The 115,343-nt window shown below is 42.9% G+C and carries 112 protein-coding genes and 11 pseudogenes (1 of these 123 running past the window's edge); 75 read left to right on the top strand and 48 right to left on the bottom strand.

Annotated features, from left to right (window positions below; translation table 11 throughout):
• The first annotated feature begins 88 nt into the window (after positions 1–88).
• The 5 genes and pseudogenes from AC4CUX_RS05625 to AC4CUX_RS05605 form a co-directional block, all read left to right on the top strand.
• Positions 89–1,147, top strand: a pseudogene (locus tag AC4CUX_RS05625) (pilus assembly protein PilM).
• A complete protein-coding gene (locus AC4CUX_RS05620; protein ID WP_005401354.1) occupies positions 1,147–1,803 on the top strand; it encodes a PilN domain-containing protein in 657 nt (218 codons plus the stop codon). Before AC4CUX_RS05625 ends, AC4CUX_RS05620 begins: the two are co-directional and overlap by 1 nt.
• Positions 1,800–2,537: a type IV pilus inner membrane component PilO gene (locus AC4CUX_RS05615; RefSeq protein ID WP_005401353.1), complete on the top strand. Its 738-nt coding sequence runs from the start codon at positions 1,800–1,802 to the stop codon at positions 2,535–2,537. Before AC4CUX_RS05620 ends, AC4CUX_RS05615 begins: the two co-directional genes overlap by 4 nt.
• Positions 2,537–3,064, top strand: a complete 528-nt coding sequence (locus AC4CUX_RS05610; RefSeq protein WP_005401352.1) for a pilus assembly protein PilP — start codon at positions 2,537–2,539, stop codon at positions 3,062–3,064. The genes AC4CUX_RS05615 and AC4CUX_RS05610 overlap by 1 nt, the downstream gene beginning before the upstream one ends.
• Positions 3,065–3,128: 64 nt before the next feature.
• Positions 3,129–3,875: pseudogene (locus AC4CUX_RS05605) on the top strand (AMIN domain-containing protein); the annotation flags it as partial.
• Between the two features lie 10 nt (positions 3,876–3,885).
• Here AC4CUX_RS05605 and AC4CUX_RS05600 read toward each other — a convergent pair.
• On the bottom strand, positions 3,886–4,836 hold the full coding sequence (locus tag AC4CUX_RS05600) for an IS481 family transposase (protein WP_006582413.1): 951 nt from the start codon (positions 4,834–4,836) through the stop codon (positions 3,886–3,888).
• A 56-nt stretch (positions 4,837–4,892) separates the two neighbouring features.
• Between AC4CUX_RS05600 and AC4CUX_RS05595 the strand changes: the two are divergent.
• The 13 genes and pseudogenes from AC4CUX_RS05595 to AC4CUX_RS05535 all read left to right on the top strand — a co-directional run.
• Positions 4,893–6,170: pseudogene (locus tag AC4CUX_RS05595) on the top strand (type IV pilus secretin PilQ); the annotation flags it as partial.
• 37 nt (positions 6,171–6,207) lie between these two features.
• On the top strand, positions 6,208–6,741 hold the full coding sequence (aroK, locus tag AC4CUX_RS05590) for a shikimate kinase AroK (protein WP_005401350.1): 534 nt from the start codon (positions 6,208–6,210) through the stop codon (positions 6,739–6,741).
• A 30-nt stretch (positions 6,742–6,771) separates the two neighbouring features.
• On the top strand, positions 6,772–7,857 hold the full coding sequence (gene aroB / locus AC4CUX_RS05585) for a 3-dehydroquinate synthase (RefSeq protein WP_005401349.1): 1,086 nt from the start codon (positions 6,772–6,774) through the stop codon (positions 7,855–7,857).
• 7 nt (positions 7,858–7,864) lie between these two features.
• On the top strand, positions 7,865–8,704 hold the full coding sequence (locus AC4CUX_RS05580; protein WP_279044219.1) for a hypothetical protein: 840 nt from the start codon (positions 7,865–7,867) through the stop codon (positions 8,702–8,704).
• Between the two features lie 447 nt (positions 8,705–9,151).
• The gene (gene gltB / locus AC4CUX_RS05575; RefSeq protein WP_171054262.1) at positions 9,152–13,627 is read left to right on the top strand and encodes a glutamate synthase large subunit; all 4,476 of its coding nucleotides are present in this window, start codon (positions 9,152–9,154) and stop codon (positions 13,625–13,627) included.
• Between the two features lie 72 nt (positions 13,628–13,699).
• Entirely contained in the window at positions 13,700–15,121 is a 1,422-nt protein-coding gene (locus AC4CUX_RS05570; protein ID WP_005401346.1) for an FAD-dependent oxidoreductase, read from the top strand.
• Positions 15,122–15,343: 222 nt separating this feature from the next.
• Positions 15,344–16,222, top strand: a complete 879-nt coding sequence (locus AC4CUX_RS05565; protein WP_005401345.1) for a metal-dependent hydrolase — start codon at positions 15,344–15,346, stop codon at positions 16,220–16,222.
• 148 nt (positions 16,223–16,370) lie between these two features.
• Entirely contained in the window at positions 16,371–16,961 is a 591-nt protein-coding gene (locus AC4CUX_RS05560) for a LemA family protein (RefSeq protein WP_005401344.1), read from the top strand.
• Positions 16,962–17,007: 46 nt separating this feature from the next.
• A complete protein-coding gene (locus AC4CUX_RS05555; protein ID WP_005401343.1) occupies positions 17,008–18,081 on the top strand; it encodes a TPM domain-containing protein in 1,074 nt (357 codons plus the stop codon).
• Entirely contained in the window at positions 18,075–18,635 is a 561-nt protein-coding gene (locus AC4CUX_RS05550; RefSeq protein ID WP_005401342.1) for a TPM domain-containing protein, read from the top strand. Before AC4CUX_RS05555 ends, AC4CUX_RS05550 begins: the two co-directional genes overlap by 7 nt.
• A 615-nt stretch (positions 18,636–19,250) precedes the next feature.
• A pseudogene (locus AC4CUX_RS05545) lies at positions 19,251–19,598 on the top strand (hypothetical protein); the annotation flags it as partial.
• A 317-nt stretch (positions 19,599–19,915) separates the two neighbouring features.
• On the top strand, positions 19,916–20,101 hold the full coding sequence (locus tag AC4CUX_RS05540) for a hypothetical protein (RefSeq protein WP_010327641.1): 186 nt from the start codon (positions 19,916–19,918) through the stop codon (positions 20,099–20,101).
• Between the two features lie 33 nt (positions 20,102–20,134).
• On the top strand, positions 20,135–21,067 hold the full coding sequence (locus tag AC4CUX_RS05535; protein ID WP_010327640.1) for an IS5-like element ISAha2 family transposase: 933 nt from the start codon (positions 20,135–20,137) through the stop codon (positions 21,065–21,067).
• A 156-nt stretch (positions 21,068–21,223) separates the two neighbouring features.
• Here AC4CUX_RS05535 and bfr read toward each other — a convergent pair whose 3' ends face one another.
• The 6 genes from bfr to gmk form a co-directional block, all read right to left on the bottom strand.
• A complete protein-coding gene (bfr, locus tag AC4CUX_RS05530; RefSeq protein ID WP_004691472.1) occupies positions 21,224–21,688 on the bottom strand; it encodes a heteropolymeric bacterioferritin subunit Bfr in 465 nt (154 codons plus the stop codon).
• Between the two features lie 251 nt (positions 21,689–21,939).
• Positions 21,940–22,134, bottom strand: coding sequence for a bacterioferritin-associated ferredoxin (locus AC4CUX_RS05525; RefSeq protein ID WP_010327639.1), 195 nt, complete (start codon positions 22,132–22,134; stop codon positions 21,940–21,942).
• 155 nt (positions 22,135–22,289) lie between these two features.
• The gene (locus tag AC4CUX_RS05520) at positions 22,290–22,673 is read right to left on the bottom strand and encodes a RidA family protein (RefSeq protein WP_004691470.1); all 384 of its coding nucleotides are present in this window, start codon (positions 22,671–22,673) and stop codon (positions 22,290–22,292) included.
• Between the two features lie 69 nt (positions 22,674–22,742).
• On the bottom strand, positions 22,743–24,842 hold the full coding sequence (locus tag AC4CUX_RS05515; RefSeq protein ID WP_005401339.1) for a RelA/SpoT family protein: 2,100 nt from the start codon (positions 24,840–24,842) through the stop codon (positions 22,743–22,745).
• A 223-nt stretch (positions 24,843–25,065) separates the two neighbouring features.
• Positions 25,066–25,347: a DNA-directed RNA polymerase subunit omega gene (rpoZ, locus tag AC4CUX_RS05510; protein ID WP_004978050.1), complete on the bottom strand. Its 282-nt coding sequence runs from the start codon at positions 25,345–25,347 to the stop codon at positions 25,066–25,068.
• Between the two features lie 77 nt (positions 25,348–25,424).
• Positions 25,425–26,048 carry a guanylate kinase gene (gene gmk, locus AC4CUX_RS05505; protein ID WP_005401338.1) on the bottom strand — a complete coding sequence of 208 codons (624 nt, stop codon included), beginning with the start codon at positions 26,046–26,048 and terminating at the stop codon, positions 25,425–25,427.
• Between the two features lie 134 nt (positions 26,049–26,182).
• On the opposite strand from gmk, the gene ispH reads away from it, so the two are divergent.
• Positions 26,183–27,133, top strand: coding sequence for a 4-hydroxy-3-methylbut-2-enyl diphosphate reductase (ispH, locus tag AC4CUX_RS05500; protein WP_004978047.1), 951 nt, complete (start codon positions 26,183–26,185; stop codon positions 27,131–27,133).
• 214 nt (positions 27,134–27,347) lie between these two features.
• On the opposite strand, the gene AC4CUX_RS05495 is transcribed toward ispH, so the two are convergent.
• Positions 27,348–28,280, bottom strand: coding sequence for an IS5-like element ISAjo1 family transposase (locus AC4CUX_RS05495; protein ID WP_005401337.1), 933 nt, complete (start codon positions 28,278–28,280; stop codon positions 27,348–27,350).
• A gap of 462 nt (positions 28,281–28,742) precedes the next feature.
• Here AC4CUX_RS05495 and rpsP point away from each other — a divergent pair, with 462 nt between their 5' ends.
• The 4 genes from rpsP (at position 28,743) to rplS (ending at position 30,859) form a co-directional block, all read left to right on the top strand.
• Positions 28,743–29,000 carry a 30S ribosomal protein S16 gene (gene rpsP / locus AC4CUX_RS05490; protein WP_004718284.1) on the top strand — a complete coding sequence of 86 codons (258 nt, stop codon included), beginning with the start codon at positions 28,743–28,745 and terminating at the stop codon, positions 28,998–29,000.
• A 28-nt stretch (positions 29,001–29,028) separates the two neighbouring features.
• Positions 29,029–29,577 carry a ribosome maturation factor RimM gene (gene rimM, locus AC4CUX_RS05485; RefSeq protein WP_005401336.1) on the top strand — a complete coding sequence of 183 codons (549 nt, stop codon included), beginning with the start codon at positions 29,029–29,031 and terminating at the stop codon, positions 29,575–29,577.
• Positions 29,578–29,603: 26 nt separating this feature from the next.
• Positions 29,604–30,344, top strand: a complete 741-nt coding sequence (gene trmD / locus AC4CUX_RS05480; RefSeq protein ID WP_005401335.1) for a tRNA (guanosine(37)-N1)-methyltransferase TrmD — start codon at positions 29,604–29,606, stop codon at positions 30,342–30,344.
• 140 nt (positions 30,345–30,484) lie between these two features.
• Positions 30,485–30,859, top strand: coding sequence for a 50S ribosomal protein L19 (rplS, locus tag AC4CUX_RS05475; RefSeq protein WP_004691454.1), 375 nt, complete (start codon positions 30,485–30,487; stop codon positions 30,857–30,859).
• Positions 30,860–30,917: 58 nt separating this feature from the next.
• Here rplS and AC4CUX_RS05470 read toward each other — a convergent pair.
• Positions 30,918–31,697 (bottom strand): annotated as a pseudogene (locus tag AC4CUX_RS05470) (esterase/lipase family protein); the annotation flags it as partial.
• Between the two features lie 35 nt (positions 31,698–31,732).
• On the opposite strand from AC4CUX_RS05470, the gene AC4CUX_RS05465 reads away from it, so the two are divergent.
• Positions 31,733–32,080 (top strand): IS630 transposase-related protein, encoded by a 348-nt coding sequence (locus AC4CUX_RS05465; protein ID WP_039890557.1) that lies wholly within the window; start codon positions 31,733–31,735, stop codon positions 32,078–32,080.
• Between the two features lie 17 nt (positions 32,081–32,097).
• A pseudogene (locus AC4CUX_RS05460) lies at positions 32,098–32,571 on the top strand (IS630 family transposase); the annotation flags it as partial.
• On the opposite strand, the gene AC4CUX_RS05455 reads toward AC4CUX_RS05460, so the two are convergent.
• The 3 genes from AC4CUX_RS05455 to AC4CUX_RS05445 all read right to left on the bottom strand — a co-directional run bounded on the left by AC4CUX_RS05455 (position 32,568) and on the right by AC4CUX_RS05445 (position 35,002).
• Positions 32,568–32,777, bottom strand: a complete 210-nt coding sequence (locus tag AC4CUX_RS05455; protein WP_490792225.1) for a hypothetical protein — start codon at positions 32,775–32,777, stop codon at positions 32,568–32,570. The pseudogene AC4CUX_RS05460 and the gene AC4CUX_RS05455 overlap by 4 nt on opposite strands.
• Positions 32,778–32,950: 173 nt before the next feature.
• The gene (locus AC4CUX_RS05450) at positions 32,951–33,904 is read right to left on the bottom strand and encodes an esterase/lipase family protein (protein ID WP_407079366.1); all 954 of its coding nucleotides are present in this window, start codon (positions 33,902–33,904) and stop codon (positions 32,951–32,953) included.
• Between the two features lie 66 nt (positions 33,905–33,970).
• On the bottom strand, positions 33,971–35,002 hold the full coding sequence (locus AC4CUX_RS05445) for a lipase secretion chaperone (protein ID WP_005401330.1): 1,032 nt from the start codon (positions 35,000–35,002) through the stop codon (positions 33,971–33,973).
• A 154-nt stretch (positions 35,003–35,156) separates the two neighbouring features.
• Between AC4CUX_RS05445 and truB the strand changes: the two genes are divergently transcribed.
• The 3 genes from truB to AC4CUX_RS05430 all read left to right on the top strand — a co-directional run bounded on the left by truB (position 35,157) and on the right by AC4CUX_RS05430 (position 37,481).
• Positions 35,157–36,062, top strand: coding sequence for a tRNA pseudouridine(55) synthase TruB (gene truB, locus AC4CUX_RS05440; protein ID WP_005401329.1), 906 nt, complete (start codon positions 35,157–35,159; stop codon positions 36,060–36,062).
• Positions 36,063–36,096: 34 nt separating this feature from the next.
• Positions 36,097–36,864, top strand: coding sequence for a sulfite exporter TauE/SafE family protein (locus AC4CUX_RS05435; RefSeq protein ID WP_005401328.1), 768 nt, complete (start codon positions 36,097–36,099; stop codon positions 36,862–36,864).
• 158 nt (positions 36,865–37,022) lie between these two features.
• Positions 37,023–37,481, top strand: a complete 459-nt coding sequence (locus tag AC4CUX_RS05430; RefSeq protein WP_176538362.1) for a hemerythrin domain-containing protein — start codon at positions 37,023–37,025, stop codon at positions 37,479–37,481.
• Between the two features lie 41 nt (positions 37,482–37,522).
• Here the strand turns inward: AC4CUX_RS05430 and AC4CUX_RS05425 are convergent, their stop codons facing one another.
• The 3 genes from AC4CUX_RS05425 to serA all read right to left on the bottom strand — a co-directional run bounded on the left by AC4CUX_RS05425 (position 37,523) and on the right by serA (position 40,820).
• Positions 37,523–38,395, bottom strand: coding sequence for an EamA family transporter (locus AC4CUX_RS05425; protein WP_005401327.1), 873 nt, complete (start codon positions 38,393–38,395; stop codon positions 37,523–37,525).
• 178 nt (positions 38,396–38,573) lie between these two features.
• Positions 38,574–39,449, bottom strand: a complete 876-nt coding sequence (locus AC4CUX_RS05420; protein WP_005401326.1) for an EamA family transporter — start codon at positions 39,447–39,449, stop codon at positions 38,574–38,576.
• A gap of 138 nt (positions 39,450–39,587) precedes the next feature.
• The gene (gene serA, locus AC4CUX_RS05415; RefSeq protein ID WP_004691438.1) at positions 39,588–40,820 is read right to left on the bottom strand and encodes a phosphoglycerate dehydrogenase; all 1,233 of its coding nucleotides are present in this window, start codon (positions 40,818–40,820) and stop codon (positions 39,588–39,590) included.
• A gap of 364 nt (positions 40,821–41,184) precedes the next feature.
• On the opposite strand from serA, the gene AC4CUX_RS05410 reads away from it, so the two are divergent.
• The 5 genes and pseudogenes from AC4CUX_RS05410 (at position 41,185) to craA (ending at position 45,346) form a co-directional block, all read left to right on the top strand.
• Complete coding sequence (locus tag AC4CUX_RS05410; RefSeq protein WP_004978025.1) at positions 41,185–42,594, top strand: FAD-binding oxidoreductase; 1,410 nt, start codon at positions 41,185–41,187, stop codon at positions 42,592–42,594.
• A gap of 142 nt (positions 42,595–42,736) precedes the next feature.
• Positions 42,737–43,108: a hypothetical protein gene (locus AC4CUX_RS05405; RefSeq protein WP_004978014.1), complete on the top strand. Its 372-nt coding sequence runs from the start codon at positions 42,737–42,739 to the stop codon at positions 43,106–43,108.
• 94 nt (positions 43,109–43,202) lie between these two features.
• A pseudogene (locus AC4CUX_RS05400) lies at positions 43,203–43,406 on the top strand (hypothetical protein); the annotation flags it as partial.
• Positions 43,407–43,505: 99 nt separating this feature from the next.
• A complete protein-coding gene (locus AC4CUX_RS05395; RefSeq protein WP_005401324.1) occupies positions 43,506–43,868 on the top strand; it encodes a pirin-like C-terminal cupin domain-containing protein in 363 nt (120 codons plus the stop codon).
• Between the two features lie 248 nt (positions 43,869–44,116).
• A complete protein-coding gene (craA, locus tag AC4CUX_RS05390; protein ID WP_010327630.1) occupies positions 44,117–45,346 on the top strand; it encodes a chloramphenicol efflux MFS transporter CraA in 1,230 nt (409 codons plus the stop codon).
• A gap of 117 nt (positions 45,347–45,463) precedes the next feature.
• Here the strand turns inward: craA and AC4CUX_RS05385 are convergent, their stop codons facing one another.
• The 5 genes from AC4CUX_RS05385 to AC4CUX_RS05365 form a co-directional block, all read right to left on the bottom strand.
• Positions 45,464–45,763: a DUF3817 domain-containing protein gene (locus AC4CUX_RS05385; RefSeq protein WP_004977999.1), complete on the bottom strand. Its 300-nt coding sequence runs from the start codon at positions 45,761–45,763 to the stop codon at positions 45,464–45,466.
• 114 nt (positions 45,764–45,877) lie between these two features.
• Positions 45,878–48,028, bottom strand: a complete 2,151-nt coding sequence (gene yccS / locus AC4CUX_RS05380) for a YccS family putative transporter (RefSeq protein WP_005401321.1) — start codon at positions 48,026–48,028, stop codon at positions 45,878–45,880.
• 217 nt (positions 48,029–48,245) lie between these two features.
• Positions 48,246–48,797: a superoxide dismutase family protein gene (sodC, locus tag AC4CUX_RS05375; protein ID WP_005401320.1), complete on the bottom strand. Its 552-nt coding sequence runs from the start codon at positions 48,795–48,797 to the stop codon at positions 48,246–48,248.
• Between the two features lie 145 nt (positions 48,798–48,942).
• The gene (locus AC4CUX_RS05370; RefSeq protein ID WP_005401319.1) at positions 48,943–50,064 is read right to left on the bottom strand and encodes an AI-2E family transporter; all 1,122 of its coding nucleotides are present in this window, start codon (positions 50,062–50,064) and stop codon (positions 48,943–48,945) included.
• A 137-nt stretch (positions 50,065–50,201) separates the two neighbouring features.
• Positions 50,202–50,846 (bottom strand): ParA family protein, encoded by a 645-nt coding sequence (locus AC4CUX_RS05365; RefSeq protein WP_004977991.1) that lies wholly within the window; start codon positions 50,844–50,846, stop codon positions 50,202–50,204.
• Between the two features lie 123 nt (positions 50,847–50,969).
• Here AC4CUX_RS05365 and AC4CUX_RS05360 point away from each other — a divergent pair, with 123 nt between their 5' ends.
• Entirely contained in the window at positions 50,970–51,443 is a 474-nt protein-coding gene (locus AC4CUX_RS05360; protein WP_004691414.1) for a Holliday junction resolvase-like protein, read from the top strand.
• A 65-nt stretch (positions 51,444–51,508) separates the two neighbouring features.
• On the opposite strand, the gene AC4CUX_RS05355 is transcribed toward AC4CUX_RS05360, so the two are convergent.
• Positions 51,509–52,150 carry a class I SAM-dependent methyltransferase gene (locus tag AC4CUX_RS05355; RefSeq protein WP_004977986.1) on the bottom strand — a complete coding sequence of 214 codons (642 nt, stop codon included), beginning with the start codon at positions 52,148–52,150 and terminating at the stop codon, positions 51,509–51,511.
• A gap of 175 nt (positions 52,151–52,325) precedes the next feature.
• On the opposite strand from AC4CUX_RS05355, the gene AC4CUX_RS05350 reads away from it, so the two are divergent.
• The gene (locus tag AC4CUX_RS05350; protein ID WP_004691412.1) at positions 52,326–52,886 is read left to right on the top strand and encodes a hypothetical protein; all 561 of its coding nucleotides are present in this window, start codon (positions 52,326–52,328) and stop codon (positions 52,884–52,886) included.
• 218 nt (positions 52,887–53,104) lie between these two features.
• Here AC4CUX_RS05350 and AC4CUX_RS05345 read toward each other — a convergent pair whose 3' ends face one another.
• The 6 genes and pseudogenes from AC4CUX_RS05345 to AC4CUX_RS05320 form a co-directional block, all read right to left on the bottom strand.
• Entirely contained in the window at positions 53,105–53,437 is a 333-nt protein-coding gene (locus AC4CUX_RS05345; RefSeq protein WP_201953761.1) for a HopJ type III effector protein, read from the bottom strand.
• Between the two features lie 193 nt (positions 53,438–53,630).
• Positions 53,631–53,858, bottom strand: a pseudogene (locus AC4CUX_RS05340) (transposase domain-containing protein); the annotation flags it as partial.
• 104 nt (positions 53,859–53,962) lie between these two features.
• Positions 53,963–55,624 (bottom strand): group II intron reverse transcriptase/maturase, encoded by a 1,662-nt coding sequence (gene ltrA, locus AC4CUX_RS05335; protein WP_005167203.1) that lies wholly within the window; start codon positions 55,622–55,624, stop codon positions 53,963–53,965.
• 576 nt (positions 55,625–56,200) lie between these two features.
• Positions 56,201–57,559: pseudogene (locus tag AC4CUX_RS05330) on the bottom strand (IS66-like element ISAba25 family transposase); the annotation flags it as partial.
• A 74-nt stretch (positions 57,560–57,633) separates the two neighbouring features.
• Positions 57,634–57,969, bottom strand: coding sequence for an IS66 family insertion sequence element accessory protein TnpB (tnpB, locus tag AC4CUX_RS05325; protein WP_101442324.1), 336 nt, complete (start codon positions 57,967–57,969; stop codon positions 57,634–57,636).
• Positions 57,966–58,349 carry a transposase gene (locus AC4CUX_RS05320; RefSeq protein ID WP_001055585.1) on the bottom strand — a complete coding sequence of 128 codons (384 nt, stop codon included), beginning with the start codon at positions 58,347–58,349 and terminating at the stop codon, positions 57,966–57,968. Before AC4CUX_RS05320 ends, tnpB begins: the two co-directional genes overlap by 4 nt.
• Positions 58,350–58,669: 320 nt before the next feature.
• On the opposite strand from AC4CUX_RS05320, the gene crcB reads away from it, so the two are divergent.
• The gene (crcB, locus tag AC4CUX_RS05315) at positions 58,670–59,047 is read left to right on the top strand and encodes a fluoride efflux transporter CrcB (protein ID WP_078425480.1); all 378 of its coding nucleotides are present in this window, start codon (positions 58,670–58,672) and stop codon (positions 59,045–59,047) included.
• A gap of 121 nt (positions 59,048–59,168) precedes the next feature.
• On the opposite strand, the gene AC4CUX_RS05310 is transcribed toward crcB, so the two are convergent.
• The gene (locus AC4CUX_RS05310; RefSeq protein WP_004691406.1) at positions 59,169–59,423 is read right to left on the bottom strand and encodes a type B 50S ribosomal protein L31; all 255 of its coding nucleotides are present in this window, start codon (positions 59,421–59,423) and stop codon (positions 59,169–59,171) included.
• A 129-nt stretch (positions 59,424–59,552) separates the two neighbouring features.
• Positions 59,553–60,851, bottom strand: coding sequence for an ABC1 kinase family protein (locus tag AC4CUX_RS05305; RefSeq protein WP_004977980.1), 1,299 nt, complete (start codon positions 60,849–60,851; stop codon positions 59,553–59,555).
• Positions 60,852–61,043: 192 nt separating this feature from the next.
• Between AC4CUX_RS05305 and AC4CUX_RS05300 the strand changes: the two genes are divergently transcribed.
• Positions 61,044–61,247: a DUF1737 domain-containing protein gene (locus AC4CUX_RS05300; RefSeq protein WP_201952662.1), complete on the top strand. Its 204-nt coding sequence runs from the start codon at positions 61,044–61,046 to the stop codon at positions 61,245–61,247.
• 59 nt (positions 61,248–61,306) lie between these two features.
• Here the strand turns inward: AC4CUX_RS05300 and AC4CUX_RS05295 are convergent, their stop codons facing one another.
• The gene (locus AC4CUX_RS05295; RefSeq protein WP_201953759.1) at positions 61,307–62,608 is read right to left on the bottom strand and encodes an MATE family efflux transporter; all 1,302 of its coding nucleotides are present in this window, start codon (positions 62,606–62,608) and stop codon (positions 61,307–61,309) included.
• Positions 62,609–62,709: 101 nt separating this feature from the next.
• Positions 62,710–63,171 (bottom strand): DMT family transporter, encoded by a 462-nt coding sequence (locus AC4CUX_RS05290; protein ID WP_058870375.1) that lies wholly within the window; start codon positions 63,169–63,171, stop codon positions 62,710–62,712.
• Between the two features lie 124 nt (positions 63,172–63,295).
• On the opposite strand from AC4CUX_RS05290, the gene hemW reads away from it, so the two are divergent.
• The gene (gene hemW, locus AC4CUX_RS05285) at positions 63,296–64,450 is read left to right on the top strand and encodes a radical SAM family heme chaperone HemW (RefSeq protein WP_201952656.1); all 1,155 of its coding nucleotides are present in this window, start codon (positions 63,296–63,298) and stop codon (positions 64,448–64,450) included.
• A gap of 252 nt (positions 64,451–64,702) precedes the next feature.
• Here the strand turns inward: hemW and AC4CUX_RS05280 are convergent, their stop codons facing one another.
• The gene (locus AC4CUX_RS05280; protein ID WP_201952652.1) at positions 64,703–65,080 is read right to left on the bottom strand and encodes a hypothetical protein; all 378 of its coding nucleotides are present in this window, start codon (positions 65,078–65,080) and stop codon (positions 64,703–64,705) included.
• 500 nt (positions 65,081–65,580) lie between these two features.
• On the opposite strand from AC4CUX_RS05280, the gene hchA reads away from it, so the two are divergent.
• Positions 65,581–66,444, top strand: a complete 864-nt coding sequence (gene hchA, locus AC4CUX_RS05275; RefSeq protein ID WP_201952649.1) for a glyoxalase III HchA — start codon at positions 65,581–65,583, stop codon at positions 66,442–66,444.
• A 125-nt stretch (positions 66,445–66,569) separates the two neighbouring features.
• On the opposite strand, the pseudogene AC4CUX_RS05270 reads toward hchA, so the two are convergent.
• Positions 66,570–67,330 (bottom strand): annotated as a pseudogene (locus tag AC4CUX_RS05270) (substrate-binding domain-containing protein).
• A 359-nt stretch (positions 67,331–67,689) separates the two neighbouring features.
• Entirely contained in the window at positions 67,690–69,513 is a 1,824-nt protein-coding gene (locus AC4CUX_RS05265; protein ID WP_078389970.1) for an acyl-CoA dehydrogenase C-terminal domain-containing protein, read from the bottom strand.
• A 231-nt stretch (positions 69,514–69,744) separates the two neighbouring features.
• Here AC4CUX_RS05265 and AC4CUX_RS05260 point away from each other — a divergent pair, with 231 nt between their 5' ends.
• Positions 69,745–72,162: a hypothetical protein gene (locus tag AC4CUX_RS05260; RefSeq protein ID WP_201706826.1), complete on the top strand. Its 2,418-nt coding sequence runs from the start codon at positions 69,745–69,747 to the stop codon at positions 72,160–72,162.
• Between the two features lie 43 nt (positions 72,163–72,205).
• Here AC4CUX_RS05260 and aroE read toward each other — a convergent pair whose 3' ends face one another.
• The 3 genes from aroE to hemF form a co-directional block, all read right to left on the bottom strand.
• Positions 72,206–72,994: a shikimate dehydrogenase gene (gene aroE / locus AC4CUX_RS05255; RefSeq protein ID WP_005401303.1), complete on the bottom strand. Its 789-nt coding sequence runs from the start codon at positions 72,992–72,994 to the stop codon at positions 72,206–72,208.
• 100 nt (positions 72,995–73,094) lie between these two features.
• Positions 73,095–73,301 carry a hypothetical protein gene (locus tag AC4CUX_RS05250; RefSeq protein ID WP_010327619.1) on the bottom strand — a complete coding sequence of 69 codons (207 nt, stop codon included), beginning with the start codon at positions 73,299–73,301 and terminating at the stop codon, positions 73,095–73,097.
• 286 nt (positions 73,302–73,587) lie between these two features.
• Positions 73,588–74,529 (bottom strand): oxygen-dependent coproporphyrinogen oxidase, encoded by a 942-nt coding sequence (gene hemF / locus AC4CUX_RS05245; protein WP_201706825.1) that lies wholly within the window; start codon positions 74,527–74,529, stop codon positions 73,588–73,590.
• Between the two features lie 267 nt (positions 74,530–74,796).
• Here hemF and hemN point away from each other — a divergent pair, with 267 nt between their 5' ends.
• On the top strand, positions 74,797–76,161 hold the full coding sequence (hemN, locus tag AC4CUX_RS05240) for an oxygen-independent coproporphyrinogen III oxidase (protein ID WP_201953756.1): 1,365 nt from the start codon (positions 74,797–74,799) through the stop codon (positions 76,159–76,161).
• Positions 76,162–76,220: 59 nt separating this feature from the next.
• On the opposite strand, the gene ribA is transcribed toward hemN, so the two are convergent.
• The gene (ribA, locus tag AC4CUX_RS05235) at positions 76,221–76,823 is read right to left on the bottom strand and encodes a GTP cyclohydrolase II (protein WP_058870370.1); all 603 of its coding nucleotides are present in this window, start codon (positions 76,821–76,823) and stop codon (positions 76,221–76,223) included.
• 305 nt (positions 76,824–77,128) lie between these two features.
• Between ribA and dxs the strand changes: the two genes are divergently transcribed.
• From dxs to AC4CUX_RS05195, 8 genes are all read left to right on the top strand, one after another.
• Complete coding sequence (gene dxs, locus AC4CUX_RS05230) at positions 77,129–79,030, top strand: 1-deoxy-D-xylulose-5-phosphate synthase (RefSeq protein WP_201952643.1); 1,902 nt, start codon at positions 77,129–77,131, stop codon at positions 79,028–79,030.
• Positions 79,031–79,146: 116 nt separating this feature from the next.
• A complete protein-coding gene (locus tag AC4CUX_RS05225; RefSeq protein ID WP_004691373.1) occupies positions 79,147–79,977 on the top strand; it encodes an inositol monophosphatase family protein in 831 nt (276 codons plus the stop codon).
• Positions 79,978–80,726: 749 nt separating this feature from the next.
• Complete coding sequence (locus tag AC4CUX_RS05220; protein WP_201706822.1) at positions 80,727–82,664, top strand: DEAD/DEAH box helicase; 1,938 nt, start codon at positions 80,727–80,729, stop codon at positions 82,662–82,664.
• Positions 82,665–83,066: 402 nt separating this feature from the next.
• On the top strand, positions 83,067–83,885 hold the full coding sequence (locus AC4CUX_RS05215) for an ABC transporter ATP-binding protein (RefSeq protein ID WP_004691369.1): 819 nt from the start codon (positions 83,067–83,069) through the stop codon (positions 83,883–83,885).
• On the top strand, positions 83,882–84,661 hold the full coding sequence (mlaE, locus tag AC4CUX_RS05210; protein ID WP_004691368.1) for a lipid asymmetry maintenance ABC transporter permease subunit MlaE: 780 nt from the start codon (positions 83,882–83,884) through the stop codon (positions 84,659–84,661). The genes AC4CUX_RS05215 and mlaE overlap by 4 nt, the downstream gene beginning before the upstream one ends.
• Positions 84,661–85,335, top strand: coding sequence for an outer membrane lipid asymmetry maintenance protein MlaD (mlaD, locus tag AC4CUX_RS05205; protein ID WP_004691366.1), 675 nt, complete (start codon positions 84,661–84,663; stop codon positions 85,333–85,335). Before mlaE ends, mlaD begins: the two co-directional genes overlap by 1 nt.
• Positions 85,336–85,355: 20 nt before the next feature.
• Positions 85,356–85,991, top strand: coding sequence for an MlaC/ttg2D family ABC transporter substrate-binding protein (locus tag AC4CUX_RS05200; protein ID WP_004691364.1), 636 nt, complete (start codon positions 85,356–85,358; stop codon positions 85,989–85,991).
• A gap of 11 nt (positions 85,992–86,002) precedes the next feature.
• Positions 86,003–86,290 (top strand): STAS domain-containing protein, encoded by a 288-nt coding sequence (locus AC4CUX_RS05195; RefSeq protein WP_004691363.1) that lies wholly within the window; start codon positions 86,003–86,005, stop codon positions 86,288–86,290.
• Between the two features lie 81 nt (positions 86,291–86,371).
• Here AC4CUX_RS05195 and AC4CUX_RS05190 read toward each other — a convergent pair whose 3' ends face one another.
• Positions 86,372–87,385, bottom strand: coding sequence for a CorA family divalent cation transporter (locus AC4CUX_RS05190; RefSeq protein ID WP_004691361.1), 1,014 nt, complete (start codon positions 87,383–87,385; stop codon positions 86,372–86,374).
• A gap of 152 nt (positions 87,386–87,537) precedes the next feature.
• Between AC4CUX_RS05190 and AC4CUX_RS05185 the strand changes: the two genes are divergently transcribed.
• Positions 87,538–88,137, top strand: coding sequence for an LOG family protein (locus AC4CUX_RS05185; protein WP_004691359.1), 600 nt, complete (start codon positions 87,538–87,540; stop codon positions 88,135–88,137).
• Complete coding sequence (locus tag AC4CUX_RS05180) at positions 88,134–88,538, top strand: NUDIX hydrolase (RefSeq protein WP_010327611.1); 405 nt, start codon at positions 88,134–88,136, stop codon at positions 88,536–88,538. The genes AC4CUX_RS05185 and AC4CUX_RS05180 overlap by 4 nt, the downstream gene beginning before the upstream one ends.
• On the opposite strand, the gene AC4CUX_RS05175 is transcribed toward AC4CUX_RS05180, so the two are convergent.
• Positions 88,539–89,186: a ComF family protein gene (locus tag AC4CUX_RS05175; protein WP_010327610.1), complete on the bottom strand. Its 648-nt coding sequence runs from the start codon at positions 89,184–89,186 to the stop codon at positions 88,539–88,541.
• Complete coding sequence (gene recG, locus AC4CUX_RS05170) at positions 89,173–91,218, bottom strand: ATP-dependent DNA helicase RecG (protein ID WP_490792224.1); 2,046 nt, start codon at positions 91,216–91,218, stop codon at positions 89,173–89,175. Before recG ends, AC4CUX_RS05175 begins: the two co-directional genes overlap by 14 nt.
• Before the next feature lie 33 nt (positions 91,219–91,251).
• On the opposite strand from recG, the gene AC4CUX_RS05165 reads away from it, so the two are divergent.
• The 5 genes from AC4CUX_RS05165 (at position 91,252) to AC4CUX_RS05145 (ending at position 95,013) form a co-directional block, all read left to right on the top strand.
• Positions 91,252–92,067 carry an NAD-dependent epimerase/dehydratase family protein gene (locus AC4CUX_RS05165; protein WP_010327608.1) on the top strand — a complete coding sequence of 272 codons (816 nt, stop codon included), beginning with the start codon at positions 91,252–91,254 and terminating at the stop codon, positions 92,065–92,067.
• 191 nt (positions 92,068–92,258) lie between these two features.
• Positions 92,259–92,492: a DUF6500 family protein gene (locus AC4CUX_RS05160; protein ID WP_029575124.1), complete on the top strand. Its 234-nt coding sequence runs from the start codon at positions 92,259–92,261 to the stop codon at positions 92,490–92,492.
• A 276-nt stretch (positions 92,493–92,768) separates the two neighbouring features.
• Positions 92,769–93,788, top strand: a complete 1,020-nt coding sequence (gene istA, locus AC4CUX_RS05155; RefSeq protein WP_010327603.1) for an IS21 family transposase — start codon at positions 92,769–92,771, stop codon at positions 93,786–93,788.
• Entirely contained in the window at positions 93,788–94,561 is a 774-nt protein-coding gene (gene istB, locus AC4CUX_RS05150) for an IS21-like element ISAba8 family helper ATPase IstB (RefSeq protein WP_001053379.1), read from the top strand. Before istA ends, istB begins: the two co-directional genes overlap by 1 nt.
• Positions 94,562–94,623: 62 nt before the next feature.
• Entirely contained in the window at positions 94,624–95,013 is a 390-nt protein-coding gene (locus AC4CUX_RS05145; protein WP_010327602.1) for a hypothetical protein, read from the top strand.
• A gap of 112 nt (positions 95,014–95,125) precedes the next feature.
• Here the strand turns inward: AC4CUX_RS05145 and plsB are convergent, their stop codons facing one another.
• Entirely contained in the window at positions 95,126–97,699 is a 2,574-nt protein-coding gene (gene plsB / locus AC4CUX_RS05140) for a glycerol-3-phosphate 1-O-acyltransferase PlsB (RefSeq protein ID WP_178928465.1), read from the bottom strand.
• Between the two features lie 291 nt (positions 97,700–97,990).
• Here plsB and AC4CUX_RS05135 point away from each other — a divergent pair, with 291 nt between their 5' ends.
• Together AC4CUX_RS05135 and AC4CUX_RS05130 are read left to right on the top strand one after the other, a co-directional pair.
• Positions 97,991–98,863 carry an acyl-CoA thioesterase gene (locus tag AC4CUX_RS05135; RefSeq protein WP_010327600.1) on the top strand — a complete coding sequence of 291 codons (873 nt, stop codon included), beginning with the start codon at positions 97,991–97,993 and terminating at the stop codon, positions 98,861–98,863.
• 218 nt (positions 98,864–99,081) lie between these two features.
• Positions 99,082–100,341 (top strand): dicarboxylate/amino acid:cation symporter, encoded by a 1,260-nt coding sequence (locus AC4CUX_RS05130; RefSeq protein ID WP_010327599.1) that lies wholly within the window; start codon positions 99,082–99,084, stop codon positions 100,339–100,341.
• 53 nt (positions 100,342–100,394) lie between these two features.
• On the opposite strand, the gene AC4CUX_RS05125 is transcribed toward AC4CUX_RS05130, so the two are convergent.
• From AC4CUX_RS05125 to AC4CUX_RS05100, 6 genes are all read right to left on the bottom strand, one after another.
• Positions 100,395–101,339: a metal-dependent hydrolase gene (locus AC4CUX_RS05125; protein ID WP_010327598.1), complete on the bottom strand. Its 945-nt coding sequence runs from the start codon at positions 101,337–101,339 to the stop codon at positions 100,395–100,397.
• 139 nt (positions 101,340–101,478) lie between these two features.
• Positions 101,479–102,339 carry a ribosome biogenesis GTP-binding protein YihA/YsxC gene (yihA, locus tag AC4CUX_RS05120; RefSeq protein ID WP_010327597.1) on the bottom strand — a complete coding sequence of 287 codons (861 nt, stop codon included), beginning with the start codon at positions 102,337–102,339 and terminating at the stop codon, positions 101,479–101,481.
• A gap of 103 nt (positions 102,340–102,442) precedes the next feature.
• Positions 102,443–102,892, bottom strand: coding sequence for an RrF2 family transcriptional regulator (locus AC4CUX_RS05115; protein WP_005401285.1), 450 nt, complete (start codon positions 102,890–102,892; stop codon positions 102,443–102,445).
• Positions 102,893–102,981: 89 nt separating this feature from the next.
• Positions 102,982–104,190 (bottom strand): NO-inducible flavohemoprotein, encoded by a 1,209-nt coding sequence (gene hmpA, locus AC4CUX_RS05110; protein ID WP_010327596.1) that lies wholly within the window; start codon positions 104,188–104,190, stop codon positions 102,982–102,984.
• A gap of 149 nt (positions 104,191–104,339) precedes the next feature.
• Entirely contained in the window at positions 104,340–105,923 is a 1,584-nt protein-coding gene (locus AC4CUX_RS05105; RefSeq protein ID WP_058951633.1) for a helicase HerA-like domain-containing protein, read from the bottom strand.
• Positions 105,924–105,931: 8 nt separating this feature from the next.
• A complete protein-coding gene (locus tag AC4CUX_RS05100; protein WP_490792223.1) occupies positions 105,932–107,152 on the bottom strand; it encodes a PLP-dependent transferase in 1,221 nt (406 codons plus the stop codon).
• Between the two features lie 149 nt (positions 107,153–107,301).
• On the opposite strand from AC4CUX_RS05100, the gene AC4CUX_RS05095 reads away from it, so the two are divergent.
• The 17 genes and pseudogenes from AC4CUX_RS05095 to rpsH all read left to right on the top strand — a co-directional run.
• Positions 107,302–108,039 (top strand): type 1 glutamine amidotransferase, encoded by a 738-nt coding sequence (locus AC4CUX_RS05095; protein ID WP_010327593.1) that lies wholly within the window; start codon positions 107,302–107,304, stop codon positions 108,037–108,039.
• A 264-nt stretch (positions 108,040–108,303) separates the two neighbouring features.
• Positions 108,304–108,615: a 30S ribosomal protein S10 gene (gene rpsJ / locus AC4CUX_RS05090; protein WP_000070912.1), complete on the top strand. Its 312-nt coding sequence runs from the start codon at positions 108,304–108,306 to the stop codon at positions 108,613–108,615.
• Positions 108,616–108,675: 60 nt separating this feature from the next.
• Entirely contained in the window at positions 108,676–109,314 is a 639-nt protein-coding gene (gene rplC, locus AC4CUX_RS05085) for a 50S ribosomal protein L3 (protein WP_010327592.1), read from the top strand.
• A gap of 11 nt (positions 109,315–109,325) precedes the next feature.
• Complete coding sequence (gene rplD, locus AC4CUX_RS05080; RefSeq protein WP_004691326.1) at positions 109,326–109,928, top strand: 50S ribosomal protein L4; 603 nt, start codon at positions 109,326–109,328, stop codon at positions 109,926–109,928.
• Complete coding sequence (gene rplW, locus AC4CUX_RS05075) at positions 109,925–110,245, top strand: 50S ribosomal protein L23 (protein WP_004691323.1); 321 nt, start codon at positions 109,925–109,927, stop codon at positions 110,243–110,245. Before rplD ends, rplW begins: the two co-directional genes overlap by 4 nt.
• An 11-nt stretch (positions 110,246–110,256) precedes the next feature.
• A complete protein-coding gene (gene rplB / locus AC4CUX_RS05070) occupies positions 110,257–111,081 on the top strand; it encodes a 50S ribosomal protein L2 (protein ID WP_004691322.1) in 825 nt (274 codons plus the stop codon).
• A 19-nt stretch (positions 111,082–111,100) separates the two neighbouring features.
• Complete coding sequence (gene rpsS / locus AC4CUX_RS05065; RefSeq protein ID WP_004281508.1) at positions 111,101–111,376, top strand: 30S ribosomal protein S19; 276 nt, start codon at positions 111,101–111,103, stop codon at positions 111,374–111,376.
• A 9-nt stretch (positions 111,377–111,385) separates the two neighbouring features.
• Positions 111,386–111,715 (top strand): 50S ribosomal protein L22, encoded by a 330-nt coding sequence (gene rplV, locus AC4CUX_RS05060; protein WP_004691320.1) that lies wholly within the window; start codon positions 111,386–111,388, stop codon positions 111,713–111,715.
• A gap of 1 nt (position 111,716) precedes the next feature.
• Positions 111,717–112,533, top strand: a pseudogene (gene rpsC / locus AC4CUX_RS05055) (30S ribosomal protein S3).
• A complete protein-coding gene (rplP, locus tag AC4CUX_RS05050; protein WP_004691317.1) occupies positions 112,473–112,886 on the top strand; it encodes a 50S ribosomal protein L16 in 414 nt (137 codons plus the stop codon). Before rpsC ends, rplP begins: the two are co-directional and overlap by 61 nt.
• The gene (gene rpmC / locus AC4CUX_RS05045) at positions 112,886–113,083 is read left to right on the top strand and encodes a 50S ribosomal protein L29 (RefSeq protein ID WP_004650482.1); all 198 of its coding nucleotides are present in this window, start codon (positions 112,886–112,888) and stop codon (positions 113,081–113,083) included. The genes rplP and rpmC overlap by 1 nt, the downstream gene beginning before the upstream one ends.
• Positions 113,080–113,337, top strand: a complete 258-nt coding sequence (gene rpsQ / locus AC4CUX_RS05040) for a 30S ribosomal protein S17 (protein ID WP_004691314.1) — start codon at positions 113,080–113,082, stop codon at positions 113,335–113,337. Before rpmC ends, rpsQ begins: the two co-directional genes overlap by 4 nt.
• A 92-nt stretch (positions 113,338–113,429) precedes the next feature.
• A complete protein-coding gene (gene rplN, locus AC4CUX_RS05035; protein WP_004657680.1) occupies positions 113,430–113,798 on the top strand; it encodes a 50S ribosomal protein L14 in 369 nt (122 codons plus the stop codon).
• Positions 113,799–113,807: 9 nt separating this feature from the next.
• The gene (rplX, locus tag AC4CUX_RS05030) at positions 113,808–114,125 is read left to right on the top strand and encodes a 50S ribosomal protein L24 (protein ID WP_004691313.1); all 318 of its coding nucleotides are present in this window, start codon (positions 113,808–113,810) and stop codon (positions 114,123–114,125) included.
• Between the two features lie 15 nt (positions 114,126–114,140).
• A complete protein-coding gene (gene rplE / locus AC4CUX_RS05025; protein ID WP_004691311.1) occupies positions 114,141–114,677 on the top strand; it encodes a 50S ribosomal protein L5 in 537 nt (178 codons plus the stop codon).
• A 9-nt stretch (positions 114,678–114,686) separates the two neighbouring features.
• Positions 114,687–114,992, top strand: coding sequence for a 30S ribosomal protein S14 (gene rpsN, locus AC4CUX_RS05020; protein WP_004691309.1), 306 nt, complete (start codon positions 114,687–114,689; stop codon positions 114,990–114,992).
• A 12-nt stretch (positions 114,993–115,004) separates the two neighbouring features.
• On the top strand, positions 115,005–115,343 hold the 5' portion of the coding sequence (rpsH, locus tag AC4CUX_RS05015; RefSeq protein WP_004691308.1) for a 30S ribosomal protein S8. The gene runs 57 nt beyond the window's last position; the window shows 339 of its 396 coding nt (coding positions 1–339); its start codon is at positions 115,005–115,007; its stop codon lies beyond the right edge, outside the window.

Here is a 115,343-nt window from a genome sequence, read left to right as displayed (position 1 = left end):
GAGTTATTGTATCCGTATAAAATTATAGACGCGGACTAATTAGTGGGTTACTTTTTTTGGGGGATAAAAAAATAATAGGAATGATACTGTGCTCAGGTTATATCGTAAGCCAAGTAAGGGGTTAATAGGAGTAGATATTAGTTCGACTTCTGTTAAGGTATTGGAACTTTCTGTTAAAAACAATCGGTATTGGGTGGAGAGCTATGCACTAGTCCCATTACCAGAAGGAAGTGTGGTCGAAAAAAATATATTGAATCCAGAAGCAGTTGGTGATGCCCTTGAGCGTGCGGTAAATTTGGCCAATGTTCAATCGACAGACGTAGCGCTGGCAGTTCCGACTTCCATGGTGATTACTAAAATCATTGAAATGGATGCCGATATGAACGATGACGAACGTGAAATTCAGATTCGTGATGATGCTGAGCAATATATTCCATTCCCATTAGATGAGGCGAGTTTGGACTTTGAAGTCCTTCCAGACCGTTTACCAATCCAAATCGTGTCAATGTACTCCTCGTTGCAACCCGCATTGAAAATGTAGAGGCACGTGCCGAAGCATTGGAGTTGGGCGGTTTAACGCCTAAGATTGCCGATGTTGAAAGTTTCGCCATTGAAAATGCATTCAAAGTCTTTTCAGATACGCTTCCAATGGGCGTAAATACCGTTGGGATTTTAGACATTGGTCATACCATGACCACCTTGTCCGTTATGAGAAATAATAAAGTCATTTATACGCGTGAGCAGGTGTTCGGGGGGGAAACAACTGACCCAGGAAATTCAAAACCGTTATGGTTTATCTTTTGCGGAAGCAGGGCGTGCCAAAAAAAGCCGTACTTTGCCTGATGATTATGATATTGAAGTCCTTGAGCCATTTCTTGAAGCTTTAGTGGAGCAAGCTGCACGCTCTATGCAGTTCTTCTTTGCGTCCTCTCAATTTAATGAGATCGACCATATTTTATTGGCAGGGGGGAATGCTAATATTCCAGGACTGGCGAAGTTATTACAACAAAAATTAGGTTATCGGGTCACCATTGCCAACCCATTTTTACAGATGGGCTTTTCTCCACAAATCGACATTAAAAAAATTGAAAATGATGCTTCATCACTCATGGTGGCATGTGGATTGGCATTGAGGAGTTTTGATTAATGGCAAAAATAAACCTACTCCCTTGGCGTGATGCGTTAAGAGAGAAACGAAAAAAAGAATTTATTGCCTATTGTGTTGGGGCTGCATTAGTTGGGGTTTTAGCTGTTGCTTTGGCGTGGTTTTTTTACAGTCAAAAACTTGAAGATCAAGAACAAGCCAATCAGTTGGTGGTGAGTACCAATCAAAACTTAGATGTCCAATTAAAGTCATTGGAAGGTTTGCAAGAACAGCGAAATGCGATTGTTGAACGGATGAAGTTGATCCAAGGCTTGCAAGGTCAACGTCCTGTGGCTGTGCGTTTGGTCGATGAAATGGTACGTGTTACACCGAGTAATATGTACATTACTAAGTTTGTGCGTACAGGTGATAAATTTACCATTGAAGGTAAAGCGGAAAGCCCGAATACAGTTGCGGAATTCTTACGTAATCTCGAAGCATCTGCGTGGTATCGCAATGCCTTTATGAATTCATTCTTGGTTGCTGAAGAGAAAAAAGATAAAGCACCAAGTTCTATCGTGCCACGTGTTGAAGAAACCTATGGCACCTTTGTGGTCACGGCAGATTTAGATGAGATTGCACAGCCAGTAGCGCCTGATGCGACTACACCTGAAGCCGCAAGCACAGTTAATAATTCAACAGCGGGGGCAGCACAATGAGTCGCGATGAATTTGAAGAATTAACATCAGAAAACCATGCTGTAGCCAAGAAAAAAATGACGGTTGATAAATTTTTTCAACAGTTTAATACCTTAGATCCAAACAATTACGGTAGTTGGCCCTTTTCAGTCAAATTGACTTGTTGGATCTTTATCATTTTAGTGATTGGGGCATTGGGTTATTTTGTCGTGATTAAGCCGAAGCTTGATGCGATTTCAAATGCACATGCACAAGAACAAAATTTACTGAATGAGTTTCGTGAAAAAGATTCAAAATTACGTAATTTGCAGCAATATCAAGTGCAATTGCAAGAAATGGAAGCCAATTTTAATCAGCAGTTAGAACAGCTGCCGAAAGAAACTGAAATTCCTGGCTTGGTTGAAGATATCAACGTGAGCGGCGTAAATTCTGGATTAAAGTTTAAAAATATTCGTTTAGAACCAGAAATTCGCCAAGAGTTCTTTATCGAACAGCCGATTTCCATTGAAGCGACGGGTGATTATCATTCTTTTGGTTCATTTGTCAGTGGAATTGCAGCTTTACCGCGTATTGTTACCTTGCATGACTTCGATATCTCAGCATCAAGTAACAATGATAAAAAGACGGATATTCCGCAAATTTCATATAGTGTAAAAGCGAAAACCTACCGTTATGTCGGGGCAACGGCTACAACGGATGTTGATGTAAAAGATACAAAAAATGATAAGAAAGCCGATGCGGGAGGTGCCAAGTAATGAAACATCAAAACCTCTTACTTAGTCTCTGCGTAGGACTATTCCTTGTCGGTTGTGATTCACGTATTGATGCGGTCAATATGCAAATGGCTGAAATTCGCAATCAGCCACCATTGCCGATTGAGCCAGCGCCAGATTTCCCACCTGTACCGACCTTTAACTATGCTGCGCACCAATTAAAGAGCCCGTTTATGCCAAGCTCTTTAGCGGCTGAACTGAAGATTATGGCTGGAAAGCGTGTCTATCTAAACCTATCGCGCCAATTACAACCCTTGGAAAGTTATGCGATTGAATCGCTTAACATGAAAGGAAGCATGCGCGGACAAAATGGACAAATTTTGGCGTTGATTCAAACACCGGATGGTGAAATTGAACGCGTGCAGCGTGGTAGTTATTTGGGGATGAATCATGGTCGTGTGATTAATATCACCGCTACACAAATTGATTTGATTGAAATTATTCTGGATGGGCGTGAGGGCTATGTCGAGCGCCCGAGAAGCCTAGTATTAATTGGGCCGGCGCCTTAAAAAAGGAAAAGGAATAAAAATGAAAAATAGTGCTAAAGATTTTATATTTGGGGATGGCAATACGATGAACCATATGTTCCGTCAGTTTTCAATGGGTGCAATTGCAATGGCGGTGATGCAGGCTGCAAGTGCGCAAGTCAGTATTACGAATATTGTGCCGATGCAAATTCCGGGACAGGGAACAGAAATTCGTGTCATGTTCAACGGTTTGCCACCACAGCCGCAAGCCTATCAGTTGGAACAGCCATCACGTTTGGTTTTGGATTTTGATAAAGCGCAGCAGAGCTTAAAACAAGGCAGTATTGCGGTGGCAACGGCTGAAGCAAGTACAGTAGATGTAACTTCAGCTGCGCAGCGTTCACGTTTAACTGTAAATTTGGCTGATGCTGGTGCATTTACTACACGTGTTGAAGGTAATACTTTTATTCTGAAAATTAACTCAGCGAACCCAGCGCTAGCAACACCTGTTGCTGCAGCGCGTTCAGAGCAAGGTATTTCAAATATTGGATTCCAACGTGGTTCAGACGGCGAAGGCCAAGTTGTCATTGATTTAAAAGGTAGCAATACCCCTGTCGATGTGAAACAACAAGGCAGTAAAATTGTGGTGCGCGTTTTGGGGAATAAAATTCCTGCCCACTTATCGCGCCGTCTCAATGTGAATGATTTCGCAACGCCTGTATCGACCACTGATGCACAAAATGATGGCAGTAACGGCCTGATCACGATCCAATCGAATGGCAGTTTTGAATATATGGCTTATCAGGCAGAAGATAAGCTCACCATTAGTTTAAAGCGTCCTGAAGATAAAAATCCAATGAAGCCTAGGTGTTTAGTCCCGGCATTTGATGGATCGGATCAATTTTAAAAAGTTCAGGTTCATCTGTCCACTGTTTGCAGATGAATTCGTAGGGAGTCAGGCCCCTGAGTGTTTTGAGTCTGCGGCCGAAGTTGTATGCAGCAATAAAATCAGCAAGGTGAATGCATAGCTGAGTGTGATCGTCGTAATGGAACCGTTTGACAGTAGCTTCTTTAATCGTTCGGTTCATCCTCTCGACCTGTCCATTGGTCCATGGATGCTTAACCTTGGTAAGACGATGTTCAATGCCACATTCAGTACAAACCCGATCAAAGATGTGCTCAGAGGCGTAGCGATCACAGGTGCGGTTCGTGAACTGGATGCCGTTATCTGTTAGCACCGTATGGATTCTATAGGGCACAGCCTTAACCAGATTGCGCATGAACTCCGCGGCTGCCATCTTACTGGCTTTAGTATGCAATTCAGTGAACGCAAACTTGGAAGTGCGATCAATGGCAACGAAGAGATAAAGCTTACCCTGTGCTGTTTGCATCTCAGCGATGTCGATATGAAAGTAACCAATGGGGTAGCTCTTGAAGCGCTTCCTGACAGGGCGATCACCTTGTACCTCAGGCAGTCGTGAAATACCATGCCGCTGTAAGCAGCGGTGTAACGACGAGCGTGTCAGATAAGGAATACTCGGCTGCAATGCATAAAGGCAATCGTCTAGCGGCAACAAAGTGCGTTTTCGAAAAGCAACAATTGCCGCCTCATCTTCAGGCGATAACACGCTTGAGCGAGGATTCTTTGGGCCGGTTGTAAGATCATCTACTGAAGTACGTTTCTTCCATTTTGCGACGGTCTTTTGATTGATGCCGTAACGCTTGGCTAGCGTTCTTAAGCTCTCTTGACTATTTTGTATTGCTCGACGCACTGCCTGTGTCGTTGTGGCGCTGCTGTGTAGAACTTGTCCCATAGTGCTTCCTTCCATTTATCTGAGAATATTGCACCATTAAAATCTGGGACTAAACACCTAAAGCACCAAGTGCTTATACGGGCAAAAAGATTTCTTTAGATTTCCAAGATATTGAAGTACGCCGTGTATTACAGCTCTTAGCTGATTTTACAGGCATTAACATGGTGGCCTCGGATACGGTACAAGGTAATATTACCTTGCGCCTTAAAGATGTACCTTGGGATCAGGCACTTGATATCATAATGAAAACCAAGAATTTGGATAAGCGACGCAATGGTAATGTGATTTGGATTGCACCTGTAGCTGAGCTGATTAAATCTGAGGAAGAAGAGGCGAAAGCCATCGCGCAAAGTATTAAGCTTTCACCTATTCAAACCGATTATATTCAATTGAGTTATGCTAAATCGGCGGATGTACTGAAGTTATTGGAGGACTCTCGTGATAGTAAAGGAGGTGAGTCGAACCGAACAGCGGGTTCAGACTCCTTAGCTTTGGAAAGTTTATTGAGTGCTCGTGGTAGTGCGGTTTCTGATTCGCGTACCAATACTTTAATTATTAATGATAGGCAGCAAAATATTGACAAGATTCGTCGCATGATTGACTTGCTGGATGTCGCAGTTAAACAGGTGATGGTCGAAGCCCGTATTGTAACGGCGTCAACAGATTTTTCTCGCGAATTGGGGATTAAGTGGAGCGCGAAGAAGCTGGGCAATAGCCCAGTATGGGGCGGAGATTTCCAGCCAAGTTTTGATTTGGGGGTGGATTTAGCAACAAACACGGCTGGTACGTTTAACTTTGGTTTACTGAAGATCTCAGATTATATGTTAAACCTTGAGTTAAGCGCACTTCAAGCGGATGGTCATGGTGAAGTGTTATCAGCACCTAAAGTACTGACTGGTGATAAACAGAAAGCCTATATCTTGCGTGGTACAGAGATTCCTTATCAAACATGGAGTGCGACGGAAGGCTTAAAAACCGAATTCCGTGCGGCTAACTTAAAGTTAGAGGTGACTCCAAGTATCACCCCTGATGGTAAAGTTCAAATGGCGCTAAAAATTGAAAAAGATACAGTTGGTACACTAACATCAGCAGGGTATTTAATTAATACAAATGAACTTGAAACTAATGTTTTGGTTGATGATGGTGAAACAGTCGTACTTGGCGGTATTTTTGATGACATTAAGCAAAATCAATATGAGAAAGTTCCATTTTTTGGGGATTTGCCTGTAGTGGGTGCTTTATTTAAAAATAACACCAGATCTAGTGCGCAAACTGAGTTATTGATTTTTGTGACACCACGAATTGTTAATGACAGTGTTTCAAGAAATCATTAATATATTTTTAATTTGAACAAATCTAAAAGGTGACTCCTTGCCAAGCAAAGAGTTTGAAACCCTACCAAATATTTATTTGGTAGGGCCTATGGGGGCTGGAAAAACAACGGTAGGACGACATTTAGCTGAACTGTTAGGACGAGAGTTTCTTGATAGCGATCATGAGATTGAGCGTAAAACAGGGGCAACGATTCCATGGATCTTTGAAAAAGAGGGCGAGCTTGGATTTCGTAGTCGTGAAACGGTTGTAATCGATGAGTTAACCTCTCGACCCAACTTGGTCTTGGCCACAGGTGGTGGGGCGGTGACTCAGGCTCCAAATCGCGCATTTCTCAAACAACGTGGTATTGTTGTTTATCTTTATACTCCTGTAGAGATTCAACTACAGCGAACCTATCGTGATAAAAATCGTCCACTGCTTCAAGTGGAGAATCCTGAACAAAAGTTAACTGACTTGCTCAGCGTTCGAGATCCTTTATATCGTGAAGTTGCCCATTATATTATTGAGACCAATCAAGGGGCTGCACGTGATCTTGCGCAGCGTATCTTAAACTTGATTCTTTTAAAGTAGTTTTGATTCAGTTTTGAAGTGATTTGATCCATGCAAACCTTATATGTTGAACTTGGCGAACGCCGTTACCCGATCTTTATTGGTAGTGATTTAGATCCAAACGCTTTACTTGAGCCGTATATTCATGGTCGCCAAGTGATGATTGTGAGTAATGAAACGGTCGCGCCTTTGTATTTAGCGCGTTACGTGGCAGCAATTGAAGCGTTGGGAAAAACAGTTGCAACCTGTATTTTGCCTGATGGAGAAAAATATAAGAATATTGAGCACCTCAACCTGATTTTTGATGCATTGCTAGCGTCAGGCTTCAACCGTGATTGTACAGTTTTAGCTTTAGGTGGTGGTGTGATTGGAGATATGGCGGGCTTTGCTTCAGCATGCTTCCAGCGTGGGGTCTATTTTATTCAGGTGCCAACGACACTTCTTTCACAGGTTGATTCGAGTGTTGGTGGTAAAACAGGGATTAATCATCCGCTGGGTAAAAACATGATCGGGGCATTTCAACAACCGCAAGTGGTCTTGGCGGATATGTCTCAACTTAAAACGCTGCCAGCACGTGAGTTATCCGCAGGTTTGGCAGAAGTGATTAAGTACGCACTCTTGGGGGATACAGACTTTCTCACTTGGTTGGAACAACATATAGATGATTTGGTGCAGGGTGATGAAGCTGCACTGGCTGAAGCTGTGTATCGTTCTTGTGCCCATAAAGCGCGTATTGTTGCCAATGATGAAAAAGAGCAAGGTGAGCGTGCCTTATTGAATCTTGGGCATACCTTTGGACATGCGATTGAATCTTATCTAGGCTATGGTGAATGGCTCCATGGTGAAGCTGTGGCAACAGGTATGGTGATGGCAGCAGATTTATCGCAGCGTATGGGATGGATCAGTGCAGAAGATTTGGCGCGTACAAAAAATATCATTCAACGCGCGAATTTACCGATAGTATGTCCGCAGATTCCCCTCGATGACTTTTTGGCGTATATGGCTCATGATAAAAAAGTCTTGAACGGGCAACTGCGTTTGGTTTTGATGCAAGCGGTAGGACAGGCCATCATTACCAAAACATTTGATGTAGAATTGATGAAACAGGCGATTTTAGCCAACCAAGAGCAGGCATAACTTTATTATGGCAACAACCCTTCGAACCCAGTGGCAGACAAAGCAAAATTATATTTGGCTTGCATTCGGAGGGGTATGCTTGTTTGGCGCCTTAGTCTTTTGGGCCATTACAGATCAAGAGACTTTGGTTGAAGTTGAAAAAAAAGCTGAATCTGAAGTTGAGTTACAAATTCAGCCAGAAAAAGTCGCAACAACCGCACATTTAGGTTCATTCCTCGATGAAGTAAAACCTTTGGATATGACGACACGTGTTGTAGCAATCGCGCAGCATGAAGCTGAATTCCGTGGGACCAAATTTATTCAGGAAAATAAAAAGAACAGTGCAGTTGAGTTGTTTAGAGTTTCAGAAGAGGCGATTATTAAGCGCTTTTTGCAAAGACAATCTGATCGTCAAGCGTTTAGTTACTTAAGACTGACGGGTGAAAACCAAATTGAGCAATATGTGCTGATCTATGGTGTGTATAAAAATGCCAATGAGGCGCAAAAGGCATTGGCGGATTTAAAACTGACGTTGCCGAAGTCGGTGCAACCCAAAGTTGAAAAAATTGAAAGCTATGCTGAATATGTCAATGATCTCGGTTCTGATGAACTTGGACTTAGCAATAAGCTCTATGCCGTGCAGTTGAAACCAGCCGCTGTGCCTGTGATTGATGAAGCTACGCTTGCTGCGCGTCAACAAGCGGCACGTGCAGCAGTTGAACAAAATAAACAATCGACCACATCGACAACGGTTACTCGTCGTGATGCGGATGGAAATGTGGTTGATGTGCAAAAGTCACAAACGACCGTAGAGAATGCGCCACAAAATAAAACAAATGAACCTGAAGTGACCGACCCATTTAATTAAAATTGGATCATTATGGCGCATCAAAAAATGTAAATTCCATATGTGCACAGATATGGTGCAATAAATGGATTATCCTCGAACTAGTTTTTTACGTAAAAAACACAAACCTAATAAAACTAAAGCGCTTAACACACAAAATAAATAATTGGCATAAAACTTGCTTTAATGGTGCATGAATTGAGTTGATGTCACTGTTTTGGCGCAAAAAAGATTCGATTTATGAGCGAAATAGTAGCGGCCAAGTGCCTTATAAAAGTGCGTGACTGCTGCATACATTTTTTCAATTAAGACATGCATAAAGACGAAAATCAGTCTATCTTGGGTGTGAAGAAAAAATGCTGTACTTCAATCAGAATCTGAATATGAGTCAATTGAACGAATCGGCAAGAAGTAATTAGATTGTTAGACGCCCGACAGGGCCTGTAGAAAGAAGGGTACGCTATGCACATGCCATCGCCTAATACTGTAGCTCCCGCTCAAGGTTTATACCAACCGGATGAGTTTAAAGATAACTGTGGTTTTGGTTTAATCGCCCATATGCAGGGTGATGCAAGCCATGATCTTGTCAAGACTGCTATGCACAGTCTGAGCTGTATGACCCACCGCGGTGGTATTGCTGCAGATGGTAAGACAGGGGATGGTTGCGGTTTACTCTTAGCAATGCCAAAACAGTTTTTCCGTGAAGAAGCGAAAAAACTCAGTGATATTACACTCAGTGAAGTTTTTGCTGTCGGCACGGTGTTTTTAAGCCTCGATCCAGCAATTGCAGCACATGCAAAACAAATTCTAACTAAAGAAATTGAATCTGAAGGCTGTCGAGTATTGGCGTGGCGTGTGATTCCGACCAATAACGATGCTTTAGGTTCGATTGCGATGCAGTCACTTCCTGCATTTGAGCAAATTATTGTGAACTGCCCAATGGGTGTGTCTGAAGTTGAGTTTAACCGTAAACTCTTCTTGGCACGCCGCCGTGCAGAACAGCAGCTTACTAATGACCCTTCATTTTATGTAACCACATTATGTTCAACAGTGATTAGCTATAAAGGCTTGATGATGCCTGAAGCGATTGCTGACTTCTACACAGACTTGGCAGACCCACGTCTTGAGTCACATATTGTGGTGTTCCACCAACGTTTCTCGACCAATACATTGCCGCGTTGGCCTTTGGCTCAGCCATTCCGTTATCTTGCACACAATGGTGAAATTAATACCATTACTGCGAACCGTAACTGGGCGATGGCGCGTACGCCAAAGTTTGAAAACCCATTATTGCCTGGTTTAACTGAGCTCAATCCAATCGTGAACCGTACTGGCTCGGATTCTTCAAGCTTAGATAACATGCTTGAAATTCTTGTGGGCGGCGGTATGGACTTGTTCCGTGCACTGCGTATGTTGGTTCCTCCAGCATGGCAGAACGTGGAAACTTTAGATGCTGATTTACGTGCATTCTATGAGTTTAACTCGAAGCATATGGAAGCGTGGGATGGTCCTGCTGGTCTCGTGATTCAAGATGGTCGTCATGCGATTTGTATGTTGGACCGTAACGGTTTACGTCCAGCACGTTGGGTGATTACCAAAAATGGTTACATCACACTGGCGTCTGAAATTGGTGTATGGGGCTACGAGCCTGAAGATGTAATTTCTAAAGGTCGTGTCGGTCCAGGTCAAATCCTAGTGATTGATACCTTCACAGGTAAAATGCTCGACACTAAAGATGTCAGCACGCATTTGAAAAAAATGCGTCCTTACCGTGAATGGTTACGTGAAAACTCAGTTCGTGTACAAGGTAGTCCAGAGCTTGAAGAATATTTATGTGATCAAGGCTTAAAAGGCGACGACCTTAAAGCATCACAAAAAATGTTTATGGTGACCTTTGAAGAACGTGATCAATTGCTTCGTCCAATCGCTGAAAGTGGTCAGGAAGCAGTGGGTTCAATGGGTGATGATACGCCAATGGCAGTTTTGTCTCGCCAAGTACGTCATGTGTCGGATTACTTCCGTCAACAGTTTGCTCAGGTCACCAACCCACCAATCGACCCATTACGTGAATCGATTGTGATGTCATTGGAAACGTGTTTAGGTCGTGAGCAAAACGTTTTTGAACAAAGCCCTGAGCATGCGGATCGTTTGATCATTTCAAGCCCAGTGTTGTCAAATTCGAAAATGCATCAAATCCGTACGCTGGGTCGTAAGGGTTATGAGATTGCAGATATCGATTTAAATTATGCGGAAGATGAAGGTCTAGAAGCTGCAATTGCGCGTATCTGTGAAGAAGCAGCGCAAGCGATTCGTGACGGCAAAACCTTATTGGTGTTGTCTGATAAGAAAATTCGTCAAGGTTTCTTGCCTGCCAATGCATTGATGGCAACTGGTGCTGTGCACCATTATCTAATTAATGTCGGTTTACGTACCGATGCCAACATTATTGTTGAAACAGCACTGGCACGTGACCCGCACCAATTTGCGGTTATTCTCGGTTTTGGTGCGACAGCAATTTATCCTTACCTTGCTTATGATGTGATCAATGACTTGGTTGCAAAAGGCGAGCTATTAGGTGACCCAATTCAAGCACAAGTGAATTTCCGTAAAGGCATTGAAAAAGGCTTGTTAAAAGTCCTTTCAAAAATGGGGATTTCTACGGTTGCCTCTTACCGTGGTGGTCAGTTGTTTGAAGCGGTGGGTCTGTCTGAAGAAGTGGTTTCAAAATGCTTCACGGGTGTACCGAGCCGTATCAAAGGTGCAACCTTTATTGACCTTGAAAATGACCAAAAGAAATTGGCCGATACCGCATGGAAAACACGTAAACCAATCGATCAAGGTGGTTTGCTGAAATTTGTCTTTGATAAGGAATACCATGCGTTCAACCCAGACGTAATCAATGCTTTGCATAAATCAGTGCGTTCTGGTCAATATGCAGACTTTAAAGAATATGCTGAGCTGGTGAATAACCGTCCAGTGGCAACAATTCGCGACTTATTAAAGTTAAAAACAGATAACTCGATTGCTCTAGATCAAGTGGAGTCTGTAGAAGCGATTTTACCGCGCTTTGACTCTGCAGGCATGTCTTTAGGAGCATTGTCTCCTGAAGCGCATGAGGCGATTGCGATTGCGATGAACACCATTGGTGGTCGTTCAAACTCGGGTGAGGGCGGTGAAGATCCAGCGCGTTATGGCACCATTCGTAACTCGAAAATCAAACAGATTGCATCAGGTCGTTTTGGTGTAACACCTGCGTATTTAACCTCTGCTGAAGTCTTGCAGATTAAAGTGGCGCAAGGGGCTAAACCGGGTGAAGGTGGTCAATTACCAGGTGGTAAAGTGAATGGATTAATTGCACGTTTACGTTATTCTGTGCCGGGAGTGACCCTCATTTCTCCACCACCGCACCATGACATTTACTCGATTGAAGATTTATCACAATTGATCTTTGACTTAAAACAAGTCAATCCTCAAGCGATGGTTTCAGTAAAACTGGTGTCTGAGCCGGGTGTAGGTACCATTGCAGCAGGTGTGGCAAAAGCCTATGCTGACTTCATTACTATTTCAGGTTATGACGGTGGTACAGCAGCCTCTCCATTGTCTTCAATTCACCATGCAGGTTCGCCTTGGGAGTTGGGTCTTTCTGAAGCGCATCAAGCACTTCGTGTCAATGACTTACGTGGTAAAGTTCGTGTTCAAACCGACGGCGGTTTGAAAACAGGTCTAGATGTGGTGAAAGCAGCCATTTTAGGTGCAGAAAGCTTTGGCTTTGGTTCTACACCAATGATTGCTTTAGGTTGTAAATACCTGCGTATTTGTCACCTGAATAACTGTGCAACGGGTGTTGCGACTCAACAAGATCATTTACGCCAAGAACATTATATTGGCGAGCCACAAATGCTCATCAACTTCTTCACCTTCATTGCTGAAGAAACACGTGAGTGGCTGGCAGCGTTGGGTGTTTCAAGCCTCAAAGACTTGATTGGTCGTACAGATTTGCTTGAAATGCTTCCAGGTGAAACGGAGAAACATGCGCACCTTGATTTGAGCGCATTACTGGAGTCACATCCTTCTGCGCAAGGTAAGGCGCAGTACTGTGAAGTTGAAGGTAACGCACCGTTTGATAAAGGCTTGCTTGCTGAGAAAATGGTTGCTGAAATGCTACCAGCAATTGAAGCTGGGACCACAGGTGAATATCACTTCACCATTGGTAACTGTGACCGTTCAATTGGTGCACGTATTTCAGGTGAGATTGCGCGTCGTTATGGCAACCTCAGCATGGAAGCGCACCCAGTGAAGATGAACTTGGTGGGTACTGCGGGTCAATCCCTCGGTGTTTGGAATGCGGGTGGTTTGCACATTCGATTAGAAGGTGATGCGAACGACTACGTGGGTAAAGGCATGGCAGGTGGTCGTGTGTCGATCTTCCCACCAAAAGGTTCACCTTTCCAAACCCAAGAAACGGCAATCATTGGTAACACCTGTTTATATGGTGCAACGGGTGGTAAATTGTTCGCAGCAGGTACAGCAGGTGAGCGTTTTGCAGTACGTAACTCGGGTGCTTTCGCTGTAATTGAAGGTGCAGGCGATCACTGTTGTGAATATATGACAGGTGGTATCGTGACTGTACTTGGTAAAGTGGGGCACAACTTCGGTGCAGGGATGACAGGTGGTTTTGCTTACGTTCTTGACCTTGATAATGACTTCGTTGATCATTACAACCACGAACTGATTGAGCTGAATCGTATTTCGACTGAATCGATGGAAGAACATAAAGAGTTCTTAAGCCGTATCTTAGATGAACACATTGCTGAGACTGGTAGTGCTTGGGCGTACAAGATCCGTAACGAGTTTGATTTCTACAGTCGTAAATTCTGGTTGGTGAAACCGAAAGCTGCCAACTTACAGACTTTGTTGAAAACCACTCAAGCTGATCCACAATAATTCCACTACTGCTGATACATAGGCAGGTGCAGACGATAGATAAACGGGCTGCACCTACCCACGGAGAGAGACATGGCAGAGCGCCTAAACAATGACTTTCAATTTCTGGATGTAGCACGCCAAGATCCAGAGAAAAAAGAGATTCAGGTCCGCAAAGCAGAGTTTGTGGAAATTTATAAACCTTTTACAGCGGAAGTGGCAGCAAATCAGACCCACCGTTGTTTAGGGTGTGGTAACCCATATTGTGAATGGAAATGTCCAGTACATAACTATATTCCAAACTGGTTAAAGTTGATTGCTGAAGGCCGTATTTTCCAAGCAGCAGAACTGTGTCACCAAACCAACACGCTACCAGAAGTGTGTGGTCGTGTTTGTCCGCAAGACCGTTTATGTGAAGGGGCTTGTACCTTAAACGATGGTTTTGGTGCAGTGACGATTGGTAACGCTGAAAAATATATCAATGACACTGCGTTTGCACTGGGCTGGCGTCCAGATATGTCTTCAGTAAAGTGGACAGATAAAAAAGTCGCGATCATTGGTGCAGGCCCTGCTGGTCTAGGCTGTGCTGATATTTTGGTGCGTAGTGGGGTTAAACCTGTAGTATTCGACAAACGCCCTGAAATTGGTGGTCTACTGACTTTTGGTATTCCAGAATTTAAAATGGAAAAAGATGTGATGAAGCGTCGCCGTGAAATCTTCACGGGCATGGGCGTGGAATTCCGTTTAAATACTGAAATTGGTACAGATGTCACCATCGATCAATTGCTTACTGAATACGATGCGGTGTTCATGGGTATGGGTACTTATACCTACATGAAAGGTGGCTTCGCAGGTGAAGATCTAAATGGTGTCTATGATGCCTTGGATTTCTTGATTGCCAATGTCAACCGTACTCAAGGTTGGGAAAAAGACCCAAGCGAGTACATCAGTGTTGAAGGTAAAAAGGTGATTGTCCTAGGTGGTGGTGACACTGCAATGGACTGTAACCGTACTTCGATTCGTCAGGGTGCAGAAGTGGTGAGCTGTGCATACCGTCGTGATGAAGAAAATATGCCAGGTTCACGTCGTGAAGTGCAAAATGCCAAAGAAGAAGGAGTGAACTTCTTGTTTAATCGCCAACCAATTGAAATTGTAGGTGAAAATGGTAAAGTCACAGGCGTAAAAGTGGTTACGACTCAACTTGGCGAGCCTGATAGCCGTGGTCGTCGCAGCCCAGAACCAATTCCGGGTTCAGAAGAAATTTTACCTGCAGATGCAGTTTTATTGGCATTTGGTTTCCGTACCAGCCCTGCGGATTGGTTTACAAATGTGAATATTAACCTTGATGGTTCAGGTCGTGTAGTTGCGGCTGAACAGCAAACCTATAAATTCCAAACCTCAAATCCGAAAATCTTTGCGGGTGGTGATATGGTTCGTGGTTCAGACCTTGTTGTCACAGCGATTTGGGAAGGCCGTCAAGCAGCTGAAGGTATTTTGGATTATTTAGACATTTAATCTAAATCGTTCAACACAAAAACCCGCTTCGGCGGGTTTTTTATGATCACTGTTTGCTTGAGATGATATGAAAGAGGTGGATCGGGATAAATCGAAAAAGATCTGGTGGAGAGTCCGATAAAAATGGACGAATTTGCAAACGTACTAAGCACTTTTGCCATATGTGAACGGTCTCTAAATTCAGATACTGAAGATCGCTCGGTTAAATGTTAGGAAATAGACATGACTCAAGTGACGACAGAAAAACTATATCAACATCGTCCAAAAGCTCAGGGTATTACGATTCGACGTTTGCAATTCAACCCCAAAGCCATTCGCAGGCATTATTTTGCCAATTCACCGGTCATGTCACATTTGCTGACGGCATTGTCTTCGACTTTTCCCATAGGTGAGCAGTTCTTTGTGCATAGCGTGCGTAATGTACGTGACCAAGTGAAGGATGAAAATCTGCAAGTGCAGATTGCGGCATTTATTGGTCAAGAGGCGATGCATTCTCAAGCACACACGGCATTTAATGCTGCATGGCGCCGTGATGATTATAATCTCGACCGTTTTCAGGCATGGTTGGCGCGTAAAGATGATGATGTGAAAAACCTGCATCCTAAAATTCAGCTCGCAATCACCTGTGCTTTTGAGCATTTTACGGCACTGCTAGGCGGCTATATCTTAAGGCATCCTGAGGTATTGAGCACCTTGGATGATGATGCGGTTAAACTCTGGGTGTGGCATGCCATTGAAGAAATTGAGCATCGTGCGGTTGCCTTCGATGTTTATCAAGATGTGTATGGTGATGACAAGATTCGCCGTTTAATTATGCGCAGTGTAACGACAGGTTTCGCCAGTTTAACTTTTTACTCAGCCAGTCGATTATTTTTACAAGACCACAAAAAGAGTATACCGAAATTGGGTGGGAATCTCTTTGGGTTGTATTTACTGGCGAAGATGTTTGTGCAATTGCTGCCTGAATATCTGTCTTATTACAAAAGCAACTTTCATCCCTCAGATATTGATTACACCCAACTGTTGAAATACTGGAAAACCCGTTTGGCAGACAACTATCAACTCGAAGGTTTTCAGCAGGAATTGCACGCGGCTATTTAGTTTAAGTATAAAAATAAATAATCAAAACCGAGTGAATATCGCTCGGTTCTTTCATTTTTAGCTACTTTAACTAAAAGTAACAAAAGGATAATCAAATGTGTTTACAATCAGGTTATTGCAATAAATACAAAAGAAAGAGGATAGCTGAATGAATTTTATGAAAAAAACTGCTGTCGTTGTTGCCCTTGTGAGCACGTTAACGCTATCGGGCTGTGGTTATAATACCTTACAGGTCAAAGATGAGGCAGTTACAGCTGCTTGGTCGGAAGTACAAAACCAATATCAGCGCCGTGCAGATTTGGTGCCGAACTTGGTGAATGTAGTGAAGGGGTATGCTAAGCATGAAGAGCAAGTCCTAACTGAGGTCACACAGGCTCGTGCCAATGTGGCAGGTTTAAAAGTCGATAAAGAAGTATTAGAAGACCCTGCATTATTCCAAAAATATCAAGAAGCTCAGGCGCAAATGACAGGTGCATTGTCGCGTTTAATTGCGGTCTCAGAAAACTATCCAGACTTAAAAGCCAATGAGCAATTCCGTGATTTACAGGTTCAACTCGAAGGTACCGAAAACCGTATTGCGGTAGCGCGTAATCGCTACATTAGTACAGTACAAGACTTTAACTCCTATGCACGTCAGTTCCCACAAGTCATGACTGCGAAGGTGATTGGGATGGACACCAAACCGAACTTTAGTGCGGAGCAAAGTGCGCAAAAAGCACCAACGGTATCATTTAACTAGTTGAAACCTCAGTGATCTCACGCAATCGTAGCTATAGGGTGAATGAATGATAGGACGGCAGCAGTTCTTACGGTTTTCCTATAAATGGATGCTTGCATTCATTTTATCAGGACTGCTGTGTCTAAGTTCTTTAACATGGGCGGAAGTTGCTACAGCAACAGATGGTGCTGCGGAAACAATCGTTGCTGGAAAGATGATTCAAGGTCAGCAAGCAGCGAGTTCTAATAAGGTAAGCTCTACCAATACTGATGCCGTGCCACAACCACCCATTGCCAATGATATGGCAGAAGGTGAATTGATATGGGCGTTACCGACCTTAAATGAACCCGTGATCGATCAAGCACATATTTTAAGTGCTGAAGATAAGGAAGCTATTGGCCAAAAAATTCGTGCCTTGCATGACACAGGAAAAGCCCAAATAGGCGTAGTGATTGTCCCGACCACAGGTCAAGAGGATATTTTTGGTTTTGCAATGCGTATTGCAGACCAATGGCAGCTCGGTTCAGCAAAGCAGGACAACGGTTTGCTGATTGCAATTGCCGTTAATGACCGACGTATGCAAATTCTTACGGGTTATGGTTTGGAAGGCGTCATTCCTGACATTATTGCGAATCGCATTATTAATCAACAAATCACACCGTATTTTAAACAAGCTCAGTATGCTCAAGGGATCAATGCAGGGCTTACTGAAATTGAACGTATTTTAAATCTTGACCCTGAAGTTGCAGCCCAAGCAGCGCAGGAATTACAAGAACGCCAAGACCAAGCCATTCGAGAGCAGGAAGCCAAAAGTAAAACCTTTAGTACTGCTTTATTTATCTTAATTGCTGGCGCAATTGGCTCATTTGTGGTGGGGAAGCGTTTAAGTGCCTCGACGGCTGCAGTTGCAGGCATCGTGGCAGGCTTGGTCAATGGAGCTGGTTTAGTCACCAGTTTGCTAATTGGTGGTGGGATTTTCTTTTTACTCATCACGGCCTTAGCCCAAACGATATTTCAGCTCTTTCTCTCTTCTGGCGGTGGAGGTGGGCGCGGAGGTCGTGGCGGCGGCGGTTTTGGTGGAGGTGGATATAGTGGCGGGGGCGGCGGCTTCGGCGGTGGAGGAGCATCAGGGTCATGGTAACAACAACTGAAACGACGGACATCGTTACTAAACCAAAGCTAGATGAAGTTGTACAACCGAGTTTTAAGCGTTGGTTAAAGCATTTATTACATATGCCAGCTAGTAAACGCTTTTTTAATCAGCAAGATCAACATGCGATTGCGCAAGCGGTATCTGCTGCTGAACATGGGCACATTGGTGAAATCCAAGTGGTGATCGAAGGGCACATGCCTGCTCGAGAAGCCTATTATTTAGATACTCGTGGACGTGCGAAACAACTGTTTGCTGAGCTCGGTGTGTGGGATACCGAGTTGAATAGCGGGATTTTACTGTACTTAAACTTGTGTGAGCGTAAAGTCGAGATTGTCATTGACCGTGGAATACAGTTAGCTACTACACAGCAGGTGTGGGACGAGGTCTGCCAAAGTATTATTGCAAAAATGGCACAGCAACAGTATCGGCAGGCTTTAGTCGATGCCGTTACTGAAGTTGGGACTATTTTGGATCATTTCTATGCCAATAAAATAGAGGATAAAGCTGATGAATTGAGCAATTCGCCAATTATGTTGAACTAGAAAGAGGGAAACTGACAATATTTGTCAGTTTTTTACATAAAAACACAATGCTCAAAAATAAATTTTTAAATAGTGAAATAAAGTGCTGTTTTTTATTTAAAAATAAATATAATAAAAGTTGGCATAATACATGCTAATTACAAAGTAGCTTAAAAAGCTTATAAAAAATTAACAAAACATTTGTGGAGAATGTTATGAACGCTCAAAAGGGTTTCACTCTTATTGATACTCCATAAGTGTCCATATAAAATGAACAATCCATAAGTAAGTCAATATGGACATAAAAATAATAAATTTGATATGAAGAATCACTATTATCTTTTTCTACTTTTTTCAATCTCCGGTTTTACTCATGCTCAAGAACTAGACTTCATTCAATATTCAGATATTTCATCAATTCCTCAAATTGTTTTGAATCCAAAAATCCAAACAGAACTTCAAACATTGTTAAAGCATGATTATCTAAAATTTCAGGTGGTGTTTCAAAAAGTATGCTAGTTAATTCTGTCAATAGAGAAATTGAAAATAAGTAAATTAAATTCACTATATTTTTAATGCTTTATGAGATTTCAATTGTGGTTAAAATATAATCAGTATACTTTTTGAAACACCACCAAATTTCAATCTAATTTTGACAATTACTCAGCGCCATATTTACTGAAAACAGATGAGGCGCTGTATTATGAAGGTCGGTCTGGAAGCACTTTAGATGCTTCATCCGCGATTGTGTTTAAAGATGGGCGATTGTTTGCTGCAATATATTTTTCCAATACCAAGACTTTAAAATACTTTAGCAACGATGCCAGTTGCTCAGAACAGTTACATCCTGCGATTCAAGTTTTTGCTCAGCAGCGTGAAATTCAAGGTATTGAATATGCAACAGCTAGAGCCAATACCGCTTTAAAATATAATTTTGGCCCCGCTTCAAAATGTGAAACCTATTTTAAAAAATTAGGAAGATAGCTGTGTTAGCGGCAGTGTAAAAATGCCCCCCTAACGGCATTTAAAAACTGCCCCCCTTGGTTAATATAGTGGTCGATTTATTGTTCGTGTTCCATCATTGTTCATCAAAAACTTGCCTTGGAAGCAGCAGGGCGTGGTGTAAGTATGAATCATCAGGTGTTGGCAAAAATTAGCTTATGTGACTATTTCTGGTCGTCTAACAAGTAAGAATAACTGGTATGCTACGAACAGTAATAGGTGATCGTTTTATCTAGTAATTTGTATGATATTGTTAGATTTAAGGCTTGATCAGTAAAATTAGAGCTTGAGGTGATGCTATGACGTTATTGGAACAGCAGGTAGTACCAGCAGCTGTATTGGGAAAGTCAGTACTTAGGGCTGCTAAACTGCTTTCCCTTAGTCAGTCTCCGCTCGCAATAGTGCTAGATATGGATGTTGAGGCAATCACTCAATTGCAAAACCAACCTGAATTAGATCCAAATGGCTTTGTTGCACAAACCTAGCCTATAAGGTTTATTCAGTCCTATAATTTCAAAATGAATAAACCTACTCCTAAAACTTATCGTACAACCAACTGGTCTTCCTATAATCGCGCTCTCATTAATTGGGGCAACATTTCCATTTGGTTTGATCCAAACACTCAGTGGTATGCACAACCACAAAACAAGCAAGGTCGAAATCAAACTTACTCCGATACGGCTATTCAATGCTGTTTAATGATCAAATCTTTATTTAGACTCTCTTTACGCATGGTCACAGGTTTTGTTCAAAGTCTGATTAAACTTTGTGGATTAAATTGGACCGCACCAGATTACAGTACGCTTTGTCGAAGACAAAAACATATTGATATTGCGATTAGCTATCAAAAAAGTAGTGATGGGCTACATCTACTCGTCGACTCAACTGGCTTAAAGTTTCTAGGTGAAGGTGAGTGGAAACGTAAGAAACATGGACCTGAATATCGTCGCCAATGGCGTAAGCTTCATATTGGCATCGATGCTGAAACCTTGCAAATACGTGCAGTACAGCTTACTACAAATAATGTGAGCGATTCGCAAGTACTCGGTGATTTACTTGCTCAAATTCCCTTAGATGAACGAATTGATTCGGTCTATACCGATGGTGCTTATGACACGAAGCACTGCAGACAAGTCATTCTAGATCGAGATGCACATGCGCTCATTCCGCCAAGAAAAAATGCAAAACCATGGAAAGATCAGAAATTGAGATCTTTAGAGCGGAATGAGTTACTGAAAACAGTTAAACGTTTAGGAAGAACGCTTTGGAAAAAATGGTCTGGTTATCATCGTCGAAGTTTAGTTGAAACCAAGATGCATTGCATCAAACTATTAGGTGATAAATTAACAGCAAGGAGTTTTTCTAGTCAGGTGAATGAGATTCATGCACGCATAGCCGTATTGAACAAATTTACAGAATTAGGTCGTCCTCATACCCAAGTTGTCATTTGAATTCTGTTCAAATGAGCAGAGTGTTATCTTTTAAATCTTTGTGCAACAAAGCCCCTGAGAACTGTACTCAAAATTAATGATTATTTTATCTTTGGAAATAAGCATAAACAGTAAAAAACCTGCATATGCAGGTTTTTTTTAAACAGTAGAAAAGTCTTAAATTTGACTCTGTATATAATTTTCTACACCGACGGTTTCAACCAAATCGAGTTGTGTAGTTGTCCAATCTAACCACTCTTCTTCTTTTTCTAAAATCTCTTGAACAAGATCTCGAGTAACGTAGTCCAGTTGTTCTTCGGCAAGCTTAACAGCGGCTTGAATGGATTCAATGTTCTCTTTAACTTTACGGACATCACAGTTTAGAACTTCAACAGTATGTTGGCCGATATAGAGTTTACCCAAGTGTTGTAAGTTTGGTAGACCTTCTAAAAAAAGAATGCGCTCAATAATTTTGTCAGCATGCTTCATTTGACGGATTGACTCTTTATATTCAGCTGAACCGAGTTGCTCAATTCCCCAATCATTAAACATACGAGAGTGCAGGAAATTTTGGTTAATGGCAGTTAAATGATGATAAAGCACCTGATTTAACTGATTAATTACATCACGATTGCCTTTCATGAGAAAGCTCCATTCAAACTGCGGCTTAAAAATAATATCAATAACTTATGAGAAATATCTTAAACAACAAAGTGGATTTTGGCGAGTAATTTATAGAACAGCAAATGAAAATCGCAATCAAAAGCATACGAGGTGGAAATTGGATTTTTAGGCATTTAAAAAGAAAACCCGCTTAGAGTCATAAGCGGGGGAGGAGCTACTCATAAAGAGTACGTTTATAATTATGGTTATTCTAAAAACGAATAAAATATCTAGGCAGCAATAGCTAAGCGTGAGGCAATCGCAGAGACTTCTGCGCTGATGATTGAGCGTGCTTCTGGTGCACAGCGACCACAGCATGTCCCGAGATCCAGCATCTCGCGAACTTCGCGATAACTGCCCGCACCATTTTCAACAGCGTCTTTAATATCTTGATCTGTAATACCACGGCATAAGCACACGTACATTTCAGCAAGCCACATGAATGAAATAAGATAAGTGATATTATTGATAATTGTTATCGTTTGTCAATAAAAATCATTTGAAATCTCATTTGTCTTTATTGGAATTTTGGATAAAAAAAAGCCACTCAATCGGTGGCTTTTTCTTAAAAAAATATAACTTATTGATTAATAATCACAATGCCATCCATCTCAACCAATGCATTTTTAGGTAGGCTAGCCACACCGAGTGCAGCGCGTGCAGGGTAAGGTTGTGCGAAATACTCGCCCATAATTTGATTGACCAACTGGAAGTTTGAAAGATCGGTTAAGAAAATATTCAACTTCGCGATATCAGCCAGTGTTCCACCAGCAGCTTCACAGACAGCTTTTAAATTATCAAACACACGACGAATTTGTGCTTCAATGCCTTCAACCAACTCCATACTGTATGGGTCTAAACCGATCTGACCAGAAAGGTAAAGTGTATTGCCGACTAAGATTGCTTGCGAATAAGTGCCGATCGCAGCAGGGGCATTTTCAGTATGAATTACTTGGCGGGACATCGTGTTCTCCTATTATATTCACCATCAATCATAGCCTAGATTGGCATTAAAATGTGTGGATTTAAACAATTAACTCGCAATCGATGTTTCCGCAATACTAACAGGTTGAGCCAATCGACTGATACGTGGGAAGCCAAAATGCATACGTAGATCACGAATGATTTTTGCAATTTGCTTACGGTTGTGCACCACAACATTGACATAAGTCTTATCATCTTGATTACACACCATTTCGACCCCGATTTTTTCTTTACGGCATTGATAAATTAGGTCAGAAATTTGTTCGTCATCCATGGCCATGTTAATCAATAAATATGCAGTAAAACTAATTTCTTCTTCATTCTCGTTAGTCCACTGCAACGGCATGATATTTTCAGGGTGCAGATGTTGTTCATGTAGGAGGTTATGACAACGTGCACGATGCACAATAAGACCGCGGCGTGATAAATGTCCTTGAATTGGGTCACCCAACACAGGGTTACAGCAATGTGCGTATTTAACATCGACACCCTCAGTACCTTGAATGAGTCTGTCAGATTCCTGTGCACTTTGGTCATGCGCAAACAAATGATTCGCAACCAATTGCGGCAGTAAATCGCCCACGGCAATTTGTTCAAAGAGTTGGTCTTTACTTTCAATATGTCGCCATTGTAAAAGTTCTAACCAATCTGATTCGGTTAAATCTTTAATGGATACATTGAATAGCTTTAAAGCGCGATTTAAAGCTTGTTGTCCAACAAGGCGTTGTTCTTCGATGTCTTGCTCACGCAGTATATTTTGTAAGGCACGACGGGCTTTTTGCGTGTTGACAAAGCTGAGCCAATCTGGGTTTGGGGTGGCCAAGACATCAGTAATAATTTCAATCACCTGACCACTGTGCAATGGCGTAGAAAGTGGTTTAGTTTCCCCATTGATTTTCGCACCTACCGCATGGTTACCTAAAAATAAGCTAGCAGAGTAGGCAAAATCGACTACCGTTGCACCTTGTGGTAACTCGTGTAGATGACCTTGTGGGGTATACACCCAAATTTTCTCTTGGTGTAAATAATCGAGCAGTTCGCTAAAAGTGGTTTTAGCACAGGCTCCATCGATCAAGACATTCAAGTTCTGCATCGAGGCTTGAATCGCAGAGCGGCAAGCTTGCGGAGCACTATCGCCTAGGACTACACCAAAACGCGCAGCTTTGCGCATCAGTTCGGTTTGAATGGTGACTGATAAGGTTGTGTTTTCACCTTTTAAACGTAGTAGTAGCGATTGGTTACCACCTGGGAGTGGTTTACGAATATGGTCTGCAAAGTGTAAAACTTGAAAACTCTCTCGCAACACATCGGCTAAGCGGTCACAGTCAGCAATACTATTTAGAATAATTTCAAAGGCATGACTATGCGTAAGTTCATGTAGATCAATGTCATTTTTTACAAAGTGACGTAACAGTTCGATATTATTATTTTTCTTTTTAATTCGACCTGAGATTTGATGGGTTTTTAATAGCTCAGTAAGATTATTTTCCCATTTGCTTTGATATTCACAGCGTTTGGGTTTGGTTTGCAGGAGGGCTTCTTGGACATTGTTATACATGTCGAGATCAAGGTTTTGATAACACAGATGTTCGAGGTTATCGCCCATCTCATTCATACCAACAATACGTGCCATTGGGACAAAAATATCAAAGGTTTCTTGAGCAATACGCGCACGCTTATCGGGACGTAGTGCATCCAAGGTAGTCATGTTGTGATAGCGGTCAGCCAGTTTAATAATAATGACACGTGGGTCTTGTAATGTGGCTTGCAGAATTTTTCGGAAAGAAGCGGCTTTATTATATTCTTTATCGCTGGATTGACTAAGTTTGGTGACGCCATCGACCAGTTCGGAAACGGTTTTTCCAAATTTTTCTGCAATATCTTCTTTGCTAAAGTCTGTGTCTTCAATCACATCATGTAAAAGTGCCGCCATCAGGGTTTCGGGATCTAGACGCATATGCGCTAAAATGCAGCTTACCGCAATCGGGTGCAAAATATAGGGTTCGCCACTTTTACGGGTAATACCATCATGGGCAATATCCGCATAATCACAGGCCGCAAGCACTCGTTCGACGTCGCTTTCAGTTAAGTAAGCATCGATAATAGTTTTGAGCTGTTGTTTAGCTTGGCTGACCATTGGGCCTGGCATAAAACACCTTTAAGACGTAGCAATTACAAGAAAATTTTACTGATCCTCTAATGGAAAACATATTGCATGAGTTGTCAAATTTTTCATTGAGAGAAAAGCAAAAAAGATACACCTAAACCACGATGAATCCTATCTTCTAGTTATAACGTGTATTGCACAAATATAAAAGTTATCCAATAAAAAAGCCTAGTTAAAAACTAGGCTTTTAAGCGATAAATTTTTCTTATTGGAAAGAAAAACCATCTAAATTCAAATTGTTTGCAGAAAGTGCAAGATCAAGACTCGAAGTTTGGTAGTCTTGCTCACGTTGTTTCAAAATATCTTTAGAAACATGACCGATTGCGATTTCACGTAATGCAACAACAGTCGGTTTGTCATTGTCCCACTCAACAGTAGGTTCAATGCCTTGACGTGCCAATTGACGCGCGCGTTTGCTTGCCACTAGTACAAGCTCAAAGCGGTTGTCTACATGGTCTAAACAATCTTCAACGGTTACGCGTGCCATAAGAGTTCTCGTTACAAAGGCTAAAATTAAACAGACTGTGCAGTATAAAGTGCTTTGTCTGTAGACTCAAGTTTTAATCACTTTTCAACTGGGGTGATCAGCTCAGAAATCATTTTCTGATGACGACTTGCTTGCTGAGTAATGACTAAACGATTGGCAATAATCACAGACTCAAGATCGTGCAAAGCTTTATTAAAGTCATCGTTGATAATGACATAGTCGAAGTTAACATATTGTTGCATGTCTTCAACTGCACAGCCTAAACGCCGCTCAATCACTTCAACCGAGTCTGTGCCACGGTTAGACAGACGCTGACGCAGATCAAACTGGCTTGGTGGTAAAATGAAAATTTGTTTAGAGTCAGGAAAAAGCTTGCGAACTTGCTGTGCGCCTTGCCAGTCAATTTCTAATAGAACATCATGACCTTTCGCGAGTTGTTCTTTCACAGTAGCTTGAGCTGTACCATAGTAATTGCCAAAGACTTCAGCGTATTCAATAAAACCACCTTGTTCAACCAAGGCCAAAAATGAGTCTTTTTCGGTAAAATGGTAATGTACACCATCAAGTTCGCCGGGACGTTGCCCACGTGTAGTATGAGAAACAGAAACGTGAAGATTCGTTACACGATCGAGGAGGGCTTTTACGAGGGATGTTTTGCCTGTTCCTGAAGCTGCAGAAACGACAAACAAGAGACCCGACATGATATTTTTCCTGATATGATAAAATATCTTCTCTATTTTAGAGCAGACAAGGTTTAAACGAAATAGCAAGGCGTCACTTTGTTTGCATTTATTTTATTAGTTTCCGCTGATTGAAAAGTGGTATCGAGGAACATATGGAAATTGTATTGGCCAATCCACGTGGTTTTTGTGCAGGTGTTGACCGTGCGATTGCCATCGTAAATCGTGCACTTGAGTGTTTTAATCCCCCCATTTATGTAAGACATGAAGTGGTACACAATAAATTTGTCGTGGACGATTTACGTCAACGGGGTGCAATTTTTGTCGATGAGCTAGATGAAGTACCCGATGACAATATTGTAATTTTTAGTGCGCATGGGGTTTCTAAAGCGGTACAGATCGAAGCCGAGCGTCGTGGTTTAAAAGTTTTTGATGCAACCTGTCCATTGGTGACCAAGGTTCATATTGAAGTTACTAAATATGCTCGTGAGGGAGTTGAGGCTATCTTAATTGGTCATGAAGGCCACCCTGAAGTTGAAGGTACCATGGGGCAATATGACCTGAAAAATGGTGGTGCGATTTATTTGGTTGAAGATGAACAAGACGTGGCTGAGCTTCAAGTGCATCATCCTGAGCGAGTGGCTTTTGTGACTCAAACAACTTTATCGATCGATGATACTGCAAAAGTGATTGATGCTTTACGGGCGAAATTTCCTGAGATTCAAGGGCCGCGTAAAGATGACATTTGTTATGCGACTCAAAATCGTCAAGATGCGGTGCGTGATTTAGCAACCCAATGTGATGTGGTGTTGGTGGTCGGTTCACCAAACTCATCGAATTCAAATCGTTTACGAGAATTGGCCGAGCGAATGGGTAAAGCGGCTTATTTGGTCGATAATGCAGATGAACTTCAACAGGCATGGTTTGAAAATATTGCTAAAGTTGGCGTCACAGCGGGTGCATCTGCACCTGAAATTTTAATTAAGCAAGTGATTCAACGATTACAAGACTGGGGTGCAACACCACCACAAGAGCTGGCCGGAACGGAAGAAAATATTACCTTTAGTTTGCCAAAAGAGTTACGTATTGCAGTAACTCAAGCCTAAAGTGTTAATTTCATTTAATAAGTTTTTATATGTAGTTGAAAATGCCCCTTCTTTAAAAAAAGGGGGCATTTAGTTATTGATAACTGATAGAGGATGGGGTGACGGATTTAACTGTGACTGGGATAGAGTTGCCAGCAGCATCAGAATTTCCTAGTACAACATGGCTTTGTTGCATAAAGATTTAAAAGTTAAATTTACCCTGTTCTACTCAAATTCAAGTGACAACTTGGGTGAGAGGTCGACCTAACTCCGTAAATTTATTTAATACTGCCACACGTGCATGCATTTCATTGACTTGACTTTGAAAGTTTCTCGTACTGAGTTTATCCCCCAATAATTTGATGCAATGCATCTTGGTTTCGACCAAACTTCGCCGATGATAGCCTGACCATTTTTTCCATAGTGTCCTGCCGAAACGTTTAACTGTTCGAAGTAATTCATTTCGCTCTCGCGAATGAACTTTGTTATCTTTCCAAGGCTTTGTATTTTTTCTGGGTGGAATCACTGCATACGCTTGCCGATCTGCAATGACCTGACGGCATTGTTTGGTGTCATAAGCCCCGTCTGTATAGACTGAATCAATCTGCTCATCCAATGGGATTTGATCAAGTAAATCTCCAAGGACTTGCGAATCACTGACATTATTTGTTGTCAGCTGTACAGCTCGTATTTGCAAGGTTCTAGCATCTATACCAATATGTAATTTACGCCATTGCCGACGATATTCAGGCTGATGTTTCTTACGTTTCCATTCACCTTCGCCTAAAAACTTAAGGCCAGTTGAGTCTATCAATAGATGTAATCCTTCATGACTTTTTTGATAGCTGATCGCAATATCAATCTGCTTTTGTCGTCTGCAAAGTGTGGAATAATCTGGTGCTGTCCAACTTAACCCACTGAGTTGAATTAGGCTTTGCACAAAGCCTGTGACCATACGCAAAGAAAGTCGAAAGATAGATTTGATCATCAAACAGCACTGAATTGCTGTATCAGAATAAGTTTGATTTCTTCCATGCTTAGCCTGTGGCTGAGCATACCATTTAGTCTGAGGATCGAACCAAGTTGAAATATTTCCTCGCTTGATTAGAGCTTGGTTATAAGAGGACCAATTCGTTGTGCGATAAATTTTAGATGCAGGATTCTTCATTTGGAAATTATATTGCTGAAGAAGCCTTTAAGAATAGCTTTGTGCAACAAAGCCCATCGCAACTATAAAACTAGAGAAGAAGCTAAAGCAGATATTACAAAATACATAGATAGAGCTATTTTATAATCAGCAGAGAATTCAGAAAGGATTAGATTTTAAGACACCAAATTAAATGGCAGAGGACTTTTACAAGTTGGCTGCCTAGAATCTCCCAAGTGGAAGTGTCCTATTATTTCAGCACACATCACAAAGGAACAGACATTAATAGCGGTTCTGCCTGTACTCCTTCAACCACCTCCAACTGGGACGGCAGATAAAATCCAAATTCAAAATTGTGGATAAACAAATTTTGATCTTCCTTTCGCAGTAAAGATAACGTAAAATATTGCCCTCTATGAAAGGGGTTTGAAATGTTCCGGTGGTCGGGGCAGGGATAATCCGTAAAAACTATAAGGTTGTATCATGGTAGTTATTCGTCTTGCACGCGGTGGTGCTAAAAAACGTCCGTTCTATCAAGTTATTGTAACTGATAGCCGTAATGCACGTGACGGTCGTTTCATCGAACGTATTGGTTTCTTCAACCCAACAGCTCAAGGTAAAGCAGAAAAACTTCGTTTAGATGCTGATCGTTTTGCACACTGGGTTGCTCAAGGTGCTCAACCATCTGAACGTGTTGCTTCTTTAGCTGCTCAAGCTAAGAAAGCTGCAGCTACTGCATAATTTTTGCTAATTAAGTAGTAGGTAGCCCATGACACCAACACAGAATGTTCCCGAAGATCGTATTCAGATTGGACAGTTACGTTCAGCATATGGATTAAATGGGTGGCTCTGGATCTATTCCAATACAGAACCGATGAGCAACATCTTTGACTATCTGCCTTGGTACATTGAAACCAAAGCAGGTTGGCAAACAATAGATGTAAAACGTTGGAAACCGCATGGCAAAGGCTTAGTTGTTTCGCTCAAAGGCGTCATTGATCGCACTGCAGCAGATAACCTAGTTGGCGCAAATGTTTGGATTTCAAAAGCGCAACTTCCTAAAGCAGGAATGGATGAGTTTTACTGGTCAGATTTGAAAGGCTTAACAGTGTTAGGTTTGGATGATGAAGAACAAGAAGTAAATCTCGGAAAAATCCATGAAATGTTTGAGACAGGTGCCAATGATGTGATGGTGGTTCACGCAACACCAGACAGTATTGATACTGAAGAACGTATGATTCCATGGCATAAAGATGTGGTGCACCGCGTTGATCTCGAAGCTGGTCGTATCTACGTTAATTGGGGCGTAGATTACTAATTATTTTGGAAATACGGGGGTCTGCGATGTTTTTTGCAGTCATTACGCTTTTTCCTGAAATGTTTGAAGCGATTACAGCCTACGGTATTAGCGGGCGTGCAGCAAAAAGTGATTTAGTACAAGTAACTTGTATTAATCCTCGTGATTATGCTGAGGGCAACTACAAACGAGTGGATGAACGTCCATTTGGTGGTGGTCCAGGTATGGTGATGATGGCTGAGCCTCTGGCAAAAGCAATTCAACATGCCAAAGAGCTTGCCATGCAAGCAGGTGCAGTTCATGTTCCTGTGGTGTATATGTCACCGCAAGGAAAAACCTTAAATGAGCCTGCAGTACAACAATTTGTCGACTATGATGGATTGATTGTGCTGTGTGGTCGTTATGAAGGGGTCGATGAACGTTTGATCCAAAAATATGTTGATCAGGAATGGTCCATAGGGGATTACGTTTTATCGGGTGGAGAACTTCCTGCGATGGTTTTATTAGACAGTATTATTCGGAGACTTCCGGGTGCAATGTCTGATGAACAGTCTCATGTGCAAGACTCATTCGTGGATGGTCTTTTGGACTGCCCACAATATACCAAGCCAGACCATTTTGAAGGTTTGGATGTCCCTGAAGTCTTAAAGTCGGGACATCATGCCAATATTGAGAAATGGCGGTTTTTGCAGCGTTATCAACGAACACAACAACGCCGACCTGAGTTGGTGGACAATGTAGAGTTGACGAAGCAGCAAAAGAAATGGCTAACAGATTTGAATACTTAATTCAGAGTATTCTTTTAATAGGCTCTTTGTGCATTGAAGTGGTCAAGCATAAAGAGAAAGATAATCGGGTCTATGCGATTTAGCCTCTATACCCAGCGGATATCAGACCTCTTCTGACCCGCACATATTGGAGATACCCCATGAGCGGTAAGCATCCTTTAGTACAAGCTGTTGAAAATGCACAGCTTAAACAAGACATCCCAGCTTTTGCACCAGGCGATACAGTTATCGTTCAGGTTAAAGTAAAAGAGGGTGACCGTGAGCGTCTTCAGGCATTTGAAGGTGTTGTAATCGCGAAGAAAAACCGTGGCTTGAACTCTGCGTTCACAGTACGTAAAATTTCTAGCGGTGTTGGTGTTGAGCGTGTTTTCCAAACTCACTCTCCAATCGTTGCTAAAATCGAAGTGAAACGTCGTGGTGACGTTCGTCGTGCTAAACTTTACTACCTACGTGAATTGTCTGGTAAAGCTGCACGTATTCGTGAAAAGTTACCAGCTCGTAAAGTTAAAGCTTAATTTTAAGTTTTATACGAGTAAAAAATGCGCCCAATGGCGCATTTTTTATGCCTAAATTTTAGAGTCCTTGAAGCTTCAATCGGTTGGCGTGTTGTCGGTAAACATCAACAGGGTCTGGAGCAAAAATAGAACGTAATCCAAAGAACTGGTTAATCACATCTAAATGGTTCCAATTATAGTTATCGCGCACGGTCTTACCATACTTGGCACTACAACGTGAAACTAAGCCATCGTTATCATTGGGCGCTTGCATGAGTAAGCCTGTCGCCGCCAGTAATGAGTCTGGATCAAGTACGTTCGTCAACGTTGAGTTGCCAGAGAAAGAGTAAAAATAAATTCCATTTTCTTTCGCTAAACCTTCACCACAGCTTGTTTTTGGCATACCCAGTGGATATTTTTGTGCAAAAGCTTTAGCCCCAGCTTGACTTAAACTTTTACCCGCACCGAGTGCATCATGTGGAAGTGAGTTTGGGTTTTGCTGTTGTGCCCAAACAATAGCCTTGGACCCAAAGTTGATTAAGCCCACCAGTGGTTGTTCTAGCGGTGTACCTTGCGCGGAAATAATCAAATCCGCCACAGGAGAGCCTTTTAAAGGACTAGAAATGGCTGTTGCAGACGCGATTTTATTGGGCATAACATTTGAGACATAAGCAATACTATGCCCGCCGTGACTATGCCCAAGCAAATTGACTTTGGGTGCTCCTGTAATCGCTAAGATTTCACCAACTTGTTGCAGCAGTTGTTCACCACGAACTTCAGATGTGTTGAATGGAGAAACGCGTGTTGCCCATGCGTTTGCACCGTTACGGGCTAAATCTGGCAAGATTTGATACCAATATAGTCAACACGTCAAAAAACCAATACAATACTGATATGAGTTATCCAATACATTTTAGAAAAAAAATATTAGCCAAGCTTGAAGAAGGTCAATCTATCCGAGCGGTTGCTCAGCACTTCGAAATTAATAAAAATACAATTGTCGAATGGAAAAAGCGAATCGAAATAAAAAGAACTCGACCAAGAAAACCATCTAAAGTTGATGATGATGCCTTACGTGCAGATGTTGAGCAATATCCTGATGATTATCAATATGAACGCGCTGCTCGTTTTGGTTGTGCTACTTCTACAATTGGAGATGCGCTCAAGCGTCTAAATATTACAGTTAAAAAAAGACCTTACGGCACCCGAAAGCAAAAACAGAACTCAGAGAGCAGTATTTAAAAGATTTAAACCGATTAAGGTATCAACACCCGATCATCTATCTTGATGAAAGTGGATTTAAATCTCATGAACATAGACCTCATGGTTATTCAAAACAGGGAACTCCTTGTTATGGAACATATAATTGGCAATTAAAAAATCAAACCAATGCAATAGGAGCAATCCATGAGGGTAAGTTATTTGCAGTGGGTTTATTTGATAGCAAAGTAAATTCGGATGTATTTTATTTTTGGGTAGATCAGTTTTTATTACCAGAACTACCCTCGAATAGTGTAATTGTCATGGACAATGCAGCCTTCCATAAACGACCAGATATACAAGATCTATTAAGCCAACATGGGCATCAAATACTTTGGTTACCACCTTATAGTCCTGACCTTAATCCTATTGAAAAAATGTGGGCATGGGTGAAAGCAAAAAGGAAAAAATGGTTGGTTAACTCAATAGATAAGCTTTTTAGTCGTTTCTTTAACGAGTGTATGGGTAATTAAGCGGTTTGACTATAATCCACACCAAGTTCATCGGTTCCTGCTCGAATCCAGCCACCCATACAATGTGCAAAAACCAAAGGGTATTTGGTCTTTGCATAATTAGAGGCAACGTAGTTTGATTTAATTTGTGAAGCAGCTGCTTGCGTTTGTGTAACAGCAAGTGCGCAGGTCGACAGCAGTCCAGCTATCAATAATCCATATTTCATTGATCATCCTCGTTTTTTAGTTTTTATGACGACAATTTAAGTTGTCAAAAATGAGTATAAAGGTGAGGGAGGAGGAGCGTAGAGAAATCCGATTAAATTAAATACAGTTTGTAACTGGATAATTCTAGGAGGCATCCCTCCGAAACGTTAAAGATTCGAAGGGAAAAATAGAACTAGAGTCCTTGCATTTTTAAGCGATTGGCATGTTGGCGATAGACATCAACAGGGTCTGCGCTAAATAGTCCACGTAGTCCCATAACTTGGTTGACCTCATCTAAATGGTTCCAGTCATAGTTATCACGGATGACTTTACCGAAGTGTGTACTACAGCGTGCCACTAAACCATCATTGTCTAAATGTCCATAGGCCAAAGGCCCCAACAGTGAGATCGCACTATCTGCGACATCGAGAATGTTCGTGACTTGAGACGTACCAGTCCACGAATAGTAATACACGCCATTGCTGGATGTTGCACCGCTCTTGTTACAGTCCGAAGCCAGTGCTGTTGTTGGATATTTCTGATTAAAAACACTGGAACCTTGCTCACTAATTGAGGTGAGTGATGCTGTTAAATTGCTTTTTAAGGCAGGGTTACTTTGCCCATAAGCAAGCATAGGACCAATAATATAATCCACCGCTAGACTGAGTAGTTGCGTTCCACCTTGATTGGCGAGAAGTTTATCCGCGACTTTTGAACCTCTAAACGTTGCCCCCACACCTGTCAGTGAGGCCACATATTGCGGTTTAACTGCTTCTACATAGCGGATGGTTGGTCCACCATGGCTATGCCCAATCAAATTGACTTTAGGTTTATTGGTTAGGGCGATGACCTCTTCAACTTGTTGTAGTAACTGTTCACCTCGTACTTCAGTTGATTCTAAAGGGGAAATTTGTGCTGCAAAGGTGGTCGCACCATTTCGAGCCAAGTCGGGTAAAATTTGATACCAGTAATCTAGTCCAAGTTCGGCAACGCCCACTCGGCTGAACCCAAACATGCCATGAGTAAATAGCAATGGATATTTAGTTTGAGCATAATTACTTTTTACGCTTGCAGTCACCGTCTGCAATCCAGCTGTGGCTGTGGTTGCGCTGAGTCCAAGGCTGGTAACCAGACCTACGAGTGACATTGTTTGTATCATTCTTTTCGTTATAAACATTTTTTTCATCCTGAAAAAGTCAAACACGGTATAGCTTTAATCTGCGAACGGAAGTTTTCCTCCCGTGTCATGCGTGGTTTCAAAGGCTCCTAGTCGAAGTTGTTCTTGTGAATTATTAAACTGTTGATCACGTAGTTTTTGAATGGCTTGCTGCTGCGCGTCTTGACTCATGTTGCTGTTGAGAATGCTGTCGCGTTGTTCTAAGTAGGTATTGACCCGAGATTTCCAATTGTTTCGATCTTTGTCGAGTTTTTCTAAGCGTACGGTCGCTTCGGCACCGACAAGATTCTGGCGCATTTGGCGAATTTCTTCGGCAGAGCCGCCGCGCGCTTTAATATCTGAGGTCAGTTTACGCAGATCTTCGAGTTTGGAGAGTTGTTCTAGGTTTTCTTTCCAATCTTCAGGCAGTTGAGCAAACAACTCTTTCAGTTTCTGCGCTTTTTGTACTTCAGTTAAGGACTGATCTGCCATGATGCTCATGCGGTCTAAGGTATATTCATGGTAGGTATTTTCAGCGCCAAAGAGGCCTTCGATTTCATAGTCGGAAAAGAACTGGCTACGTAGGTTTTTCATCAAAGTAAAAATTTTACGATAGTACTCAGGGTCTTCTTTATTTAGGCTTGGCTCCTTCAGGCTACCCAATTGCACACGATAATCTATATAGCGAGTCCAAAGATCTAAAATCTGCTTAAGCGCAGGTTCTTGATAACCTTGCTGGATATAGGCTTTAAAATCTTGCTTGATCTGGTCAATATTTTTTTCACCATATTGGGTAATGAAATATTCAAAACAGTTACGTGTTTGTTCATTAACAACTAAGCGATTATTTTGGTCGAGCACCAGTTGGCAGTTGACTTCAGTGTCCTGTTGGCTGTTGCTGACAAAAGGCAGCCCCGATGCATGTGGCAAGTCTGACGCTGCGGGTAATAAGCCTGTCGTATTTTGAGCACTAGAGCGAATCGGCCCTTGGTTTGAGCCAACAGTTGCATTGGGTGCGAGCCAAATGAGAAAACCAAGAATGACAACGATGATCACGGCGAAAATGAGCCATAATTTCTTTTTTTGCATATCCTATGCCTAACATCCCTATTGTATTTTTTATTTGGTTCATATGAATGAACTCAGTTTATTCTGAAACAAAAGAGCAAATAAACAACAGAAAAGTTGTAAAACTAGACAAGCGGTTGATAGTATTGCGGCAGCTTTAAGACGTGTCTATGTTATGAAATCATCTGCTTCAAAAATCCAGCGCCGTGCCGTGAATGGTGTATTTTTATTGAATAAGCCATTGGGGATTAGTTCAAATGCGGCATTGCAAAAAGTACGTTGGTTATACCGTGCGCAAAAGGCGGGGCATACGGGAGCGCTTGATCCATTGGCATCGGGACTGCTGCCGATTTGTTTGGGCGAAGCGACCAAGTTTTCACACTTTTTGTTGGACTCGGTGAAGCGCTACCAAACCACCATTCAGCTGGGTCACAGTACCACCACAGGTGATGTAGAAGGTGAGCAACTGTTAAAGCAGGCTGTACCTGAGTTAACCGAAGATTTGATTGAAGCCGTTTTGGCTCAGTTTATGGGTGATATTAAGCAAGTTCCACCAATGTATTCCGCTTTGAAGAAAGATGGTCGTCCTTTATATGAGCTAGCCCGTAAAGGGATTGAAATTGAGCGTGAAGCCCGTCCGGTTACCATCTCTGCGATTGAGTTGCTTTCATTCACAGCAGACAGCGTCACCCTTGATATTACCTGCTCGAAAGGCACATATATTCGTGTTTTAGGCGAAGATATTGCGAAGGCATTGGGTACTTATGGTCATTTAACTTATTTACACCGTATTAAAACAGGTCATTTTGATCTGATTCCAAGTTATACCATTGAGTATTTGGAAAGTTTGTCTGAACAAGAGCGCGAAGCACTGTTGTTACCTGTATATGCACCTGTAGATCATTTTCCTAAAGTACAAGTTCCAGAAGGACGCAGTGAATACTTTAGTCGCGGTATGGAAAGTAATACTGAGCATACGGCCGAAGCACAGGTCTTGGTTTTCGATGGGGAAAAATGCTTAGGCTTAGCTGAAGTTACGGATAAGAAAAGATTGGTTCCAAAGCGGGTTTTAAATCTATAATCGAAATATATCACTCGGTAAAAAAGGATAAGGCGTGGACATTGACATTATTATCAGTCTGATCTTTTTTGCCTTTTGTGCAGGCGCAATTGACGCTGCCGTTGGCGGTGGTGGGCTGATCCAAATTCCCGCTTTGATGAATGCCTTTCCGTCGATGGCGCCTGCCACTTTATTTGGCACCAACAAATTAGCGGCAGTGGTGGGTACAGCCACTTCAGCCGTTTCCTTTGCCCGTAAAGTTCGCTTTGAATGGAAACTTTTGGCTGTGGTCGCAGTATGTGCCACCATCAGTTCATTTGGGGGCGCGGCTAGTGTCGCTATGATTCCAAAAGAGGTTCTCCAACCCTTTGTCTTGCTCATGTTGATTGTGATGGCGGTCTATACCCTCATGAAGAAGCAATTTGGGCAAGTGCATATGGCGCAAACTGTGACGCCTAAAATTTTGTTGTTGGCGGGTCTCGGAAGTTTAGCCATTGGCTTTTATGATGGTTTGTTTGGCCCAGGCACGGGCAGTTTCTTTATTTTCTATTTTATTCGCTATTTACGCGTTGATTTTTTGCATGCGGCGGCATTGGCTAAAATTGGCAATGTGATGACCAATCTTGCGGCGCTAAGCTTTTTCATTCCCTCGGGGCATGTGCTCTTTGCTGTAGGAGGCACGATGGCCGTCGCAAATATGATCGGGTCTATTTGTGGGGTAAAAATGGCGCTGAAATATGGCAGCGGCTTTATTCGTATTTTATTTCTTATTTTGGTAACTATTTTAATTCTCAGATTGAGCTATCAAATGTTTTTGATGTAATGGTGCGATACCTTTAAAACTTCATTACAAAAAACGCGCAGTCTGTGACCTCATTTCTCGTTTATTGCATTTAAGATCAATACAGCGCACTCAATGCTGTGCCAAGAAGCTTTTCAATAAAAAATGATGTTTTAAGTTGAACTGAACTGGAGCATAGAATGAATATATTTGAAGCCTTAAGAGAAAGTCACGTTATACAACGAAATTTGGCTGAACGACTACTCCAAACTTCAGGGGATACGCCTGAGCGCCGTGAGCTATTTGAACGCCTTAAAAATGAATTATTTGCCCATGCTGTGGCAGAAGACCGTTATTTTTATATCCCTTTAATGATGACTGATTCGGGTCTTAACATTACCCGCCATGCTTTGGCAGAACACCATAAAATGGATGAGTTATTGGAACAATTGACCGAGACGGAGTTCTCCAATCCGGGCTGGTTGGCAATTGCAAAAAAATTATCGGATACTGTACATCATCACTTACAAGAAGAGGAGCATGGTTTTTTTCAGCAAGCCGGAAAAATTTTACTCGATGCTCAAAAGACTGCGCTCGCCAAGCAGTATCAGCAGGAATACAAAAAGTACAAAAAAATTGAAAAAGACAGTTTGGTTTAAGTCCATTTTAAACAAAAGATGGCGAGTGCCATCTTTTGTGATTAAATCGCGTCATCACTTTGCTGTTTGGCTCTAAAGGTAACCCCAACAGAGGCAATCATAATGCAAACCAGCGCCAACGTTTGCCACATGCTAATTTGTTCTTTCAGTAGTAACCAACCTGCCAAGGCTGCTAAAGCCGGTGACAAACTTGAAAGCGTCCCATAGCTGAGTTTACTTAAACGTTTCAACGCCATGAGGTCTAGAGCATAGGGAATGGTTGTGGCGAGTAGTGCAATCAATAAGGCTTTGGGCCAGTATTCCGTTTGCATTAGCGCTGTAGGGTTATGCGTGGCGCTAATGGGCAGTAGCACCAAGGCTGAGATCACAATAGCAATACTGAGGGCATGCATGCCGATATTTTGACGGACGACTTTTTGCCCAAAATAAATATACAGCGCCCAGCACGCACCCGCTGAAACCGCAAATGCAGCACCTAAGAAAGAGAAGTTGGTTGCATTCGCTTGATGCCACGGCACCATCAGTGCAATGCCTAAAATCGCTAATCCGACCCAGATATAATCACGACGTTGTTTAATCGAGAGTAGCGCTAAAGTTAAAGGACCTAAAAACTCTAAACCGACGGCAATACCTTGCGGCAGTTTACCCAGCGAAGCGTAGAATAAAATATTCATGAGGCATAAGGCTGCCGTGTAGCTGAGTAAATCTTTCCACTTTAAATGCGGTAGGCGTTTCATGATGCTCCATGAGCGGAACATCAGCACAATTAAAATTGCCGCAAAGCACAGTCTAAGGGTCACCACGGTTAGCGGGTCAAGGATGGCAATCAACTGCTTGGCAAAAGAAGCACTGATTTGATAGGACAGCATGGACAAGACCATGAACATCACTGCCATCAGTTGAGAATTAGGCATCATGCACACATCAGGTCATGGCGACCTGTTATTTTAAGAAGGTGGATTAGTATAACGATTCACAACCCAAGTTGGATGCTGAATAAGCTGATTTTTTGAAATGCAACGACATGAATTTAAAAGTAATCGATAGAGCCGTTGGATTTAAAAGCTAAATTCAAACTCTGGATTACATCGTTTAAACTGTAGCTTGGCGGTTTTTCTGAGCTGTATAGGTACAACCAATAGATGCCATGATAATCACGCTAAGTGCAAGCCACTGTGACCACAATAGTTGCTCGCCTAGAAAGACAAAACCAGATAGTGCTGCAATGGCAGGCTCAAGGCTCATGAGCGTTCCAAAACTTAGAGCGGTTAAATTGCGTAGCGCAATCATTTCCAAGCTAAAAGGCAAAGCGCTGGCTAAAACTGCTAAAGCCACGAAATAAATCAGGTTTGAGGGTTCAAACACATTTGTGGGTAAACCACTGAATAGGGCAAGCGGCATTAATATCAGCATGCCGACAAACATGCCCAAGCACACGGTATGGTTGCCCGAAACACCCGATGGGCGCTGCCCCGCCACGATATACAAGGCCCAACATGCACCTGCACCTAGGGCAAATGCGATCCCAAGAGGATCTAAAGGTTGAGCTGCTTGGTCGAAAGGAAAAAGTAAAACCAAGCCTAAAATAGCCAGCCCGACCCAAACAAAGTCAAAGCGTTGTTTGGCATAAAACAGCGCAACACTGAGCGGGCCAATAAACTCAAACGACACTGCAATGCCGAGTGGCAGGCGAGCAATGGATAAATAAAACAATAGGTTCATACCTGCTAAAGCAAAACCATAGCTGAGAATGGCTTTATATTTGACTTGCTTAAAATCAACCTGCCAAATTTTAAACAGCACGGCCAAGATGATTGATCCCAACAGCAAGCGCATGGCGGAAACAGTTAAAATGGGAAATTGATCAAACAAAACTTTGGCCAGTGAACCACTACTTTGCAAGCTAAGCATTGCAATCAGCAATAAAAAGGTCGCTTGGAGGTGGGGAGTACTTTTTAGATTTGGCATTATTGGAATACTAGATAGGGAAGTGAATACTTGGAAAAAGTAGCGGAGAATGTGCTTGGGTCGCACATAAAATTTTAACAAGTATTCAAAAATAAAAAAACCACAGCTTGGCAGCTGTGGTTTTTAAATAGAGTCGAATTAGAACAATACGCGAACGCGGATTGTGCCTTCAACGTCTTGTAGAGTATCTAAAGCTTCTTGAGATGCTGTTGCGTCTACATCCATCACCAAGTAACCAACATCACCTTTGGTCATGAGAGACTGACCAGAAATGTTGATGCCGTGTTCAGCAAACAAGTTGTTGATTTTTGACAACACGCCTGGCACGTTTTTGTGGATGTGAAGTAAACGGTGTTTGCCTTCGGTCAATGGTAACGCGATTTCTGGGAAGTTCACCGCAGATAAAGTCATGCCTTTATCTGAATAAGAAACGAATTTCTCAGCCACTTCTAAACCAATGTTCGCTTGAGCTTCCATAGTCGAACCACCCACGTGAGGGGTTAAGATCACGTTTGGAATATTACGTAGTGGAGAAATGAACTCTTCACCATTGGCTTTTGGTTCTTTCGGGAACACGTCAACCGCAGCACCAGCAACATGACCTGATTTCAAGGCATCTGCTAAGTCTTCAATCACGACACATGTACCACGTGCAGCATTGATGAAGATTGCACCTTCTTTCATTTGTGCAAATTTTTCTTTGGTCATGAAGTTACGTGTAGAAGGAACATCAGGTACATGCAAAGAAACGACATCAGCATTGGCTAAAAGTTCGTTTAAGCTACCGACTTGACGTGCATTACCTAATGGTAGTTTCGTTACTGTGTCGAAGTAGATCACTTTCATACCTAAGCTTTCAGCAAGGACAGAAAGTTGTGAACCGATTGAACCGTAACCGACAATCCCTAAAGTTTTACCACGAGTTTCGAACGAACCAACAGCTGACTTGTTCCAACCGCCTGCATGTGTATCTGTCGATTTTTCAGGGACACGGCGAAGAAGAAGAATAGCTTCAGCAAGTACAAGTTCAGCCACTGAACGTGTATTTGAGTATGGTGCGTTAAATACTGGAATACCACGAACCATCGCAGCATTTAAGTTCACTTGGTTGGTACCAATACAGAAACAACCAACAGCGATTAATTTATTCGCTGCTTCAAACACTTCTTCAGTGAGTTGTGTACGGGAACGAATACCAATGAAATGTGCATCTTTAATCGCTTCTTTCAACGCTTCACCTTCAAGCGCTGTTTTACGATAATCGATGTTGGTGTATCCGGCAGCATTTAGTGTGTCGATTGCGTTTTGGTGAACGCCTTCTAACAACAAGAAACGAATTTTATCTTTAGGAAGTGAAAGATGTTGGCTCATTACGGCTCCGCTACAAAGGCCAAATTTAGTGGCGATATAATAGCACGTACCGCGCCCGATATACATTTCCTTTATGCGGACTCTGCTGGGTATTTTTAGCCTCTATAGTGCGTAAAAAAGTCTTTTTGGTCTAATTAAACTAATCATTTCAAAGGTATCCTGAATAAAACAGCTTTTTCTGCGGGAAACAGAAAAAATGCCTTATAATATGACTCCGTGAAAATAAGCCAGTTGCACACTGCTGCTTAAATCCTCACGAACTGCCTGAGCCTTAGGGCATGGAAAGACTGAAATGAAGCGCTTTTCATGCAGAGAACCCTAGCGCCACAAACAACTTGTTTACTTCTTGCAAGGTCTGAAAACGATGAATGCTCCAGTCGCTTTAACCCCAGAGTTATTGACCCAATTGACAGCAATTGTAGGTGAAAACCGCATTAAAACCGATGCGGATAGCCTTGAAAATTGGGGACGCGATCATACCAAACATTTTGATCCAAACCCGTCAGTCATCGTTTTTCCATCGAGCACGGAACAAGTGCAAGCGGTTGTGAAACTTGCAAATGAGTTCAATGTTGCCATTACACCATCAGGTGGTCGTACTGGCTTATCTGCCGGTGCAGTCGCTGCCAATGGTGAAATTGTGGTAAGCATGGACAAGATGAACCAAATCTTGGAATTCTTCCCAGCAGACCGTATGGTTCGCGTCCAAGCAGGTGTGGTGACTGAACAGCTGCAAAACTATGCTGAAGAGCAAGGCATGTATTACCCAGTCGATTTTGCTTCTGCGGGCTCGAGTCAAATTGGTGGAAACATTGGCACCAATGCAGGCGGTATTAAAGTCATTAAATATGGCATGACGCGTAACTGGGTACTCGGTTTAACTGTAGTCACGGGTAAGGGTGATGTGCTGCGTTTGAACAAAGGCATGATCAAAAACGCAACCGGTTATGCACTACAACATTTATTCATTGGTGGTGAAGGGACACTAGGCTTAGTGACTGAAGCTGAAATCAAATTGGAACGCCAACCGCAAGACCTTCAAGTAATGGTATTGGGCGTGCCTGACTTTGATGCTGTAATGCCTGTACTTCATGCTTTCCAAGCAAAAATTGACCTGACTGCATTTGAGTTCTTTGGTGAACTGGCAATGCAAAAAGTGTTGGCACATGGTCATGTACAACGTCCATTCGAAACCGAATGTCCATTCTATGTATTGTTAGAATTTGAAGCGCCATTTGAGCCAATTATGGACAAGGCGATGGAAATTTTTGAGCACTGCATGGAACAAGGTTGGGTACTGGATGGCGTGTTGAGCCAAAGCCTCGATCAAGTGGAAAGCTTATGGCGTTTACGTGAAGACATTTCTGAGTCGATTGCTCCATTTACACCATACAAAAACGACATTTCAGTTTTGATTACCCACGTTCCTGCATTTATTAAAGAAATTGATGCGATTGTGGCAAGTAACTACCCAGACTTTGAAATCTGCTGGTTCGGTCATATTGGTGACGGTAATTTACACTTAAATATTTTAAAACCTGCTGACTTAAGCAAAGATGAGTTCTTTGCCAAATGTCAGGTGGTGAATAAATATGTCTTCGAAACTGTGAAAAAATACGACGGCTCAATTTCTGCGGAGCACGGTGTTGGTATGACCAAAAAGCCATACCTTGACTACACCCGTTCAGCAGAAGAAATTGAATATATGAAGGCATTGAAGCAAGTTTTCGATCCAAATGGCATTATGAACCCTGGTAAATTATTCGACCTTTAAGTTTGAATTGAGTTTTAAAAGCGCATCCATCGTGATGCGCTTTTTTTTATGGTTGAAGGGACTGAATTACATTTACTAAATAGTGTAATAGGCTTAAAAAAGGCATGATAGATTGATAAATAATAAATTTTGGGTGGGATTTATGTTGCGTCTTATTTTAGCTTCAGCCGTATGTGTGGGACTTTTGTCAGGTTGTGCGACGACCAAAGAGTTAGTGAATAAAGTCGGTTCGTCAGATACGCCGTTGGCTCAGGTACTTAAAGAGCGTCCAGATTTGCGTAATGAGTTGGCTACGGTTGAAATCCGTCAATACTTTAATACAGTGGAGTCACCGACCGCGGCAGAAGTCAAAGTGACTGAAACAGGGTTGTTAGATGATTCGGTAAAGTCGGTGCGTACCGTGTATAACTTTAAGTTGGTCGATGGCGACTGGGAAAAAACTGCGACGAAAACCTCTTACCAATGTGCGCGCGGTAAAAATACCAAGAACTTCCAAACAGCGAAGTGTTCATAATAAATCTTTGATTTATGGTTGAACTTTAGACAATTTTGCCTCATAAAAAGCGTATCGGTTGATGCGTTTTTTTGCTTTTTGGGGTTTTATAAAAATGAATATTTTGATTGTTGGGAACGGTTTTGATTTGTCGCACTATTTGCCGACGAAGTACGACCATTTTATGGTCGCAATGGAAGCAATAGAAAATTGGGATGTGTTAAAAGGTGACATGAATTTTGATGATCTGTTTGGTGCTTTATATGAGAAAGAAAGCTATTTTTTTGATAAAACAAAAGTAATCTATAAGACTGAAAAGGCTTTGTTGCATAAATATGTAAGCATCTGATTTAAATAAATTTAATTTTGGATCAAAAAATAATCAAAACTTTTAAAATCATATAGTTATGAAATCTTTGTGCAACAAAGCCCCGTGTTGGATGTTCAGCTTACAGCGGGTACGAAAACAGTTTTACCTGTATCGGAAGGTGAGACGACACTGCTGTATATCCGTAGTGGTCGTCTTCAGCTCAATAGCGGAGAAATGATAGAAGCACAGCAGATGGCAGTCATGTCTAATCATGGTGAGCATCTCGAAATACAAGCGGTACAAGACAGCGCTTTTTTATTACTCAGTGGGCAGCCTTTAAATGAACCGATTTATGGACGCGGTTATTTTGTCATGAACACCTTCAACGAAGTTTTACAGGCGTATGAGGACTTAAAACAAGGGCATTTTATTGCGCCTAATACAAAACCAAATGCGACAGATGAAACTTAAAAAAGTAACAATACAAACAGATGCAACACTGCTAAAATAGCTTAACTGAGCTTTGTCAGTGTCACCGCTCAGTCTATTTTAATAACACCTTTTCTAAAAACGCTTTGTGAATACAGCGTAAAACCAGTGTGCATTTCTCGCACCCATACATTTTTTATTCAATTTTACAGTGCTTGCCATTGGGCTTAGTCGTCTCTCCCTCTAACTGACTTTGCTCAGGCTTGTACGCATTTTATATGTAGATAACAATGCAAAACGTACAAACTTTAAAGTTAAGCCGTGCCACATTGATGTTTCCTTTGACATTGGTTTTATTCGAATTTTCGGTCTATATCGGTAACGATTTAGTCCAGCCTGCTATGCTCGCGATTACCCAAGACTTTGGAGTAAGCAGTGCGTGGGCACCATCCTCTATGTCCTTTTACTTACTGGGCGGTGCTTGTGTCGCGTGGCTGCTTGGACCACTCTCAGACCGTTTAGGCCGTAAAAAAGTGTTGCTTGCAGGTGTGGCATTTTTTGTGCTGACTTGCCTCGCGATTTTACTCACTCAAAATATTGAGTCTTTTTTGGCGCTCCGCTTTTTACAAGGCGTGGGACTATCGATGATTTCTGCTGTGGGTTATGCCGCAGTACAGGAAAGTTTTGAAGAGCGTGATGCCATTAAAGTCATGGCACTCATGGCCAATATTTCTCTGCTGGCACCGCTGCTTGGCCCTGTAGTGGGCGCGTTTATGATTGACCATGTGTCATGGCATTGGGGCTTTATTGGCATCGCCTTTTTGGCTTTTTTAAGTTGGTTTGGTTTAAAAGCCAAAATGCCTGCGACACAACAGCGTCATTCTAAAAAGCCGCTGCGCTATATTTGGGATGACTATAAAACGGTCTATAAAAATAAGACCTTTTTGGCGCTCACCTTTGGCCTACCGATGGTCGCGATGCCTTTGATGCTGTGGATTGCGCTGTCGCCTGTGATCTTGGTAGAAGAACTTGGCTTGAGCAGTATGCAATATGGCTTGGCACAGTTCCCCGTCTTGGGCGGTCTCATTCTGGGCAACATTGTATTGATTAAAGTCATCGACAAAATGGCACTCGGTAAAACTGTGTTACTCGGTTTGCCTTTAATGTTCGTCGGTACGCTGTTGGTGGTGCTCGGCACCATTTTCCAAAGCTATTTCTTGCCGTTACTGATTGTGGGGATGACTTTGGTGAGCTTTGGCGAAGGTATCAGTTTTTCGGTGTTATATCGCTTTGCGTTGATGTCATCGGAGGTGTCCAAAGGGACGGTTGCCGCAGCCGTTTCGGTACTGATGATGTTTACGTTTTTCTTCGTGATTGAACTGGTGCGTATGGCTTATGTGGCATTTGGTCTTTGGGCCTACAGTTTGGTCTGCCTCAGTTTAATTGCGTTGTGGTTTAGCTTTCCACGTGCGACCGTGAAAAAAGTGATGCAAAAACGTCTTGAGAGTGGTGTTTACTAAGATTTTATTCGCTGAATTCAGCTAAGTTCACATTATAAAAAAAGCGCGCATTCATTTGAATGGGCGCTTTTTTATTACTGCTTTAAAAAATCCTTTTTAAAGCCAGTTTTTTTAAACTTAGGCTTCAGCTTGCTCTGGTTCCAATTTTTTAATTTTGGCATCAAACACAAAAGGCCCAAAAGGTAAGATTGAAGCGATCAAACCTAAAATAAACATCTTCAAAGACCATTTTTGTTTTTCACAGACCACAAACAGCACGATGAGAAACAAGATAAATAATACGCCATGCCCCATACCCACGTATTTGACTAGGATCGGGTTATCAAAGATGTATTTCATTGGCATCGCAACGAATAACAACAGTAAAAAAGAAATCCCTTCTAAAAATCCTACAACACGTAATGTCTGAATGTTCATGGTCAAAAAATCTATGAGAATGAAGCTCGAGTGTACGCAAGAACCAGATAAAAATGAACCACAATACACCCGTACATCATGACGCTTTTAAAGATCTTCGTTGTATCGTCCGTTTTATTTAATGTCTCGGGCCAGCAGTTCAGTTTTTAACTTCAGCAATTCGGGCAGAGTTTCCAGTAGTAGACTGATTTGTTTGAGGACCAAGTGTAAATTCGGACTCATTGTTTCTTGCGCATTTAGGCTTTTAATCTCTGCCAGTTTTTGCTGGATGTCGAGTTCAGCTAATGCCTGCTGATGGAGCAGTACATGATTCAGCGTATTTTGACACCACAGCATCAGTTCCAACACTTGCGTATCCTGCACCAAATCTCGGTGACTTCCCAAAGCAGAAATATAACTGAGTTGACTGTGGCTATATACCAAGTAGCGAAAAGCATGATGTACCAGTTCTGGGTTGGGATTGGGCTCGGTACTGAGACTGGAGATCATGTTCGCCAGTTCGGTTTGGGCATTATGCGCAGTACGACGCGCACTGCGGTAAGCCAGACTATTATTTTTACCGTGTTGATATTGCTCACAGATGGCATTGAAATAGTTGAGGGTTGCATCGGATGCTTTTTTAATGGTGTTGGAAATATTGCGGAAGTCCCAATCCGGCCAAATAAAACTCACTGCGAACCAAGCAATGGCACAACCAATGAGGGTGTCTATAATTCGCGGTAAAATAATGGCATAACCTGCACCTTTTAAATTAAAAATCAGCAGCACCATGAGTGTTGCCATAAGGGTCGCCATGGCATATTTCTTGGAACTGAGATAGAAAAAGCACACGCCAAAAATAATGGTTAGTAGCAGTTGTCCTTCAATACTTGGGACGAAATACAGCAGTGGAACCCCTAAGACAACGCCCAAAATAGTGCCCAAGGTTCGCATTTTTAAGCGGCTTTTGGTGGCGAAATAACGCATTTGGCAAACAAATAAACTGGTGAGCAAAATCCAATAGCCATGTTGCGCAAAGGGTAGCAGTGAGATGCCATAACCTACAGTAAAGACAAAGGCGATACGCACCGCATGGCGAAACAGTGCGGATTGGGGGGTGAGATGTTGACTGAGTTTGAGCCACAGATCATGCCAATCATGGATATCATCATCATATAAATTGAGGTTATCAATATGCTGTTGATAACGCTGTTCTTGGCGCGATTGTAGTTCGTTGAGGTGCTGAAAACGTTCATGCACACTGTCCAAATTATTTAAAATCAGTTGTAGATTTTTGACTTCAATATTGTGTGGATGATCTCGAATCCAGTCCTGCATGGAACTGTGTAAATTCAGCAACGCCTGAGTGGTCGTTGGATCTGATACATAGGTTTGATTGTTCAAAATACACCGTGCCAAAGCCTGACAGGCAAGGGCTTGCAGTCGAATATTTTTTTGAATACGAAAAATGAGATCAGTTCGGCTAAAGTTTTGATGTAACTGCTCATAGTGCAAATAATTAGAGCTGGCTTGTTCATGAATGTCTTGAACGAGAAAATAGAGGTTGAGCCAATAAATTATATTTTGGTTGGCGCGAGATGCTTTTAGTCGCGTCAGTAGTGAGCTTTTGGTGTGGTTAAAACTTTGTACCACAGTACTGTTTTGTAAGGATAAATCATAGAGCAGCGCTTCTACATTGTCTCGATTGTCTGGGTCGAATAGACGTGCTTTTGCGTTGAGCAAATCGGCGACTTGATTAAAACAGCGGGCTAAGTTGTCCTGAACGGCCAAGGTGGGTTTAAGAATATAAAACACAATGGCGGTACAGCCATACCACAATGCTCCCAAGACAAAACAACTGGGTTGAAAGTACCAAACCGAATATTCACCTAGGCCAAACATGCTGTATAGGGAAAGTAGAATGGTGCCAAAGCTCATCGCTGCATAGCGTTGCCCCAGTGCCCCCAGTAAAATAAAACAAGCACTAGACAGTGATAAATATAAGATGAAGAAGAATTTATAAGGATGCAAAAAATCTAAGATGCTACTGACGCTAAAGAACAAGACACAGACATAGGCAAGGTTTCTGAGACGAATACTGAGCCGATCGTCGAAGTCGGTCAGGGCTGTTGCAATTGCACCTAATGTGGTCGGAACGATGAGCTGTTGCAGTCCTAAGAAATATAAACCTAAGGTTGTACCACTCAGCACAATCAAAATTTGCAAGCAATACATAAAAATTGCATTGGACTGAAAGGACTGAAACCACTGACGAAGATTGTTCACGATGTAATAGTCTAGGCTTAGTTTTATTTTAGTTTTAGCCTGAACTTTTTTCAGGGCACTGTCAATTTAATGCTGTGGTCCATCACATCAGAAATTCACCTATGACAATAAAAATGCAGCGGAACATGACTCCGCTGCATTGTGTGTATAAGTCGAAACTTATCCACAGATACGAGGTCAGAACACTACTTTATTCACAGTGCACGGGGCGATAGAGTTACTTAATCACGCCACAGGCGATACGGTCACCGCCACCGCCAAGTGGTTTAGGGGTATCTGAATAGTTATCACCACCTGCATGTACCATTACGGCTAAGCCTTCAACGTCGGCTAAACTTAAGCGAGGAGCGAGTAAATTGACTTTTGCATTACCTGCTGAGTCGACATTCAAGATTGGTAAATCACCCATATGGCCATTGAGTGGTGTGCCGTGGTTTGGCGCTTTTTCTGGGTTAAAGTGTCCCCCAGCGGCTAAAGCAGCCACAGGTTTTCCTTCTTTTTCAGCTACATCACACGAACCTTTTTCATGGATATGAAAACCGTGTGGGCCGGGTGGAAGTTGAGTCAAATTGGTTTGAATCGCCAAACCAACAGGGCTATCAATAAAACGAATGGTGCCAATTTTTTGTCCCACACCTGCAGTTGAAACGGCGTGTACATCGACATCTTTAACCATCGTATTGGTTTCAGTGGGAGTAGTGGTGCATGCCACAGTCCCTAAACCGATTAAAGTCACAAGTGCGCTTAGTTTGAAAGCAGAAGACAACATGTTGGATCCTTTTTTCCTTAAAATTCAGAACCATTCAAACAAAGGCAGGGCTTCGGTTCAATGTTGTCCGTACAGCGTTTTTGTATCTGACATAAAAAAACGCATACTTTAGAGGAAAGCATGCGCTCAAGTCATTTCACTGAACTTATTTTTTGGGCGTATCTAAAGGCTCTTCAGGTGGATCATAAGCCAATGTCGCTTTCGGCATCATTAGGGGGTCATGGACTTGTTCATGTAGCCATTCTCGCCAAATGGCTAACAGTACCGCTAGAATCACGGGGCCGACAAATAAGCCGACCATACCAAAGCTGGCTAAACCACCCAATACACCAAACATGATCAGTAAGAATGGAATTTGCGTTGCACCTGAGATCACCAATGGGCGAATCACATTGTCTGCTGTGCTGACCACACAAACCCCCCACACCATCACTCCAATCGCTTCAATAGTCTGCCCTTGAGAGAATAACCATAAAGACACGGCGCTATATGCCACAGGTGGGCCAAAAGGAATGAGTGCAAAGATAAAGGTTACAATGGTCAGTACCATTGGGTTTGGGACACCAGCAACAAAATAGCTCAGGCCTGCCAAGAGTGCTTGCGCAATTGCAGTCAGGCCAACTCCATAGACCACAGCACGCGTGGTTTCGGAAATGGTGTCTAAATAGTGGTGGATACGTGGGCCAATCACCATTTCTAGCGCTTTACTGACCTGATTTAAAATGGTTTGTCCGTCACGATAGAAGAAGAATAACGACATCACCGCAAAACAGAGTTTAAAAATATTTTTACTGATTTCACTCAGCACCAAACGACCATAATTTAAATGGCTTTGAAACCAGCCTGAGACATTTTGTACAATACTGTTCGGATCGGTGTTGATTTCTTTTAAAGTACGGGTGACTTCTTTACCAATAATGGGCAAGTCCCGAATAAATTGCGGAACATCTAAATGACCTGAGAATACTTGTCTTTGTAGTTCATAAAACAGATTACGGCCTTCATGTTGCAGCATAAAAATGGCAAAGGTCAGCGGGATACCGACAACTAACACCACCATACTGATCATGATGGTGGCGCTTAAGGTTGGACGCGGTCCACAGAGTTTCTGTACTGAGTGATATAAAGGCCAAGTGATGTAGGCAATAATCGCAGCCCAAAGCACAGGTACAATAAAGTATTTCAGGACTTGAAAGCTCAAATAGAACAGAATAAAAATCAGTCCAAATAACAATACTTTTTGTAAGGCTGGTGCGTATCGTTGCACGGTATTCACTGCTATATCTCTAAGGTCAAAGTCATATTAACTGAAAAAAATGCGCACGAGAACGTACCCTTGGTAAGTTCTCGTGAATAACCGACTATAAATAGGGAATAGCCCCGTTTTATCTATAGCAAAATATTTTAGAACCAAGCACTTGGGTCATCGACAATGGCGTTGAGCAGCGGTTGCCATTGGCTTTGAATGGAGAGGTAATTCTTTTGTGTTTTATCAAATACACTTAAACCTTGCATTGCCAATTGGCCATATGCGGTACGTTCTGAAATCCATGCTACAGGTTGCTGTTCAATTTTCGCAAAAAAATCTTGGATGTCTTTGGCACTGGCGCTGTTGGCTTTGACCCGATTGGCCAAAAGCAAAATTTGCACTTTGCCTTTACGAATACGTTTAATGTCTTGTAAATGCTTTAAAAAACGACGGGTACTGTCAATATCAAAAAACGAGGGTTGCAGTGGCGTCACAATCGCATGCGCTTCACTGACCAGCTGTTCGGCATGCTCACCAGACAGCGCACCCGGCGCATCGATAATTAAATATTCAATGTTTTTAGGCACTTCACCAATCGATTTCTCATGGCGCCAATCTAGACTTTGAATATGCGCCACTTGCTCTGGACGCTGTTTTAACCACTGACGAGCAGATTTTTGATTATCGGCATCGGCCAAAGCCACTTTATAACCTTTTTGTGCGAGTGCCGAAGCTAAATTGATTGCGGTTATCGTTTTGCCACAGCCACCTTTTTGGTTGGCGATTAATATCGTTTTCATGACCTTAAATGATTTTATTCTGCTCACCCCTAGCATATCATTCTTTTGTGTGTCGCATATGACACCAAACCAAAGTTGTAAGTTTAAATCTTGCTACCTGTAGCACAAAATTAGGAAAGAACCATGTCCATATGGATGGCAATGTTGATCGGTGCAGCAATTGGTGTGGTCTTGACCACCCTTATTTTAAGTCACAGCCGAAATGGACGCATCAAAGCAGAATATGAGCGCTACATTGCCGAATTAGAACTAGAGCATCAGCAGGCTTTGGCTCAAGCACAAAAGCGCAGTGTCAATACCAGTCGTGCAGTGCTCAAAGGTAAAATGGCGGAGCAACTGGCACCGATTATGCCCCAGTTTGAATACTTACCTAGTGATGCTAAATTTTTGGGTGATCCTGTCGACTATGTGGTCTTTGATGGTTATACCGACCTGCGTGATGGTGAGGGAAGAGCAGAAGATATTGAAATTGTTCTCATTGATATTAAAAGCGGTGGGGCGAGGTTAACCAAAGGACAAGTTGCCATTGCGCAAGCGATTCAAGCAGGGCGGGTTCGTTTTGAAACGGTCCGCATCGACTTTGATACGATTGAATAAGCTTGATAATGTCTACCCATGAAAGTATCTTGCTTGATATAGAGCAGATGCTTTCTACATGACTTTCATGACCCATCGCTTGAATGAGGCTTTTGAGCGCGTGCAAAAAACATCAGCTGTCCGAGTTTCGGAATACCTTCGGCATAAAAGTAGTGCTGTTCTATCATATTAAATCCTGCTGCTTTTAAGGCCTGTTCAATGTTTCGATTGAGATGGCAGCCATCGGCTAAACGCTTTTGCACAGGCGTGAGTAAGTGTTGTAGGCACTGAATATAAAGGTTATTTGTATTTAATACGTGCTCCACCACATGTAAGGTGCCACCCGGTTTGAGCACGCGTAATATTTCCGCCAAAGCCTGTTCTAACTCAGCAATACTACACAGTGTCCATGTACTGACCACATGCTCAAGGCTCTGGTCAGCAAAAGGCAGCTTTTCCGCACGGGCTTGTACATGATGCACTTCAAATGCTGCTGCTTGTACCCGATCTAAAGCCAAATGATAAATCTCTGGACTGGGTTCAAGGGCAAAGACAGTATCGACATTTTGATAAAAGGGTAGATTCAGTCCTGTACCAAAACCAATTTCCAATACCTCTCCCTGAATCGGCAAAAGCAGTTCGCGGCGCTTGTCCATTAAGCTTGGTACTTGCATGACCTGATTCAGGACATGCGGAAAGATGTGTTGTTGATAGTATTTATAAAGCATGTTTGTTTTTTGGGGCTCTGTTCTTCAGCTCTAGCCTAACTGAAAAGTACTGTGGCTCAAAGTAGACTGCATAATTCGTTCACAATGTTACTAAGTTCATAAGCTTCTTTTCAGGAAAGTGGACTAAGATGAAATTGGTTCATATTTTCCTAGGTCGATTGGAATGAGGTTTGCAATGAAATCTAAATTTATCCTGCTCGGTTTACTCAGCAGTTTGCTGTTGCCCATCAGTGCAAGTGCCACTGTAGATTACAACATTGCCAAAGGTTTAGCGCCGACCTCTAAAGATCAATCGATTTCGGTATTGAAACCGTTTAAAGGTGATTTTCGAATTTTAGGTTCTAAAATGTATTCGGATGATGCACAAGCGAAATTCTCCCCGATTGACTACGCCGTGAGTTGGGGCTTGTTTGCTGAACCTGAAATTGCACGCCATATTACCGTGAATCAATACGACCGTTATCTCAACTGGAAAATTGATCGTTTGCCTGTGCCTGCCGAGCAAGCCATGCAAATGGTGTCAAATATGCACATCATTCCAGCCAACCCTGAAATTGCTAAACAAATTAAACACGTGAAACGTGGTGATTTGGTTCGTTTAAAAGGTGAGTTGGTTGAAATTAAAGACAAAGATATGGTCTGGACCTCATCCTTAACCCCGACCGATACTGGGGATGGTGCGTGTGAAGTATTTCGGGTCAGCTCAATTCAATGGATCGAACGGGTAAAGGGGTAATGTGGAAGTAGCGCTTAGTTACTTCATCGTGCTGTTTTAATGTTTTCTAGGCGATTAATAGCCATATGAAGTCTTGATCCACGTGAAACCTATTTATCAAATCTGTGGATGCTTATAGGTGTATCAATGTTAATAGTGTTTATAAATATCTGATAATAAAATTAATCTTGTATTGTTCGAAAACCACGTTCAAGTTGCTTGAACGTGGTTTTTTATCTTTATTTTGCAGTTAATGCCGTACCGTCAAACTCAATACCGTCCCATCCATTCAACATAAACTGACGAATATTTTGATGATCTGTTGCATCAGGTGTCGCTAAAACAGAAGCATAGTGTTCTGCAAATAGGCTTAAAGTTTGCGCTTGATCGAGATCTTGAAGTTGTGCAAACGAAAACACTTTTGCGCTACCTTGGTTTTCAGTTGCCGCATTGTGCTGCAAACCATTTTTAAAAGCAGTTGGTGTATGTGTATAAGAAGCTTCAATGAATGCCAGTACATCTGAAAATTTTACTTCGCCCGCTGCAAGCTGAGCCAATAGTACCTGTGCCATGCGTCTATTTCCGACTAAATTTATTTCCATATCATACCCAAAAAGTGTGCTCTTGTGAGTTTTTGCCTGTGAGAAAACCTTCTGTTTTGCATGAAGAACGAGTGCTAGTGATTTTGGGAATCTATGTTGTATTGGTCATAGAGCACACTAGGGTGAAGTAAAGTAAGCGTCCGCTGAATCCCATACCTATTTTTTAATTCGATTTAGGTTTCCAGCAGTGCGGCAGCAATTCTTCAATTTGGGTCACTTTGTGTGTCGGTAACCTTTTCAGCACATCACTTAAATAGGCATACGGATCCAAGCCATTCAGCTTTGCTGACTGGATTAAAGTCATGATGTTTGCCGCTCGCTGACCACTGCGCAGCGAACCTGCAAACAGCCAGTTCTTGCGTCCCAACGCCCAGGGACGCATCTGATTGTCGGGTAGTCAGACGCAGTTACCTACGTCCAACCCCCTAAGAACCGTGCATGCGAGTTTCCCAGCACACGGCTCAAGCCTCTGCTAAGGCGCCATTCGGCACCCGGTTATACATCGTTGACATTGGCAAACTGAACACTCCTCGGACAATACAGATGGTAAATCTCAAGATTAGCAACTGCATCCGTTCCACCATGACTTAGCTTCACAATATGACGGCTGTGCCATGGTGTATCTTTGGTGACTGGTTTAAGACAGGCGCAGCAGCGACCACCTTGTTTTAGCCACACCCGATACAGCTTGGCTCGCCCCTTTGCGGAGACCAGCATTCTTTTACCCCATCGGGATTCGAAGTACTCATCCCATGCGGGGTCATGAGGGTTAGCAGCAGCCTTGATCTTGATATGTCGCACAATTGGCGTGTCCGAGGCAGACACTAATGTGTATTGTCGCTTCCGACCATCGGCGGACTGTTCATCACATGAGAACACCCATCGACGCGCTCCTTGTACTTTGAAATACCGATCTTTGACCCATCGGAGTGTCTTGCGAGGGTGGCGACGTACAGCCCATCGCCAGAGCATTTCCCACACTGCGTTGTCTACCTGGTTGAAAACCTTCTTGGCAACGACATGACTGTGATAGTTGGCCCAACCCCTTAGAATCGGGTTGAGCAAACCGATCAAAGTGGCCTGTCGTGTCGCTTTGTTTGCATTGATTAATGCTCGCAGCTTGTCAAGATGAGCGCTGATGTTTGCCTTTGACGGCTTGATCAGTAGCTTGCCGTTGTACTTACGTACGTTCCAGCCAAGAAAATCGAACCCGTTCCCTATGTGCGTGATTTTGGTCTTTTCCTGAGAGAGCACGAGACCGCGCTGCGCCAGAAATTCAACCACGGCAGGACGAACTTCATTTTCGAGCCACTCTTTAGAATACCCCGTGATGATGAAATCATCCGCATACCGTACCAGTTGCAGCTTTTTGCCTGTCCATTTGGCGTTAGAGAACCTCTTCGCCAGCATCGTTTCCAGTCCGTCCAAGGTCATGTTGGCCAGCACCGGGGAGATAATACCTCCTTGCGGTGTTCCGGAAAGACTGGGAAACAGCTTGCTTTGGTAGACGTAACCGGCTTTGAGCCATTTCCGTAGAATCACCTTGTCCATTGGAAGGTTGGCGATCATCCAGTCATGGCTGATATTGTCGAAACAGCCTTGAATGTCACCCTCTAGCACCCACTCCGCACTTACTTTTCTTGACAGCACACCAAAGCACTGTGCTGCAGCATCCGCGGTTGAGCGTTGCGGTCTGAACCCATAAGAGTTCCGATCAGCGATGGTCTCCGCGATGGGTTCCAAAGCCAGCAGATGGAGCGCCTGCATGGCCCGGCATTTCATCGTGGGTATCCCAAGAGGTCTCATCTTGCCATTTTTCTTCGGAATAAGGACTCTCCGAAGCGGAAGGGGCGTGTAACCTCGCCTCTTCAACGACATCATCGCACCGGTCTTGGCCTTGGGTGTATTCCAAGTCACCTTGTCGACCCCAGCCGTGTTTTTGCCTTTGTTTTCAGACACTCGTTTGACGGCCAATGCTTTGCCACTAAACGAGTGAGTCAGCAGCCATTGCAAAGCTTTCGCCTTGTTATGCCTGCCGTCTTGTACCGCCTTCACAATACGCGCTTGCAGCCCTCTGACATGACGCTGTACAGCAATCCAATCGATGCTGTCCCACGATGTGCTGGAAGGTGCACACGCTGATACTGCTGCATTCATTTGCTCTCCCTCCATTAAAAGGGTTCTACACACTCTCTTGTGATGAGAGACCATAAGGACGTCAGCCCGCTTTCGCGTGGGGTAATGTTTCAACCTCTATCCAACCCATTACAGACTGGCATTCGCTTTTTCCTCGTTCCTTCGCCCGCATCACCATGGGCAGTTTTTGCAAACTGCTTTCCCAATGGGAGTAATACGGGATTTCCACGTTCCGCTTACTGAAGTACATCGGCTTAGGTGCCTGCTATCGACCGGGAGGCGTATGGGTCACGAATGCGTAGTCGAAAGACGCAATTCCCACCTCCATTACCGTTTTGGTTCGAGCGTATCAGCCATTTCCGCTCGTTCAACTTAACGATCGTTACGCAGATTCACATGTGTTCACCATACCGATTATCTAGCCCTTGTCCGGCTATGGCTGCCAGAAGGGTACGCCTCTCACGATTGATACCCCGCACCTTGCGGTGCCTCGTTACATTGTTGAAGGCGCTCTTTATTCAGCCTTCTAGATTCACCCGGTGACACGGGTGGTTCCCGCAGGGGGGAACAACTTCATTAAGCGACTTCGTGTCGCACCTCTACCCAATTGTTGCATATCGGTAGATTGCCATCATCCAGATAGCGGCTTAAGGCTGGCCAACGCTTCAGAGTGTAATTGATAGCCTTGGCGGTGGGAGAACTCGATGGCACTGTCAGATGATGTTGGTTGAGCCATTCATATAGTTGTTGCATCACTGGTTGACTATGCTGTTGTCGGTATTCGCGGCGGTCTTCCGCTGTACCATCGGTCTTTTTCCTGAGTTCTGCTTCTATCGCATACAGTTTCTGAATCAGCACTAAGGCCTGTTCAGCAACCTGACTTTTCCCAGTTACATGCAGTTCATGGAATTTACGACGTGCATGGGCCATGCACCCTACCTCAATCACCTGGCCTGATTTAAAACGTGCTTTATAACCACTGTAATCATCACAGACTAGATAGCCCTGCCAGCCTTTCAAGAACTCTTCAGCATGCTGGCCTGAACGACTATCCTGAAAGTCATAGATCACCGCCTGAACTGGATTATACTGTGTGGTGGCATAGGCCCAGACATAACCTTTCTTCGGTTTTTTATTATTCTCACCCATCCGCATGATGGTGACCGGTGTTTCATCTGCATGCAGCACCCGCTGTTGCAGCACCACCTCTTTTAAGGCATTGGCCAGAGGTTCCAGTTCTACACCGCAGCGACCTATCCAGTCAGATAAAGTGGATCTGGACAGATCAATGCCAGCCCGCTGATAGATCAGGCGCTGACGGTACAGCGGCAAATGATCGGCATACTTCGATACCAGCACATGGCTGAGCAATTCAGGTGAAGCAATGCCTTTATCAATCACATAGGCGGGCATCGCTTGCTGAGTCAGAGTGTCACACTGATCACAGACCCATTTACCACGCACATGCTGTTCCTTATAGAACTGTGCCGGTCTGAAATGCAGTTTTTCACTGACATCTTCGCCGATACGACGGAGTTGGCAGCCACAAGCACATTGGGTTGATGCAGGTTCATGCTCAATACGGATGGTGTGTAGATGATCTGGCAGTGGTCGACGTTTAGGTTTATTGGTTTTGGCTTTCTGTGTCGCTGCATTGGTTTTATCTGCATTTAGCCGTTCCAGTTCTAGATCAACCGCGGCAATATCTTCTTCAACCGCTTCATCCCACAGATGGATTTGTTTTGCCGTTAAGTGTTCATTCCTTTGGGCGAATTTGTGCTTTTTAAACAGCGCCAGTTCATGCTCGTATTTTTGATTGAGAATAGAAAGATGTTGAACTTTGGCATCCAATTGTTGGTTTGATTGTGCTAGAGACTGATGCTGCAGCGCCAACTGCCTGGTGAATTCCAGCAGTTGTTCATGGGTCAGTTGGCTTAAGTCAGGCAGCGTATTCATGACCGCAGTATGCCTGAGGTCATGAGAAGAATGAAATAGAACGTTTGGAGAATAGCAGAATGGAACAGCCTGGTTTAAAGCATCGTCACCACCTGCTGTCGTCCAATGCGCTGCCAGGGCAAACCTTGGATTAATGCCTGTAACTGTTCCGGGCTGAGGGCCACGGTTTCACCTTGGTGAACTTGAGCCCAGTGAAATTTGCCCTGTTCCAGCCGCCGGGCACACAGCCAGATGCCCAATCCATCATGTACCAGCACTTTCATGCGATGGCCACGTTTATTACAGAACAGGTAAGCACAATGCGGTTTGATGTAGCCAAAGGCTCTCACCACCTGAGCCATGGCCGTATCCATACCTGCACGCATGTCCATGGGCTGAGTAGACAACCAGATTTCATCAATGCGGATCATGTTGCAAGTGCCTTGAGTAATTCTGCCAAGGCAGGTATTTCTGATGTCTGCCATTTTAGCTGAATATCATTATTCGTATGAGGCACGGTGATACACAACGTGATCCTCTCATCAATAGGTTGGCTGATTGCAGCAGTGTAAGGCAAAGCAATAAATGCTGGATTCACATGAGTAGGATCCTGCACGGCACCCTCATGATGGCTGAAGATCCTGATCCAACGACTGACAAGGTTGGCATTAATACTATGTTGCAGTGCGACCGAAGCGATCGAGGTATTAGGATTTTTGCAGGCATTGACAATACTGAGTTTGAATTCTTTGCTGTATTTTCGGCGTTTTTTAGCAACAGGAGGTGTTGCTGAATATATATCCATGTTCATGGATTAAGTCCCCACTTGTTTTTAGGTGGGAACTAAATTAAGGCTTATAGGATCGCTTGGTAAGGCTGTGTTAGCCGGATGCTTACGAAGTAAAGATATTCGGCGATGCTAGGTTTAATATCCCATGTAAAGCATGTGTGAGTTTGAATGCTAGTGTTCACTTTTGAGAGTGAGACAATAAGATATGTAGGGATCAACAACCGATGTTGAAAAACCTTGAAGTGCGAGGATTGATTCAGGTTTAATAGCATTATAGTTGATGAACTGTGGATAACTTCGGACTTATCCATACCGCATTTTGTAAAGAATAGGATAGGTCAATGAATTGGATCTTGGTGGCAATGGGGGGCGGAATAGGTGCCTGTTTACGCTACGGTGCAGGATTATGGTTGTTTAAACCGAGTATGAGTTTTCCATGGCCGACATGGTGGATCAACATCATCGGTTGTTTTGCTGCGGGTATTTTCTTTGCATTCAGCCAGAAGTTTCCAGTACTGCAACAAGAAGCACGTTTATTTTTGATGGTGGGCATACTGGGCGGTTTTACGACATTTTCTAGTTTTGGCCTCGAAACTTTTCAGTTATTTAGACAGGGGCAAACAGTCCTGGCTTTGAGTTACGTCCTGTCGAGCTTAGTAGTGGGTGTCATCGTGCTTGGGATCGGATTTTATCTGTTGGATAGTGTGCTTAAACATTAAGAAAAAAGCTGGTCAAAATAGGAACCAGAAAAGAATACATAAAAAAGAAGCCTAAGCTGGAGGAGGTCTTAGGCTTCTTGATATCTTTACTATAACGCGTATAGCTTAAAGAAAAATGAAATTATTGTGAGCGTTTGAAACGCGCGAAACGTTTATTGAAGCTTGCAACACGACCTTCATTACTGGTTTGACGTTGTTCACCGGTATAAAACGGATGTGAAGCACTTGAGATATCTAAACTGACGTAAGGATAAGTCTTGCCTTCATACTCACGAGTTTGATGACTTTGTAAGGTACTGCCGATCACGAAAAACGCGTCGGCATTGGTGTCGTGGAACAGAACTTCACGATACTCTGGATGAATATTGGCACGCATAGACTTCTCCTTAAATGTGTTATTTTGAAATGTTATAATATAACAACAAGGAAGTCAAAATAAACCCCGTGACTTTATGTAACTGGGTTTATTGAGTTGTAGCGATTTTATCGTGCCCGCAGTCTTTATTTAGGCAGGAGGTGGCACCAACTCTTCAAATAGATCATTGAGGTTGTCGTGTACTTTGAGATGAATCAGGTTCCAATAATGTCCTGAGACTGTTCGATTGACCATTAGTGTATCGGGTGAGGGTTTAAACACATCCCAGTATTTTAGCGATGGTTTGACCAGTTCAATGCCATCATGATGCGCTGAGTTTTCGGCAAAGTCATACAAAGTGGTCAGTGGACGCATGAGCACCTCTAACCATGCTTCATACAGTTCGGCAGGGAACTTGCCTTGCTCAGACATAGAGTGTAAAGCAGTCAATTGCTGTTCCATAGCCAAGATATCACTGTCGCGCGCTGCTTGAATCAGCTGCTTAAAATGCATCACGATTTCAGTCGATAGGGTTTTGACACCGCCGTAGTCATATACGATCACGCTACCATCTTCACGAAAGGCAAAGTTGCCCGGGTGGGGGTCGCAGTGAAAGCGTTTTAGAAAGAAAATCTCACGACCAATGGCACGGAATAAACGACGGCCCAGTTCATTGCGCGTTTCTTGTGACCATGTACTGGCAGTTTCAATACTTTCGCCGTGCTCTAAGCTTAAGGTCAAAATATGGCGGCTTGAATAGTCTTTGTAGACTTGAGGAATAATAATTTTAGGGTCTAAAGCTTGATGAAAGGTGCGTGCGACCTCTAAGTTTTGGGCTTCTATTTGATAGTTTAGCTCATTGTCCAAACTGTCCTGAATTTCTTTAAAGAGTTGATCTTGCAGCTTACGGTCAATTTTAAGTACACCCATTAGGCGTAGCGCTAAACGGACTTGTTTTAAGTCGCTTTCACAGGCCTCTTCTACACCCGGATATTGAACTTTAACCACAACTTGCTCACCACTCGGTAAAGTGGCTTTATGCACTTGACCAATGGAGGCTGCGGCAAAGGGTTGTTCATCAAAAGAGGTAAAAATTTGATTGAGCGGTTTGCCGAGTTCTTTTTCAACTTGAGCTTTGATCTCTTGAAAAGGCATCGCAGGCGCTTGTCGTTGTAATTTACTAATTGCACGTGCCACTTCAGGCGGAAAAATGTCTTTGTATTGAGATGCAATTTGCCCGACTTTCATCACGGCACCTTTCATTTCACCTAAGGTGTCTGCAATTTGAAGTCCAATGTCCTGAAAAAGCTGACTGCGCGCCGCATTTTTTTTATCTTCATCGGCATTGAAGTTTTTAATTGAATTGGTCACAGTCTTGGTTGCGATACTTGCCGTCATGCTGGCAAGTTTCATAAAGCGACGACCGGGCGTACGAGTCGTATTTGCCATGCGATATTCCTCGGGGCATCTCATTACATCTCAGATTTGATCATAGGCGACAAATGCAAAACTGCCTACTTTAAATTGTTAAGCTGATGTTTCTATTTAAATAATAGTGGTCAATTGAGTGAATTGCACACAGGATGTCTCTGCATTTAAAAATCGCGTTACACTGTGCGAATAATTTTGAGTATGAAATAAATGAAAGTTTATCGTTATTTTACAGGCAAGGACGATGTGCATTTTTGCGCGCGCGTCACCAAAGCACTGAATGAAGGCTATAGTCTGTATGGTTCACCCACCATGACCTTTAATGGTAGTGAGGTGATCGTTGGGCAGGTGGTGGTTAAAGACGTTGAGGATGAGAGTGAAGTACCACAAGGCCTGAAAGACGCTTTGGCATAGCAGTAGAACAGTTAGAATAGGAAGAAACGGCCTCCTTCCTATTCAATGCCATGCATAACTTATGGATAGTCATGACTGAGGCGTTTATTGTTGTTATAAAGACGGAGCAAGAGCAGGGCACACGCCACGCTTAAACCGACAATCAGTCCAATCCAAACACCTGCTGCACCTATGTTGGTGTAGCGCGCTAAATAGATACTGACTGGGAAAGCAACGATCCAATAGGCAACCATGGTAATCCACATTGGGCCTTTGGTATCTTGCATGCCGCGTAAACAGCCTGCGGCACTAATTTGCCAAGCATCCATCAGTTGGTATGCGAGTGCGAACAGCAGTAAATACATCGCAACTTCCGATACTTCATGATCCGAGGTATAAATCGCCACAATTTCAGGACGAAACAGCGCAATCAGCAGCATGGTCATCAGCGCCAAAACCGTGCCTGTAGCCAGTCCAAGCTTTTGTACCTTGCGCATAGCGATCCAGTTTTTTTCACCATAGTAAGTCCCGACACGAATGGTTAGGGCGATGGCAAGGGACATCGGAATCATAAACAACTGAGAGGTGACCGACATTGCAATCTGATGCGCTGCCACAATGGTTTCACCCAATGGACTGAGAATAATCGCAGCGGTACTAAAAATACTGACTTCGAAGAAAATCGCTAAGCCAATGGGTAAACCAAGTTTTAAAATGCGTTCGATCCAATAGCGATCCATCTTCTCCCAAGTACTAAACACTTGAGTTTTTTGATATGCCGAAGCTTTAAAAATATAAGTGGCCAAGGTGAAAAACATGATCCACTGTAAAATTGCAGTGGCAAATCCACAGCCTGCTGAACCGAGCGCTGGAATCGGGCCGAAACCATACATAAAGACAAAGTTCAGGGGAACCAAAAGGACCAAGGCGGCTAAGCTAATCACAGTGACAGGGCGAGGGTGACCAAGTGCCTCAGAATATCCACGCAGTGCTGCATACATAGTCACCGCAGGCATGCCAAAGCCAATGGCATGTAAAAATAGGCTGGCTTTAGGTAGTAAGTTTGCAGGTACACCCATGAGTGGCAGTAAGAGCGGCATGCTTTGTAAAATTAAACCCGCAATGCTTCCCAAAATAAAGGCCACCCACAGGGATTGACGAGCAATAGTGGCGATTTTTTCAGGGGTGCGTGCGCCATTGGCTTCTGCCACCAACGGCGTTGTCGCAATCATGATGCCACTGAATAGCAACATCACTGGTATCCATAAACCGACACCGACGGCAATTGAGGCTAAATCGGTAGGGGATAAATGCCCCGCCATGATGGTATCAATTAACCCGAGACCCGCTTGAGAAAACTGCGTGATCAGGATGGGCAGCATTAACACCAATAACTTTTTTAATTCGAAACGATGGGACGTGATTTTATTTGTAGTCGACACAAAAATTACTCATATTCATCATGTGCTTGGTCTAAATAAATTCAGCGTTGTAAAGTGAGAAGCACACCAATAAAAATTACGACGCCACCAAGTAAACGCTGCCAATTTACAGGCGTTTTTTCGGTACCAAGTAGACCATAGTGGTCAAAAATCACGGAGGTCAGGATTTGTCCAAAAATAACCAAACCTGAAAACGTGAGAAAGCCTAATTTAGGCGCAGTATAGATGCTTATACTGATGGCATAAACCCCTAAGCAGCCACCGAGCCATAAGTACCAAGGAATATTGGAAAAATCATGTAACTGTGGTTTGTCGACGGGTTGGACTACAACCAAAAGTGCTAAAACGCAGGTTCCAATGAAGAAGGATAACAATGCGGCTTGTAGTGGAGAGTAAAAATATTCTCTGAGCTGTGTATTCAGCGCCGTTTGAAAAGTCATAGCAATGCCAATACCAAAGGCCAGTGGTAGCATAAACAGCAAGTGGCTTGATATTTTCATCATTTTAAACCATTCATTCTACTTGTCTTTTTATCAGTCTAATCCAAATAGATTCAGATTTCATAAGTGTCTTGATGCAGTCATGTTAAAATATGCAAGATTACCGCTGTGCTTTAGAGTCTCTTCCTTGACTGATTTACATCCTGCAAATATTCCGTTGTCTTTATATATTCACATGCCGTGGTGTGTGCGTAAGTGTCCCTATTGCGATTTTAACTCGCATGCGGTGCCAGATGGCAAGTTGTCTTTAGATTTAGAGCAAGAATATTTACATGCTTTGGTCGAGGACTTTAAAACTCAGCTTGAGTTTGCTCAAGGGCGTCACATTCATAGTGTGTTCATTGGCGGCGGAACACCGTCTTTGATTTCAGCGCAAGGGTATCAATGGTTATTTGCCCAGTTAAAAGCACTACTGCCTTTTGAGGTGGATTGTGAAATTACCTTAGAAGCCAATCCTGGTACAGTCGAACATGATCCTTTTGCCGATTATTTGGCGGTTGGTATCAATCGGTTATCGATAGGGGTTCAAAGCTTTAATACTGAACATTTAACCAAGTTGGGACGAATTCACAGTAACGCCGATGCGATTTCTGCGATTGGCCTTGCGCGTGATGCAGGTTTTAAACGTATTAATGTCGACCTGATGCATGGTTTACCTGAACAGACTTTAGAGCAAGCTCTACTGGATTTGAAGCTTGCCGTGGACAATGGTGCAACCCATATTTCATGGTATCAACTCACGATTGAACCGAATACCGTATTCTTTAGAACCAAGCCTGTCTTACCTGTGGACGATGTGCTTGAAGAGATTCAAGCCCAAGGTGAAGCTTATTTAAAAGCGCAGGGTTTTATCAATTATGAAGTTTCGGCATGGCGTAAAGAGCAGCCTTCCGCGCATAATTTGAATTACTGGCAGTTTGGCGACTATTTAGCGATAGGTGCAGGTGCACATGCCAAAGTGACCCAGCCAGATGGGGTCTATCGGTTCCAGAAAACTCGTTTACCCAAAGACTATTTGGCTAAAGTCCCTGCGGAGCATGTGCAGTTTAAGCGCATTGAAGCCGACGAACTTCCATTTGAGTTTATGATGAATGCTTTGCGTTTAAATGATGGGGTAGCAGCTGAATATTATGCACAGCGGACAGGTTTGAATTTGGATCGTTTGGTTGAAACTTTGGACTCACTACGCAGTCGGAAATTAATGGTAGATGATACCACGCGCTTAGCATGTACCGAGCAAGGGCATGTGTTTTTAAACTCAGTGTTGGAAGAATTTATCTAAGTTTTATAAAGCCATGATTGTATGAGTTGCCATCATGGCTTTGAATTTGGCTTGAAAGCGATATACGATTTTGTATATCCACAATTTGAATAGATATTTTCTTTTAAGTTCACTTAAGTTCTAGTTCAAACGTTGAACAATAAAAAATTACGATTCAATCCGCCTTTTTACATAAAGACTCATTCAAAGCCCAATCTGTGATTAGTGTTTCATGTATCTATATCGTTTTGATTTAAAAAATGACTCAATGATTTAATCATCATAGATCAGATCATCTTCATGCACATTGATAAAGTCAGGTTGCGGATTTGTATCAAATTGAACCGCAGAAATGGACTCTTTGCCTAGAATTTTTGCTTTTCCCACTCTGTGCATACCATCCATTAATCGGCCTTGAACACATAAAATGATGGGATAAGATAAATCTGCCTCTAGAATGAGTTGCATATGCGCAATAATGTCTTGAGTGGTGGGGTGAGCATCTGGATACCAATAAGCTTCGTCTAATTCCTTGATGTCTGATAGCGGAACTTGTCTGACTTGAAAAGATTGAGTGATTTCGACCAAGCGATCGACATCCCAAATATAGGTATCATTTTCAACTTTTCTAAAATGATATTGCTTTCTCATCAGGATTAAACTCAGCTAAAAATACAAAAGAATTAAAACATAAAGTCTAAAAGAATACCTGCACGTGAAATTAAGAGAGTTAATAATCATCAGGCTTTAAATGGTCAGCCATTTTTGATTCAGCCGATAATGAATAGGGTTGATTCATTTGTACGAATTAGCTTACATCAATTCCCGCTTTTTTCGCCTATACGTCTGCCTGTAAGTTTTCTAATATAGAACCATAGAGAGCAGGATGCTCCAATAGAATAACAATAAAGATCAGCTCAAGGACGAAGGTACGACAGGAGTTATACCTCAGCACTTAATACGAAAAACCCCGACAGGATGTCGGGGTTTTTTATTGCTCAAATTTTATCTTGTCATACAGGTAAGCTTATATTTACATCTTAAAACAGAGCCACGTTGAAACTTTGTTATGCTGAATAAATGAGCTGTGGTACAGAACTCTAGGTTTCGTAAAACTGAAAATAACCAAGCAATAATAAAGGAGAATCAGCATGGCACAGACCAGCCGTAATCCAAGCCCTGATTTAGCTGAAGATAATGCATTTTTTCCATCGCCTTATTCACTTTCCCAATACACCGCCAGTAAAACCGACTTCGATGGAACCGACTATCCAACACCCTATATTGGGCATAAAAAAGTTTTGATGGTCGCAAGCGATGAGCGTTATTTACTGATGAAAAATGGCAAATTCTTCTCCACAGGCAATCACCCTGTAGAAACGTTACTGCCCATGTATCATTTAGACCGCGCGGGCTTTGACATTGATATTGCGACGTTATCGGGCAATCCCGTTAAACTTGAAATGTGGGCGATGCCCCATGAAGATGCTGTTGTGCCTGCAACATTCCAAAAATACTTAGCCCAATTTAAGAAACCTTTAAAACTGGCAGATGTACTGAAAAACAGTTTAGGTGATGACTCTCCCTATTTGGCTGTCCTTATTCCCGGTGGGCATGGTGCTTTAATTGGTCTACCTGACAGTGAAGACTTAAAAACCTTACTGAAGTGGGCGGTGGCAAAAGATAAATTTGTCATTTCGCTGTGTCATGGGCCAGCAGGCTTATTGGCTGCCGCATTTAATGAAGCCCCTGAAAATTATATTTTTAAAGGGTACAAAATGTGTGTTTTCCCCGATGCACTCGATCAAGGGACCAACTTAGAAATTGGCTATATGCCGGGGGAGTTACCATGGTTACTGGCAGATCGCTTAGAAAAGTTGGGTGTTGAAGTGGTCAATAAAGAGATGTCGGGACAGTGTATTCAAGACCGTAAGCTAATTACAGGAGATAGTCCTTTGGCATCGAATACCTTGGGTAAAATGGCAGCACAAGCGCTTTTGGCCGAGGTTCAGTAATTATTGTTTTCTGAAATCAAGAGCGCCGTGGCGCTCTTTTTTATGTCCAATTTACTTGTTAAAAGTTCTAGTATTTAAGATTGGAAACTGATCTTTTATGTGGAAAAAAGATTAAAATTAAGCACTCATTTGTTCCAACCAAACTGTTTAAAAATCGCACTGCCTTGAGCAGAACTTAAAAACGTAATAAAACTTTTCGCTTCAGGATTTTTTAGACTGTGTTGTGTCAGGGCGATACCTGCATCACGGTAAATCACCAGTTCAGGTTCGATCGGAATAATTTGCCCAATGTCTGGATTACTGACCCCCCCAAATATTAAACACTAACCATGCATCATAGCTGCTGTCCGCTTCCCATGCTTTTTTCGCTGCGCCTGTATTGGGTGCATACATGGCGATATTTTTACGGAATGATTTTGTGAGCTGAATATTACCCGTTCTACCCGCAATATCTTCCCACATGCCCACTTGGCCTGCGCCATGTGTGACCAAAACTTTAGTGTTTGGTTTGCTTAGGTCTTTAAATCCCTGAATGTGTTTGGGATTGCCTTTTCTGACTAAAATGGCAGCAGGGCGTAAGTAGAGTGGCTTAATTGAGTCCTTTACGATTTTGTCAGCAAATACGCTTTCTAAATCAGACATCATGGCTTCAGAACCGCTATATATGACGTCGGCATCGAGTTTGGCTTTGTCGGCCCATTGTGAAGTAGGACCAGCGGATACATGGACATCAATTCCAGTCTTATTTTTAAATTGTTTCGCTGCTTCATGCATTGCTGGTGCTGGCCCACCTGGACCATATATTGATCGCCGCAATAGCGTCCATTGATAAAAAGCCCAGCATGAGCGGAAAGATATAGTGGCTGAGCTTATGCTTTCTTAACATTGTTATTCCCTTTATTGATATTTGAATGCTGATCATATTTTTTTTCTGATGTATTTGAATCTTTATATTATTTTTTTTGTTAAATGATTTTTTAAATATGAACGCCATTTTCTTACTTAAATTTAAGTTGTAGAAAGACAGAGCCATGGCAAAATTTTTAACGCACTAACTCTAAAAAACTATCAGAGAGCGTAGAGAACTCTTTTTAACTGTGTAGGGAACGCTTTTACCAAAGTCTAAAGATGAGGCCAGAAAATTGGAGCGACAGCTAAGTTGCTGGGGGAGTTGGATTGTTGTAAGGTCGGACAAGAAACAAAAAGAGCGCCTAGGCGCTCTTTTTATCATTTTGACACTATTAATTAGTAGTCAAAGCTAAAGTGTTCAGGTGCTAAAGAAGTCATGGTTTTTGAAGGATTGACCATTGCTTCGGCATGACCTTGGGTACGTGGCAATAAACGTTCGAAATAGAAGTCAGCTACTTTAATTTTTGCTTTATAGAATTCAGCAGATTCTTTGCCATCACCAGAAGCCAATTTTTCTGAAGCCACAGCCGCTTGTTGTGCCCAGAAATACGCCATCATCACATAGCCTGAGAACATCAAGAAATCGACAGAAGCAGAAGATACCACGTCACGGTCTTTACGAGCTGCAAGCATAATGCGAACAGTTAAGGCATTCCACTGTGCACATACTTTGGTTAAGTCCCATGCAAAACGACGCATGTATTTGTTACGTGCCTGTTGGCCACAGAATTTTAAAATTTCAGTGGTGTAGTCGCGAATCACTTTACCTTTAGAGGTCAGAAGTACTTTACGACCAATTAAGTCCAGTGCTTGAACACCTGTTGTGCCTTCATATAATGTCGCAATACGTGCATCACGTGCAATTTGCTCCATGCCCCATTCTTTAATGTAGCCATGACCGCCATAGACTTGCATACCGTGGTTTGCAGCTTCCAAGCCCAATTCAGTTAAGAAGCCTTTTAAAATTGGGGTATAGAAACCTAAGTGATCATCATGTGCTTCAAATGCAGCAGTATCGCCACGTTCAAGCGCATCTGCCATTTTGTCTGCAATTTGCGCTGCATAATAAATCATTGAACGACCGCCTTCAGCAATCGCTTTTTGTGTCAGTAACATACGGCGAACGTCAGCGTGATGAATAATGGCATCCGCGACTTTTTCAGGGTCTTTCTTGCCAGAAAGTGCACGCATCGACATACGTTCTTTGGCATATGGAAGTGCACCTTGGAAAGAAAGCTCAGCATGTGCAATACCTTGAATTGCTGTACCGATACGTGCGGTGTTCATGAAGGTGAACATGGCATGTAAGCCTTTGTTTGGCTCACCAATCAAGTAACCGACAGCATTATCAAAGTTCAACACTGCGGTTGCAGAAGCACGAATCCCCATCTTATGTTCAATCGAACCACAGGTCACAGGGTTGCGTTCACCAAGGCTGCTGTCTGCATTGACCAAGAATTTAGGCACAATGAACAGAGAAATCCCTTTGGTGCCTGCAGGTGCATCTGGAAGACGAGCAAGTACGATGTGAATGATGTTTTCAGTTAAATCTTGCTCACCTGCAGAGATGAAGATTTTGGTGCCTGAGATGTTATAAGTGCCATCGGCATTTAATTCTGCTTTGGTCTTTACTTGGCCTAAGTCGGTGCCACACTGAGGTTCAGTTAAACACATGGTACCAGACCATGTACCTGCCACTAAGTTCGGCATATACAGATTTTTCTGTTCGTCTGTACCAAACTGTAAAATGGTGTTCATACAGCCGATGCTTAAACCTGGGTACATTTGGAAAGACCAGTTTGCGGTGCCCATCATTTCCGATTTAATCAGATTTAAAGATTGAGGCAGGTTCTGACCGCCAAATTCTTCAGGGAAAGACAAACCTTGCCAGCCACCTTGGACAAACTGGTCATAAGCGTCTTTGAAGCCTTTTGGTGTTTTCACTTCACCATTGTCGAAGGTACAACCTTCTTCATCGCCCGATTGGTTTAAAGGAGATAAAATATTTTCACAAAAATCTGCTGCGCCTTCTAAGATCATATCTACCGTATCAGCGTCGGCAGCTTCACCATTCGATAGGGTTTGATAATGTGCAGGATAGTCCAGCACTTCATTCATTAAGAAGCGAATATCATGTAAGGGAGCTTTATATGCAGGCATGTGTGTAATCCTAATTTAGAAATAGTATTGGATTATTTAAATCGATCATTTCATTATTCATACATCGTATCAAAATACATTGATAGATCCGACTTGAGAAAATGTCAGAAAGGCGAATTGGTAGATAAAATCATCAATCTAAAAAGACAGTTCTGTTACACTGACTCGGTGGTCTTTTGATCATGTACTTTTTTAATAAACTATAATTAACTCAGGTTTTCAGCAAGTATTATGCGCTTAAAATATATAACACTTTGTTTATTGGGTTTGAGTATCAGTGGGTGTACTCAGCATGTCATTAAATCCAATGCCTCTTCAGATCAGCAGCTCGGGCAACAAGCCACGCATGGTCTTAATGCCATGTTTGAAAATGCCAGCTATGATTTTAAAGGTCAGTTCTCTATTCAATCTGACTTTAATTTTAATGAGTCCAAGCCAAATTCCAAGTCCAATGCTCAGTCAAATGGGACGAATTTAGATCCAGAGCTGAAAAAACAATTAGATCAGTTATTAAAAAATCAAAAGATTTCCTTTACCGCCAAAGAAAAACAAGCGCTATATGATGCACTTGCGCGTGAACAAAATCCGTATGCATCGTTGTATGGCGGTGGTGAATCACGTTCTGCTAAGGTTCAAATCGCAGAATCTTTGGTGAATTTACTCAATGACTTACGGTTTAGTTATCAAGGCTCTGTGCATTTCCGTCAAAAATTGGCAGCATTGACTTTACAGTTAAGTTATCAAAAACCAACCCTACAAGTGCAAGCACAGTTGCCGATGGTGGTTGATTTTAATGATTATAAATTTTACACCAACTACTTTGCCTTTATGCCGTTCATGGTGAATCGTGAAAGTCAGGATCGCTTTGCCTATATCGACTTTTCTAAGCATAAAGACGCATTCGGTCATATTGATTTTAAAAAGTTTGCTGAATACTTAAAGCAGATGAATGCACTGCCATATGCTTTGGCAGAGCCAAATCAAGTGCATAGTGTTGATTTAAGCAAGTCAGAAAAAGAAGCAGGCCTAAGCAAAAAAATTCGCTATATGGGTGACTTAGAAACAGCACAAGTACAATTGGGCTTATTTGAATACGTCAATAAACTGCACTATACCCAGCAGATACAAGCTTTTGATGCTGAGCGTCTGATTGAGGATGCTGCAAAAACACCAAGCGCAGCGGAAGATGCAATGCAGGCGGCGAAAGAAGCAGAGATTGCTGCGACTAGCACAAGTGAAGATCCAGCCTATGATTCACTCGAACGTGTCAGTCATTTGGTAAACCAAAAAATGCAGAACCTGAGTGGTTATGGACAGAGCGATGAACAAGAGATTGTTGTAGATGCCGCTGCCGATGCTACGGTTGATGCAGCAGCAGATGTGGCTTATGCGCAGGCCGCGACAGAAGATGCTGATGAGACAACAACTGAAGTGTCTGCTTCTGCAGCACCAAATACGCTATCTGAAGAAGCTTGCGATGCGCTCATCAACAGCAAGAACATTCCTATTGGTAAAGTGACCGCATGCCGTGATTATCAAGATATTGATGTACTTGCACCTAAAGTAACCAATGAATCTATAGATGAAGAGACTTTTGGACAAGCAGCGACCAATGTTTTGGAAGAGTTGAAACCACTCTTTAGCGCGTATCAAACAGAGCAACTGGTAGACGCACAAAGCTTTAAACAACTTTGGCAAAAACATCAGGCTGAAATTACACCGATCATGGCACAGCTGGGTAGCGAGCGTTCACCGTTTGTGATGGATGTTGGACTCGACCAAAAAGGTCGTGCGCAAAACATGGATTACAACATTGTGATTAGCGATGAGCAAATTGGTAAGCTACAAATTAAGAGCACCAATCAGGTGTTTAATTATGGCAGTGCGACCGCCATTGACCGTCAAGCTTTAAGAAATGCCAAATCGATTGAGGAAGTATCTAAAGGTTCACTGCTGGAAAATGTAGTGAAAGGCATGCTGGGCCCGTTAGGTGCAGATTCATCAAGTGTAGAGAGCGCATCATCAAGTACAACAGAATTACCTAAGGCTATTTCAGATTATTACCAGCAGGCAGCGCAGCAAAGCTATGCACGTCATCATTCTGAAGTTAAAGCGTATCAAGCGGTATTTGCTTTGATGTTTGCCGCACAACGTCCAGAGTATATTCGTTACTATAGCTCAGCGACCATCAATGAAATTTCAGAAGTGTATGCCTATGAGTTCATGGATGTTGCAGAGCCGAAGGGTGCAGCACTTAAGCGTCTGACTCAGCTACGTCAAAAACATGCTTTACAGCACGAACAAGACTTTGATGAGCTGGGAGAAAGTATCGCCAATATCGTTAATGATGCACTGGAAGATGTACAAGAAAATCAGCAATGGAAGGATTTGGCGAAGAAATACAAAACCAAGCAAGCGGTTTTTGCTCAGGTCTATCAAGACAAATTCACCGATACCTATGAGATTGACCAAGAGCAAACTGCATATTTGACTCAGTCTGCACACGTCTTTGCTAAAGCATTTGCAGATGACTTAAAAGGTCAATTGACAGAAAAATCGTTGCAAGGTTTGAAGCTTGAACATGACGACTTCTTTAGCGACTCGACCTATTACGAGACCTATAAAGCCGTACAAAAACACATGAACTAATCTGAAAAAAAGAACCTCTGCGGAGGTTCTTTTTTATTTGTGCTTATAAAAAATCTTTCAGGTTCGGTTTTACACCATTCCAAATGGAAAAAGATTCAATCGCCTGACCCACGAGCATACCATAGCCTTCCGAGGTGGGTACGCCGCGAGCCTTGGCTTGATCTAAAAAGGTAGAGGGTTTGCCATAGGCCATTTCATAGGCATATTGAAATTGCAAAGCTTCAGGCAGAATTAAAGCATCGCCACTTAGGCTGGCAGAAGTTGCGTTAATTACCAGATCAAACTGACCTTCGAGCGCATCTAAGCCGATGGCTTGCAATTCGGCTTGCGGTACAGCTGTTTTTAAGTCACTCACCAGTTGCTCTGCACGGGCAAGGGTACGATTGGCAATCACAATTTTTTTTACCCCTGCTTGTACTAGTGGATAAATAACGCCGCGAGTTGCACCACCTGCACCGATGATTAGCACATCAGTCTGGTCTAAGTTCCAGTCCAAAGCATGAATGGCATCAACTAGCCCTTGTCCATCGGTGTTGTCACCATGTAATTGACCATCGACCATCCACAGCGTATTCACAGCTTTTGCGATTTTAGCGCGTTCAGTGAGGACTGTGCAGGCGGCAAAGGCTTGTTCTTTAAACGGGACAGTGACATTAAGACCAATGCCACCCTGTGAGAAGAATTCTTGGATGTTGGCGAGGAAGCCATCGAGTGGCGCAAGACGTTTACTATAGTTGAGGTCGAGCCCCATTTTTTGTGCAAACGCATGGTGAAGTTCAGGTGAGCGAGACTGCTCAATCGGGTTGCCAATGACAGCGAATTGTTTGTTCATCGCACCAAATCCATGTGGAAAATGCTGTTCAATATACGGCAAATTACACGCAGGCTAAAGCGTTCAGTGGTTTTTTATCAACAGAGAAAAGAAAGGCGGCTTATGGATTACAGATGCTGTGAATCGCATCAAACAATAATTTTGCTGCGGTCAGGGTTAAGCCAATACCTGCAAATACGGTGATGCTGATGGATGCATTGTCATTAAACGCACTTTCAGAAAAGATAGTGGTACTGATCGAGCTTAGCAACACAATAGCAAAGCAGAAAAGAACCATGGTGGTCGAGCTAACTCTTTTTGCGAACATGTTTGGAACCTCAGAGAACGGCAAAGGAGGATACTAAATATTGATGTCATTAAAATGAATACATTGAAAATGACTTAATTTAGCTTACGGTTTTTGCGAACTTAAAAGAACCCAATTGCTGTTTTAAACCTGTGACAATGCTTTAATAAATGCAAAGAAATGACGCTTTGTGTAGTGATCATTCTACGGGGAATTGATCGGGAAATATATAAAATTTAATGGATAAGCTGCCCTAATCTAATGAAAAGGGCATGCGTGGGGGATATAGAATTGTAAGACTGTGTTTCTATTTGAGCAGCTTGAGCCAATCTTGCGGTTTCAGGTAAAAATCGGTCAGTTTTTTCTCAGCGGAATCGGCCTCCCATTCAGGTCGATATGACCAACCAGCCAAATTCGGCAAGCTCACTAAAATCGATTCAATCCGCCCACCTGTTTGTAGACCAAAAAGCGTGCCACGGTCATAGACCAAGTTATATTCGACATAACGACCACGACGATAGATTTGAAAGTCGCGTTGCACCTCGCTATAAGGCTTGTCTTGGTTACGCTGGAAGATTGGAAGAATGGCGTTGAGATAGCCATTGCCGACCGCTTGGATATAGTGGAAACAGGTTTCAAAGTCCCATTGATTGAGATCATCAAAGAACAATCCACCGACGCCACGTTGTTCGTCGCGGTGTTTTAAATAGAAGTAGTCATCGCACCATTGTTTATGTTCGGCATAGACTTCAGCGCCAAAGGGAGCACACAAGTCATGTGCCGCCTGATGCCATGACAGTACATCTTCATCATTTGGGTAAAATGGTGTGAGGTCAAAACCACCCCCAAACCACCAAATTGGATCTTGGCCTTCTTTTTCAGCCACAAACAAGCGCACGTTGGCATGTGAAGTCGGGACATTCGGATTTTTCGGATGGATCACCAAAGAAACACCCATGGCCTGTGCCTTGGCACCTGCAATTTGCGGATGGCGTTCAGTCGCTGAAGCAGGGAGCTTAGAAATGTTGATGTGTGAGAACATCACTCCACCTTTTTCAATCACTGTGCCATTTTGCAGTACGCGTGAACGACCACCACCACCTTCAGGACGCTCCCAATCATCTATTTCAAACTGTGCAGTCCCGCCGCCAGCACGCTCTTGTTGTTCAAGTGCGGCACAAATACGAGCCTGTAAGTCGAGGAGAAATTCGCGAACGCGTTGGATATCCGCAGACGTTGGGTGCTGCATGAAAAGCCTCATGGGAAAAGATGAAAACTGCTTACATCAAAACATAAAACAGCAAAAAGATTAAGAATATTTTCCGAAGAGTCCTACTGCAGCATTCGACGTCGTGAAGCATTTTAAAAATGAAATGCTGCCATGTGAAAAATAACCTGACCAATTCGCTAGGTTGAATTTTGATCCTAAGCTCAGCAGAATAACCACAGTACAGACCCGAGTTTGGCGATGCAGAATAGGCTGCATCTTCTGAATACGGAAGAGCTGATGGTAAATATGCGCGATTCATTGATTCAAAAATACAATGTTCCTGGTCCACGTTATACCAGTTATCCAACGGTGCCGTATTGGGACGAGGCGCAGTTTTCTTTAGAGCAATGGAAACAGACGCTGAAAACATCGTTTGCTGAATCGAATTCGACTGAAGGCATAAGTTTGTATATTCATCTGCCTTTTTGCGAAAGTCTCTGTACTTTTTGTGGTTGCCACAAACGGGTGACCAAAAAACATGAGATGGAGCAGCCTTATATTCAGGCGGTTTTAAAAGAATGGTCTCTTTATTGTGACTTGCTTGAAGACAAACCGCGCATTAAAGAAATTCATTTGGGTGGCGGAACGCCCACTTTCTTTTCTCCAGTGCATTTAACTCAGTTAATTGAAGGCATCCTTGCGCAAGCAGAGATTGCCGAGCAGTATGAGTTTAGCTTTGAAGGGCATCCCAACAATACCACACGGGCGCATTTGCAAGCCTTGTATGACTTGGGCTTTCGCCGTGTCAGTTATGGGGTGCAGGATTATAATGAAACCGTACAAAAAGCCATTCATCGGATACAGCCTTTTGAACATGTCGAGCAAGTGACGCAGTGGGCACGTGAAATAGGCTATAGCTCAATTTCACATGATTTGGTCTTTGGTCTGCCTTTTCAAAACCTAGATGATGTGCTCAATACCATTGATCAAACCAATCGTTTACGCCCAGATCGTCTGGCATTTTATAGTTATGCGCATGTGCCATGGATCAAAGGCAATGGGCAACGTGGTTTTAAAGACCATGATGTGCCGAAAGATGAAGTAAAACGCCAGTGCTATGAAGAAGGGAAGAATAAATTACTGGCACAGGGTTATCATGAAATTGGTATGGATCATTTTGCTTTAGAAAATGATGCGATGTATCAATCATTTCAGGCAGGCACTTTGCATCGCAATTTTATGGGCTACACCGCATCAAAAACCCAAGTGATGATAGGTTTAGGTATTTCATCCATCAGCGACAGTTGGTATAGCTTTGCGCAAAATGAAAAAAAGCTCGAAGATTATTATGCGCGACTTGAAAACAATGAACTTCCTGTCTATCGCGGGCATATTTTGAGTGCTGAAGATCTGATGATTCGTCGTCACATTTTAAATTTAATGTGTAGCTTTCAAACGTCGTGGGCAGAATCAGAGATGCAATTTCCGGAATTGGCTGAGGTCTTGAGACAACTGGAAGAAATGCGGGACGATGGTTTATTAGAGATTAAGCCACAGAGCTTACGAGTAACTGAGCAGGGCAAAGCCTTTGTACGCAACATTTGTATGGCGTTCGATTTGCATTTAAAACGCCGTCGACCTGAGAGTCGTATTTTCTCCATGACCATCTAATCTGATTGAAGCGCTCTAAACCGGCTTTTTCAAGTAGGCTTAGAGCAAATGATTAAATTTTAAAAATCATCTTTCTTGTACAAGTGTGCCATGCGTTCATGTTTGGTTTTTAAATATTCTTCATTGAAAGGATTTAAACCGACCGTCAATGGTACACGATCCACCACATTGATCCCTTGCTCTTGCAGTGCTGCAATCTTTAACGGATTGTTAGTAATCAAACGGACTTGTTGAATATTTAAATGATCTAACATAATACTGACCATGTCATAACGACGTGCATCGGCAGGGAGGTTGAGCATTAGGTTGGCATCGACTGTGTCATGCCCTTGGTCTTGTAGCGCATAAGCACGAATTTTATTGGTCAGTCCAATGCCACGACCTTCTTGACGCAAATACAGAATCACGCCTTGCCCAGCTTCATTAATCAGTTTTTGCGTGGCTTGCAATTGTGGACCACAGTCACACTTCAGTGACGCAAAGGCATCGCCCGTGAGACATTCGGAATGAACACGGACTAAAACGGGTTCTGTGATTGGCTGATCCAAACCTTTTGAGAGTGCAACATGTTCTTCACCGGTCTTGGGATCTTGAAATACGGTGATGTTAAATTCACCAAAAGCAGTCGGTAAACGGGATGTGGCAACAAATTCAATAGGCACAGCTAAACCTGTAAATAGTTCAGAAATTGGCTAAAGTATAGCGTAATGCATCGACATTGGTAGAATTGCATCCATGAATTTATGCAGAAGATTTTCTTTTTTGTATAAAGCGAACGATAATAGTTGATAAATAGTAAGATTATTCAGGATAATCACCTGCACTAAACGAACACCCAGTGAGAGCACTGCTCAAAACTGCATCGCTAGAAATATGGCTGATTGAAGGTGATAGCATTCGACGATATGATCGAATTACCCATTTGACCTAGCTAGATTTGCCAGGCTTTAGAAGGCTTTGCCATATTATGTTGTATACAGAAATACCAGCTCATCGCCCTGTAACACCGTTGTTGGATACGATTGATCATCCTCAACAACTTCGCTCGCTTGAGCAAAGTCAATTAGCACAAGTGGCAGACGAGCTACGTCAATTTATTCTGTATGCCGCAGGACAAAGTGGGGGACACTTTGGTGCAAACCTCGGTGTAGTCGAGCTCACCGTGGCATTACATTATTGCTTTAACACGCCGAATGACCGCTTAATTTGGGATGTCGGTCATCAAGCTTATCCGCATAAAGCCTTGACGGGCCGCCGTGAACAGCTCACGACGATTCGTGCTAAAGATGGTTTGGCTGCCTTTCCTGCGCGTGATGAATCGGTGTTTGATACCTTTGGAGTCGGACATTCTTCGACTGCGATTTCAGCAGGTTTGGGTATGGCGCTGGCACGTCGTTATCAAAACAATCCATGTGAAGTGGTCGCGATCATTGGCGATGGGGCGATGACAGCAGGTATGGCCTTTGAAGCTATGAATGATGCAGTCGCGCATGATGCGGACCTGATGGTGGTGCTGAATGACAACGATATGTCGATTTCATGCAGCACAGGTGGTTTTGCTAAACATTTGGCTTCGATTTGGGAAAGTGGTCAGTCCATTAATATTTCAGCGGATGGCGAAGCTTATGTACAGCCACATCCTGAATGGACCTATAACTCACGCTTACACAGTGCAGCGACAGATGCGGCTGACAACGTCTTTAAAGCGATTGGTTTTGATTACTTTGGGCCTTTCGATGGGCACGATGTCGAACAGCTGACACAAGTCTTTACCGCATTGAAAAAACGTAAAGGTCCACGTTTAATTCATGTCTATACAAAAAAAGGCAAAGGCTTTGCACCTGCTGAAGCTGACCAAATCAAATATCACGCGATTACAAAAATAAATGCCAAGTCTGCTCCACAAACGGCGCCTAAATATTCAGATGTATTTGGTCAATGGTTATGTGATGAAGCCGCACAAGATGAGCGTTTACTGGCGATTACCCCTGCCATGTGCGAAGGCTCAGGTATGGTCGGTTTTGCCAAACAGTATCCACAGCGCTTTTTTGATGTTGCGATTGCAGAACAGCACGCTGTAACTTTAGCGGCAGGTATGGCATGTGAAGGCTTAAAACCTGTGGTGGCCATTTACTCGACTTTCTTGCAGCGCGGCTATGATCAATTGATTCATGATGTTGCCTTGCAAAATCTAGATGTTACCTTTGGTATCGACCGTGCAGGCTTAGTGGGTGAAGATGGCCCGACTCATGCTGGGGCCTATGACTATGCCTTTATGCGCACCGTACCGAATTTGGTGATTATGGCGCCTAAAGACGAAAATGAATGTCGTCAAATGTTGCATACTGCTTATTTATATAATGGTCCTGCTGCAGTGCGTTACCCGCGTGGCAATGGTTTGGGTGTTGAAATTCAACAACAGATGACCCCGATGGAAATTGGTCAGGCTGAAATTGTAGCGAGCTTTAATGATGCCCAAGACGACGTTATTAGCATTCTTGCCTTTGGTAGTCGTGTTCAGGCCGCAGTAGAGGCAGCACAGAAATTAGCTGAACAAGATTTAGCGGTTCGTGTGGTGAATATGCGCTTTGTTAAACCGCTTGATGAAAAGATGATAGCGACTTTAGCACCATCAACGGCTTTATTTGTTACGGTTGAAGAACATGCGGTAATGGCGGGTGCGGGCAGTGCAGTCAATGAATATCTGGCACAAGCTCAAATCGTGAAACCGATGTTAAATCTCGGTTTAGCGGATACATTCATGCATCAAGCCACGCATGCGCAAATGTTGCATCAGGCGGGACTAGATGTAGAAGGCATTGAAAGCTCGGTGCGCCAAGCATGGTTAAAACTTGTACATATGGTTTAAGCACCGTTTTTAAATTTTAGAAACATTTTTTCCCTAAAAGCCCCGATCTTTGATAAGATGCGCGGGCTTTTATGCATTATTCTTTATCAATATCTTCAAATTGTAGTGGGTGTTCAATGGAACCTATGGTGGTGATGGCTGCGCGTGCGGCTCAATTAGTCGGTCAAGAGCTTTTAAAAGCGCATCAAAATCGTCATAAGCTCGATCTACAAGTCGAAGAAAAAGGAATTGATGGTCCTGTAACGCGTGTAGACCGTTATTTGGAACAACTGGCTATCGATACCCTACGTAAAAGCTATAAAAATCACAGCTTCCTTGGTGAAGAGTTTGGTTTTCAAGAAGGTAAAGGTCACGACGCAGATTGGTGTTGGATCATTGACCCACTTGATGGCACTCTAAACTTCATTAACGGTGTTCCTCACTTCTGTATCTCTATTGCAGTTCAACATAAAGGCATTACTCAACACGGCGTAATTTACGACCCTGTGAAAGATGAATTGTTCTCTGCAAGTCGTGGTCGCGGTGCCATGATGAACCAACGCCGTATTCGTGTAAATGTGAAAGACAGCCTTGAAAATACATTCATGTCTGTGGGTCATGCTTACCGTGCAAAACGTAATGGTGAAGTGATTTCTTATGCAAAAAATCATTTTGATTCATTGTTAAATGTGACTGAAGCTGGCGCGCAATACCGTCGTACAGGTTCTGCAGCATTAGATTTGGCGTATGTTGCAGCAGGTCGTTTCGACGCGTACTTCGAACTCGGTTTAAAGCCTTGGGATATCGCAGCTGGCGAGTTGATCGTGAAAGAAGCGGGCGGTACAGTGGTTGATGCACGTGGTGGTAGCGAATCTATGGAAAATGGCCAAGTACTGGCATGTTCTATGAAAATGTTGAAACCTCTGATGAAAGCAGTTGTACCTGCTTGGGGTGAAGCTGCTAAGTAATAACATGCAGATCGTGTTTTAAGACATTGAAAAAGCCCTCATAAGAGGGCTTTTTCTTTGATAAGGATGAAAAAAGTAAAGACCTTTGTGGTGATTTACTTTATGGCTTTGACCTCTATAGATTGTAAAACATAGGCTGTGCCAGATTCTGATCACCTCTTAATGAAGATAGCTCTATCTCAGAAATAAAGTGGGTTAAAATTAGCCAGCGTATAGACACCTATTTAAGCTTGCTGTGTGTAATGTTCATTACAGGTCACAGATACCAGTCAAATCACGGCAACATTAGAGAGCTAGTACAATTAATTGCGTTTTATGGCTGATAGTTGAGGGATAGAACGTAGAATGCTATTCAATATTTTTCTAGATGGTCAAAAAAATTAAAGTGAAAACCTGCATTTATTCAATCTTTGAGGAAAATATTGTATCAATTTCACGAAAAGAGGTGACTTTTAAAAATATCCTGTTATACTCCGCCCACGCACTAAATTTCGTTCATTACCTGAACATTCTCTTCTATCATTGTGTATGCGCGTCCGGTCCAAAGAGAGGACATTATTTCGCGCCCCACCCAATCGCTTAAGCGATTCCTTCAGGTTGCGGCTGTAATCAAATGTGCGTTATACGCATCGTCGTTCTCGGATCGCCGCTGATTCTATATTTTCAGCGATTATTGCTGTGCCGCTTTTTGCCGATGTCCATCAGACCATATATTTAATGGAGCACCCATTTTTCGGGTGAAATACTCTATGAGCAAAACTTTTGCTGATTTTCCTTTACATGAATCGTTACAACAAGCTTTACAAAGCTTAGGTTTTACTTCTCCTACGCCTGTACAGGAACAATCGATTCCTGCAGCTTTGGAAGGTAAAGACCTTTTAGTATCTAGCCAAACAGGTTCAGGTAAAACTGCAGCGTTCTTACTTCCAACGTTAAACGCACTTGCAGCACAAGAGACTTTCGTTCCGTTCAAAGAACGTATGAAAGCAATTACACAACCGAATATCTTGGTTCTTTGCCCAACTCGTGAGTTGGCGCAGCAAGTAAGCCAAGACGCGATTGGTTTTGTCCGTCACATGAAAGGTGCACGTATTGCAGCGATCATGGGTGGTATGCCGTTTGGTAAGCAAATCCAACAGTTAAAAGGTGCACAAGTTGTTGTTGCGACTCCAGGTCGTTTACTTGACCTTGTAAACCGTCGTCAAATTAAATTAGACCAAGTTGATGCGCTTATTGTTGACGAAGCAGACCGTATGCTTGATCTAGGTTTCTCTGAAGACTTAGAAGCAATCAGCGATCTTGCTGCAAACCGTAAACAGACTTTAATGTTCTCTGCAACATTTGCTGGTCGTATCATTACACTTGCTGAACGCATGATGAATGATCCACAACGTATTGCAATCGAAACTGGTCACTCTACGAATACTGACATCACTCAGACTTTACACTGGACTGATGGCTTTGAGCACAAGAAAAAATTACTAACGCATTGGTTAAGTGCTGAAGATGTAGATCAAGCTGTTGTCTTTGCTTCTACTCAAGAAGACACCGATATGTTGGCTGAAGAGCTTGCTGAAGCAGGTTTATCAGTTGTAGCACTTCACGGTGCTATGCCACAAACTGTTCGTAACCGTCGTTTACGTAGCATCCGTGAAGGTCGTGCAAAAATTTTAGTTGCAACCGACGTTGCTGCACGTGGTCTTGATGTACCAACAATTTCACACGTAATTAACTTCGGTCTTCCAATGAAGAACGAAGACTATGTACACCGTATTGGTCGTACAGGTCGTGCGGGCCGTACTGGTAAAGCAATCACTTTAGCAACTTACCGTGAACGCGGTAAAATCCGTGCTTTAGAAGATTTCTTAGATGCGCGTTTGAATGTATCTGAAATTGAAGGTCTTGAGCCATCTCCACCTCCTGCACGCGGTAGTCGTGATGGCGGTGGTCGTGGTCGTGATGGTCGTGGTCGTGATGGCGGCGGTCGTGATGGCGGCGGTCGTGGTCGCGGTGGTTTCGGTGGTCGCGATGGCGGCGGTCGTGCTCGTTTCGAAGGTGAGTCTAACTTTAAACGTCGTGAAGGTGGTGATGACCGTCCACGTCGTAGCTACGATGACAAACCTCGTGGTGATCGTCCATCATTTGGTGGTGAAGATCGTCCACGTCGTGAGTTTAATAATGATCGTCCACGTCGTGAAGGCGGTTTCGGTGATCGTCCACAACGTTCTTTTGATGACCGTCCAAAACGTGATTTTGGTGATCGTCCAGCGCCACGTCGTGAAGGCGGTTTCGGTGATCGTCCGCAACGTTCTTTTGATGATCGTCCAAAGCGTGAATTCAACTCTGATCGTCCACGTCGCGAAGGCGGTTTCAACGATAAACCACGTTTTGACTCGAATGATGACAACCGCGGTAACCGTGTAGACTACAAACCACGTCGTGAAGGTTCTTTTGGTGACCGCCCAAAACGTGATTTTGGTGATCGTCCAGCGCCACGTCGTGAAGGTGGTTTTGGTGACCGTCCACAACGTTCTTTTGGTGATGACCGTCCAAAACGTACTTTCGGTGGTGAAGACCGTCCTAAGCGTACTTTTGGTGGCGAAGACCGTCCGAAGCGTGAATTTAATTCAGATCGTCCACGTACTGAAGGTGGTTTTGACCGCCCACGTCGTAAGTTTAACGACTAAGTCTGAATGAATAAAAAAACCAGTGGAAACACTGGTTTTTTTTTGTCTACGGCTGTAAAAAAATAAATTAAAATGTATACTGAGTCATATTTTAATTGTATTGATAATAATGATGCACAATAATGAGGTTGAATCAATCGCCACACTCTCTGACGTGAAAGAGGTCAATATGGCACATTATCTCGGACTCTTTTTGCTGATTTGCAATATTCTTTTCTTTGTCTATAGTCGTTATGGATGAAGTAATTCATCTTATTTAGTTTGTTTTCGCAGTACAAATAAATATAAATACAACCAACTGAAATCAATTCGTGCACAAAATTAGACACGGAATACGCTAACATATCGTTTTTTAATCCTTTATAGTATGCATGCTGAAAAAATGCAGGAAAACGCACAGCTATGAATAATCAAGCGCCTCTGACTGCTCAAGCCCTCATTGAGGTCAAAGACCTGAGTTTTAAGCGAGGGGAACGTGTCATTTATGATCAGGTCAATTTAAAAATTCGACAGGGTCAAATTACGGGCATTATGGGACCATCGGGTACAGGTAAAACCACTTTACTGCGTTTAATTGGCGGACAATTGACCCCTGACCAAGGTGAAGTGCTTTTTGATGGGCAAAATATTGCGAAAATGTCACGCAAAGAGTTATTCGCTGCGCGTGCGCGTATGGGCATGCTTTTTCAAAGTGGCGCATTGTTTACCGATATGTCGGTATATGAAAATGTGGCCTTTCCGATAAGAGCACATACCAAACTGCCTGAGCATTTACTGTCAGAAATTATATCTTTAAAACTAGAATCTGTCGGCTTACGTGGTGCAGAACAGATGATGCCTTCTGAGCTCTCAGGCGGGATGAACCGTCGTGTGGCTTTGGCACGTGCAATTGCGCTAGATCCTGAGCTGATCATGTACGATGAGCCATTTGCAGGACAAGATCCAATTGTGAAGGGTGTACTTACACGTCTGATTCGGTCATTGCGAGAAGCTCTTGATTTAACAACAATTATTGTTTCACATGACGTGGCTGAAACCTTATCGATCGCAGACTATATCTATGTTGTTGCTGAAGGTAAAGTGCAAGGTGAAGGCACGCCTGAACAATTGCAGGCGAATGCTTCTCCGTTTGTTAAACAGTTTTTAACAGGTGCAGTTGAAGGGCCTGTCGATTATCAATTTAGCCATAAGGCATATCTAAATACTGAGGTGCAAGCATGAATGCGATAGCACTCTTAGGTCGACGCGTGATTGAACGGGTTCGCGGCATTGGTGTTGCCAGCCTGATGTTATTACAAATTTTATTTTCGATGCCCACTGCTTTAGGTGTTCGGTTATTTGTTTACCAAATGTACCGTGTTGGGGTGTTATCACTGCTTATTATTGTGGTGTCAGGGCTATTTATTGGCGCGGTACTGGGCTTACAGATGTATAGCATCTTGGTGACCTTTGGTAGTGAAGCGATGCTGGGTACAGCAGTTGCGTTAACCTTACTTCGTGAGTTAGCACCTGTAGTTGCAGCATTGCTGTTTGCAGGTCGTGCAGGTTCTGCATTAACGGCTGAGATTGGCTTAATGAAAGCCACAGAGCAGCTGTCCAGTATGGAAATGATCGGGGTTGATCCACTTAAACGAGTAATCTCACCGCGACTTTGGGCCGGTATTTTCAGTTTACCGATGTTGTCTGTCATTTTCGCTGCGGTGGGGATTATGGGTGGTAAAATGGTAGGGGTAGACTTCTTGGGTGCAGATGAAGGTTCTTACTGGAGTGGCATTCAAAGTAGCGTAGAGTTCTATAAAGATGTCCTGAATGGCACCATCATTAAAAGTTTTGTTTTTGCTTTAATTTGTACATGGATTGCGGTGTATCAAGGCTATGCCTGTGAACCGACATCTGAAGGTATTGCGACATCAACCACACGCACTGTGGTGTATTCATCGCTCTGTGTTTTAGGTTTTGATTTTGTGTTGACTGCGGTCATGTTTGGAGGTGTTTAATGAAATCACGTGCAAGTGAGCTGGCAGTCGGCATATTTGTCATTTTATTCGGTATCGCGTTGTTTTTTATCGCGATGCGTGTGAGTGGCTTGGTGGGATCGAATCTCAGTGATCGCTATGAAATGAGTGCAACCTTCGATAACGTAAATGGTTTAAAACCACGTGCTAAAGTGACGATGAGTGGGGTAAAAATTGGTCAAGTCGATCAAATAAGCTTAGACCCTGTGACACGTTTAGCGACCGTTTCTTTTTCTTTGGATGGTAAATTAACGACCTTTAATGCAGCACAACTCAAAGAAGTTGAAAAGAATGCACTTGAAGAGCTTCGTTACAGTAGCGACTATACCGCTGCGGATGCTGCGCAACAAAAAGAAATGGAAAAGCAACTTATTGCGAACATGAAGTCCATCACCAGCATTGATGAAGATGCTTATATTATGGTGGCAACCAATGGTCTGCTAGGGGAGAAGTACTTGAAAATTGTTCCAGGGGGTGGTTTGAACTACGTGAAACGTGGTGAAAGCATTGGCAATACCCAAGGCACAATGGACCTAGAAGACTTAATTACTAAATTTATTACGGGCGGTGCAGGTAAATCGAAAGATGCTTCAGCAACAACTGAGCAACCTGAAACTGCTGAAACAGCAGATGCCAACGTGTCATTTGTTGAATGATTTGAAGAGGACCAATTGTAGTGAATACTTTATTGAAACAAACACTGACAGCTAGCATTTTAACTACAATGTTTGCGGGTACTGCTTTTGCAGCACCAAGTGAAGCACCACCTGCTTTTGTTAAAAAAGTGGCAGATGGTTTGATTGCGCGTTTAAAAGCGGATCATGCCAAACTCCAAAACAACCCAGCTGCTGTGAAAACGATTGTTCGTCAAAACTTAGACCCCTATGTGGATTCACAAGCGTTTTCTCGTATTGTGATGGGGACTTATGCAACCAATCAGTACAGTACAGCTGCACAACGCGCGAAGTTTGAAAATAATTTCCGTGAAACACTGATTGAAAACTACGGTACTGCATTTGCCAAGTTCAGCAATCAGACATATACCATCCGTCCGTATAAAGAAACCAATAGCAAAAACCCTGTGGTGACGATCGACTTTAATAACAAAGGCGAAAAAATCCCAGTGTCTTTCCAGTTGGCGGATAAAGGCAATCAATGGAAAATCCGTAATATCAATGTGTCGGGTATCGACCTTGGTTTACAGTTCCGTAATCAGTTCGCGGCAACGGTTAAACGTAATGGTGGCGACCTAGATAAAGCGATTGCAAATTTCCAACCTGATGCAGAAGCAGCGGTTGAAAAGAAAAAATAAGTAGGTGAAAGGTGATTAACTTTAGCAATCAGGAAATGCAGCTTTCAGGTCAGATTACATATGACAATGCTGAAAGTTACTATCAACAAGGTTTGAAGGTGATTCAGTCACAGTCTTATCCTGTGGTGGTGAATTTGGCCCAACTGGAGCATGGTAGTACATTAGCATTAGCAGTATTGGTGCGTTGGTTACGTCAAACACCCGATGCACATAGTTTACATTTTAAAGCTGTACCTGAAAAAATGATGAAAGTGATTCAAGCCTGTCATTTACAGGATGACTTAAAGTTAATCCCTTAAATAAAAAAAGCACCTTAAGGTGCTTTTTTTATATGTTGCGTTTCTTAAATCTATTGGGAAAGGCAGTGTTTTAACGTGTACTCAAATCCATTTCTTCCAGCGGAAGTAAATGAGCGGACCAATCAGGAAGGCCATTAAGATCAGGCTAACCACAATAAAACTGGTGCCGCCTTTGGCAAAAGGCAACACGTCGGTGTTCATGCCGTAAATACTGGCAATCAGCATTGGTGGAGCGAGCATACTGGGTAAGATAGAGAAGCGACGAATCGTGTCATTCTGCTCGGTGTTAATGAAGCCTGAGGTGGTGTCCAGTAAGAATCGCACTTTTTGGAACAAGAAGGCATCATGCTCAACCAGTGAGCGAACGTCTTCACTGAGCTCTCGAATATCCGCATCATAAATATGACTACCTAAAGCACGCGGGCGTGATAAAAAGGTCAGTACACGGCGTAAGTCAATCAAACACAGCTGTGCTTTTCCAAGCATATCTTCCAAGTGTGCCAGACGGGTAATCATGTCATCTAAGTCGAGAATCATCTCACGGTGACGGTTATTCAGCACTTCTGTGGAATACTTTTCCAAGTCCTTGTGGATATCTTCTAAGATATCCGCAAGCTCGTCCAGCTTCGCCTCGAGTAAACCGAGTAAGATCCACGTTGGATCTTTATAGTCGATTTCGTAGTCATTGCGGCGCGCACGCGCACGAAAGGCACGGAACGCCACCAGTTTTTCCCCGCGAAGGGTAAAGAGACGTTCTTTATGTAAAATGAAAGCGACAGTTTGTACCGTGGCAAGGGCACCGCTGCTTTCTTCAGGCTCACCATCGACTTGATAGTTTTTATTTTTCGTTAAAAAATACGTACTGATATGCAAAATACCGTCGTCATCACGGTAGAATCGAGCTGAAGATGAAATGTCTTCGAGTGATTTTAGCGTAGGTAAATTTTGTTCATATGCATCTAAAATCCACTGTTGTTCTTCTTGAGAGGGAGCAATGAGGTCAAGCCAGACCAAATCGGGCTGAAGATCGAAATCGCCATTAATGGTGATGTCTTCTAAGCTACCGCGCTCTGTGGCGTAAAAGGCTTCAAGCATGCCGTCTTTCTCCTTTGCGCAGTAATGGTTGAAGTGGATGGGTGTATTTTAGACAAGGATTGCAATAAAAACACTGATCGAATGGTTAAATTGCTAAAAAATATCCATTCATTTTAGTGAAGTTGCATGACAATTAAATATCAGAGTAAAAAATGACAAATTCAATTGCGATCTTTTGTGGTTCCGCATTAGGTTCAGATCAAATCTTTTCCGAAACAGCACGTCAGGTTGGACACGCCATTGCAGAACAAGGCAAAACCTTGGTCTATGGTGGTGGTCGTTCGGGCTTAATGGGTATTGTGGCAGACAGTGCTTTAGAGGCAGGCGGTCAAGTGATTGGCGTGATTCCACACGTGCTGGTGGATCGTGAGCTGGCGCATCAAGGCCTGACCGAGTTACATGTCGTTAAAGACATGCAAGAGCGTAAACTGAAAATGTCAGCCTTGTCGGATGGATTTATTGCAATGCCTGGCGGCGCAGGGACTTTAGAAGAAATTTTTGAACAATGGACGTGGGCTCAGCTCGGCATTCACCTCAAGCCGAATGCCTTTTTAAATGTAAATGGCTTTTATGATGATTTACTTAAATTCCTAAAGATGACCACCGACAAAGGCTTTACCCATGCACGCTTTACCGACAGCCTGATTGTATCGGATTCAGTGAAAGCAATTTTAAAGCAGATGGATCAGTTCCAAGCACCTGAACCGAAGTGGGGCATGGTTGATCCTGAGTTGTTGGATGTCAAAGCATGAAGGTGATTACTGTCGCTGCGGCTATTATTGTGAATGAACAGCAGCAGCTTTTGTTGGTGCGTAAGCAGAACACCGCATGTTTTATGCAAGTGGGTGGTAAGCTTGAGCCCAATGAAGCACCTGAGCAAACCATGCTGCGTGAGATTCGGGAGGAAATTGGAAGTGATGCGACGATTGAACAGTTTGTTGGTCGTTTTGAAACAGCCACCGCCAATGAACCTGATTTTAAATTGGTCAGCTATGTTTACCATGTTCAGCTTCAGCAAGCGCCACAAATTGCGGCTGAAATTGCAGAAATGAAATGGGTCAGTTTGAATGACCAGCAGACTGCACTTGCACCGCTGACCACTGAGGTGGTCATGCCATGGGTACGTGAACATTTGATGATTGACGTAGTCTAATTATTCAAGTGCATAGGCAATACACGCTGCGCTGACTTTATGACAACCCAATTGTTCAAGCTGTAAAGTCAGTGCCTGAATCGAGCTGCCTGTGGTCACGACATCATCCAAAATCAAAACACGTCGGTAGAGTTTTACGTACTGGCGTTGCTGTGAATCGATTTTAAACTGTTGATGAATTTTATCTAAGCGTTCTAGTCGACTGAGTCCTTTTTGCGAATGTTGATGCAGTCGTATCACAGGCTGCCAAATGGGAACATTGAACTGCTTGGCTAAGTCTTTGGCGAGGATCATTGATTGGTTGTAGCCACGTTCCGCTAAACGCTGAGTCGAAATCGGCATAGGAACAATTGCTTGCACTTTCGGTAAGCGAATTTGCTGAAGAATGCCTGACAGTAGAGGCTGCCAATGCAGTTGTTGTTCGTATTTGAACTGCTGAATAAGATGATCTAAAGGATATTGATAATGTCCCGCCACATGAATACTCAGCTCTTGTTTTTCAATGGTCTGTGGATGCAGTGGGAGTTGTTGCCAGCAATCCAAACAGACCGAATGTAGATCTGCGCGTACAATGCCACACAACTGACAGGGCTGTGCTCTGTGTAGCAACTGTTTGGCAGTATGTAGCAGATGACTAAACATAGGCATAGCGTGGTGCTTCAGGCAGCCAGCGTTTCAGTAAGGCTTCAGCATTTTGTGGATAGTCTTTTAAAATCTGAGCTGCGACAAAATGGGCTTGATTGAGCAAATGATCATCGCGTTCTAGTTTCGCCACACGAAAGCCCATATCACCCGTTTGTTTGGTACCGAGCAATTCACCAGGGCCACGAATTTCCAAATCTTTTTCGGCAATTAAAAAGCCATCATTGGTTTCCCGCATGATGCGTAGGCGTTCTTGTCCATTTTGAGACAGTGGGCTTTTATATAATAGGGCGCAAAAGCTAGCCTTGGCGCCTCGACCAACACGGCCACGTAATTGGTGTAATTGAGAGAGTCCTAAACGTTCTGCATTTTCAATCACCATGATCGAGGCATTCGGTACATCGACTCCCACTTCAATCACTGTGGTCGCAATCAAGAGTTGTAATTCATTCGCTTTAAACTGTTGCATCACTGCTTGTTTTTCGTCGGCTTTCATTTTGCCATGTACAAGGCCAATGTTGAGTTCGGGGAAACGTTCTTTAATTTCTAAATAGGTCGCTTCAGCAGCTTGAGCATCTAAGGTTTCAGACTCTTCAACCAAGGTGCAGACCCAGTAAGCTTGTTTGCCTTCTAGGCAGTTACTAGCAATACGCTGTAGGACTTCCTCTCGGCGGTCAAGTGGAATGGTTACAGTTTGAATCGGCGTTCGTCCGGGTGGAAGTTCATCAATCACGGACGTGTCCAAGTCTCCATAGGCAGACATAGCTAAAGTCCGTGGAATAGGGGTTGCGGTCATCACCAATTGATGTGGGGTCATATTCTGCGCGCCTTTATTGCGTAGGGCTAAGCGCTGATCGACCCCGAAGCGGTGCTGCTCATCAATAATGACTAATCCAAGTTTGGCAAAGCGGACATTGTCTTGAAACAGGGCGTGTGTACCTACCACTAGATGCGCTGTGCCATCGACAATGGCTTGTTCGGCTGCGGCACGGGCTTTACCTTTTTGTTTACCTGAAAGCCAAGACACACTAAGTCCCAAAGGCTCAAACCATTTTTTAAAGTTGAGATAATGTTGTTCCGCCAAAATTTCAGTCGGTGCCATTAATGCTACTTGCCAACCTTCTTCTAAGACATGGCAGGCTGCGACGCCTGCGACCAAGGTTTTGCCTGCGCCGACATCGCCTTGAACCAAACGTAACATCGGTTTATTGAGTTTTAAGTCTTGTACAATTTCTTTGGAGACGCGCTTTTGTGCATTGGTCATTTCAAAAGGCAGACTGCTGAGCAGTTGTTTGGCAAACTGACGACTGGCAGAAATACGTGGTGCTTCAATCTGTTGGATATAGGCACGACGGCTTAATAAACTGACCTGATGCGCAACCAATTCTTCAAAAATCAAACGTTGCTGGGCAGGATGTGAGCCTTGGCTCAATTGCAGCATATTGGCATCGACTGGAGGGTGGTGGATGTAGTCCAACGCTTGTTTAAGTGCATAGCCATTGGTAAATTTTGCGGGAAGCAGTTCAGGTAAATCATCACTGTGCTTGGCGAGAGCCTGTTTGATGTATTCACGAAACTTAGGTTGCGTCAGACCTTCTGTGCTGGGGTAAATCGCAGTCAGTTGGGTTTGTGGAAGCGGCGTATGTTCTGTAATGAGCTGAATTTCGGGATGATACATTTCCAAGCCACGTGCACCCACACGGACTTCACCAAAAATACGCAGACGATTACCGATCTTTGCACGATCCGTTAAGCCTTTATAAATATGGTAAAAGCGCAAAGTCACTTTGCCAAAGTCATCTTGCAGTCCAATCGCCATTGATTTACGTTTACCCGGCGGAAAGTCCACACCTTGAATCGTGCCTTCGAGTAAGTAGCTACGCCCCACAGTCAATTGGTTCATGGGGATGATCGTGCTACGATCTTCATAATCTCGTGGCAGATGAAACAACAGATCATCTGTAGTGAAGAGATTCAACTTTTCAAGTAGTGCAGCAGAGGCAGCTCCGACCCCCTGCAACTGATGGACTGCAGCCATGTCCCCTCAACTTTGTCTGTGATTTGGTGCTAAATGCATATTTTATTTATAGGTTATGGTAAAACATCTCAGCGTGTTGCTAAACAGTTATTTCAGCAAGGCCACCAAATTACCACAATTAGCCGGAGTCCGAAATCAGATGATTGGGCTGAGCATTTGACTCAAGATATTCATCAGTTGGATCTGTCTCAAGTCGCACCGATTGATGCGGTATATGTCTTACTCTCGCCTGAGAGCAGTACGGTGGAGGCGTATCAGCGAACTTTTGTAGACTCGATTGCACCCATGCTACATGCCTTAAAAAGTCATCCTTTAAAAAAAGTGATCGTAGTTTCTTCTACACGTGTCTATGGTGAAAGTGCAGGGGAGCGGGTTGATGATGACACTAGTCCCCAACCGAGCGATGTGCAAGGGCAGGTGCTATTGAACATGGAAACTTTGTGGCAACAGGCTTATCCATCTGAATGTGTGATTGTACGTCCAACAGGAATTTATGGGACTTCAGTTGCACGTATGATTAAACTTGCAGAAACCATAAAAACTTATCCCAAACTGCATTGGTCGAACCGAATTCATATTGATGATTTGGTTGCTTTTCTAGCACACTTGCTTCACGTGGAACATACTGAAAAGTCTTACATTTGCAGCAATAGCCAACCATTGCCCTTACATGAAATTATTCAATGGTTTCAACAGCAGTTAGGACTGCCAGTTTTGGTTCTGGAAAGTGCTGTGTCATCAGGCAAACAAATTCATGCTACGCGTATGCAACAGATGAATTTTGAATTACAGCATCCACATTGCTTTGATGATTATTTGGCGTTGTTAGCAGAGCGTGAGTCAAAATAATTTTTTATTTTTACTCATAAAAAATGTGAAGCATCGTTTGGAAAATGGCTGTGGAACGTGAAGAATCATGACAAATCCGTTCCAGTGCGCTTAACCCTAGAACGGCTTTTATTAAGATATTGATGCTTATAGGAAAATTTTAAGAATTTCGTATAAGGTGTATTATGTTAATTTTAGAGAAAGTTAAAAATATGAGAAAAGAGTTAAGAGAAATATTTATTCATGGATGTAATGAGAAAATTGAGAAAAAAGGAGATAGCGTAGGTTTATCTTTCTATGCTTTTTTCAAGAGTAAAAATGATAATCCTGAGCTTTTAATGGAGGCAGCCAATTGGTGGATCATGCAACATAAATTAGATCATTTCGAAAAAGCTGTAAAAATTAAAGCTCTTGTTTTAAGTGAGTCTTCGCCTAACTTAACATAATGGCTGTTATACGAACAGCAAGAAGCCTAGATCCAGATCGTAGTTTTAAAATTTGGATCTATTTTTTCTTCTACTCGTTGTACATACTTTTACTATCGTTATATTAGTAATCAATAAAATCCATTTAAGTACAATAAGTATATGTTTATAATAGGGATAATAAAATTAATATATTGTGATTGATATGTTGTTAGCGGCAGTGTAAAAATGACCCCCTAATGGCATTTAAAAACTGACCCCCTTGGTTAATATAGCGGTCATTTTGGACTGCTCAACATGTTAACTTTGGAGCAAGCAGTGACAATCCAAATACTTCATCAACAAGGTAAATCTATTAAAGCCATTAGTCGTGAACTGGGGGTGTCTCGAAATACCGTGCGTAAATATTTACGGCAGAAGGAAACACCTCAGTATCGGCGTACACAACCTAGAACAAGTATTCTTGATCCATATAAACCCTATTTACTCCAACGTGTAAATGCAGCACATCCTGAATGGATTCCTGCTGTCGTGCTCTACCAGGAAATTTTAAGGTTGGGATATCCAGGAAAGATCAGGATCTTGAGGGAATATCTTGCAACATTAAAACCAGTTGCTCAACCGGAACCGATCATTCGTTTTGAAACCCAACCTGGCCAACAAATGCAGGTGGATTTCACCACGATTCGACGCAACAACACGACTTTGAAAGCCTTTGTCGCAACATTAGGGTATTCCAGAGCGACTTTCGTGAAATTTTATGATCATGAACGTACCGATGCATGGATCGATGGTCTAGAAAATGCATTTCAGTTCTTTGCAGGAGTACCTCAAGAAATCCTGTTTGATAACGCTAAAACGATCATGATTGAACGGGATGCCTATCAGGAGGGGCAGCATAAATGGAATCCCAAACTGCTCGACTGCGCCAAGAAATACAGCTTTCGTCCCCGCGTATGTAAGCCCTACCGTGCACAGACCAAAGGCAAAGTTGAACGCTTTAATGGATACCTCAAATCAAGCTTTATTGTGCCATTGAAAGCAAGCCTGAAGACTTCGGATTTACTGTTGGATGTTGATGTCGCCAATGCCCACATTGGCCGGTGGCTGCATGAAACCGCCAATCAGCGGATTCATGCCACCACGCAAGAAAAACCGGCAGTTCGACTGCAACAGGAGCAGCAAAAATTTACGCCATTACCGCAATCAGATACAGGTTCTAGCACTGTACCTGTTGCAGCAGCACAGCATGTCGTGCCCTACGAGAGTTTGCAGCATCCCTTATCGGTATATGACCAGTTGCTGGGAGTTTCCTAATGAATCTGCAATACGACCGTATAGAGCAGCTTTGCCAAAAGCTCAATCTGCCTGCCATCGCATCACAATGGTCACATCATGCACAACAAACATTAGGTCAGGATGGAAGTTATGCCGACTTTGTTGAAGCGATCTTGACGCATGAATATGCTGCCAGGCAACAGCGCAGCCAGCAGGTACTGATGAAACTCTCAGGCCTGCCTCAAGTCAAAACCCTGGAAGACTATGATTTTAATTATGCCCTAGGGGCCCCTAAATCACAGGTGATTGAACTGTTCAATCTGAGCTTTATTGCTAGAGCAGAAAATGTGGTGTTTCTCGGGGCTAGCGGAGTAGGAAAAACGCACTTATCTATGGCATTAGGCTATAAGGCCATCATGAACAACATTAAGATCAAGTTCATTACCGCAGCGGATTTAATGCTGCAACTGAGTACAGCCTATCAGCAAGGTAAATTGAAAACCTATATGCAACGTGCGGTACTGGGACCAAAGTTACTGATTATCGATGAAATTGGTTATTTACCGTTTGGACGTGAAGAAGCGAATTTGTTCTTTAATGTGATTGCCAAGCGTTATGAAAAAGGCAGTACGATATTGACGAGTAACTTACCATTTAGCCAGTGGTCCAAATCCTTTGCAGATGATGTTACGTTGACCGCTGCGATGTTAGATCGGCTATTACATCACTGTCATGTGGTACAGATATCGGGTGAGAGTTATCGTTTGAAGGATAAAAAAAGAATAGGGATTCAGCCACAGGTTGAAACTTAATACGAGATCAAAGGGGTCAATTTTACTTTGCCATTTGTAAGGTAAAAGGGGGCAATTTTAGAATGCCGTTGACAATGTCATTAAGTTCAAAAAAAATAGTCGAGTTTTCTATACTTACTATATTAGGTTTTACACTTTATTTCGGGGTTACCACTTACCATAATTGGAAATACAAACAGGCGTTAAAATCTGGTAATCAAATTCGTGAGTGTGGTGAATTTATTGAAAAAACAGAAATCGTCAAAGAGCGCTTTGGACGATCGGATAGTATTGAACCGATCTATACCTTCAAGAACTCACAAGGCAATTTATTCAGTTTTAGTGGTAGTAAACAAGTCATCAAGCACTTACCTAGACTTAATACATTACAACCACAACAGTCTATTTGCTTCCAATATGCAACGATATCGAAAGATAAAAATGATTTCTTTCCTCTCACCAATCTTTACTAAAAATTAGCTTATTTAACATAAATCTCTTATTCTAAATAGATTTTAATTTTTATTCATAGACTTAAAGCATAGGCACCTACATTTTGTAGATACCTATGCTTTTAAAAAGAAATTACTTCTTCTTACGTTTCAAACGCTTCTTCGCTTGTTCAGCAGCGACTTTGTCTAGCGTGTCTTTCAGTTCTTCATCGCTGAAAGTGGTGATGTGTTGCAACATTTGTAGTGTGACATCATCCAACACCAAGTTGGCATATTGCGCAACGTTTTGGAAGTTCTCATCAAACACAATCGCGTTGTCTGAGTTGGTGCTGATATAACCCTGTTGCGTCAGCACTTTAATAAAGCTTTGGAACAGGGCTTTATCAAAGAATTCAGGCGAATTGAACTCATACAGTACTGAAAGACGCTGACCGACCAAATGACTCAGTTCTTCCACCTGACGCGCTGAAATGTTCCCAGAACCACGTTGTGTAATCAGCGCAAGTGTCATGTAGTACCGCTCAAGACTCTGCATGACTGGTGCTGCCAATACCACCAACTGGTTATGATTTTCGCTGTTTGGAGCAGGAGAAATCAAGTGACCTTCGGCATCTTCAGAAATCAGTTTGGCTTGAATTAAACCATCTACATAAGCACAGATTTGATCTTTGAGTTCAGCATCTTCCCATTTTAAGAACAATTCAGCTTTTAAAAATGGATATAGCGTGCGAATTACATTGATTAAATCACCGCGGCCAATGGTTCCATTGTGTTCAACCAAAGCGGCAACCAGTGATGGCAAGACAAAGGCATGCAAAATGTTATTACGGAAGTAGGTCAGCAGTACCGCTTGATTGTCCGCAATCGCAATAATGTCACCCAGTACGTGATTGACGCGTTTGATCAGTTTTAGCTTTAAACCATAAGAAATGATTTCTTTACCAGATAATGGCGTGACCAAGAGGCGCTCATCATAAGGAAGGGTGGTCAATAACTTACGATAGGTATCGAGCTGTTTGATACAAATTTCTTCATCTAGCGTATGCTTCTCAGTGGCCAACAGAACCAAAGACAAGAGTGAAACAGGATTCACCACAGCTGCACGGTTAATATTTTCTAAAATTGCATGTGCTGAACTGTTGACTGCATCAGAGACTTCTTGCGGAATGGGATCATCATTTTTAGCAATTTGTACATTCTCAGCGCCATGCTTTTTCAGCATGTCATCGAGGAAAACAGGCTCGCCAAAGTTGAGATGGACTTTTCCGAAAATACGTTCAATTTTGCGTAAAGTTTGCAGAATCCCAAAGACAGATTCGGCTTCTTTGGGTTTACCGTTCATCTCACCGACGTAGGTTGCGCCTTCCATTAAGCGTTCATAGCCAATATAGGTCGGAACAAAGACAATCGGTTTGGCACGACCACGCAAGTGACTGTGCACGGTCATGGCTAACATACCTGTCTTTGGTGGTAGCAGACGACCTGTACGTGAACGACCACCTTCGATGAAGTATTCCAAAGGCGTGTTACGCGACAAAATGCTGTATAGATATTCTTTAAAGACCGAAGTGTAGAGCGCATTACCGCGGAAAGTACGGCGAATAAAGAATGCACCGCCACCACGTAAAATTTGCCCAACAAATGGCATATTTAGGTTATCGCCCGCAGCAATATAAGGCACCATCAAACCACGGTTATACACCACATAAGACAGCAGTAAATAGTCGATATGGCTGCGGTGACAAGGGGTATACACAATTTCGTAGTCTTTAGCCAACTCACGAACTGTATTGAAGTTATGGACTTCAACCCCGTCATAGAGCTGGGTCCATAAACGTGCTAGTGCCATTTCCGCAAAACGGATGGTTGAATGTGAGTAGTCCGATACGATTTCATTGACATAACCAATGGCACGACGTTCTGCGTCCAACATGCTAATTTTGCCGCGAATACTTTCACGGCGAATGGCTTCTTGTACGTCATTCGATTTAATCAGTGAGTGCATCACGTTGCGACGGTCCGAAAGATCGGGACCGAGTACCGCTTCACGGTGTGCATCGAGCTGATTATTTAGAGTGTTTAGAATATAAGTCGCAGGCGATAAATTCGGATAGGTGGTTTTTGCAAAGTCAACCAAAGCACGTAAAGACTGACTTTCATGAAACTCTAAAAATGATTGACGACCATGTAAACCGATATTCATCAGCTGCTTCACCGTACTTGGCGTTGCCCAAGTGTCGGTAAATAACAATTTAAACCAAGAGTCTTCTTTGTCTGGTGAACGTCCCCATAGTACCGTCACAGGCACCAGCTCTACGTCTAAATCGGGTTGTTGTTCTAAAGCTTCAACTAGGCGTAACAGGCGCGGTGGAAAGGTGTGTGGTGAAGGGTTAAGTAAATTATTTTCATCGTTATGCTGTAAAAACACGATCGATGCTTTTTCTTGATGCGTCCCCACGACCAAGGGATCGAGTGCAGGAGCAAGCTTTAAACGACGTGTTTCGCCATCCACCAACAGCGCATTACTGCGTGAGTGATTTTGAAGCACATAACAGACAATTTTTTTGGGATGGCCTGAAGCTGCTGGGTCAGCATCTGTTGCTGTCGGTTCTGTTGGAACCTCACCCAATACATGTGGGGTTACTATGAGGTCAAGAAGCTTACTTGAAAGCTTTCTATACATTTGACCAAAGCCACTTTTGGACATATACACTCCTGCTTAAATGACCAATCCCGCAGTTTGTCTGAAGGGGTATTTATTTTGCGTAATTGTAAACATAAACCGTATGTCATTTCCTGACAAATTTGTTTTATACGGTGAATTTTATCGTTAAAAATCGTATTTTTAGTCGGAAATAACGAAAAAAACTTATGACAACTCAGTCAAGCAATCTATAGGGTTTTAGTCTGAATTTATGGCAAAATAGATTTTAATATCGATATCATACCTCATCACTTTACAGAAAAATCTGGTCTCTCACCATTAAGTAGGTTGCTTATGAATGCCTTAACCCAAGAGTTGGTTGAATTACTGAGCCTCGAAAAAATTGAGGAAAATATCTTTCGTGGACAAAGCCGTAATTTGGTTGGGAAGCGTGTTTTTGGCGGACAAGTCTTAGGTCAGGCCCTACGTGCAGCGTCATATACGACGGATCGTCCAGCTCATTCTTTACATGCATACTTTTTATTTGGTGGCGATGTGAACGCACCGATTATCTATGAAGTTGATCGAATTCGTGATGGTCGTAGTTTTGTCAGCCGCCAAGTGCGCGCTATTCAGCATGGTAAAACCATCTTTATGTGCATGGTGTCTTTTGCTGACAATGAAGAAGGCCTGAATTATCAAATCGGTGAGCCTGAGTATCCAGCACCAGAGTCTTTAAAGTCTGAGGCTGAACTGAAAAAAATGATGGTGGAATTTGTGCCTGAAAATGTGCGTGCAAGTTTCATGCGCGATCGTCATGTGGAAATTCGTCCTATCAATCCACAAAACCCGTATCAACCGCAGCCTGAAGCACCTGTGTATGCGCACTATATTCGCACCCATGACCGCATTGCAGCAGAAGTGGATGAAATTTCGTTGCATCAGGCGATTGCGGCATTCTATTCAGATTTCACTTTAATGACCACGGCACTGCGCCCGCATGGTTTAAGTTATCTTTCGCCAAGTTTGCAGTGTGCGAGTATCGATCATGCTATGTATTTCCATAAACCCTTTCGCGTGGATGACTGGATGCTGTATGACATGGATGCGACAGTCAGTGCCAGTTCACGCGGTTTGAATTTTGGACGAATGTGGCAAAACGGTGAGTTGGTGTGTAGTACTACGCAAGAAGGTTTGATTCGGCTCCGCGAAATCGAAGCCCAATAAAGTCTGAGTACAGAAAAAGCTGAGTGATATGACTCAGCTTTTTTTATGACCGACTTTATGACTGAAAGGTGGTCAGAGCTGAGCTTCAATTGTAATGGTCTCATCTTTTTGGGAGAGTTATATGGGGAAACGTGCAGTACTTGTGACAAAAAAATGCTCGATTCTAGTCCGTTCACATGGCATAGTTTCCCAAAGAAATCTTTGAAAAGCATGAAGCTATGAGCTTAAACACGCAAATTCTAATTGCCGCGATCTTCGGGGTCATCTTCGGATTTATTCTCAATCTTTTCCCTGAGACTGCTTTTTTAGAGATGAGTCTGTATGGAATCGGGGTGGTCAGCAGTATTTTTATCGGTCTATTAAAAATGCTCTTGATTCCCCTTATTTTTAGCTCAATTGTGGTGGGTGTATCTAACTTACAAGCGGGTGGCCAGCTCTCCCGTGTTTGGAAAATTACGCTGGCATGCTGTGTCACTACCACGACTTTGGCCTTGATATTGGGTTTAAGCTGCGCGCATTTATTTGAAGTCGGCAAAGGTGTCGATATCGCCATGTTCCAAGACGCCATGGCCGCTCATCAAACTCCAGATACGCTCACTCCATCTTCGTTCTTCACCAACTTTATTCAAAATACCTTGATTAACCCGTTCAAAGCTTTTGCTGAAGGCAATGTTTTAGCAGTGGTGGTTTTTGCTCTGTTCATTGGAGTGGCACTGGTTAAAGGCGGAGAAAAATTCCGCACCGTGCGTAAGCTGAGTCAACAGTTCTTTGACATCATGATGTTGATGATTGGTTGGGTGATGAAGCTAGCCCCGCTAGGAATTTTTGCCTTACTTGCTAAGTTGATTGCCACTGAAGACATTTCGGTATTGAGCCGTTTGGCTGAGTTTGCGGCTGTGGTAACAGGCACCACCATTTTTCATGGTCTGGTGGTTTTGCCGCTATTGCTGTGGATTTTTGGCAAGATGAACCCGATGACCTTTTTTAAAGGCACGCGTGTGGCGTTAATTACTGCTTTTGCCACCAGTTCAAGCTCGGCGACCATGCCTTTATCTCTCAAGTGTGCGCAAGAAAATCTTGGTGTACGTCCGCAAACAGCGGGCTTTGTGATTCCGTTGGGGACGCAGCTCAATATGGATGGTACTGCGCTGTATGAGGCGGCGGCAGCTTTGTTTATTGCCAACTTGATGGGGTTAGATTTGACTTTGAGTCAGCAGTTGGTGGTGTGTCTGACGGCGATGATTGCCTCTTTAGGTGCTCCAGGGATTCCGAGTGCAGGCATGGTCACCATGATTATGGTATTGCAGTCTGTAGGGCTTCCTGCTGAAGCGATTGCGATTTTATTACCTATTGATCGCTTACTGGATACCGTGCGTACTGTGGTGAATGTACAAGGTGACATGATGATTAGTGTGGTGGTGGATCGACATACCAAGGATCTGGATGCACCTTTGCCCAATTTATCGAATCCGTCTTAAGTTTTGCTCTAAAATAAAAAAGCAGCTTAATAGCTGCTTTTTTATTTTAGGATTTAAGCGACTTTGAGCATGGCACGTTTAGCCGCTGGGGATTGGTCTAAGTAGGCAATCGCATCTTCTGTTTTGGCTTCGTGTACAGGGTCATACCATGGTACCAAATAGCCAAATTGCTGTGAGATTAACCAGAGTGGACTTGGTAAAACTTGATGATTCCGTTTAGAAATAGACAGCCACTCACGCCAAATCCAAAGTTTAAACAGACTGGGTTGAATCGACTTAAAACGGTCATCTTGTTTCATAATATGGGCTGCACCATCGACCCATAAACCCAGCACTGCAGCAATCACCACCAGACTCAAATAATAGCGCGCAATATAGCCTCCACCTAAATGTCGGTACAAATCAAATGCGACGGTACGGTGTTCAATTTCTTCTGCGCCGTGCCATTTGATTAAGTCTAGCATCGCAGGGTCAGCGCCCATTTTTTCCCATTCGGTGTTGTCCAGTGCATATTTTCCAAGGACACAGGTCATGTGTTCCACTGTCGCAATAATGCCGAGTCGAAACAGATCCCACTGGTGCTCTAGTGCTTTGGGCACAGTGAGATCAAGTGGCTTATCGGCCAGTAATTTTCCAAATAAGAAATCCATCAACGCTAGATTACGGGAGACATCAATATTTCTTTGGCTGAGATACTTTTTATTGGCTGAGTTATGTACCTGCGCATGCATGGCTTCTTGGCGAATAAAGGCTTGTACATCTTGCTTCAGCTTTTCATCGCTAATTTGTGGTAAGACTTTGTTATAGAGGCGGCAGAACCAGAACTCACCAGCGGGCAGGATCATATTAATTTCATTGATGAAATAGCTGGCAAAAGGGTGGTTGGGAATCCAATCAATCGGACTGTCTTGCCACTCAAATTTAACTTTGCGAGGCTTAATGGTGTAGGCAATAGAGGAACGAGTTTTGTTTTTTTTCAATCGAGACCATAATTTCATATGCTGACCTATTTTTATATGTGTTGAACTTTTTCACGAGCTGAATAAAGTCAGTATAAAAAAAGTCCCCGATTGCGATTAGCAATAGGGGACACAGATACAGCAATAGATGATGCTTTTATAGGTTGGCGTTTAAAACTTAAGCCTCAGACTGTGGTTTGGTTTCCACATCGTCTTCAGCGTCAAGATCTATCGCGGCTTCAGGATCTTCATCGAACTCGTCTGCATCCAGCTCATCGGCTGTTGCATCTGGAATGCTGCTTAAGTCAAAATGTTGGGCTTGATCTAAAGTAAAATTCAATCGTCCGCCCATCACACTTGCCAGTTCTTCTAGGCCTTGTTTATTGAGAGAAGAGAACAATTGAATTGAGAAATCCAGTTTCATCTTTTTCAATTGGGCTTTCACTTCTTGCAATGCTTTAGAAGCAGGGCCACGGTTGAGTTTATCGGACTTGGTTAGCAGTACATGCACAAACAATTTACGTGAATACGCCCATTCCAACATCATCACGTCAAAGTGCTGTAGTGGATGACGAATATCCATCAACAATACTAAGCCTTGTAAGCTTTTACGCTGAATCAGGTAATTTTCTAACTCTTTTTGCCACACGATTTTCATCGCTTCAGGCACGGCTGCATAACCATAACCGGGTAAGTCGACGAGACGTTGATCAGGATTACCCAGACTGAAAAAGTTAATCATCTGCGTACGACCCGGTCTTTTCGAGGCACGAGCCAATTGCTTTTGGTTGGTTAAGGCATTGATCGCACTGGACTTGCCTGCATTTGAACGACCCGCAAAAGCAATTTCATAGCCTGTATCTTCTACACACAGGTTGAGCTTCGGGGCACTCATTAAAAACTCTGCTTTACGCAGCCAGTTGAGAGCGCGCACAGCATATTCAGTAACTGCAGAATCTACCTTTTTTTCATAGCTAATTTTTTGCTTTGGGGCAGCAGCAATTTTACTGTTTTTGGATTTTCCTCGGCTGTGGTGCATAACTCAACTTCAATTTATGATCTACAATCAGACATTATAATGGAAGTCGAGCAGGCAATCGACCTTTGCAGCGTAAAGTCCGTAATCTTGTCTATAAAAGACCTTAATCGACGAGATTGATCAGGTTAATCGGCGAGTGGGTCGTGAACTTATTCTGAGCCTCAGTACCCAGCACATCAGCTAAGGTATACTGGTCTAAACTGTGATAGAACTGATCTAGCGCTTGATCTAAGATCCCTTTCAGTCCGCAATTCGAACGGAGTACGCAAGGTGGGGTGTTACATTCCACAATGTTCTGATCTGCTTGTAAGACCCGTACAATCTCGCCCAGTCTTAAATGTAGGGTTTCTGGATTGAGTCGAATCCCACCGCCACGACCACGTGCAGTAATAATCCACTGCTGTTTCGCCATAAAGTGTACGATTTTCATCAAGTGGTTTTCAGACACTTGTAGTGCTTGCGCCAGTTCTGCAATGGTATGCGGCAGCGCTTTCGGCTGAGAAACATACATCAGAATTCGCAAAGCATAATCGGTAAATTTATTGAGCTGCATGAGGGTACTGATCGTTGATAAGCAAAAAAACAAAGGGCTAGTCTAGCATAACCTGACTAACCCTCTCTATTTTATGCCGATGGCATGGATTAGTGATGAACACCACCTGTGCCAAAAGCTTCACTGTGAATATTTTCGGCAGGAACACCACGGGCAATTAGGGCTTTTTGTTGTTCAGCCATAAATGGCATTGGGCCGCATAAGTAGTAGTCTGCTTGAACAGGTAAAATCGCGCTATCAATGGTACTCAAATCAAGGCGACCCTTCGCATCATAATCTTGACCTAAAACATCGCTTTGATGTGGGAACTCATATGCAGTAAAGGTGCTTAAGCGCGGGTATTTGGCTTTTAAGTCATGAATATGTTGTTTCATGGCATGCACTTGTTTGCTACGGCAGGCGTGCACAAAAGTCACAGGCTCTGGCATATCCAAAGTCACCAACTGATTTAGCATCGCTACCATTGGCGTGAGGCCTACACCACCACTAATAAAGACATTGCGTTTGTTTGGGTCAATCAGGTAGAAGTTACCTGTTGGTGCAGACACTTCAATTTCAGCACCTTCGGCTAAAGCATGCAGGGTATTTGACACCCAACCGCCTGCCAAATCACCTTTTTCATCTTCGCGTTTGACCGAGATACGTAAATAGTCAGCTTGAGGGCTGGTAGAAAGGGTGTATTGGCGAGGTTGTTTTAGACCAAGCTCCTCAACAAATACACGTACTGAAATGTACTGACCTGCTTCATATGTTGGTAAATCACCACCGTCCACAGGGGCAAGATAGAAAGAAGTGATTTCATCGCTTTCAACCACTTTCTTCGCGATTTTAAAGTTGCGCCAGCCTAACCAGCTCCCTTTGGTTTGTTGATGTTGCTCATAAATCGCTTTTTCAGTGCTAATGAATAAATCAGCCAATTGACCATACGCCGCAGCCCAAGCATCAATCAATGGATCCTCCATTGAAATACTTAAAACTTCACTAATCGAATGGAGGAGGTTTTCCCCAACAATATTGTAGTCAGGTGCTTGAATATTTAAGCTAACATGTTTGTGGGCAATTAGCTCAACCACAGGGAGTAATACTGAAGGATCTTCAATGTTTTCTGCATAGGCCAACACAGCACCCGCCAAAGCTTGGGCTTGAGCACCACTGCGTTGATGCCCCATATTAAAGGTTTCTTTTAAATTAGGATTGTTGCCTAACATGCGGTTATAAAAATAACCCGTGAGTGCGACACCATTTTCACGAAGGACAGGAACTGTTGCTTTTACAAGGTCAATTTGCTGCGGAGTCATGTTTGATCTCTCTTGGCTATCATTTATAAGATTTATTTAAAATATACCTTTAAAGATGTAATGTAAATACATCTTTAAATAAAAGCTTAATTTTTATATGGGATATATGAATATCCCATAAATTTTGATTTTTAGATTTAAAAAGTAGATCACTTACGCCCAAACAAAGAGCCCAGTAAACCACGGACGATTTTTTGTCCCGTACTGCCCCCGAGGCTGCGGGCGGCGCTTTTGGCAAAAGTTCCTACTGTGTCTTGAATTAGCTTCTCACGCTGTTTCGCTTCACGTTCAGCTTCTTTCTGCTGTTCTTTCGAAATCCGCGCTTGCTCACGTGCTTGTTGCTTCGCTAGTGTTTCAGCTTCTTTGGCTTGCTGTTTTGCGAGTGCCTCTTGTTCTTTGGCTTGTTGTTTCTCTTGCTCTATCTGTACTGCTTGTTGTTGGCGTTCAACCACTTTATTTTGTAGAAGTTCAAAAGCACTTTCACGGTCTAGACTTTTTTCATAAATACCTGCCACGATACTTTGTGAAATTAAGGTTTGACGTTGCTCTGGGCTAATAGGACTGAAAGACGAGTAGGGTGGCATCACCCATGCACGCTCTACAATTTGCGGTGTGCCTTGTTCATCTAAGCAACTAATCAAAGCTTCACCCACAGCTAGCTCGGTGATGGCTTGCTCAACCTTAAATTCAGGGTTGGCACGGAAGGTATCTGCAGCTGTTTTTACCGCTTTTTGATCTTTCGGAGTAAAGGCACGTAAGGCATGTTGTACACGATTTCCGAGCTGCCCTAACACGCTTTCAGGCAAATCCAGTGGGTTTTGCGTGACAAAGTAAATACCCACCCCCTTGGAACGGATTAGGCGCACCACTTGTTCAATTTTTTCTTGCAGTGCTGCACTGGCATTATCAAACAGCAAATGCGCTTCATCAAAGAAGAACACTAGCTTGGGCTTGTCCATATCGCCAACCTCAGGTAGCTGTTCAAACAGTTCAGAGAGCATCCAGAGTAGAAAAGTGGCATAGAGCTTTGGAGTATTCATGAGCTTGTCTGCGGCTAGAATATTGATATAGCCATGACCATTACTGTCGGTCTGAATAAAGTCGAGAATATTTAAGCTGGGCTCCCCGAAGAATTGATCACCACCTTGATCGGCCAGTGCCAATAAATTCCGTTGAATCGCGCCAAGGCTGGCAGGAGATAGGTTGCCATATTCGGCTTTAAACTCTGCGGCATGTTCACTGACATAACCAATCATGGCTTTTAAGTCTTTAAAGTCGATCAGTAACATGCCTTGATCATCTGCAATACGAAACACCGCAGAAAGCACCCCTTCTTGGGTATCATTTAAATTCAGCATTCGCGCCAGCAACAGCGGGCCAATTTCGGTAATCGTGGTACGAATAGGATGACCTTGTTCAGCAAATAAATCCCAAAACACCACGGGGGATGCAGCAAAGGGAATGCTGTCGATGCCTAAACTTTTAATGCGTTCATCAAATTTGGGATTGGATGCACCTGCCTGCGCTAAGCTAGAAACATCACCTTTGGCATCGGCTAAAAATACCGGCACTCCGAGTCTGGAAAAACTTTCTGCCAGTACCTTTAAAGTTACGGTTTTTCCCGTACCTGTTGCCCCTGCAATTAAGCCATGACGGTTGGCAAACTTTGAGTGTAGAACAACATCTTGTTGGGTATTCGTGGTTTTCTTAGCAATGATGATCGGGGTGCTCATACTTCTTCCTATTCAATTTTTTTGTGATGGTTATTCAGTTGTTTTAGTGCATTTTCTATATCTTGAATTAAATCGGCAGGATGTTCTAGTCCTATACAAAAGCGAACCAATAAACCTTGTTGTAAATGTGTATGCTCAAGTGCACGCATGTCTTTGAGGTCATACAGCATCACCAAACTCACAGGACCGCCCCAGCTAAAGCCGAGTTTGAAGAGTGACAGGGCATCACAAAATTGACGAATATCCTGTAGATCAAATTCAGGCTTGAAAATGACACTGACCAAACCTGCACTGTGTTGATCGACACAAATGTCTTTCCAATATGAATGACCCGCAGCATTCGGATTGGCAGGGTGTAAGACCTGCACAAATTCAGGTTGTTGTTCTAGCCATGCCAGAAGTTGTAGCGCACTTTCAGACTGTGCGGCATAACGAATGCGCATTGATGCTAGACTGCGTTGAACTTGAGCAACGTCATCCCCAGAGACGCTAATGCCTTGAATGGCATGCGTGCGAAAGAGTTGATGATGTAAAGCTCGCTCGCGTGTCACGACTGAGCCCATTAAAATATCTCCACCGCCACTTGGGTACTTGGTTAAAGCATGTACCGTCATATCTACACTTAAGTGCGCATCACTAAAATCAAAAGCATTAAAGGCAAGGCCTGCGCCCCACGTATTGTCTAAAGCACTGAGCACATGATGCGTTTTTGCTTTTTTCACCAGTCCAATCAAATCTGGAAACTCCAGTGTGACCGAGCCTGCGGCTTCTAGCCAAATCAGTTTTGCTTTTTCTGTCGGTTGGAAAGACGACACATCAATAGGGTTATAAATACGAACACCAATACCATAGCGTTTTTCTAGATTACGAAGATGCTCCATGTTTGGCCCGTAAATATTATCCGCCACCCAAACTTCATCACCATGACTTAAAAAACATGAGTTCACCAAATTAATTGCAGACAATCCACTTGGTGCGAGTAGGCAGTACTTTCCACCTTCAATTTGTGCAATGTTATCGCCCAATGTAAATGTGCTGGGGGTGCCGTGGGTGCCATAACTATAGTCATAGTCATCGGTCCAATGGCGATTAAACAGTGCATCGGTATCTTTAAAAATAATCGTCGATGCACGATACAGGGGAGGTTGGACCGTTGAGATGTACTGAGGCGCTTGTCTTGGTGCATGAACCAATGCGGTTTGCGGGTTTTTTTTCACGAATCGACTCATCATAAAGCGATAAATTGTTTTTAGCTTAAGAGAAAGTTTCTAAATAGGCGAGAAAATTGAACAAATGTGAATAAAGGTAAACAAAATAAAAAGTTGGCTTCAATTTTGCTAAATCATCGATAAGGATAGTAAAAAGAAGGCATAAGCGCATGACGTCGCATTTAAAAGTACATTATTTTCAGCATATTGCTGGTGAAGGGTTCGGCAGTTGCTATACATATTTAAAACAACAAGGTGCAGTAATCAGTGCAACCGAGTTTTTTGCTTTACCTATAGATCAAGCCTTAGAGATAGAGGCCTTACCGAGTATTGAGGATGTTGACTTACTCATCATTATGGGGGGCACCATGAGTGTGAATGATGAAGTGAATTTTCCATGGTTAAAGATTGAGAAGCGTTGGTTAAGACGTTACTTGGCCGCAGGAAAACCTGCGATTGGTTTATGCTTGGGTGGGCAATTGATTGCCAATGCACTCGGTGCTGCGGTCAGTCGCAATGAACAACAGGAGTTGGGTTGGGCGACAGTACGTAAAATCCAGCACGTCCCAACAGAATGCTTTGAGTTGCCTGAACAGTTTAATGTGATGCAATGGCATAGCGAGACCTTTGAAATTCCAAAAGGTGCTGTACATTTGGCTGAAAATACCGTGTGTCGCAATCAAATGTACCAAATTGGAAAGAATGTATTGGGTTTTCAATTTCACCCAGAGATCGTGCCAGAAACCTTGGCACTCTTTTTAGAAAATGATGAAGAGCTGAATAAGTTTTCGGGGCAATACGTGGCAACTGAAACCGAATTGAAAAAATCGCCAAAATTAAATTTTATTGAGGGAAATCAAATTCTTAATAGTGCAATTGATTATGTGTTGCGGCAAACAGTCTATTGATGATTTTTTAAGCTACTGATAATTCAAACAAATTGAATATATTGTAAAAAACCAAAAATGGATTTGCTTATGCATTAAACAATAGCTATAATGAGCGACCCTTTAATGAAAGGGGGTTAACTGCGAATAAAGTAGTTAACATCGTGACAGTCGTGGCATCGATCATGACCTTAGTGATATTTCACTGCTCTTGACACTTACCTTTTAGTGGGGTGAGATGCGTCAGGAGTGATTCTTTATATATTTGGCTTGGAGTTTACTGGTATGTCTAACCAGAGAATTCGTATCCGTTTGAAGTCTTTTGATCACCGTTTAATTGATCAATCAGCTCAAGAAATCGTAGAAACAGCAAAACGTACTGGCGCACAAGTTTGTGGTCCAATTCCAATGCCTACACGCATTGAACGTTTTAACGTTTTAACATCACCACACGTTAACAAAGATGCGCGTGACCAATACGAGATCCGCACTTATAAACGTTTGATCGACATCGTTCAACCTACAGACAAAACTGTAGATGCATTGATGAAGTTAGATCTTGCAGCTGGTGTTGATGTTCAGATCGCATTGGGTTAAGGCTTTCGGGTTAATTAACGCTCTAAGTTAATTAGGCCGCTTTTTTAGAGGTTTATGCACATGGCTATTGGTTTAGTCGGTCGCAAGTGCGGTATGACACGTATCTTTACAGATGCTGGTGTTTCTGTGCCTGTTACAGTGATTGAGGTTGATCCTAACCGCATCACTCAAATCAAAACGCTTGAAACTGATGGTTATCAAGCGATTCAAATCACTACTGGTGAACGTCGCGAATCTCGCGTAACTAACGCTCAGAAAGGTCACTTCGCAAAAGCGGGTGTTGCTGCTGGTCGTCTAGTTCAAGAATTCCGTGCAACAGAAGCTGATCTTGAAGGTCGTGAAGTTGGTGGAACTATCGGTGTAGACATGTTCACAGTTGGTCAAGTAGTTGACGTAACTGGTCAGTCGAAAGGTAAAGGTTTCCAAGGTGGTGTTAAGCGTTGGAACTTCCGTACGCAAGATGCTACTCACGGTAACTCAGTTTCTCACCGTGTTCTAGGTTCTACAGGTCAAAACCAGACTCCTGGTCGCGTGTTCAAAGGCAAAAAAATGGCTGGCCATTTAGGTGCTGAACGCGTAACTGTACAGGGTCTAGAAATTGTATCTATCGACGCAGAACGTTCAGTTTTAGTAGTGAAGGGTGCAATTCCTGGCGCTACTGGTGGTGACGTAACTGTTCGTCCTACGATCAAGGCCTGAGGGGAAATAACGTGAATTTAAATACTGTTTCCGGCTCTGCTGTTGAATTATCAGAAGTTGCGTTCGGTCGTGAATTCAATGAAGCTCTTGTACATCAGGTTGTTACAGCTTATTTAGCTGGTGGCCGTCAAGGTTCAAAAGCTCAGAAATCACGTGCAGACGTTTCTGGCGGTGGTAAAAAGCCATTCCGTCAAAAAGGTACTGGTCGCGCTCGTGCTGGTTCTATTCGTAGCCCAATCTGGGTAGGTGGTGGTAAAACTTTTGCTGCTCGCCCACAAGATTGGTCTCAAAAAGTTAACCGCAAAATGTATCGCGGTGCAATGCAATGTATCTTAGCTGAACTTGTTCGCCAAGATCGTCTTGTATTGGTTGAAGAGTTTGCTGTTGCTGCTCCAAAAACTAAAGAGTTGCTTGCAAAACTTAACGACTTGAATGCTACTCGTGCATTGATCGTTACAGAATCTGTAGATGAGAATCTATACCTTGCAGCGCGCAACATTCCACACGTTGATGTGGTTGATGCTGCTGCTATCGATCCTGTTAGCTTGATTGCGTTCGATAAAGTTGTTATGTCTGTAGCTGCTGCTAAGAAAATTGAGGTAGAACTCGGATGAACAACGAACGTATCTATCAAGTCCTACAAGGACCTGTATTCTCAGAAAAAGCACAAGTTTTAGGCGAAACTGCTGGTGTTCAAGTTTTCAAAGTTGCACTTGATGCAAACAAACTTGAAATCAAGAAAGCTGTTGAGCAATTGTTTGGTGTTCAAGTTGTTAAAGTTAACACAACGATCACTAAAGGTAAGACTAAACGCTTTGGTAAAACATTAGGACGTCGTTCTGATGTTAAAAAAGCATACGTCACCCTGAAAGCTGGCCAAGATGTTGAGATGGCTGACTTGGGCGATACCGCTGAAAGCGCAGCGGAATAAGGACGAGAATTATGCCAATTCAAAAATGTAAGCCAACGTCTCCTGGACGTCGCTTTGTAGAGAAAGTCGTTCACGACCATCTTCACAAAGGTGCGCCTTATGCTCCGTTGGTTGAAGCTAAAAAACGTACTGGTGGTCGTAATAACAACGGTCACATCACGACTCGTCACGTTGGTGGCGGTCACAAGCAGCACTACCGTCTAGTTGACTTTAAACGTAACAAAGATGGTATTCCTGCAACTGTAGAGCGTATTGAATACGATCCTAACCGTACAGCACACATTGCACTAGTATTGTATGCTGATGGTGAGCGTCGCTACATCATCGCGCCTAAAGGCCTTCGCGCTGGCGATAAAGTTCAATCTGGTAACGATGCTCCAATTCGTCCAGGTAACTGTTTACCGCTTCGCAACATGCCTATCGGTTCTACTCTTCACAACATCGAACTTAAAATCGGTAAAGGCGCGCAATTAGCTCGTTCTGCTGGTACTTCAGTTCAGTTGTTGGGTCGTGACGGTTCTTACGCTATCGTTCGTTTACGTTCTGGTGAAATGCGTAAAATTCACGTTGAGTGCCGTGCAGTTCTTGGTGAAGTTTCTAACCAAGAAAGCAACCTTCGTTCACTTGGTAAAGCAGGTGCAGCACGCTGGCGTGGCGTTCGTCCTACCGTTCGTGGTATGGCGATGAACCCAGTAGATCACCCGCACGGTGGTGGTGAAGGTCGTAGCAAAGGTATTCAACCTGTAAGCCCATGGGGTCAAAAAGCTAAAGGGTACAAGACACGTACCAATAAGCGTACGACTAAGATGATTATTCGCGACCGTCGCGTTAAGTAACAAGTAAAGGAATCTGACAATGCCTCGTTCTCTGAAAAAAGGCCCATTCGTCGATGCGCACTTGTTCGCTAAGGTTGAAGCGGCTATCGCGGCTAATAACCGTAAGCCGATCAAAACTTGGTCGCGTCGTTCGATGATCCTCCCAGATTTTGTTGGTTTAACAATTTCTGTACATAATGGCCGTAACCATGTTCCAGTAATCGTATCTGAACATATGGTTGGTCACAAACTTGGTGAATTCGCGCCAACTCGTACCTATCGTGGTCACGGTGTTGACAAGAAATCTAAACGTTAAGGTGCTATGATGGAAGTTACTGCTAAATTACGCGGTGCCGCTATCTCGGCACAAAAAACTCGTTTGGTTGCAGACCTAATCCGTGGCAAATCTGTTGCTCACGCGCTTAATATTCTCAACTTCAGCAACAAAAAAGCTGCAGTTTTGGTTAAAAAAGCATTGGAATCTGCAATTGCAAACGCTGAACACAATAACAGTTTAGATGTAGACGACCTTAAGGTTACTACGATTTACGTTGATGAAGGTACTAGCCTTAAGCGTATTATGCCACGTGCTAAAGGCCGTGCAGATCGTATTACTAAGCGTACTTGTCACATTACCGTTAAGGTAGGGGTTTGATATGGGTCAGAAGGTTCATCCAATCGGTATCCGCCTTGGTGTTGTAAAACGTCATAACGCCAACTGGTATGCGAGTCCGAAACAATACGCTGAATACTTGCTTAAAGATCTTCAAGTTCGTGAGTTTTTAACTAAAAAACTTAAGAATGCAATGATCAGCAATATTCTTATCGAACGTCCTACGGGCGCTGCTAAAGTAACTATTAGTACTGCACGTCCTGGTATCGTTATCGGTAAAAAAGGCGAAGACATTGAGAAACTACAGCGTGAACTTACTCAAATTATGGGTATTCCAGCGCAAGTAAGTATCAATGAAATCGATCGCCCAGACTTAGACGCTCGTTTAGTTGCTGAAGCTATCGCTTCTCAATTAGAAAAACGTGTAATGTTCCGTCGTGCTATGAAGCGTGCGGTTCAAAACACAATGCGTGCTGGTGCTAAAGGTATCAAAGTTGAAGTATCAGGCCGTTTAGGTGGTGCTGAGATTGCGCGTACTGAGTGGTATCGTGAAGGTCGCGTACCTTTGCATACACTTCGTGCAGACATCGATTATTCAACTATGCGTGCTGAAACGACTTACGGTACGATTGGTGTTAAAGTTTGGATCTTCCGTGGTGAGATCTTGGGTGGCATGAAACAAGTCATGAACCCAGCTCCAGCTGAAGAACGTCCAGCTAAACGCGGTCGTGGTCGTGGTGAAGGTCAAGAGCGTCGTGGTCGTCGCAATGATCGTTCTGCTGAAAAAGGAGAATAATCCATGTTACAACCTAAACGTACTAAATTCCGTAAAGTGCAGAAAGGCCGTAACACTGGTCTAGCTCACCGCGGTAGCTCGGTATCTTTTGGTACAATCGCACTTAAATCTGTTGAGCGTGGTCAAATGACTGCTCGTCAAATTGAAGCAGCGCGTCGTACAATCAGCCGTCGTATTAAACGTGGTGGTAAGATCTTTATCCGTGTTTTCCCAGACAAGCCGATTACTTCTAAGCCTCTTGAAGTGCGTATGGGTAAAGGTAAAGGTTCTGTGGAATACTGGGTTTGTCAAATCAAACCAGGTAAAGTCTTGTACGAAATTGATGGTGTTAACGAAGAATTGGCTCGCGAAGCGTTTACGCTTGCAGCTGCTAAACTTCCGTTTAAAACCACTATCGTGACTCGGACGGTAATGTAATGAAAACTAAAGATCTACGTGAAAAGTCGGTAGAAGAGTTGACAGCTTTGCTTGATGAGCAACAGCTTAACCAATTCCGTCTTCGTATGGCAAAAGCAACTGGTCAATTGGGTAAATCGCACGAAGTTGCACTTACTCGTAAGACAATTGCTCGTATTAAGACACTCCTTACCGAAAAACAGGGGAACGGACAATGAGTGAACAAACAGTTCGCACGTTAACCGGCAAAGTAGTAAGCGACAAAATGGACAAGTCTATTGTTGTACTTATCGAACGCCGCGTTCAACACCCGTTGTATGGCAAATCAATCCGCCGTTCAACTAAATTACATGCTCACGATGAGAACAACACAGCTAAAACTGGCGACGTTGTGACTATCAAAGAAAGCCGCCCAATTTCTAAAACTAAGTCTTGGACTCTAGTTGAAGTTGTTGAAGCTGCTGCTGAGTAATTAGACGTATCTGTTGCATCATCGGTTAATTTCGAGTACTCTTTGAGCCTTTCGAAATTGTGACCGGTGATGCTCGGTTTTGGAGTAGGGCAATGATTCAAACCGAAAGTATGCTAGACGTAGCAGACAATAGTGGTGCTCGCCGCGTACAATGTATTAAAGTACTTGGTGGTTCACACCGTCGTTATGCTTCTGTTGGCGACATTATTAAAGTTACTGTAAAAGAAGCTATTCCACGCGCACGTGTTAAAAAAGGTGACGTGATGAATGCTGTTGTAGTTCGTACAAAATTCGGTATCCGTCGTCCAGACGGTTCAGTGATTCGTTTCGACGATAACGCTGCTGTTATTTTGAACAACAACAAAGCGCCGATTGCAACTCGTATTTTCGGACCAGTGACTCGTGAACTTCGTACTGAACAGTTCATGAAAATTATTTCACTGGCTCCTGAAGTTCTATAAGAGGCAATCATGGCTAAGATTAAAAAAGGCGATCAAGTTATTGTGATCGCAGGTAAAGAAAAAGGCAAACAGGGTACTGTTTTGTCTGTTTCAAATGACCGTGTTATGGTTGAAGGCCTTAACTTGGTTAAGAAGCATCAAAAGCCGAACCGTGCAACAGGTGCTGAAGGCGCTGTAGTTACACAAGAAGCTTCGCTTCATATCTCTAACGTGGCAATTTTTAATGCTACAACCCAAAAGGCTGACCGTGTTGGTTACCAAGTGACTGAAGGCGTGAAAACTCGCGTTTACAAGTCAAATGGTGAATCAGTGGCGGTAGCGAAGTAATAGGTTGAAAAGGCAATGGCCAGACTTAAAACGCGTTACAACGACGAACTTAAGGCTCAATTACAAGAGACTTTAGCCGTTAAAAATGTGATGGATATTCCTCGCATTACTAAAATCACGATCAACATGGGTGTTGGCGCAGCTGCTGCTGACAAAAAACTCCTTGATGGTGCTCTTGCTGATATGCAAGCTATCGCTGGTCAAAAACCAGTTCTTACGTTAGCTCGCAAATCAATCGCTGGTTTCAAAATCCGTGATGGTTGGCCGATTGGTTGTAAAGTTACTTTACGCGGCGAACGTATGTACGAATTCTTAGACCGTCTAATCTCGATTGCGATCCCTCGTATCCGTGACTTCCGTGGTTTCTCTGCGAAATCATTTGACGGTCGCGGCAACTACTCAATGGGTCTTAAGGAACAAATCATGTTCCCTGAAATCGATTTTGATAAGATTGATCGTATTCGTGGTATGGATATTACCATCACTACGACTGCTCGCACCGATGACGAAGGCCGTGCGCTTATGCGTGCATTCGGCTTCCCGTTCAAATAAGAGGTCGATATGGCTAAGAAAAGTATGATTAATCGCGAATTGAAACGCGAAGCTACTGTTGCTAAATACGCTGCAAAACGTGCTGAATTAAAAGCTGTTATTGCAAACGTAAATGCTAGCGACGAAGAGCGTTTCGAAGCGATGATGAAATTCCAAGCATTACCACGTAATGCGTCTCCAGTACGTTTACGTAACCGTTGTGGTTTAACTGGTCGTCCTCATGGTTACTTCCGTAAGTTCGGTTTAAGCCGTAACAAATTACGCGATACAGTAATGCAAGGTGATGTACCGGGCGTTGTTAAGGCAAGCTGGTAAGGAGCGCTATAGATGAGTATGCAAGATACCGTTGCCGACATGTTAACTCGTGTTCGTAACGCGCAAATGGCAAAGAAACAAACTGTTTCTATGCCTAACTCTAAGTTGAAGGTTGCTATTGCAAACGTTCTTCAACAAGAAGGTTACATTTCAAACGTAGAAGTTGCGGATGCTGAAGGCAAAGCAACTCTTACTTTGACTTTAAAGTATTTCGAAGGCAAACCAGTTATCGAAACTGTGAAACGCGTAAGCCGTCCAGGTCTACGTCAGTATCGCGGTAAAGATGCACTTCCGAGCGTTAAGCAAGGTTTAGGTATTGCAATTGTTTCTACAAGCAAAGGCATCATGACT

Source organism: Acinetobacter sp. 231_lipA (assembly GCF_058243005.1).
Note: the sequence above shows the minus strand (reverse complement) of the source record. Positions and strands in the feature narration are given on the sequence as shown.

Bases quoted from the DNA above. Each gene is read 5' to 3' on its own strand.
- AC4CUX_RS05305 (WP_004977980.1), bottom strand. From the start codon at position 60,851: ATGGCAAATACGACTCGTACGCCCGGTCGTCGCTTTATGAAACTTGCC.
- AC4CUX_RS05095 (WP_010327593.1), top strand. From the start codon at position 107,302: ATGACGTCGCATTTAAAAGTACATTATTTTCAGCATATTGCTGGTGAA.
- AC4CUX_RS05260 (WP_201706826.1), top strand. From the start codon at position 69,745: ATGCGCTTAAAATATATAACACTTTGTTTATTGGGTTTGAGTATCAGT.
- aroB (WP_005401349.1), top strand. From the start codon at position 6,772: ATGCAAACCTTATATGTTGAACTTGGCGAACGCCGTTACCCGATCTTT.
- AC4CUX_RS05265 (WP_078389970.1), bottom strand. From the start codon at position 69,513: ATGCCTGCATATAAAGCTCCCTTACATGATATTCGCTTCTTAATGAAT.
- recG (WP_490792224.1), bottom strand. From the start codon at position 91,218: ATGGCTGCAGTCCATCAGTTGCAGGGGGTCGGAGCTGCCTCTGCTGCA.
- rpsQ (WP_004691314.1), top strand. From the start codon at position 113,080: ATGAGTGAACAAACAGTTCGCACGTTAACCGGCAAAGTAGTAAGCGAC.
- AC4CUX_RS05190 (WP_004691361.1), bottom strand. From the start codon at position 87,385: ATGCTTGAAGCCTTTTACGCCACAGAGCGCGGTAGCTTAGAAGACATC.
- AC4CUX_RS05225 (WP_004691373.1), top strand. From the start codon at position 79,147: ATGGAACCTATGGTGGTGATGGCTGCGCGTGCGGCTCAATTAGTCGGT.
- rpmC (WP_004650482.1), top strand. From the start codon at position 112,886: ATGAAAACTAAAGATCTACGTGAAAAGTCGGTAGAAGAGTTGACAGCT.
- AC4CUX_RS05425 (WP_005401327.1), bottom strand. From the start codon at position 38,395: ATGCCTAATTCTCAACTGATGGCAGTGATGTTCATGGTCTTGTCCATG.
- AC4CUX_RS05445 (WP_005401330.1), bottom strand. From the start codon at position 35,002: ATGCAAAAAAAGAAATTATGGCTCATTTTCGCCGTGATCATCGTTGTC.
- truB (WP_005401329.1), top strand. From the start codon at position 35,157: ATGAAATCATCTGCTTCAAAAATCCAGCGCCGTGCCGTGAATGGTGTA.
- AC4CUX_RS05580 (WP_279044219.1), top strand. From the start codon at position 7,865: ATGGCAACAACCCTTCGAACCCAGTGGCAGACAAAGCAAAATTATATT.
- AC4CUX_RS05130 (WP_010327599.1), top strand. From the start codon at position 99,082: ATGAGCTTAAACACGCAAATTCTAATTGCCGCGATCTTCGGGGTCATC.
- AC4CUX_RS05535 (WP_010327640.1), top strand. From the start codon at position 20,135: ATGAATAAACCTACTCCTAAAACTTATCGTACAACCAACTGGTCTTCC.
- AC4CUX_RS05160 (WP_029575124.1), top strand. From the start codon at position 92,259: ATGAGAAAAGAGTTAAGAGAAATATTTATTCATGGATGTAATGAGAAA.
- AC4CUX_RS05525 (WP_010327639.1), bottom strand. From the start codon at position 22,134: ATGTACGTGTGCTTATGCCGTGGTATTACAGATCAAGATATTAAAGAC.
- AC4CUX_RS05290 (WP_058870375.1), bottom strand. From the start codon at position 63,171: ATGATGAAAATATCAAGCCACTTGCTGTTTATGCTACCACTGGCCTTT.
- tnpB (WP_101442324.1), bottom strand. From the start codon at position 57,969: ATGATCCGCATTGATGAAATCTGGTTGTCTACTCAGCCCATGGACATG.
- ltrA (WP_005167203.1), bottom strand. From the start codon at position 55,624: ATGAATGCAGCAGTATCAGCGTGTGCACCTTCCAGCACATCGTGGGAC.
- AC4CUX_RS05465 (WP_039890557.1), top strand. From the start codon at position 31,733: ATGAGTTATCCAATACATTTTAGAAAAAAAATATTAGCCAAGCTTGAA.
- AC4CUX_RS05450 (WP_407079366.1), bottom strand. From the start codon at position 33,904: ATGTCACTCGTAGGTCTGGTTACCAGCCTTGGACTCAGCGCAACCACA.
- rplC (WP_010327592.1), top strand. From the start codon at position 108,676: ATGGCTATTGGTTTAGTCGGTCGCAAGTGCGGTATGACACGTATCTTT.
- AC4CUX_RS05515 (WP_005401339.1), bottom strand. From the start codon at position 24,842: ATGCCAGGCCCAATGGTCAGCCAAGCTAAACAACAGCTCAAAACTATT.
- AC4CUX_RS05345 (WP_201953761.1), bottom strand. From the start codon at position 53,437: ATGGCACAGGTACTATTGGCTCAGCTTGCAGCGGGCGAAGTAAAATTT.
- AC4CUX_RS05565 (WP_005401345.1), top strand. From the start codon at position 15,344: ATGACTCAAGTGACGACAGAAAAACTATATCAACATCGTCCAAAAGCT.
- AC4CUX_RS05550 (WP_005401342.1), top strand. From the start codon at position 18,075: ATGGTAACAACAACTGAAACGACGGACATCGTTACTAAACCAAAGCTA.
- rplN (WP_004657680.1), top strand. From the start codon at position 113,430: ATGATTCAAACCGAAAGTATGCTAGACGTAGCAGACAATAGTGGTGCT.
- AC4CUX_RS05410 (WP_004978025.1), top strand. From the start codon at position 41,185: ATGAATGCTCCAGTCGCTTTAACCCCAGAGTTATTGACCCAATTGACA.
- AC4CUX_RS05405 (WP_004978014.1), top strand. From the start codon at position 42,737: ATGTTGCGTCTTATTTTAGCTTCAGCCGTATGTGTGGGACTTTTGTCA.
- aroE (WP_005401303.1), bottom strand. From the start codon at position 72,994: ATGAACAAACAATTCGCTGTCATTGGCAACCCGATTGAGCAGTCTCGC.
- AC4CUX_RS05360 (WP_004691414.1), top strand. From the start codon at position 50,970: ATGTCCATATGGATGGCAATGTTGATCGGTGCAGCAATTGGTGTGGTC.
- AC4CUX_RS05125 (WP_010327598.1), bottom strand. From the start codon at position 101,339: ATGAAATTATGGTCTCGATTGAAAAAAAACAAAACTCGTTCCTCTATT.
- gltB (WP_171054262.1), top strand. From the start codon at position 9,152: ATGCCATCGCCTAATACTGTAGCTCCCGCTCAAGGTTTATACCAACCG.
- serA (WP_004691438.1), bottom strand. From the start codon at position 40,820: ATGAGCCAACATCTTTCACTTCCTAAAGATAAAATTCGTTTCTTGTTG.
- AC4CUX_RS05310 (WP_004691406.1), bottom strand. From the start codon at position 59,423: ATGCGTGCCAATATTCATCCAGAGTATCGTGAAGTTCTGTTCCACGAC.
- rplE (WP_004691311.1), top strand. From the start codon at position 114,141: ATGGCCAGACTTAAAACGCGTTACAACGACGAACTTAAGGCTCAATTA.
- AC4CUX_RS05280 (WP_201952652.1), bottom strand. From the start codon at position 65,080: ATGAGAAAGCAATATCATTTTAGAAAAGTTGAAAATGATACCTATATT.
- AC4CUX_RS05320 (WP_001055585.1), bottom strand. From the start codon at position 58,349: ATGAACATGGATATATATTCAGCAACACCTCCTGTTGCTAAAAAACGC.
- trmD (WP_005401335.1), top strand. From the start codon at position 29,604: ATGTTTTTTGCAGTCATTACGCTTTTTCCTGAAATGTTTGAAGCGATT.
- AC4CUX_RS05185 (WP_004691359.1), top strand. From the start codon at position 87,538: ATGACAAATTCAATTGCGATCTTTTGTGGTTCCGCATTAGGTTCAGAT.
- AC4CUX_RS05520 (WP_004691470.1), bottom strand. From the start codon at position 22,673: ATGTCCCGCCAAGTAATTCATACTGAAAATGCCCCTGCTGCGATCGGC.
- ispH (WP_004978047.1), top strand. From the start codon at position 26,183: ATGGAAATTGTATTGGCCAATCCACGTGGTTTTTGTGCAGGTGTTGAC.
- AC4CUX_RS05495 (WP_005401337.1), bottom strand. From the start codon at position 28,280: ATGAAGAATCCTGCATCTAAAATTTATCGCACAACGAATTGGTCCTCT.
- mlaE (WP_004691368.1), top strand. From the start codon at position 83,882: ATGAATGCGATAGCACTCTTAGGTCGACGCGTGATTGAACGGGTTCGC.
- AC4CUX_RS05560 (WP_005401344.1), top strand. From the start codon at position 16,371: ATGAATTTTATGAAAAAAACTGCTGTCGTTGTTGCCCTTGTGAGCACG.
- yihA (WP_010327597.1), bottom strand. From the start codon at position 102,339: ATGCACCACAGCCGAGGAAAATCCAAAAACAGTAAAATTGCTGCTGCC.
- AC4CUX_RS05215 (WP_004691369.1), top strand. From the start codon at position 83,067: ATGAATAATCAAGCGCCTCTGACTGCTCAAGCCCTCATTGAGGTCAAA.
- AC4CUX_RS05420 (WP_005401326.1), bottom strand. From the start codon at position 39,449: ATGCCAAATCTAAAAAGTACTCCCCACCTCCAAGCGACCTTTTTATTG.
- crcB (WP_078425480.1), top strand. From the start codon at position 58,670: ATGAATTGGATCTTGGTGGCAATGGGGGGCGGAATAGGTGCCTGTTTA.
- gmk (WP_005401338.1), bottom strand. From the start codon at position 26,048: ATGTCGGGTCTCTTGTTTGTCGTTTCTGCAGCTTCAGGAACAGGCAAA.
- AC4CUX_RS05300 (WP_201952662.1), top strand. From the start codon at position 61,044: ATGAAAGTTTATCGTTATTTTACAGGCAAGGACGATGTGCATTTTTGC.
- AC4CUX_RS05555 (WP_005401343.1), top strand. From the start codon at position 17,008: ATGATAGGACGGCAGCAGTTCTTACGGTTTTCCTATAAATGGATGCTT.
- rpsP (WP_004718284.1), top strand. From the start codon at position 28,743: ATGGTAGTTATTCGTCTTGCACGCGGTGGTGCTAAAAAACGTCCGTTC.
- dxs (WP_201952643.1), top strand. From the start codon at position 77,129: ATGTTGTATACAGAAATACCAGCTCATCGCCCTGTAACACCGTTGTTG.
- AC4CUX_RS05250 (WP_010327619.1), bottom strand. From the start codon at position 73,301: ATGTTCGCAAAAAGAGTTAGCTCGACCACCATGGTTCTTTTCTGCTTT.
- rplS (WP_004691454.1), top strand. From the start codon at position 30,485: ATGAGCGGTAAGCATCCTTTAGTACAAGCTGTTGAAAATGCACAGCTT.
- AC4CUX_RS05165 (WP_010327608.1), top strand. From the start codon at position 91,252: ATGCATATTTTATTTATAGGTTATGGTAAAACATCTCAGCGTGTTGCT.
- AC4CUX_RS05135 (WP_010327600.1), top strand. From the start codon at position 97,991: ATGAATGCCTTAACCCAAGAGTTGGTTGAATTACTGAGCCTCGAAAAA.
- AC4CUX_RS05295 (WP_201953759.1), bottom strand. From the start codon at position 62,608: ATGCTGCCCATCCTGATCACGCAGTTTTCTCAAGCGGGTCTCGGGTTA.
- AC4CUX_RS05430 (WP_176538362.1), top strand. From the start codon at position 37,023: ATGAATATATTTGAAGCCTTAAGAGAAAGTCACGTTATACAACGAAAT.
- hchA (WP_201952649.1), top strand. From the start codon at position 65,581: ATGGCACAGACCAGCCGTAATCCAAGCCCTGATTTAGCTGAAGATAAT.
- hemN (WP_201953756.1), top strand. From the start codon at position 74,797: ATGCGCGATTCATTGATTCAAAAATACAATGTTCCTGGTCCACGTTAT.
- rimM (WP_005401336.1), top strand. From the start codon at position 29,029: ATGACACCAACACAGAATGTTCCCGAAGATCGTATTCAGATTGGACAG.
- AC4CUX_RS05610 (WP_005401352.1), top strand. From the start codon at position 2,537: ATGAAACATCAAAACCTCTTACTTAGTCTCTGCGTAGGACTATTCCTT.
- plsB (WP_178928465.1), bottom strand. From the start codon at position 97,699: ATGTCCAAAAGTGGCTTTGGTCAAATGTATAGAAAGCTTTCAAGTAAG.
- rpsJ (WP_000070912.1), top strand. From the start codon at position 108,304: ATGTCTAACCAGAGAATTCGTATCCGTTTGAAGTCTTTTGATCACCGT.
- AC4CUX_RS05540 (WP_010327641.1), top strand. From the start codon at position 19,916: ATGACGTTATTGGAACAGCAGGTAGTACCAGCAGCTGTATTGGGAAAG.
- AC4CUX_RS05350 (WP_004691412.1), top strand. From the start codon at position 52,326: ATGAAATCTAAATTTATCCTGCTCGGTTTACTCAGCAGTTTGCTGTTG.
- rplW (WP_004691323.1), top strand. From the start codon at position 109,925: ATGAACAACGAACGTATCTATCAAGTCCTACAAGGACCTGTATTCTCA.
- AC4CUX_RS05220 (WP_201706822.1), top strand. From the start codon at position 80,727: ATGAGCAAAACTTTTGCTGATTTTCCTTTACATGAATCGTTACAACAA.
- AC4CUX_RS05455 (WP_490792225.1), bottom strand. From the start codon at position 32,777: ATGAAATATGGATTATTGATAGCTGGACTGCTGTCGACCTGCGCACTT.
- AC4CUX_RS05180 (WP_010327611.1), top strand. From the start codon at position 88,134: ATGAAGGTGATTACTGTCGCTGCGGCTATTATTGTGAATGAACAGCAG.
- AC4CUX_RS05600 (WP_006582413.1), bottom strand. From the start codon at position 4,836: ATGGGACAAGTTCTACACAGCAGCGCCACAACGACACAGGCAGTGCGT.
- AC4CUX_RS05615 (WP_005401353.1), top strand. From the start codon at position 1,800: ATGAGTCGCGATGAATTTGAAGAATTAACATCAGAAAACCATGCTGTA.
- rplV (WP_004691320.1), top strand. From the start codon at position 111,386: ATGGAAGTTACTGCTAAATTACGCGGTGCCGCTATCTCGGCACAAAAA.
- AC4CUX_RS05105 (WP_058951633.1), bottom strand. From the start codon at position 105,923: ATGAGCACCCCGATCATCATTGCTAAGAAAACCACGAATACCCAACAA.
- AC4CUX_RS05145 (WP_010327602.1), top strand. From the start codon at position 94,624: ATGCCGTTGACAATGTCATTAAGTTCAAAAAAAATAGTCGAGTTTTCT.
- mlaD (WP_004691366.1), top strand. From the start codon at position 84,661: ATGAAATCACGTGCAAGTGAGCTGGCAGTCGGCATATTTGTCATTTTA.
- rpsN (WP_004691309.1), top strand. From the start codon at position 114,687: ATGGCTAAGAAAAGTATGATTAATCGCGAATTGAAACGCGAAGCTACT.
- istA (WP_010327603.1), top strand. From the start codon at position 92,769: ATGTTAACTTTGGAGCAAGCAGTGACAATCCAAATACTTCATCAACAA.
- bfr (WP_004691472.1), bottom strand. From the start codon at position 21,688: ATGAAAGGCAATCGTGATGTAATTAATCAGTTAAATCAGGTGCTTTAT.
- AC4CUX_RS05115 (WP_005401285.1), bottom strand. From the start codon at position 102,892: ATGCAGCTCAATAAATTTACCGATTATGCTTTGCGAATTCTGATGTAT.
- rpsS (WP_004281508.1), top strand. From the start codon at position 111,101: ATGCCTCGTTCTCTGAAAAAAGGCCCATTCGTCGATGCGCACTTGTTC.
- sodC (WP_005401320.1), bottom strand. From the start codon at position 48,797: ATGTTGTCTTCTGCTTTCAAACTAAGCGCACTTGTGACTTTAATCGGT.
- AC4CUX_RS05385 (WP_004977999.1), bottom strand. From the start codon at position 45,763: ATGAACATTCAGACATTACGTGTTGTAGGATTTTTAGAAGGGATTTCT.
- AC4CUX_RS05100 (WP_490792223.1), bottom strand. From the start codon at position 107,152: ATGAGTCGATTCGTGAAAAAAAACCCGCAAACCGCATTGGTTCATGCA.
- rplP (WP_004691317.1), top strand. From the start codon at position 112,473: ATGTTACAACCTAAACGTACTAAATTCCGTAAAGTGCAGAAAGGCCGT.
- AC4CUX_RS05570 (WP_005401346.1), top strand. From the start codon at position 13,700: ATGGCAGAGCGCCTAAACAATGACTTTCAATTTCTGGATGTAGCACGC.
- rplB (WP_004691322.1), top strand. From the start codon at position 110,257: ATGCCAATTCAAAAATGTAAGCCAACGTCTCCTGGACGTCGCTTTGTA.
- AC4CUX_RS05620 (WP_005401354.1), top strand. From the start codon at position 1,147: ATGGCAAAAATAAACCTACTCCCTTGGCGTGATGCGTTAAGAGAGAAA.
- rpoZ (WP_004978050.1), bottom strand. From the start codon at position 25,347: ATGGCACGCGTAACCGTTGAAGATTGTTTAGACCATGTAGACAACCGC.
- hemF (WP_201706825.1), bottom strand. From the start codon at position 74,529: ATGCAGCACCCAACGTCTGCGGATATCCAACGCGTTCGCGAATTTCTC.
- AC4CUX_RS05175 (WP_010327610.1), bottom strand. From the start codon at position 89,186: ATGCCTATGTTTAGTCATCTGCTACATACTGCCAAACAGTTGCTACAC.
- AC4CUX_RS05355 (WP_004977986.1), bottom strand. From the start codon at position 52,150: ATGCTTTATAAATACTATCAACAACACATCTTTCCGCATGTCCTGAAT.
- hmpA (WP_010327596.1), bottom strand. From the start codon at position 104,190: ATGACTCCGCAGCAAATTGACCTTGTAAAAGCAACAGTTCCTGTCCTT.
- AC4CUX_RS05365 (WP_004977991.1), bottom strand. From the start codon at position 50,846: ATGAAAACGATATTAATCGCCAACCAAAAAGGTGGCTGTGGCAAAACG.
- rplX (WP_004691313.1), top strand. From the start codon at position 113,808: ATGGCTAAGATTAAAAAAGGCGATCAAGTTATTGTGATCGCAGGTAAA.
- istB (WP_001053379.1), top strand. From the start codon at position 93,788: ATGAATCTGCAATACGACCGTATAGAGCAGCTTTGCCAAAAGCTCAAT.
- craA (WP_010327630.1), top strand. From the start codon at position 44,117: ATGCAAAACGTACAAACTTTAAAGTTAAGCCGTGCCACATTGATGTTT.